Raw genomic sequence first — 104473 nt, 5'->3', positions numbered from 1 at the left:
GCGGCGCTACCGTGGTCCAATATTGCGCCGCCCTTTATAACGGACTTTTTTCCTTACAATATTTATGATCCTGACCGCCGTAGCTGCCACGGCAGACGAGTTTGATCCGCAGCTCATTGAACGCCAGCTGGTTCTGAAAAGAGGCGCAGATCCAGAAGACGCTGCCCTTGCTGCGCATTTGTCTGAAACCGCGATGCAGCTTTACGAGACCGCCTCGGCCGGTGCGAAAGCCTCTCCCAATCCAATGGCACCCGTTGTGTCAACGATGGTGAACTCTCCTGAGATTTCCCTCAGCACGCTTATCGTACGGATTAATGAACAGCGCCGGAAAGAGTATCTGAAAATTAGCCGGGTTGGGATTTCGGATGAGGATGCGGCGCTGGCATCTGAACGGATTCAGGCATTGGACGAACTCATTTCGACACTGTCTGAAGTTGCCCACTACGCCAAATCGGACATTGCAGCGCAAAAGCAAGAAGACGTGGCCGAAGACGAGGAATGCGTAGAGCTCCCTGCAGATGTTGACCCAGTCGATACCCCGAGTTGCCTTAAGCCGGGCGAAAGTGTTGGTGACGCGATCTGTCGAATGCGGTGCGAAAAGACTGCTGAAAAACTGGCGGAGCTTGAACAGCTTGTTACCAGACAGGCGCAGTATTTCGAGGACACGCAGATAGAAATTCAGGACAAAGAAGAACTGGCCCGCGTGTTCGCAATGCTGCTCTCCGAGTCTAAAACCGAAGCGACCCAGATCAAGGCCGTGATCGCACAGCATACGACAGAGTTGTCCAAAGCATCTACCGCTTCTGAACGGTCTGCCATTGCCGAAAAGATTGGGCGCCTTGCGGGTATTCGCGATGCGTTGGCGTCCAGATCGGTTTCCTACGCGGCAGATCAAACGAAGGCCGACAAATCTGTGGGGCAGTTGAAGGAGGGCTTGAAGTCGGTTGGAAAGCGTCTGGATGAAGCGCGTACTGCGGCTTTTACGGCGCGGGCTGAACTTGAACTGTGCCTTCGTAGTTGCGTGGAAGAGGGCATGAGATCTGGCGAGCAATTCACGTTGTTGAACCGTTTCACACAACCAATGCCCCCAGCGGTCATACGGCTTTCAAAATCCAGCTTCAAACCCGGAGAAGCAATTACGGGATCGTACACCTCGTCCAAGAAACTTGATCGCGACGCGTGGTTCGGGGTGATACCCGCCACAGTCCCGCACGGGTCGGAAGAGCAAGCAGACCAGCACGACCTAAAGCGACTTACAGTCGGCAATGCCGAGGGGCCGCGCCCCTTTTCGCTATCCGTGACGCTTGAGTCTGGGCTTTATACCCTGCGCATGTTTGATGATGACGATGCGGGGCAAGAGGTCGTTTCAGTCCCTTTTCGTGTTGCGCAGGACAGCACAAAACCGGGAAAGATTGATCTCTCAGGCCTGTGGGTGTCGAAAGACTATCAGTGCGAAGGTAAGTATTGGACCGAAACTGTGCGGATTCAGCATTTCGGGGATGACATCGTTGGGGTCAAAGTGACAGGCGATGCCTGTGTCCCGGCGGGGGCCATTACGTTCAAAGGGCAAACAACGACGAATATTCAGTGCAGGGTGGGCAATCCAGATGACCCTGCAAACAGCTATGTGTCCGGATTGATCCTGTTCGTAAAGAACGACAGTTTCAAAATCTGTGGTCATGAGTTTATCCGAGCAGAATAAGGGGGCAGTCTTGGTGATGTCGATATGAACACGCTTCCGCAAAACTGGATGCCGCTGGGGGTCTTTCAGAAACTGTATTTCCAACGGGCGTTGAAGCGTCAGATGGCCCCCGGGCATGTTTTGCAGGGGCGGCGCTTTCGGGCTGTCGCGAAGGATGCATCTTCGGACGACGTGCTTTACATTTTGGACGACGGGCAAGCCGCTGTTGTCCACCTGACGTGGACCAAGGAAACCTCTGCAGCGTGGCCGTCCACGGCACTTTACCCGTCTTTATCTGACTTTGTGATGGCCATAGGCGACGAGGCCGAGGCAGATCCCGTGACCCACTATTGCCCTGAATGCGGCAGTAATTGGTCTGCCAATGAAGCCGGGACAGATTGTGAAACCTGCGGTGGCTACGCGCTGTTTCGTCCCTGTTCTGTCTGCGGCGGCGCATGTGGGGCGATCTGGGAGCGTGCCGTCTTGGACAGTATCGACGCGCGGGAACCGGTTTTCGTCGGAAGCTGCAAACAAAGCCAAGAGAACGCGTAAAGCACGGTGGTTCGTCCGGTGTGCTCTATCTGGCCATCAGCCGACGCTTTTCGGCCATCGCCTCGCGCCGTTGTTGTTCCAGACCTTGCCGGAAGGATTGCTCCACAAAGTCTATGTGATCCAGCGCCGCCTTCTCAGCACGGGTCTCGTCTCCATCAATCACGGCTTGTCCCAGCTCGAGGTGTTGTTCGAGCAGCTTCTTACCCGTGCCATCAAGTGTTTTCAGGAAGTCGCGGTTGTAGAACACGCTTTGCTGGGTCAGGTCGAAGATCGACGCCATCATGTGGATCAGCGTTGCGTTCTGGCTGGCATCCACAATGGCCGAATGCAGGGCGAAGTCTGCTTCGCGCGATGCCTTGGGGTCGTTTGCTTTCCACGCCTGCTCGATCTCGGTCAAGATTTCAGAGATCCGCTCTTTATCGGCACGCGTGGCGCGGCGTGCCGCAAGGCGGGCGGCAAAGCCTTCTTGTTCGCGCCGGTATTCGAGGTAGTCAAAAAACGCTGGTTCGTGGCGACCGTAAAGGTCTAGCAGGGCGGGCAGCATCGCTTGGCCCGTCAATGGCGCAACAAAGCTGCCCTCGCCGTGCTTGATCATGACCAAGCCGCGCTCTTCCAGAATATGAAGCGCTTCACGCAGCTTTGGGCGCGAGACGCGAAGTGTCTCGGCCAGTTCGCGTTCGGATGGCAGTTGGCGACCCTGTTTGAGAACCCCCGAAGCAATCAAATCCTCGATCTGTGCGACGACAGCATCGGCCAGTGATTCGTGTCCAACCGGATCAAAAAGAGCTTTCTTCGTCATTTTGAACGTCCCTCAGTTCCGCGTCGTTCTCGGAGTGGTGGTAAATCAAAGTAACCAATGCTCGTCAAAAATCAACCCGGATCAAATCCACGCGGCGCTCCTTGTTAGGTTTTGAAAAATAACAGGAATGCCCAAGATCTTCGAACTTCCTTCGTAAGCGATGGCCCGGAATCCGCGCTGTTTCGCCAGTGAAAACTCGGCGGTTAGATTTACCAGTGGTAAATAAAGTTGTTGACCGGTCGCAGTGATTATATTTACCAATTTACATCGACACCGGATTTGCCGTGGAGGCGGCACCGGTCACTACGGTCCAACCTCGGAGGAAACCCATGAAAAAGACCCTGACCTCGTTGGCGATTGCCGCGACCCTTCTGACCACCACGGCCGCGCAAGCTGCTGACAAGCTGCTGCTGAAAACCCCCATCGCGTTCTCGACCGCATTGCCGGGTCTGGGGTCGCCGATCCCGCGCGTTGCCGAGCAGCTGGACCTGATGTCCGGTGGTACGTTGAAGATGAAAGTCTATGAGCCCGGCAAACTGGTGCCGCCGTTCGAAATTCTGGACGCCGTAAGCTCGGGCAAGATCAACTCGGGCTACACCACGGCTGGCTATTGGGCCGGTAAGATCCCGGCTGCCCCGCTGTTCTCGGCTGTGCCTTTTGGCCCGGAAGCCGGCGAATACATGGCGTGGCTGTACTATGGCAACGGGATGAACCTGTACCAAGAGATGTATGACCAGGCGGGCTTCAACGTGAAGGTTCTGCCCTGCGCGATCATCGCGCCAGAAACCTCGGGCTGGTTTGCAAAGGAAATCAACAGCGCTGAAGATCTGGAAGGTCTGAAAATGCGTTTCTTCGGTCTGGGCGGCAAAGTTATGCAGCGCCTGGGCGTCGCAACCAGCCTGCTGCCGGGTGGCGAGATTTTCCCCGCACTGGAAAAAGGCGCGATCGACGCGACCGAATTCTCGATGCCGGCGATCGACGCACGTCTTGGCTTCCACAAACTGGTCAAGTTCAACTACTTCCCCGGCTGGCACCAACAGGCCACCGTGTTTGAACTGCTGGTGAACAAGGACGTCTGGAACGAAGCTTCGGATCAGCACAAAGCGATCATCGAAAACGCCTGTAAGGCTTCGATGACCGACAGCTTTGCAGAAGGTGAAGCCATTCAGCACGACGCCCTGCTGGACAACGTCGAAAACAACGGCGTGACCATCAAAACCTGGTCGGACGAGATGCTGAACGTCTTCCGCGAAAACTGGGACGCGGTAGCCCAGGAAGAAGCCGCCAATGACGAATTCTTCGCCAAAGTTCTGGGTGACATGACCGAGTTCCGCGAAGGCTATGCGATCTGGAAAGAGAACGCGTTCCTCCCCCGCAAGTAACTTTCCAAAGAACGTGGGGCGGCGTGATCCGCCGCCCCGCACTTATTTGTTTTTCCCTTTATTCCCTGACCTCGCGCAATTTCGCCGCCATCGCCTGTGGAGGAGAACATGGCCCAGACCCCGCATCAAAATGACGTGGACAATACCGATCCCGTTGACGTGTATGAACACATTCTCGAACACGAGGACCGCGACACGCAGGTCGCTGCCGTTGCGATCGACAAGACCGTCAAAGGCGTTGGCAACATCGTCATGTGGGCCAACCTGCTTTTGGTGGCCGCTATCGTGACACAGGTCAGCCTGCGCTATCTGTTCAACGTGAACTTCCCGAAGCTCGATGAGGTTCAGTGGCATTTCTATGGTTTGGTGACGATGGTTGGCATCTCGTATGCCTTGGTGACCGACAGCCACGTACGTGTCGATATTCTGCACATGCAGCTGAGCCGCCGTGCGCAGCGGGTGATCGAGGTGATCGGGATCCTCGCCCTGCTGGTGCCTTTCATCTATCTTATGATCGATCAGGGCTGGGATTATTTCTATGAAAGCTGGCGGGTGAACGAACGCTCGGACAGCCCGACAGGTCTGCCTGCGCGCTGGGCGTTCAAAGCTGTGATCCCGGCCAGCTTCGTGCTGCTGGCGCTGGCAGCGGTGGCCCGGTTGATCCATGACGCGCATGCGATTGTGGTGAATTACGAAGATGAGCGAAAGGGCAAGGACCTGCGCCTGATCCTGTGGGCGCTGGTGGCCTTCGCCGTTGTCGCAACCGCGCTGACCTTCGTGGTCGAAACCACCGAAGAAAAGCTTGTCATCGCGATGTTCCTGACCTTCATCGCGCTTCTGTTCACGGGCTTCCCCGTGGCGTGGACCCTCGCAGGGGTCGGCGTCGCCTATTGCGGGCTGGCTTACCTGTTCGACAATGACCTGATGTTGTGGACTGGGCTGGAAAGCACCTTCACCGGGCTGGACTATCTAACCCTTGGGGCCGTGGTGAACCGGGTCTATGCGACCATGTCCAACGCGGTTCTGGTGGCACTGCCCATGTTCATCTTCATGGGGCTGATGCTGGATGAAAGTGGCGTGGCAGAACGCCTGATGACCTCGATGCAGCGCCTGTTTGGGACGGTGCGCGGCGGGCTGGCTATCACGGTGACCATGATCGGCATCATCCTTGCGGCGTCGACCGGCATCATCGGTGCCTCGGTGGTGCTGCTGGGCGTGCTGTCGCTGCCCTCGATGATGGAGCAAAAATACAATCCCTCGCTGGCGGCTGGTGTGGTGTCTGCATCCGGTACGCTTGGCATCCTGATCCCGCCCTCGATCATGCTGGTGATCATGGCCGACCAGATGGCCCTGTCGGTGGGCGACCTGTTCATGGCCGCAGTGTTCCCGGGCGTGATCATCGGGTGTCTCTACCTGACCTATATCTTCGTCATTGCACTGATCAAACGCAACGTGGCCCCTGTGCCCGAAGGCGCAACCCGCCCTGACTGGGCTGCCGTCAAGGATGTGCTGATTGCCATCCTGCCGACGTTGGGTCTGATCCTGGCGGTGCTGGGCTCGATCTTCGCGGGCCTCACCACGCCGACCGAGGCGTCAGGCGTGGGTGCCCTTGGCGCGACCCTGCTGGCGCTGGGCTATCGCAAGCTGACCTTCCGCAAGCTGGTCAACGTGCTGAAAGCCACCTTCAACACCACCGCCTATATCTTCGCGATCTTTCTGGGCGCGACGGTGTTCAGCTATGTGCTGCGGGAACTGGGCGGCGACGCGTTGATCGAGGACATGATCCACAGCGCTGGCCTTGGCGCCACGGGAACTGTGATTTTCATCCTGTTCATCGTGTTCCTGCTGGGCTTCGTGCTGGACTGGATCGAAATCACGCTGATCGTGCTGCCTCTGATGCGCCCGATTGTGAATGCGCTGGGTCTGGATATTCCCGGCTTTGGCGCCATCGATGAACCGGCGCTGGTGTGGTTCGTGATCCTTGTGGCGGTGACGTTGCAGACCAGTTTCTTAACGCCACCGGTTGGATTTGCGCTCTTCTATCTGAAGGGGGTTTGCCCGCCCGAGATCAAACTGACGGATATCTACAAGGGCATCATTCCCTTCGTGATCTTGCAGCTGATCGGTCTTGCCCTTGTCTTCTACTGGCCCGCACTTGCCACTTGGCTGCCCTCGGTCGCGTACTAGGAGATTGACCATGCGTCTTAAAGATTGTCACAACTTCCACGACTTCCGCAAACTGGCGCAGCGCCGTCTGCCGGGGCCGATCTTCAACTACATCGACGGCGGTGCTGATGACGAGGTGACGCTGCGCAAGAACTCTAGCGCATTCGACACGTGCGATCTGCTTCCGTCAGTCCTGCGTGGGGTGAAGGACGTGGACATGTCCGTCACCGTGATGGGGCAGAAGCTGGACATGCCGGTCTATTGCTCGCCCACCGCGCTGCAACGGTTGTTCCATCACCAAGGCGAGCGCGCCGTGGCCGCCGCGGCCGAGAAATACGGCACCATGTTTGGGGTCTCGTCCTTAGGCACCGTGTCGCTGGAGGAACTGCGGCAGAAGCACAAGAACCCGCAGGTCTATCAGTTCTACTTCCACAAGGATCGCGGGCTGAACGCGGCCATGATGGAGCGCGCGAAAGAGGCTGGGGTCGAAGTGATGATGCTGACCGTGGACAGCATCACCGGCGGCAATCGCGAACGCGATCTGCGCACCGGATTTTCGATCCCGTTCCGGCTGACCTTGGGCGGCATGATCCAGTTTGCGATCAAGCCGATGTGGGGCATCAACTATGTCACGCACGAGAAGTTCCGCCTGCCGCAACTGGATGAACATGTCGACATGGGTGGCGGGGCCAGCTCGATCGGTGGCTATTTCACCGACATGCTCGACCCGTCGATGACATGGGATGACGTGGCGCAGATGGTGCGCGATTGGGATGGCCAATTCTGCCTGAAGGGCATCATGACCGTCGAAGACGCCAAACGCGCGGCTGAGATCGGCTGCACCGGTATCATTCTGTCGAACCACGGTGGCCGGCAGCTGGATGGGTCGCGCACGCCGTTCGACCAGCTGGACGAGATCGTTCAGGCGGTTGGCGACAAGCTGGACGTCATGATGGACAGCGGAATTCAACGCGGAACCCATGTGCTGAAGGCGCTGTCATTGGGCGCCAAGGCGGTGGGCATCGGTCGCGGATACCTTTATGCTCTGGCAGCAGGCGGTCAACCGGCTGTCGAGCGCGCGCTGGGCCTGATGCAGGCCGAGATCGAGCGCGACATGAAACTGATGGGCGTCACGCGCGTCGACCAACTGAGCCACGACAACCTGCGTTTTCTTGGGGAAAGCGGGGCGGCGAAGATAAGCACAGGAGCTGCTGCATGACCAACGACGCGCTTCTCTCTCGTTTCCGCGACATCGTCGGTCGTCGTCATGTCCTAACCGGACAGCGGGCGACCGAACGCTTTCGGCGCGGGTTCAGATCGGGGGAAGGGGAAGCGCTGTGCGTTATTCGTCCGGGGACGCTGCTTGAGCAATGGCAGGTGCTTGAGGCCTGCGTCTCGGCGGACAAGATCGTCATTATGCAGGCGGCCAATACGGGGCTGACCGAAGGCTCCACCCCGTCGGGCGCCTATGACCGTGACGTGGTTCTGATCAACACCCGCCGCATGGACAAGATCGTGCCGCTGGACGAGGGGCGTCAGGTCATTGGCTTTCCGGGCTCCACATTGTTTGCTTTGGAAAAACTGCTCGACCCGCTGGGGCGCGAACCGCATTCCGTGATCGGGTCGTCCTGTATCGGGGCGTCGATCATCGGCGGGGTCTGTAACAACTCGGGCGGTTCGCTGGTGGAACGTGGCCCGTCTTATACCGAGCTGTCGCTGTACGCACAGGTCGATGAGAATGGCCAGCTATCCTTGGTCAATCATCTGGGGATTGATCTGGGCGACACGCCCGAGGAAATTCTGACACGGCTGGAAGCGGGCGATCTGGGGCCGAGCGTCCCGGACACCAATCGCAAGGCGTCGGCCACCGACTATGCCAGTCAGGTGCGCAAGGTGGATGCGGAAACGCCCGCGCGCTTCAATGCCGACAAACGGCGTCTGCACGAGGCCTCGGGCTGCGCGGGCAAGCTGGGCGTGTTTGCTGTTCGGCTGGATACCTATGCCAAGCCCGCCACGCAAAAGACCTTCTATATCGGCACCAATGACACCGCGGACCTGACCGAGCTGCGCCGTCATATTCTGTCAGAGTTCGAAACACTGCCGGTCTCGGGCGAATATATGGAGCGCGAGGTGTTCGATCTGACCGAGCGCTATGGCAAGGACACCGTCATGATGATCGACTGGTTGGGCACGGATCGCCTGCCGTCCTTCTTTGCCTTGAAAGGTGCGATTGATGCGCGGCTGCGGTCTGTCCCCGGGCTGGCCAATTTCACCGACCGCGCCATGCAGCTGTTTGCCCGCCTGACCCCCAGCATTCTGCCGAAACGGTTGAAGGACTTCCGCAATCGCTATCGTCACCACCTGATCCTGAAGATGCGAGACGACGGGATCGCCGAGGCGTCGGCCTATCTGTCCAAGCTCTTTGCGGAGCGCGAGGGGGACTTCTTTGAGTGCACCGACCGCGAAGCCAAGGTTGCTGGATTGCATCGGTTCGCCGCCGCAGGCGCTGCGGTTCGGTACATGGCGATCCATTCCAAAGACGTCGAGGACATCTTGGCGCTCGACATCGCGCTGCGCCGCAATGATCGCGACTGGTACGAAGTTCTGCCAGCTGAGGTCGATGATCAGCTTGTGCACAAGCTCTATTACGGCCATTTTTTCTGCCATGTTCTGCATCAGGATTACGTGGTCAAGAAAGGGGCCGATCCCAAGCAGATCAAGGCGCAGATGTTGGAGCTTTTAGATCAGCGCGGTGCGGAATATCCGGCCGAGCACAATGTCGGGCATCTCTATCCTGCCAAGCCTGATCTGGCCGCGCATTATGCTTGCTGCGACCCCACCAATTCCTTCAACCCCGGCATCGGAAAGATGTCGAAGAAGAAACACTATGCGTGAGTTCGCCACCGCAAAGGCTTATGCGGTAGTCTGAGGGTGGCTGCTCATCTTCAGGTAGTTGTAAGCGAGGTTTCTGAGACATATTCGTCTATCTCTAGGTGTTTGAGGCGGTTTTTTCTTGAGATTTAACGGCGCCCCGTTAGTAAGCCCCGACGCAAACGAGGGACTATTGGTGCAAAGCTATCGCGGGCAAAAATCAAGCATGCTTGGGGCGTGGATCGCCGCATTGCTGATTTTGTTTCTGCCAGTAAAAGCGCCAGCAAGCGATCGCGTGTCGTTGGGCGATGCGCAACCCGGTGAAATCCTGTCCATCGAGATTGATCAGCTGCTTCCACTCGCGCGTGTGAAAGTCGAGATCGACGGTGTGCGAGTCTGGACCGCTCTGGACCTGTCTGGCAAGACACTGCGCTTGAAAGTGCCCTCAGACCTGACCGGCAACACGCACGAGCTTGTGCTTTATGAAGAAACCGCGCGGGGCGACGTTGTTATTGGTCGGTGGGAGTTCACGCTTGTCGCGGCGGGCACGACCGAAGCCTATGTTGCCGTCCAATTGGAAAGCGGTGTGGTTGGTAATCGCGATGCGCATAAAGCTTATACCGGGTTCGGAGGGCGGCTGGATTTCGATATCCAAGATGGTCTGCTGCGTGGCGGTCTAAGCTTCTCGCGCGCGGCATTGCCGGACCCAGAGACCGGCGAGTACTACGCGATCAACGATCACTATTTGGAAACTCGACACACGGTGCTGGGCGGGGACCTCTCGCTACGGCTGGGCTCGCACTACTACAACATCAACGGAAACCTGATTGATCAGGCATCGCGCCGCGGGGTGTCTTTGCGGTTCGCGGATGCCGCCAACCGGGACGAGGTCGCCGCCTTCGTGTTGCAACCCGGCCTGTCCACCAGTCCAGACAATCTGATCGGCGTTGCCGGCCGGAATGATCGCGTCATCGGGGCGACAACCCAGATCGCGCCGCTTCTGAATTCTGGCCTGCGCCTTGGATTTACCGCCTTTGACGGGCGGGCCGGGGATTTGCCCAACGGATCGGTCGGAAATGTCCGGGGCAAGGGCGTATCGCTGTCCGCGCCGGTGGTCGGCGACCGCGTAGATGTCTTGCTGTCGGCGGATCAGACCGAGTGGTTTGACGGTGGCGCTTGGCGTACTGGGCAGGCGCTTGAGGCCGAGCTGGATGTTCGCCTGACACCGCCTGAACTACCGGACGCGCTGTCACTTGGTCTGGGCTATTCACAGATCGATCAGGATTTCCATTCGCCGCTCAATCCGGACCTGATTGTCGGCGAGCGCGCCAAACGGGTGGAGCTGGAATACGCGGGCCATGAATGGAGCTGGGCCCTTGGTGCAGAACAGGCGCGGACCAATGAAGGGGGCAGCCCAGATCAAGCAGTGGACCGCCTGACCCGCCTGTCGTTCGAGTCAACCTATGCCCCGGATGTGTTCACCGGCGGTTTCCTGAACGGCGCAAGGTTCTATTTCTCGTCCGAACTGTTCGTGCAGGAACGGCTTGAAACCCCGCTGGGCGCCTTGCCTGAACAGGATCACCAACTGGCTACGTTTAGCGTCGGGATGAACAAATTCACCGAACGCGGCAGCTATGCGGTGCTCTATAGCTACGAGGATCTGGAATATCACGCGTCGCCGGATGGGGATGAGGTTGCCCATGGGTTGGAGCTTCTGGCCTCGGTCGCGCCCACTGATCGGCTGGACGCCACGGTCGAGTTGAAACTGCGCCACCATGCCTCGACCCTTGGGGGTTTCTGGGAGGCGCGGGCAGCCGCCAGCTTGAACTACGCGCTTGTTCCCGACCTGTGGGACTATGCACTTGAGGCCGGGATTGTTGAGTATAGCGACAGCTCTAGCGAGAATGCCCGCTATCTGCGGCAGGAAATCGAGTGGACCTTTGTCGAAGATCATTCGCTTGTCTTCAGCGCGGAATACATGGAAGGTCCTTGGTCACGTAGGATGATCAATGGGGATGGGTGGCTGTTTGGGCTGGCCTTGCGCAGCGACATCAAGCACATCGTGTATCGATAGGGCGCGGATATGAAAGATGCAGAGCTGAAATCTTTGATCCACCGGATCGGAAAAGGTGACAAAACCGCCCTCGACGCGCTTTATCGCCAGATGGAGAGACCGCTCTACAGATTTATCAACATTAAATTGAACGATCCCTACCTCTCGGCCGACATACTTCAAGAAGTGTTTTTAGATGTATGGAAAGGGGCGGCGGCCTTTGAAGGGCGGTCTGCTGTCAAAACGTGGATGTTTTCGATTGCGTACCGAAAGGTCATTGATGTGTTTCGCAAGAATGCACGCCTGACGATTACCGATGATCTGCCCGAGCAGCTGGATGAAGCACCAAGCGCGGTTGCCCAGATTTCTGCCGTGCAAGAGGCAGAGCATTTGCGGGCCTGTTTGGCGCAGTTGAAGCCTGATCATCGAGACGCCATTGAGTTAGCGTTCTACGAGGATATGGGCTATCGCGAGATCGCCGAGGTGACTTCAGCGCCGGAAGGGACCGTCAAAACCCGTATTTTTCATGCTAAGAAGTTGTTGTTGCACTGCCTTCAGGGCAGAATGAATGCAAAGGTAGCGTCATGAGTTCAGAGTTAGATCGTCAGCATATCATCGAGCTGTTGCCCTTTTGGGTCAACGGAACCCTGTCGCAAGACGAGCGCGACATGGTCGAGGCCGCGATGGCGCAAGACCCGTCCCTGCGGCAAGAAGCCGAGATGCTGTCCCTTGTTCGCGCAACGATGCAGCAACAATCCGACGTCCAAAGTCCGGGCGATCTGGGTTTGGCGCGGCTTCGGCGTGTCATCGAAGACAGCCCACAACAAGTCCTTGAAGGGCGATCCAGAACGCGGCGCTATATTCTGTCGTTCTCAAGTGGGCTTGCCGCAGCGCTTGCCCTGCTTGCCGTACTTGGCAACTTCCGCGCGTCGGAAGACGTTTACGAACTGGCGTCGTCCAACGATGACACGGCGAATATCGTTGTGAGTTTCCGGCCGGATGTTACGCAGGCGTCGATGGCGTCTTTGTTGCAGATGCATGAGCTGGTGATCGTCGACGGTCCGTCCGCGATTGGCCTGTACCGGCTATCTCCGCTTGATCCGGAAGCCGATCTCGAACAATTGGCCGGAACGTTGCGCTCAGAAACTGACGTTTTCGAAAGTGTAGACCTTCCGTGAAGCGCCTTGCTCTTGCCCTTGCTCTGATTGCCATCACACTTTTCGGTGTCGCGCCAAGCGCACAGGCGCAGCGAGGCAATTGCGTGCTGCCCGGTGACATTCTGGATGTGCCCACCCCCGGGTTTCTTAGGAACGCGACGCCCAATTTGCGCACGCGGGTTAGCGGCACATTGCTGCCGGCCACGTTGATTTCGCATACCACCAGCCGTCTTCGTATCAGGCTGCCATCGATCGGATTGCCTTATTCGGTTCAGTTCCATGTGGTTCATGTCGAGCCCAATGGATCGACCAAGGTTGTCGCCACGGCACGTGTTTGTGACGATCCGAATGGCGGCGGCAGCGTGACGGGACCGGGCAGTGGAGCAGGCTCGGGCCGAGGTGCCGGTCTGGGGCAGGGTTTCTTCCTGAGAACGCCCAATGGCCAGCCTGTCATCCGGGCCACCCGGAATGAAGTTGCCGCACCGAGCGGCGGGCCGGAATATCTTTTGATCGGGTCCAGCGCAGAAATGGCCCGCGCCCAGACCATGATGTCGCGTGAAGGTGTGTCCATTCTGCGCAACACCTCTTTGGGGGCTTTGGGCGCGCGGATGTCTGCGGTGGACCTGAATGGGCGTATGTCGCTTGCGGAATTGCGGTCCCGCCTTGCCCGTCAGCGGATTTCGGTGATTGTCGACAAGCATTCGGTCTATGGGGCTGCGAAGGGGCGTACAACCTATGCCAATCGGCTTCTGGGCCTAGCGCCCGACACCGGATGCAAGCTGAACCGCCCCGTCCGTGTTGGGGTGATCGATGGCCCGGTAGACACCTCGAACCCGGCTTTGCGGGGCGTGTCGGTCAAATCCACCTCGGTCCTGTTTCCGCGCGATCGCACCGGATCGGTCGATCATGCGACAGGCATCGTGGCCCTGATCAGCGGCTTGGGGACGGACAAGCTTCCGCAAGGGATTAGCCCGGGGGCCGAGATCTTCTCGGTCGTGGCCTTCGCGCGCAATGGCGGTCGGTCAGTCGCGCGGCTGAAAAGCATTGCGCTTGGTCTGAACTGGATGGTCGAGAACAATGTCGACATCGTGAACATGTCGCTGGCCGGGCCGAAGAACGATAGCCTTGAAGACATCGTCAAAACGGTTGCCCGCAAAGGGCTGATCATGGTGGCCGCCACAGGGAATGGGGGACGCACAGCGGTCGCCTATCCCGCATCCGATCCGAATGTCATCGCCGTCACCGCAGTAGATGCGCGCGAGCGGCTGTACAAACACGCCAATGGCGGACCCGAGGTGGACTTTTCCGCGCCTGGCGTGGATCTGCTTTTACCACGTGGACGGGGCACGACCTTTGCCTCGGGCACGTCATACGCAGCGGCTTTTGCCACTGCGATCATCGCGCAAGAGGTCGCGCGCTCGGGGCTGCGCAAGCAGCAGCTACTGAACACTTTGCGCCAGCGGTCCCGCGACCTTGGGCGTCCCGGAAGGGACAGCCGGTTCGGCTGGGGACTGATCCAGGCCGATAGCTGCAAATAATTGTAAATTATTTATGAACCTTTTCCCAACGCACCCGACAAACATATAGCGACGCCGTTAACGTCGCTGTTGTTGCTTAGTACGGTGCCGGAGTTTTGGTTAAACGGTGTGTGGTTGTGTATCCACCTCGGCGCCTGAGTATCTTGGGTTTGACCTGCAAAGTGTGAAGTGGTTGAGTTACGATTTCTGCATGGTCAGAGGGAGCGGTTGGTATCGGTGATACCAACCGTGAACCTGTTGACATAGGTCTGGATCGGTTCCCATCATTCGCGGATTTCCTATCGGTCGGCCGAAATGAGTTTCTGCCCCATGAAGTAAGCTTGGAAACGATCTTCCACTGTCGTTTATTTTGGTGCAGCATCTAGCATCCGTTGACTTTTCAGCACCAACGCCAGCCCTTTCATGGATTGAGAAATATGACCAAGCCAGTTGTTTACCACATACCTGTTTGCCCCTTTTCCCAACGGTTGGAAATTCTACTGGCCCTTCGTGGCCAGCCGGACGCGGTTGAATTCCGCGTCGTCGACATCACCAAACCGCGCGACCCGGCGCTGTTGGCAAAGACACGCGGCACGACAGCCCTGCCGGTGTTGGAAACACATGAGGGTAAGATCCTCAAAGAGAGTCTGGTGATTTTGCGCTACCTTGACGAAGTCCTTGAAGGCGCGCCTTTGCGACGCAGCGATCCGTATGAGCATGCCGTTGAATCCATGCTCATCGCCAAAGAAGGCCCCTTTACCATGGCGGGCTATATCTATGTGATGAATCAGGACATGGATCAGCGCGAGGCTTTGAACGAAAAGCTGCTGGCGCTTTACCGCGATATCAATGCTTTCCTGATGGAGCATAATCCTGAAGGCACGTTTCTGTTTCACGAATTTGGTCTAGCCGAAGCTGTGTTCACCCCAATGTTCAAACGGTTCTGGTTCCTCGATTATTACGAGGATTTCGAGCTTCCAGACGAACCCGATTATGCCCGCGTTGCAAAATGGCGTGCTGCCTGCATGGCGCATGAGGCGACGGATCAGGTGTCGGAAGAGGAGATCGTGAAGCTCTATTACGACTATGCCTTGGGCGCGGGAAATGGCGCTTTGGTGAATGGTCGAAAGGTGTCCAGCTTCGTGTTCGAACCAAGATGGCAGGACCGTCCCATGCCGCCGCGCAACAAATACGCACCTTCAGCCTCTGACAAAGAGCTTGGATTGGTCGTGGGGGATTAGGCGATTCAGGATTGTGGACTGCCGTTCATCTGACTGACGATCGACGATTGATTGGGTTGTAAACAATCCAGACAGGAACCAGGTTTCATGTTCGCTTACTCCAGAGAGCCGGCGGGAAGTCATCGCCCCTAAAGAAAAAGCAGCCCCAGTTTTCGGGGCTGCTTTGTTTTTGTGTGGACCGCCGAATGTGGCAGTTCTTTAGGTCCGGAACACGCGGTAAATCGCGGGGATCACCAGAACCGTCAGCAGGGTCGAGCTGAGCAAGCCAAAGAGCAGCGACAACGCCAACCCTTGGAAGATCGGGTCGGCCAAGATCACCGCCGCACCAATCATCGCCGCAACGGCGGTCAACAGGATCGGCTTGAAGCGGATGGCACCGGCCTCGATCAGGGTTTCGACTTTGTCCTTTGCGGGATCGGCATGCCGGATGAAATCCACCAACAGGATCGAGTTCCGTACGATGATGCCCGCAAGCGCGATGAAGCCAATCATCGACGGGGCCGAAAACGGCGCGTTGAACAGCCAATGCCCACCCATGATCCCGACGAAGGTCAGGGGGATCGGCGTCAGGATCACCAGCGGCAGTTTGAACGATCCAAACTGCATAACCACAAGGATATAGATCCCCAGAAGCGCCACGGCAAAGGCGGCCCCCATGTCGCGGAAGGTGACCCAGGTGACTTCCCATTCGCCGTCCCATAGCAGGGTGACGATGCTTTCATCCTCGGGCTGGCCGTTCATGCGGATTTCGGGCTTGGTGCCGTCTTCCCACTCCATTGCGTCCAACTGCTCGGCCACGGCGATCATGCCATAGACCGGGGCTTCGAAGTCTCCGGCAACCTCGGCGGTAACCATTTCGGCCGTGCGGCCGTTGTGCCGGAAGATCGGGTACGAGGCTTTCTCTTCAGTGATCTCGATCACGTCCCCAAGTTCCACCACGCCGCGGGCGCCGGGCAGGGCGTTGGCGGGGATCGGCGTGGACAGGAAGCGTTCGTCCAGCACCCGGTCCGCCTTGTCACGTTCCACGATGATAGGGATCGGATAGCGGCCCTCACCGCGATGCGAATACCCAACGGTTTGCCCGTGGTTCAGAAGCGCCAGCGTCGAGAAGACGTCCTGTTCCTGCACCCCGAAGAACTCCAACTGGTCCTGCGAGATCGTGATGCGCAGACGGCGTGGTTGTTCGCCGAAGCTGTCATCGACATCGACGACGAAGGGCACGCTGTCAAACGCCGCTCGGATCTTGCTGGCGGCTTCGCGACGGGTGTCGGCATCGGGGCCATAGACCTCGGCCAGCAGGGTCGCCATGACCGGCGGGCCGGGGGGCGGCTCGACCGTTTTGACGTTGGTACCTGCGGGCAGATCCAATTGGTTCACCCGTTCACGCAGTTCCAGCGCGATCTCGTGGCTCGTGCGCTCGCGGTGTTCCTTGTGGTCCAGCAGGATCTGTACGTCGCCCAGATGCGGCTGCGTGCGCAGGTAATAATGCCGGACCAGACCGTTGAAGTTGAAGGGCGCGGACGCCCCGGCATGGGTTTGCGCCGAAACAACCTCGTGCATCTGCAGGGCTTCGCGCGCCACGGCTTGCACCACGGCGTCGGTTGCCTCGATTGATGATCCTTCGGGCAGATCGACCACCACCGACAGTTCCGACTTGTTGTCGAAGGGCAAAAGCTTGACCGTCACGTCCTTGGTATAGATCAGCGCCAGAGACCCGAACGAGATCACGGCAGCGCCTAGCAGGAAGGTCAGGCTGATCGTCTTGGTCTTCAGCAAAGGACGCGCGACCGAGGCATAGATCCGCCCTAGAACGCCACCGTGATGGCCTTCCTCATCGTGATCATGCGCAGGCGCTTTGCCTGCGATCTTGATCATCAGCCACGGGGTGATGATCACCGCCACGAAGAACGAAAAGATCATCGCGGCCGAGGCGTTCGCCGGGATCGGGCTCATATACGGGCCCATCAAGCCCGACACGAACAGCATCGGCAGAAGGGCTGCCACAACGGTCAGGGTTGCAACGATGGTTGGGTTGCCCACCTCGGCCACTGCACGGATGGCTTTGGTCACGCGATCCGCCTTGTCCTGCATGCCCCAATGGCGGGCGATGTTCTCGATCACCACAATGGCGTCATCCACAAGGATCCCGATCGAGAAGATCAGCGCGAAAAGCGACACGCGGTTCAGCGTGTAGCCCATGACCCATGCCGCAAAAAGCGTCAGCAGGATGGTGACCGGGATCACCACGGCGACCACGATGGATTCGCGCCAGCCGATGGTGAACAGCACCAGCGCCACGATAGACACCGTCGCTAGCCCCAAGTGGAACAGAAGCTCGTTCGCCTTCTCGTCTGCCGTTTCGCCATAGTCGCGGGTGACGTCAATCTGCACGGTTTCGGGGATCAGGTCATGCTCCAGCATGTGGACGCGGTGCAGGATCTCCTCGGCCACGACCACGGCGTTGGCGCCGGCGCGTTTGGCAACGGCCAGCGTAACGGCAGGGGTGCGGATGATCTCTCGGGCCTCATTGCGCGTGACATTGGCGACGATCTTGTCCGAGGTGTCCGGCACGAAGCTGACATTGGCGACGTCGCGCACATAGACCGGGCGGTTGTCGCGCGTGGTCAGAAGCAGGTTTGCAACGTCCGAGGACGCCTGCAATGTCTGGCCGGCTGCCAACATCACCTGCTGCCCGCCGTCGCGAATATACCCGGTGCTGAACGCGCGGTTTGCGCCTTGGACCTTGCCGACCAGCTGTTGCAAGGTGACACCATACAGCGCCAGACGCTCGGGGTCCGGGGCGATGCGGATCGCTTCGGGGCTTTCGCCGACCAGATAGGTCAGGCCCACGTCTTGGATCTTGGCGACCTCGACCTGCAGTTTGCGGGCAATCCGTGTCAGGTCGTTGGCGGTCGTGTGTTCGGCGGTGGGTTTGGGGGTCAGCGTCAGCGACACGATGGCCACGTCGTCGATCCCGCGCCCGACGATCAGGGGTTCGTTGATCCCAACCGGGATGCGATCCATGTTCGCGCGCACCTTGTCATGCACCCGCAAAATCGCGGTATCTGCCGAGGTGCCAACCAAGAACCGCGCCATCACAAGCGCATAGTCGTCGCTGGTCTGCGAATAGACATGCTCGACCCCGTTGATGCCCTGCACGATGCTTTCCATCGGCTCGGTCACCAGCTTGGCGGCATCTTCTGCTTTCAGGCCCGGCGCTTGGATGTGGATATCCACCATCGGGACCGAAATCTGCGGCTCTTCTTCCCGCGGTAGGCTGACCAGTGCCACAAGGCCGACGGCAAGCGAGGCCAAGATCATCAATGGGGTCAGGGCCGAGCGGATGAACGCCTTGGTCAATCCGCCCGCAATGCCCAGCGAGGGGGTGTTTGGCTGATTACTCATGGCTGGTCACCACCTGTTCGCCTGCGGTGAGACCCGACAGAATTTCAATCATCTCGACGCCGTCCATCTGGTGCGCGCCACCCGTGACGACCGAGCGCTGCGACTTCGCGCCGTCTGCGGACTGCACGGTGACGAAGTCCAGCCCCATGCGGGTCGAAACTGTGCCTTCGGGTACCAGCAAAGTCGTCGACTTGCCCACCGGCAGGCGCACCAACACGCGGGCGTCCACAAAGTCGGTCTCCATGCCTGCGAATTCCACGTCGACGATCACGCGGCCGTTTTCGATTTGGGGATAGAGCTTGGCCAGGACCCCGGTGGTCTCGCCTTCATCGCCGCCAATGCGGATTTCCGCACCTTCTTCCAGATAGTTCGCATGGCGTTCCGGCACAGCAAGGCGCAGGAAGAAGCCGCCTCCGCCGATCTCGGCGATACTTTCGCCGGGCATGACGACAGAGCCTTCGGTCAAGGGAACTTGAAGAACCGCGCCGCCGATCGGCGCCAGCACAGCGCCTTCCGCTTCGCGCTGTTCCAAAACGCTCCGTTCGGCCTGCGCGGTGCCGATTTGTCCCTTGATCACGTCCACGCGCGTGCGCAGCTGATCCAGTTGTTGTGCGGTGGCGACCCCACGTTCCAGCAGGTCTTCGCCACGCTTCAGGTCAGCCGAAGCCGTGTCCAACTGCGACTCCAGCGAGGTCAGCGTCGCATCCACCGCGTTCAGTTGTAGGGTTAGCTTTTCGTCCGTGATGCTGGCGATCTGCTGGCCTTTCTCGACCGTGGAACCCTCGGAGACGTCGATCGAGATGATCGTGCCACCAAGTCGCGACCGCGCCTGAACGCGATCACGCGCTTCGATCCGGCCAAACACGGCTTTCCATTCAGTGACGTCGACAGCATTTGCGACGAACGGTTCTTCGGCCGTGGCCGCAAACGGGAACAAGGCAACCAACAGGGGCAAAACTATTCTACGCATCGCAATCTCCTTTGCGGTGGGTGGCTCAAACCGAGTCCGTACATTCGCGTGAAACACAACCAGTTCCAGCTTGGGCCAAAAGTATATACGAGTCGCTCGTAGTGGGACTTGATCAGGATCAATATATTCAAAATAGTGAATATGAAAGAGGCTTTCAACCACGTAGGGCTCAAGCGGCTAAAAATCAGCAGCAAAGTAAATCCCATGGGCGCGTAATGTTTAGCATGAGCGCGCCCATGGGATTGGTCAGAGCTGACCGTATGCCACGACCCGGAGGACAAACCAAGCATCTGATGCAGAACAACAAATGCCCGATTTGCCCGTCGCAGGCCGCGCTATCCGTAGGCGGATGTGTCCCAGAGCTCGGGATGCATGAATGCCTCGACCGCCGTGGGTTTTCCGCTAAGAGGCGCCACGGCCCCAGGCGTCAGCTCAAGCGCCATCCAGGATTCTGGAATGGTCAAAAGCTCGGGGTAGGGGGTCTGTTTGTCCGTCGGAACATACCCATAGCGCGGATAGAAGTCGGGCACGCCAAGGACAAACACAGCGTCCACGCCGATAGATCGAAGATGGTCGATGCTGCGCTCCATCAGCTCTTTCCCAACCCCTGACCCTTGATGCTGGGGCAACACGGCGCAAGGCGCCAGCAGGTAACATGTTGTGCCTGGATGGTCCTGAAAGACAAAGGGTGTGAACAGTACGTTGCCAGCGATGGCCCCCTCGCGCCGCGCGCTGATTGAGATCGTGTCCGGCAGCGCAAGAAGCGCGCGCGCCAGCGCGGCGATCTCGGGGCCTTCTTCGTCACCAAAGGCCAGCAGATGAACATTCAGAATGTCTTCGATGTCTGTTTGGTTCATTGGTCTTTCCTATCGTTGGTTCATTTGCGCGCGTACGGATTTGATCCCCAGAGGAGAGACCCGGTAGGGAGCACCGTTTTTCGAGCGGATGAAGCGTTTCTTTAAAAGTCGCTGGAAAACGCTGAGCGTGCAATCGGACAGCACATGGCCGTCGCGCGTATAACAGATCACGCTGTGGATTTTTCCGTTTTCCAGGCGTTCATGATGGATGGACCCGCCAAGGGCGAGCTCATGCAAAACACGTTGTTCGTGCTTTGAGATATTCATTGGAGTGTCTCGATCTTACGAAAGTACAGAAACAGGCACACTCAGCATCGCGCGTGAGTGTGGCTATCAATGTGGGTGTTCCTGAATTTGGGTCGCCAGGAACGGGCGTTAGGCCCGGGACTCTTTCATAAAATCTCCATGAGCAAGAGGCAGCGTGCCTCGTGCGTATGGGGCACAGCTAGGGAACGCCATCTGGCGCGTCAACCCGCAGGAGGATGGGAATGCTCAAGTTTCGGGAAGGCTGGTGTTTCTGCGACACAAAGCCTGCGTGATGCTGGGCTGGGTCGTCTGGCCCGGGGGGCAGTCAGAAGGGGGTGAAGCCCGCACATTTAATGCGGGCTTCGGTTTGCTTCGTGTCAGGACGCCGCAAGCAGCGCTGCTTCATGGCGTTTTGCTACGCGGCGGGCGACGGGATCTTGACCCGTGCGGCTCATCAGTTCGGGGAAGAGGGTCAGAAGCTCTTCAACCGACTCTTTCGGAAGCGCTTTCACGCTTTCCGGGCCGATATACAGGCTTTCGGTCAGCGCACCGTCCGTCTCAACGATCTCGTGCTGGTCAAACAGCAGGTGGACATAGGTCACCTGGCCACCGGGAAGACGGCGCACCTTGTCACCTGTCGCAAGATGTGCTGCTGCGACAAGCACTTGATCGCTGCCACAGTAAAGCTCGGCTTTCCAGCCGCTGACCAGAACACGGTGCTGCGGGGATACGCGCAGCGCCTGCTTGTTTCCGATCGCACCCGGCGTAAACTCGATCGGCGCCATGTCACCTTCGGCTTCAACCTTGGCGGTGCCAACCCAGCGGACCGGCTGGAAGCCGTTGTCCATGGTCCACACCATGTCACCGACCTGAATGTCCTCAACGGCGCGAGGGCCGTCCAGAGTTTCGATCAGCGTGCCGGCGACGAAACATGGGAAAGGAACCGGATCCGTCGTGTTCAACGTGTTAACGGTCAGCTTGGTGTTACCATTCTGCACGTTCGGATAGTCCGGATCACCGGGCTGCCCCGTCAGGTCGATCGCATAGGTCGTCCCCACCGGAAGCGGCGCGTTGGGATCGGTCGACCCGGTCAGACGAATGAACGCGGTGGGCTGCAAGGGATCGCCCCGCACATCACCAGATCCAAGGTATTCGTAGGTGTATTCAACCCCACCGATCGTTACGGTGTCACCTGTGGACACGACTTCCAGTGTCGTTAATCCAGAGGGCTCGTTGAAGATCGCATTCGGCGTGTTGTTCGTGGTGATGTTGATGTTCGAACCGGGCGACAGAAACGGGTCGCCATTCACATCCTGGAGCGTGAGATTAATTGTTGCCATGTGCTTATCTGTGTTGCTTCATTTTCAAGGGTCTGCTGTGGGTTGGCAGCATTGTTTCCCCAAGGGTAATAACAATTCGCAAATGAATCGCGAAATCTCTCGTTAGGTAAGCTTTGAATATGGCGCCTTTGAGGCGTTGGGAAGGCTGTTTGCAAAACACAACCATTAGGTGTGGGAATGGAGGCGACCGAGCCAAGCACCTGCCATTTTTTGCGCATGCTGGATTGTGTCTGCACAATTCCACGTCGAAGAATTATCAACGACAGATTGCGGCGGTCATTTCTGCGCAAATGCATATCGGACCCTTTTCACAACAAGTCCCGACAATTGCTGCGCCAACTCTGGCAATGCTTGACACAGGCAACAGCTTCTCGCTTTCTGGTCCGGACGCCGAATACAGCGCGATTGAGACCAGAAATTTAGTTTAGAAAAGAGGCCCCTATGATCCGATTTGCTGCAACCTGCCTGCTTGTATCCACACTTCCGATGATCGCGCAGGCGCAAGAGGCGCGCAATTGGCAACAACAGTGCCTCTCGGCAGCGCGTGGGGCCACGCTGGTGTGTCGGGCGACGCAGACCGTGATTGACGCACAAAGTGGCGCGCCGATTGTGCGCAGCACGGTTGTGACCTCGGAAGAGCTGGACCTTCCGGGCCATGCGTTGTTGTCTGTTGAGTTGCCCGTCGGCGTGCATATCCCGACTGGCGTCACGCTTGGCAACATCACCTTGGCGCTTGAAACCTGCGATACCGCGGCCTGCTATGCACAAACGCCGTTCTCGGGCGAGATTTCAGAGATGTTCCTGTCCGGGGGCGAGCAGCCACTGACCTTCCGGATGGCGCCTGATCAGGACGTTAGCTTCACCCTTCAGCTTGATGGGTTTGCGCAAAGCTTTGACGCGATCAAGCTGGCCGAGTAAGCCGGCCTAAAGCGCGCCAAGACGCGGCGCGCTTTAGAACGCGTGTTCGAACCGGAAGCCAACGCTGTGTGAGGTTGCGTTTCCAAGCCAGCGACGTTCGGCCACGATCTCGGCCGAGGTCAGCGGTGCCAGCTCCAAGCCGACCGAGGCCTCGACAGCCCAGCTGTCTTCCAGCGCATCAGTCACATTGAACGGATCGGATCCTGCGGGGCTTGCGACGAACTGTCCGACCGAGCTGGCCGAGCGATTGCCCAGATAGGTCTGACGCGACAGCTTCAGCCCGCCGGTGACCGTGGTGCATTGCGCACGGCAGCCGTCCTGCAGCGGGCCGTCAAAGCCCAGCTCGATGGACGGGGTGAAGACCACGAACCAGTCCGCGCTGTGCTCCAGTGCCAGCGCAAGATCTCCACCACGTTCATTCAGGGCTTGCGAGGAGGTCTTGCCAAGGCTCAGATGCGCGCCCGGACGGACAAAGAAGCCTTGGGCCAGATCAAACTGTTTTTCAGCGCCCAAGGACAGCGCCACGCTGGTGGTGTTCAGCGTTCCTTTGGTCTTACCGCCGATGAACGGATAACGCCGGACTTTCGAGTTTGCCTGTCCAGCGGCCAGTCCAAAGGTCCAGTCGATCCCATACCGGGCGACATCATAGCTGAGGCCCAGCATCGCGTGACGCCCGGTTGCGCTGGCACCGGTCCGTGTATGGCTGGTGCTGTGCGAGCCGAAATCGAACCCGAGCCCAAGACGTGCGCCACTGTCCAGCATACGTGCCGCGCTAAGCTGCGCGGTGGCACGCGACGTCTTCTGATCTTGGTATTCGAAATCCCCGCGGCGGCGGCTCTTTTCGCTGGCAAAGCTGAAGGTCAGGCAGCTGGATTGCTCTTCCGACAGGTCACAGCGCCCGAACCGCTCCGAGAAGCCCAGCAGACCTTGGTGATCCGAGGCTTTGCGGGCGGCGTAGACGTCGGCGTTCATGGTGTCATAGAGCAGCGGTAGATAGCTTGCGTCCGGCACCCAGAACAGTGCCTGTGAAAGCCCCTGCAATCCGGTCGGTGCGCCCTCAATGAAGGCCGAGTTTAGGTGCTCGCCCAGCGAGGTTTCGTTGCGGTTGAAGTTGGCCTCTTCCGGTGCGAAGTCTACGTCCCATTCCACCGCAAGCTCATTCGCAGATAGGGCGGCGATCTTGTAATCGACGATGGCGCTGGGCGCGATATCAAGGGTCAGCCCGCCCATATCCGCACCGCCCGATGCGGTCGAGAACGTGGCGCGCGAAATGCCCGACCGCAGATGCGTCGCGTTATAGGTCAGGACGGACAGCGTGCCATCCCAATTGGCAGACCCGGTGTTGATCAGGTGGTCCGCGGTGCGGGTGCCGAAATCAAGGTCGATGAAGGTGGTTCCGGTTGTGGTTTGCTGGAAGTCTCCCGTCAGATATAGATCATCAAGGGTCGCAGGGCGTGCGACGGGGTCATAGGCTGCAATCAGCGCGTCATAATTCAGATAGCCGGTATCGCCGAATGACAATTCGCCTGCATTTCTGAGAAGTCCCGAGGCGCCAGCGCTGCCGTCATGCAGATGCGATTGCGCGCCCAGCAGCATTAGAGCGCCGTCTTGGTTGTCGAACAGGTTCTGCCCGGCGCCCAGATCGAACGTGCCGACGAAAATGCCTGCGTTGGTGATTACGTCATTGCCGCTTTGGGCCTCGATCACGGTGGCGTCCAATCCGCCAGAGGATTGCAGCTGCCCTTCGTTGGTCAGCGAATTGTCGGTGCCGCCGACCAGAGACACCGTGGCCGTGTCCGTGCCGCCGGTGACGGTCGATCCCTTACCGATGCCGATCTCGACCCGGTTTGCGGGACCGCCGATGGCCGTGGTTTGGGCAAGGATCGCATGGGCGCCTTTGCCCAGAACGGTAATGTCCCCTGAATAGTTGACGGTGACGCTGCCCGACGGCGCGCCGTTCCCGTCAAGCGCGGTGGCAAAGATGCCGTGGGCGCCGTCGCCTGCGGTGATGATCGTGCCGGTGTGATCCACAAGCACATCGCCCGCGGTCCCGACTGCACCTGTGCTGCCGACCAGCCCCCTGCCTTCACCGATCTGGCCCAGCAGGCCGCCGCCGCCGCCAACCGACTGTGCGAAAATCGCCGTCGCGCCGTCGCCCAGTGTCACAATTGCGCCGTTGCTGATCACGGTGACGTCTCCGCCATTGCCGCCCGCACCGCCGGAAGCGCCAAAGGCCAGAGCGCTTGTGTTTTCCTCGCCTTGGACGCCACGGTCGACATTGCCGGCCATGCCGCCACCGCCGCCGACGGATTGTGCAAAGATGCCATATCCTGCGGTCCCGGCAGTCAGGATCAGGCCATCATTCGTGACCAGAACATCCCCGCCGTGACCCCCAGCACCGCCCGAGCCACCCAGCCCGATGGTACCCGTTTCGCCAACGGCACCATAGCCGCCAAGGCCACCGCCACCGCCGACGGATTGTGCAAAGACCCCAATGGCCCCTTCGCCCAGTGCCATCACGTTGCCACGGTTGGCCACGGTCACCAGACCACCATCCCCGCTGGCGCCACCGCGACCACCGACGGCGATTTCGAACCGGCTGACGCCGTCTTCTTCGTCTTCCGCTTCAGGCGCTTCAGGTGCCTCGGGCGGTTCGGGAGCAGGGGGCAGGCCCGGGACATCCGGCGCCTCGGGTAGATTTGCCACCACGGGCAGGCCAGGCAAACCGGGCAGACCCGGAAGCCCGGGTACCGTGATGCCATTCAAGCCCGGCAGACCGCCCAGATCCTTCAGGCTGGGCAGGTCGGGCAAGTTGGTAAAATTGGGCATCGTGGGGAGGCCCGGAAGACCCGGTGCGCCGGGCAGGCCGGGTGTGGAGCCAACCGAGGGGAAGGCCGGAAGGGCAGGGATTGTCGGCAGGTTTGCTACCAGATCACCGCCGATGGCGACCAGCTCGTCGATGGTGGGCTTGCCGTGTTCGCCATGGCCCCCGACGCCACCGCCGCCGCCGACGGATTGCGCCATGATACCGAACGCATTCGCGCCATAGGTCACGACCCAGCTGTCATTCTCGACAGTCACCGCGCCGCCATTCCCAGCTGCGCCGCCGTCGCCGCCCATCGTCAACACGCGCGAGCGGTTCTGCGGGCCATTGGGCTGGTTGGTGTCCTCTTTCCCGGCAAAGATCGTGACGGCTTTCGAGTTGCCGCCCGCGCCGCCGCCACCACCGATGGACTGCGCCATGACGCCGTGCGAGTTCAGGCCGAACGTGTTCACAACCCCGTCGATGTCGACGTTCACCGCGCCGCCATGTGCGCCGGTTCCGCCCTGACCGCCAATCCCGACAGCCACCGCAAGATTGCGCGCGGGATCGCCATTTTGTCCGTTTGCGGGGGTGGTGGCGCGTGTCATGGCCAATGCCGACCCGCCTGCGCCACCACCGCCGCCAATCGACTGCGCCAGTACACCTTCCGAGAACGCCCCCGTGGTCAGAAGGTATCCCGCGTGGGCCACATGGACCGCGCTGCCGATATTGCCAGTGCCGCCCGCACCACCGATGGCGAAGGCGTATTGGTTCGTGTCCCCTCCGCGTCCCATCGCTGCGCTGCCGGTAAAGCCACCCGCGCCACCGCCGCCGCCGATGGATTGGGCTTGGATGCCGCGGCTGAGAATGCCTTGCGTATAAAGAGCGGCTGTGTTGGTGACCGAGACCCGGTCTGCAAAGCCGCCATCGCCGCCGTCTCCGCCCAGCGACAGACCAAATGCAGTGCTGTCCGCGCCCGAGAAGGCAAGCGACAAGGCTTGGTTTGCGGTGCCGCCGCCGCCGCCGATGGATTGCGCCAAGATGGCATGCGAGTTCGCCGCCAGTGTGGTGATGCCTGCGTCGTTTTGTACGTCGACGGTGCCAGCGTGGTTGCCGTCGCCGCCAGCTCCGCCAAGGCCTACGAAGAATTGCTTCGCGCCCGATCCCGATTTCTTCGCAACGATGCTGCCGGCCACGGCCTGTCCACCGTTGCCGCCACCGCCGCCGATGGATTGCGCTGTGATGCCGTGGCTGCGCGTGCCACCGGTCGAGATCGCCGCCGTGTTGGTGACCGTCACGCCCGACGCGTATCCGCCCATGACGCCATCACCTCCACTCGCCAGCGACAGCTGTGCGGCTTCGTTGTCCAAGGCGAAGTTGAACGCCATCGCGCCTCCGCCAGAACCACCGCCGCCACCCAGAGACAGCGCGCTGATGCCGATCGCATCTGCGCCACGCGTCAGGATCATTCCATTCGAGGTCACGTCCACGGTGCCGCCATAGTGCCCGGTCCCGCCGTTGCCGCCCAGTTGCAGGTTCAGCGTTTTTCCATCGTCAAACGATCCGGCAAAGGCGCCTGCAAAGCCGCCGGTGCCGCCACCGCCGCCCACGGCGTGTGCCATGATGCCACCGCTGCCATCCGCAGCTGTGTCGATCACGCTGTTCGACACCACCGAAACCGCGCCGGAATGTCCGCCGCTGCCGCCCGTGCCGCCCAGCGTCACCGCAACGCCATTGGCTTTCGAGGACAGCGCCAGCCCGATATTCACCCCGGCATTACCACCACCTCCGCCAATCGAGCGCGCCACAATCCCGGCTGCATTCACGCCTTGCGTGACGACATGTCCGTTCGACACGATCCGCACATCGCCCGCGCGCGATCCGGTGCCACCATCGGCCCCCAGTTGCAGCGACAGAGCGTTCGATTTCGACAGCGCACCAGACAGGTGCAGGTTCGCCGAGCCGCCTCCACCGCCAATGCTTTCCGCCACGATGCCCGCGCTGCCTGCGCCGGCTGTGTAGATGTTGGCGTGCAGTTCTTCCAGCGTGACCGTGCCACCAGCGCCGCCCGATCCACCGCGACCGCCCATGGTCAGGCTCAGCCCGGCACCGCTGGTGCCCTGCGCGGCCATGGTGAAGCTGCCATTGCCGCCGCCGCCACCGATGGATTGCGCGCGAATTGCGGCTGCGTCATCGCCGCGCGTGTACAGGGTGATCAACGCGCCCGCCGCGCCGACTTGCCCGGTGACCGTGCCAGCATTGCCGCCAGCCCCGCCGCTTGAGCCCATAGACAGGCTGCCACCAGCCCCTTTGTTGCCGCCGCCCGCGATAATGTAGGATCCGTTGCCGCCGCCGCCGCCAATCGATTGCAGTTGCACCGCGTCGGCGCCTTGGCCGTATGTTTGCAAGGACGTGCCACCGCCCGCAATCCCGGTCTGGATCAGCGCGACGTTGCTGCCAGCGCCGCCGATGCCGCCGCTGGCTCCGATGGTCAGGCTGGCTGATGCCGACCCGGCGGCCCGCAACGACAACGTGCCGCCTGCCATGCCGCCGCCACCGCCGACGGACTGCGCCAGAAGCGCCTGCGCGCCTTCACCAGATGTCGAGATGCTGCCTGAATTGGTGACGTAGACCGCACCGCCATTGCCGCCATTTCCACCGCTGCCACCCAGCGCAAGGGTCAGCGCATTGCCCGAGGTCGCCGACAAGCTGCCCGCAGACCCCGCTGTGCCACCGCCACCGCCGATGGATTGTGCCACCAGCCCGGCCGAACGATCACCCAGCGTGAACAGGTCCCCGGTGTTGTAAACTGTCACCAGACCGCCCGCACCGCCGCTGCCGGCGTTCCCGCCGAGGCTAACCGTCGCCGCGCGCCCTGAACTGGCCGTGCCGCCCAGCGTGAAGCCGCCATTGCCGCCGCCCCCGCCGATGGACTGCGCCAGCAATCCGTCTGACTGCACGCCGCCCGTTGTGATGTCGCCGGTGTTCGTCACCTCGACCGAGCCGCCCTGCACCGCACCTGCGCCAGCACCGCCAATGGTCACGCCCATGTTGGCAGATCTGGCCAGAGTGCCGCCGATGGTGAAGCCTCCGTTTCCGCCGCCTCCGCCGATCGACTGCGCCGCAAGGCCCATTGCGAAATCACCCGCTGTGATGATGCTGGCTGCGTTGGTCACGCCGACAAAGCTACCCGCACCGCCCGCGCTACCGCGCCCGCCGATGCCCACATTGGCCGCGGCGGTTCTGCTGAAGCTGCCAGTGATGGCGAAGCCACCGTTGCCGCCGCCTCCGCCAATGGATTGCGCCAGAATACCGGCCGAGTGATCGCCCAGCGTCAGCAGCTGGCCTTCGGCACTGACCTGCACCGATCCGGCCGCTCCGCCAGAGGCACCACGCCCGCCAAGGGCAAAGCCTCCGTTCGCGGTCGAGGACACACCCGCCTTGGCCGAGAAGCCGCCATTACCGCCGCCGCCGCCAATCGACTGCGCAAGGATCGCACCCGAGAAGCTGCCCGCAGTGCTGATGTCTTTAAAGCTGTCCAAGGTCACGCTGCTGCCCGCGCCACCTGCGCCGCCCGCACCACCCAGCGCCACGTTCAACGCTGCCGTGCCTGCGTTCAGCCCGCCCGAGACCGCAAAGCCTCCGTTGCCGCCGCCACCGCCGATGGACTGTGCCGACAGGCCCGTGGCGTGATCGCCCAGCGTGGTGACCGCAGCGCGGCTGGTCAAAGTGACCGTGTTGCCATTGGCGCCCGTGCCGCCGGACCCGCCCATCGCCATGCCCGCGGTGAACGCGCTGTTCGAGGCATCCGCCCCGATGGCGAAGCCGCCATTGCCGCCGCCGCCACCGATGGATTGTGCCAGAACCCCGACCGAGCCGTCGCCTTCGGTGCGGATGGATGTGTCAAATGCCGTTGTGCCCAGCGAAACCGCGACCGCGCCACCGATCTGGCCGTTGCCACCCGATCCGCCCATCGCCAGTGTCGCCCGGTTGCCGCCGAAGCCACCGGACAGGGCGAAGCCGCCATTGCCGCCGCCGCCGCCCACGGATTGCGCCACAAGCCCGTGGGACATGTCGCCTGTGGTCAGAATGCTTTCGGTTACGCTCGCGGTGACATATCCGCCGCGACCGCCGATGCTGGCGGAGCCGCCGAAGGCCATCGTAGCGCTGCCGGTGCCAGCATTCGCGCTGGAGGCCGAGAAGCCGCCATTGCCGCCACCGCCACCGATGGATTGGGCAATAATGGCCGTCGAGTTGTCGCCATAGGTTTCGATGTTGCGATCCGGAATGGCCGAGTTCGCCACGATGACGTCAACCCGTCCGCCATGTCCGCCAATGCCTCCAGCCCCGCCGAAGCCCAGCCCGACCGAGCCCGTCGCTGCAAAGCTGCCCGAGCTGGACATGCCACCATTTCCGCCGCCGCCACCGATGGATTGTGCCACCAGCGCATTGGCGTTGTTACCAAAGGTCCATGCGCCGTTCGAAGCGCGCAGATCGACCCGTGCGCCGTTGCCTCCGACGCCGCCGGATCCCCCGATGCTGGCGGTTGCGCTGGCGGTGAAGCTGGCCGAGGCGCTGATCGCCATGCCGCCGTCTCCGCCGCCGCCGCCGATAGATTGCGCCAGAACGCCGGTCGCACCGTCGCCTTGTGTCAGAACCAGCCCGGCTGCGTTGGCCCAAACGTCTGCGCCATTTCCGCCGCCGCCGCCACGTCCACCAAGGGACAAGCTGCCCGAGGCGGTTCCAGATAGCGCGCCTGCGATGGCCATGCCGCCACGACCGCCACCGCCGCCAATGGATTGCGCGACAAGGCCAGACGACATGTCGCCTGCCGTGACAATGGCGCCATTTGCGGTCACCGATACGCGCTGGGATGTGCCGCCATCGCCGCCTGCGCCGCCAAGGGCGACCGACAGCGCCCCTTTACCCGAGGCACCTGCCGCAAGGGCCATCCCGCCATTGCCGCCACCACCGCCAAGCGATTGTGCCAAGATACCTGTAGCATGATCGCCTTGGGTGCCGATCCGGTCATATGTCGTGACGGTGACGGTCCGTCCGCCGCCACCAGCACCTGCAGCGCCGCCCACGGCCACCGACAAGGTGCCGCCGCCACTGGCCGCGCCTGCAACTGCGAAGCCGCCATTGCCGCCACCACCGCCGATGGACTGCGCAACGATCCCGTGCGCGCCGTCACCAGATGTGTCGATCTGACCACGCGATGTGACGTTGACATGCCCAGCATAGGTGCCCAGCGATCCGCTACCGCCCAGGGCCAGCGATCCCGCCCCAACGCCGCCAAAGCTTTGCGCCATCGAGTGGCCGCCATTACCGCCGCCGCCACCGATTGACTGCGCCACAATGCCCGCGGACATCAGCCCGGCTGTGGCAATGTTTCCGTGGCTGTCGACGGTGACGTTCGCCCCGCCGCCGCCACGTGCCCCGCTGCCGCCTAAGGCGAAGCTTAGGCTTCCGACGCCGCTCATGGCGCCTGAGAAGGCAAAGCCCCCATTACCGCCACCACCGCCAATCGACTGGGCCAAGATCGCGGTCGAACGATCTCCGAGTGTGAGAAGGTTATGGTATGTCGTGACACTTACGCTTTGGGCCTGACCACCCGCAGCGCCCGATCCGCCCAACGCAAAGCTGAGCGCACCGGTGGCCGCGGCCGCGCCTGAAACCGCGTAGCCGCCATTGCCGCCGCCGCCGCCCAAGGATTGTGCACGTACGGCGCTGGACCAATCGCCTTCGGTTCGAATGGCACCGCGATAGTTTACGGTCACGTTTCCAGCGCCACCCCCGACGCCACCATTGGCCCCAAGGGCGAAGGCGGCCGAGAAGCCCGCGCCGAACGCGCTGGACATCGCCGCGCCGCCATTGCCGCCGCCGCCGCCGATGGATTGCGCCAGAATGCCGTCTGCGTAATCCCCGCGTGTTGTGATGTTGGCCGAGCCCGAGAAGCCGCTATTGTTCGTGACCTCTACGGAAGCGCCGCCGCCGCCAAATCCCCCGCTTCCGCCCATGGCGAAAGAGCCAAAGGCTCCGGACGCGGTGGCCGAGCCGCCGGTTCCGCCGCCGCCGCCAATACTTTGTGCAGAAATGCCGGTGGAATAGTGCCCCCAGGTGGACACATATCCATCATTCCGTACGATGGCCAAGCCGCCATTGCCGCCAAATCCGCCGCGTCCGCCGATGGCCGCCATGCCGCTGGCGTTGCCGCCGTGACCACCGCCGCCGCCAATGGACTGGACGAAGATGCCGATCGCGTCCTGACCGGCCGTATAAATCGCGCCGCTATTCTCGACGATGGCCTGATTAGATGATCCGGCCGAGTTGCCGTCACCGCCAAGCGCGCCCGCGCCATTGGCGCTGCCACCGACACCGCCGCCGCCACCGATGGACTGCGCCAGAATGCCGTGGCTGCGCCGACCCCAGTGGGTGTTAATAGTGCCGCGGTTGATGACTTTCAGCCCGGCGCTGTCCCCGCCAAGGCCACCCGTGCCGCCAATGGCATAGGCCCCATCCGCCGCGCCACCGGCTCCGCCTCCGCCACCAATGGATTGTGCCAGAATTCCGACCGCATCATAAGCGCCCCAGGTGTCAATCGAGGCATTGTTGGTCACAAAGACGCCGCTGCCGTTGCCACCGGAGAGTCCGTTGCCGCCCGCCGAGAACAGATAGCCCCCGGACCCAGCTGTACCAGCGAAGCCGCCAATGGACTGTGCCAGAATGCCGTTGGCGCCCGCACCGCGTGTCACGATGCTGGCCCAGTTCTGGTTCGTTACATAGACGATGCCCCCACTCGAGGCCGCACCACCTGCGCCGCCCGATCCGGATACCCAGCCGCCATTGCCGCCCAGACCACCGCCGCCGCCCAACGATTGCGCCACGATCCCAGAGGATCGGAATCCATGGGTGCTGATCGAGGCCATGTTGTTCAGAACAACGTATTCGCCGCGTCCACCGATGCCACCACTTCCGCCCCCGCCGATGAGCGTCCCATTGTGCCCATTGCCGCCATTGCCGCCCTTGCTGCGTATCAGGATCCCGGCCGCATCGTTTCCATAGGTGGTGATGCGGCCCTGAATGATCGCGCCAAGCACGCCGCCGCGGCCCCCAGGTCCACCGTAGGTGCGGTCGCTTGAGCCGCCAGAGCCATGGCCGCCATAGCTTTCTACCACGACGCCGTGGCCGCGATCACCGGTGGTCACCATCTGGAACGCGTTGCCAGCCGCCCAATTGGCATATTGGGCGTTGCTGCGGTCATGGCCGAAGTCTTTAGTCGTGTCGTCGAAGTATATCGCCCCGTCGCCCGGACCGCGGGTCGGGTAAGAATTGTCGATCCTTAAGGACAGATCGCTGCCGGAGAAGCCAAAGCGTTCGTCAAGATAGGGAAGGTTCACATCCCCTTGCATCAGATATGCACCGTACGAGCTGAGCTGAACCGCAGAGGCGCCGAAGCCACTGGCGCCAATGTATCGACCATTCCCATCCGGCAGAAGCCGCGCTTCGAAATCGGTGCCATAATCCAGATAGGGCTGCGCGTAGGTAAGCAGGCGAATGGCCGAGATGTTGTTGGTGACGATCGGGCGATCCAGATAGGCGACCTCGATCTCTGAGAATGTGTTTGGGTTGAACGGATTGAGCAGGTGCCAGCCGGCTAGGGGAACAAAGGTGAATTTCGGGAAGTGAACGCCGTTTGACTGATTGCCTTCGCAGAAGACCTCGACAATCGCGCCCGAAACAGGATTGCCGTCATCTTCTAGACACGGATCATTGGCCAAGGCCGGGGCGCCAACCAACGCATGAAGCCCGGCCAAAAGACCGAGTTTGGAAACATAACAAGTTAATTTTACGGCAGCACCCAAGCGAAAACCGGACACGCGCAGCAAACGTGATAATCATCTATCTATTTCGTAGAGCACCCACGGCAGTTAATCTGCACTTAAGGTCACCCTTCCCTCACAACGTGCTGCGAGGGTAGAGACGCGGTTTTTCCCTGTCAACAAGCCTAAAAATAGACATAAAGTTGACAGTTTTCACCATCGGGTGAGAGGGGGCAATGAGAGTTGCGTCAGCCTTCATACACTGGCGCAAGTGCCAGCATTACAGGCCCAGCGACACCCACAGCACTTTCGCATCTTCTTTGCTGGTCGAGATCAGCCCATGCCCCATCCGCGCGTCGTAATAGACAGAATCGCCGGGGCCCAGATGCAGCGGGCGGTAGTGCTCGGTCACCAATGTCAGCTCGCCCGACAGAACGAACATGAACTCTTCACCGTTATGGCGCACCCAATCGTCATACTCGGACACCTCGCGTGCGGTGACGGTCGAGATATAGGGCACCATGCTTTTCGAGGTCAGTTCGTTGCACAGCAATTCATGCGTGTAGGTTGGCGTCTTTTTGATCTCGCCCTGACCGGCGCGGGTATAGTCGCGGCGACCGGAAATGTCCGTCTTCGCGGATTGCAGGAACAACTGTGGGGTTTCAAGTTCCAGCGTTTGCATCAGGCGGCGGATGATGTCGAAGCTTGGTCGCGTCTGATTGTTTTCGATCTTTGACAGGGTCGAGCGGCCGATGCCAGCGGCCCGCGCCGTATCTTCCAGCGTCAGCCCTTTCGCCTTCCGGGCCTCTCGAATCATAAGGCCCATCGCTTCGCCATCGGGTGCGTCCGCAGGCTCGCTGCCTGTTTGTGCAGCGCCATTCGGGTCGATTTCCATGCGGGCCTCCTGAATTTTCCCGTTGTTCCTCCGCAGCTTAGTTACTGCTCTCAGAGCTGTCAAAGTATCCCACTGCACACAAATGTTGCACTTCCCCCCGAAGTTTCCTATGAGAAACAAGAAATCCCGGATAGGAAACTATTCCACAAAATGCGCATTCATGAATGTGAGCGGGAAGCGGAGGAAAACATGTTTGACCTGATCGTGATTGGAGCCGGCCCCGGTGGCTATGTCGCTGCCATTCGTGCGGCACAGCTGGGCCTTAAGGTTGCCTGTGTTGAAGGCCGTGGGTCGTTGGGCGGGACGTGCCTGAACGTGGGCTGCATCCCGTCGAAGGCGCTTCTGACCTCGTCCGGTAAATATGCCGAGCTATCGCATCTGGCTGCTCATGGGATTGCGGTTGAAGGTGCTTCGCTGGATCTGAATGCCATGATGGCACGTAAAGATAAGGTCGTCGGTGATCTGACCAAGGGCATCGGATTTCTGTTCAAAAAGAACGGCGTCGAACTGATCGAGGGGTGGGCGACCATTCCCGCCGCCGGTCAGGTCAAGGTGGGCGACACCATTCACGAAACAAAGAACATTCTGATTGCCACCGGCTCGGAACCGACCCCGCTGCCGGGTGTCGAGATTGACGAAACCGACGTACTCAGCTCGACCGGCGCGTTGGCGCTGGATGCGGTGCCTGAACATCTGGTGGTGATCGGCGCGGGTGTCATCGGTCTGGAGCTGGGTCAGGTTTGGGCGCGTCTGGGCGCCAAGGTGACCGTTGTTGAATACCTCGACCGCATCCTGCCCGGCATTGATGGCGAGATCGCCAAGCTGGCGCAGCGCGCCCTGTCGAAGCGTGGGCTGAAATTCCAACTGGGCCGCGCTGTGAAGGCGGTTGACGCAGGCGAGGGCGGTCTGTCCCTGACTGTGGAACGCGTTGGCAAAGACACCGTGGACACCATCGTGGCCGACAAGGTTCTGGTCGCCATTGGCCGTCGCCCGGTCACCCGTGGTCTGGGGCTGGACGCGCTGGGCGTTGAGGTCAACGAACGCGGCTTCATCCCGGTGGACGGCAGCTTCCAAAGCTCGGTGCCCGGCATCTATGCCATTGGCGATTGTGTGCCCGGCCCGATGCTGGCGCATAAAGCGGAAGAAGATGGTGTGGCCTGTGTTGAAGGTCTGGCCGGTCTGCAGGGCCATGTGGACTACGACAAAGTTCCGGGCGTGGTTTACACCGATCCCGAGGTTGCTTCAGTCGGGGCAACCGAAGAGGCGCTGAAGGACGCGGGCACCGACTATATCAGCGGCAAGTTTACCTTCATGGCGAACTCGCGCGCGCGCTCGACCGGGGAAACGGACGGTGCGGTCAAAGTTCTGGCGTCGCCCGACGGCGTGCTGCTGGGGGCGCATATTTGTGGTGCTCACGGCGGCGATCTGATCGCCGAACTGGTCTTGGCTATGGCGAAGGGGGCGACACTCACGGACGTGGCGGCAAGCTGTCACGCGCACCCCTCCATGGCTGAGGCCGTGAAAGAAGCCTGTCTGGACGCGCTGGGCCGCGCTATTCACGCGTAAGGGGGCAGTGATGAACCAGATCCCCCGCCTTCGTCACCCCGAAAAGGCCCACAAGCCCGACAGCGCGATCCCGCGCAAGCCCAGCTGGATTCGCAAAAAGAAGATCGAAAGCGCCGAGTATTACGAGACCCGTCGCCTGATGCGGGATCACGATCTGGTCACGGTCTGCGAAGAGGCTGCATGCCCGAATGTGGGTGAATGTTGGTCCAAGCGTCACGCCACCATGATGATCATGGGCGAGATCTGCACCCGTGGGTGTAGCTTCTGCAACGTGTCGACCGGCCGCCCGGATGCGCTGGACGCGTTCGAACCGGGCCGCGTGGCAGCTGCGGTCAAGAAGCTGGGGCTGCGTCACGTGGTGATCACCTCGGTTGACCGGGATGATCTGGCCGATGGTGGGGCAGGGCATATCGCCCAGACGATCCGCGCGGTGCGCCATCAGAACCCCGGCACAACGGTCGAAGTTCTGACCCCGGATTTTCTGGGTAAGGGCGATGCAGCGGACGAGGTCTTTGACGCCGCCCCCGACGTTTTCAATCACAATCTGGAAACCGTGCCGCGTCTGTATCCGACGGTGCGCCCCGGCGCGCGCTACTACCAGTCGCTGCGCCTTCTGGATGATGCCAAGCGCGCCAACCCCGGCCTGTTCACCAAGTCTGGCCTGATGGTCGGTCTGGGCGAGACGATGGCCGAGGTAAAGCAAGTCATGGACGACCTGCGCGCCGCCAATGTCGATTTCCTAACCGTTGGGCAGTATCTGCAGCCCACCGCCAAACATCACAAGATCGACCGGTTCTGGACACCGGAAGAGTTCGCAAGCTTGGAACAAGCCGCCCGCGCCAAGGGGTTCCTTGGGGTGTCGGCCACGCCGCTGACGCGGTCGTCGTTCCATGCTGACGAAGATTTCGCGGCCCTCAAGCAAGCGCGCCAAGTGGCGCTTGCGGCTGGGGCCTGACTGAGGACGCTAAGGGGAGGAAACCATGGAAGCGTTGTCAAATTTTGTAGGCTGGATCAACGGGATCGTTTGGGGGCCACTGATGTTGGTCCTGATCCTGGGGGTCGGCCTATTCCTTCAGGTCGGCTTGAAGCTGATGCCGATCCTGAAAATCGGTAAAGGGTTTTCACTGTTGTGGAACGGTCGCACCGCGCATGGTGCCGGTCAGATCACGCCGTTTCAGGCGCTGATGACCTCGCTGTCGGCCACGATCGGCACCGGGAACATCGCCGGCGTTGCAACCGCCGTATTCTTGGGTGGCCCTGGCGCCCTGTTCTGGATGTGGATGACCGCGCTTGTGGGCATGGCCACCAAATACGCCGAGGCCGTCTGCGCGGTGAAATACCGCGAGCAGGACGAGCTGGGCAACTACGTCGGTGGTCCGATGTACTACATCAAGAACGGGCTGGGTAAGCAGTGGTACTGGCTGGCTCCGGCATTTGCTGGCTTTGGTGCCATCGCCGCCTTCGGCATCGGCAACACGGTGCAGGCAAACGGTGTGGCCGACGTGCTGAACACCAACTTCGGTATTCCGGAAATCGGCACGGGCGTGGTCCTGATGGTCCTGACCGGTGGCGTTGTGCTGGGTGGTATTACCCGCATCGGTGCCGTGGCTGAAAAACTGGTGCCGCTGATGGCTGTGTCTTACATCCTGATCGGCCTTCTGGTTCTGCTTCTGAACGCTGGTGAGCTGGGCAACGCCCTGTCGCTGGTCTTTACCCACGCCTTCACGCCCTCGGCCGCCGAAGGTGGTTTTGCGGGCGCCGCCGTCTGGGCCGCCATCCGCTTTGGTGTGGCACGTGGCGTGTTCTCGAACGAAGCTGGTCTGGGCTCGGCGCCCATCGCTCACGCTGCAGCTGAAACCGCTGGTCCGGTAAACCAAGGTCTGGTTGCCATGCTGGGAACCTTCATCGATACGATCATCGTCTGCTCGATCACGGGCCTTGCGATCATCGCGTCGGGCGCGTGGACCTCGGGTGAATCCGGTGCGGCTTTGACCTCGCTGGCGTTCGAGACGACCCTGCCGGGCTTCGGCGGCTACTTGATCGCTATCTCACTGTCAGTCTTTGCCTTTACCACCATCTTGGGCTGGTCCTATTATGGTGAGAAATGCGTCGAGTTCTTCCTGGGCGTCAAATCTCTGGTCCCGTTCCGCATCCTGTGGTGCATCGCCGTGCCGCTGGGCGCGACCGCCAATCTGGGCTTCATCTGGCTGCTGGCCGATACGCTGAACGCCATGATGGCGATCCCGAACCTGATCGCCTTGGCCCTGCTCAGCCCGGTCGTCTTCAAGGTGACGAAGGAATTCTTCGCCTCGGGTGGCGCGACCGAGCCGGATCAGACCCCGGCTGAATAACGCCGAACAAAGATGACGCCGGGGGGCGGATACCTGCCCCCCGGCCCCGACAATATCAATCGCGCCATAGGAGGCCGACATGACCGACACCCCTAAACGCACACCGTTGTATGATTTGCACGTCGAACTTGGCGGCAAGATGGTCGATTTCGCTGGCTGGGAAATGCCCGTTCAATACCCGATGGGGATTATGGGCGAGCACAAGCACTGCCGCGAGAAAGCCGCGCTGTTTGACGTCAGCCACATGGGTCAGGTGATCCTGAAAGGCGACAATATCGGCGAGAAGCTGGAAGCGATCTGCCCGCAGGCCTATGCCACGCTGAAAGAAGGCAAGGCACGCTATGGCTTCTTCACCAACGAAGACGGCGGCATCATGGATGACCTGATCGTCTCGAACGCCGGTGATCATTTCTTTGTCGTGGTGAACGCATCCATGCGTCATCAGGACATCCCGCACATGGCCGCCAATCTGGACGGCGTCGAGGTGACCGAGATCTTCGACCGCGCGCTGGTTGCCGTGCAAGGCCCCAAGGCCGAGGACGTGGTGGGCGAGCTTTGCCCGGCCGCGCGTGACCTGACCTTCATGGAAACCACCGTTGCGGACATCAACGGTGTCAGCTGCCGCATTTCGCGTCTGGGCTATACCGGCGAAGACGGCTACGAGATTTCGATCCCGGAAGCAGATGCCGAAGCCGTCGCCCGCGCCTTCCTGGCCCATGACGACTGCGAGCCCGCTGGCCTTGGCGCCCGCGACAGCCTGCGTCTGGAAGCTGGCCTTTGCCTTTATGGCAACGACATCGACCAGTCGACCTCGCCGATCGAAGCAAGCCTTGCTTGGGCGATCCAGAAGCGCCGCAAAGAAGAAGGCGGTTTCCCGGGTGCCGAGCGTATCCAGCGTGAACTGGCCGAAGGCGCCGCGAAAAAGCTGGTGGGCATCAAGCCCGAAGGCCGTGCCCCCGCTCGTCAGCACGTGGAAATCCAGTGCGCCGAAGGCAACACCATCGGCGAGATCACCTCGGGCAGTTTTGGTCCGACCGTCGGTGGCCCCGTTGCTATGGGCTATGTGGCCAAGGGCCACGGCGAGGTTGGAGAGAAAGTGAACCTTATCATTCGCGGCAAGGCCCAGCCTGCCGAAATCGTATCGCTGCCCTTCGTGCAGCAGAACTACAAACGCTAAGACAGGGGATATCCTGATATGACGACTTATTACTCGGAAGAGCACGAATGGATCACCGTAGAGGGCGACATCGCCACCATCGGCATCACGCAACACGCCGCTGACCAGCTGGGCGAAATCGTTTTCGTTGAGCAGCGCGAAGCGGGCGACGAATTCGAAAAAGGCGACGAGATCGGCGTAATCGAAAGTGTGAAAGCCGCGTCCGAAATCTACGCACCGGTTGACGGTGAAGTGGTTGAGGCCAATGGTGCTTTGGAAGACACCCCTGGTGCCTTGAACGAAAATCCCGAGGGCGACGCCTGGATCTATAAGGTCAAGCTGGCAGACGCCTCGCAGCTGGAAGATCTGATGGATCTGGACGGCTACAAAGCCCTGATCGGCTAAGAACAGACCGCCCGCCGGGCAACCGGCGGGTCATATCCCCCCTTCACGAGGATCCAAGCATGGCCTTCAAACTGACCGACTACGAAGCCTATGACTTCGCCAACCGCCGCCATATCGGCCCATCCCCCCGCGAGATGGCCGACATGCTGAAAGTGATCGGCTTCAAGACGCTTGATGAACTGATCGACGCAACGGTTCCGCCCGCAATCCGTCAGGAAGAGGCGCTAGACTGGGGCCCTGCCATGTCGGAACGCGACGCGCTTTTCCACATGAAACAGGTGGCCTCGAAGAACAAGGTTCTGACCTCGCTGATCGGGCAGGGGTACTATGGCACCACGACGCCTGCGCCCATCCTGCGCAACATTCTGGAAAACCCGGCTTGGTACACGGCCTATACGCCCTATCAGCCCGAGATTTCGCAAGGCCGTCTGGAAGCCCTTCTGAACTATCAGACCATGGTGTCGGATATGACCGGTCTGGAAGTGGCCAACGCATCGCTTCTGGATGAAGCCACTGCGGCTGCTGAAGCCATGACCATGGCGCATCGCGGCTCGCGCTCGAAAGCCAACAATGCGGCGTTCTTCGTGGACAAAAACTGTCACCCGCAGACCATCGCCGTGATCAAAACCCGCGCCGAGCCTTTGGGCATCGACGTTCAGGTTGCTGACCCCGATGCGCTGGACGCCGGCGCCGTGTTTGGTGCGATCTTCCAGTACCCGGGCACCGAAGGTCACGTGCGTGACTTCACCAAAGAAATCGAAGCCCTGCACGAGCACAAAGCGATTGCCGTTGTGGCCGCCGATATTCTGGCACTGGCGCTGCTGAAGTCGCCGGGTGAAATGGGTGCTGATATCGCCGTGGGCTCGACCCAGCGTTTCGGTGTTCCGATGGGCTATGGTGGTCCGCACGCCGCTTACATGGCGACGACCGACAAGCTGAAGCGCGCCATGCCCGGCCGCATCATCGGTGTGTCGATCGACGCGCGTGGCAACAAGGCCTACCGTCTGGCGCTGCAAACCCGCGAACAGCACATCCGTCGCGAGAAGGCGAACTCGAACGTCTGTACCGCGCAGGCGCTGCTGGCCGTTATTGCCTCGATGTACGCCGTGTACCACGGCCCTGATGGCATCAAAGCCATCGCGCAGTCGGTGCACCGCAAAACCTCGCGCATGGCCGCTGGTCTGGAAGAAGCCGGTTTCCAAGTCGAGCCGGAAGTGTTCTTCGACACGATCACCGTCGAAGTCGGCCAACTGCAGCAGACCGTCATGGAAGCTGCCGTCGCACGCGGTGTGAACCTGCGCAAAGTGGGCGAGACCAAAGTTGGCATCAGCCTTGACGAACAGACCCGCCCTGAAACCATCGAGGCCGTCTGGGGTGCCTTTGGCATCGACCGCAAGGATGACAGCTCAAACGTGGCGTACCGCCTGCCGGACTACGCGCTGCGTGAAAGCGAATATCTGACCCACCCGATCTTCCACCTGAACCGTGCCGAGGCCGAGATCACCCGCTATATGCGCCGTCTTGCCGACCGCGATCTGGCGCTTGACCGTGCGATGATCCCGCTGGGCTCGTGCACCATGAAGCTGAACGCCACGATCGAAATGATCCCGGTCACGTGGCCGGAGTTTGGCAACCTGCACCCGTTCTGCCCTGAAGATCAGGCCCAAGGCTATCACGAGATGATCACCGACCTGAACGACAAGCTGTGCCAGATCACCGGCTATGACGCGATTTCGCAGCAGCCGAACTCGGGTGCGCAGGGTGAATATGCGGGCCTTCTGACCATCCGCAACTATCACGCGTCGCGTGGTGAAGCACACCGCAACATCTGCCTGATCCCGACCTCGGCACACGGCACCAACCCAGCGTCTGCGCAGATGGTGGGCTATAAGGTTGTGCCGGTGAAATCGGATGAGGATGGCAACATCGACATCGAGGATTTCCGCAACAAGGCGATCCAGCACTCGGACGATCTTGCGGCCTGTATGATCACCTATCCTTCGACCCACGGTGTGTTCGAAGAAACCGTGCAGGAAGTCTGCCAGATCACCCATGATCACGGTGGTCAGGTCTATATCGACGGCGCCAACATGAACGCCATGGTCGGTCTGGCCCGTCCAGGTGATGTAGGCGGTGACGTCAGCCACCTGAACCTGCACAAGACCTTCTGCATCCCGCATGGCGGGGGCGGCCCCGGCATGGGTCCGATCGGTGTGAAGGCTCACTTGGCAGAGCACCTGCCGGGTCACCCGGAATACGGCACGGCTGTTGGTCCGGTGTCGGCGGCGCCGTTTGGTTCGCCCTCGATCCTGCCGGTCAGCTGGGCTTACGTCCTGCTGATGGGTGGCGCGGGCCTGACCCAAGCGACGAAAGTGGCGATCCTGAACGCCAACTACATCGCGGCACGTCTGAAAGACGGGTACAACATTCTGTACACGTCCAAGACCGGTCGTGTGGCGCATGAATGTATCCTCGACACCCGCCCGCTGGCGGACGAGGGCAACGTGACCGTGGATGACGTAGCCAAACGTCTGGTCGACAGCGGCTTCCACGCACCGACCATGTCGTGGCCGGTTGCAGGGACGCTGATGGTCGAGCCCACAGAATCCGAACCCAAGGCCGAGCTGGATCGCTTCTGCGACGCCATGCTGTCCATCCGGGCCGAGGCTCAGGACATCATCGACGGTAATATCGACCCCGAAAACAACCCGCTGAAACACGCCCCCCACACGGTGCGTGACCTGGTGGGCGAATGGGATCGTCCCTACACCCGCGAACAGGCCTGCTTCCCTCCGGGCAACCTGGGCGTGGACAAGTACTGGCCGGTCGTGAACCGCGTGGACAACGCGTATGGCGACCGCAACCTGATCTGTACCTGTCCCCCGATGGACGCCTACGAAGACGAGGCATAAACACTTCCCCCGCCCGGTCCAAAACTGGCCGGGCGGGGTCTCATAATGTCGTACCAGATAACGGGATGCATCTATGAATATTCAGAACACACTTATGGCCCCCGTGAACGACCTGTCGGCCATTGGTCCAATCCAAAATATCACCATCATCGTGCCTGATCGCAGTCACGTTTCGTTGGCCAGTGTCTTTCGCGATTTCTTCATCTCGCTTGATCAGTTCACCAACGCCGAAACGCCGCGCGACGTGTCTGTCTATACGCTGGACAGCTGCCCGTCGCATGATCAGGCCTATTGGCGAAACCGCACCGTCGTGTTTTGGGCCGACTTTCATGCCCGCTGGCAGTTGGACAACAAACAATTAAACCGTGCGCACCAGCTTCTGCGCCTCAGCCGCCAATGCGTGCTGGTGGGCGGCGGCGTGTTTGTGCTGTGTAAATCTGTTTTTGCCAGCCGTACCGCCTTGGCCGTGCATTCGAACCTGCGCTTCGTGGCCGAGGAAGAAGGGCTATTCTGCATCGGCAGCGGTGCGCCCTTCGCCATTGACGGCCGCATCTGCAGCGCCACCAGCATCTTCGCCGCCCTGCGCCTGTTCCTGAAACTTCTGGAAGCAGAGATGGGTGGATTCTCCGCCGCCACCTTCGGCGATTATGTCGGGCTCGAGGTCTCGGGCGAGCCGTTCCACGGTAAGCAAGAACACATTATCAAACGCTATTCCGGGGGCGACCGCATCATTGGTGATTGCGTGGCTGTGATGCTGGAGCACTTGGAAAACACTCTATCGATCGTCCAGATCGCCCGGATCATGAACGTATCCTCACGCCAATTGCAGCGCCGCTTTGCCACCCAATTGGGTGTCAGCCCGCTGACGATCTATCGCAGTTTGCGGTTGGAACGCGCCAGTCAGTTGGTGCAGCAGACCAGCTATTCCATGCACGAGATTGCAGCCGCCACGGGCTTCGGCACACGGTCGAGCCTTGTGCGGTCGTTCAAGAAGCAGTTTGGCATGTCGCCCTCGGATGCCCGCGCGAAGATGTTCTAAGTCTTAGGCTAGTTCGGTGCAGGCTTTCACCAGTTCCGCCACGCGCGCGGCGTTGTCTGTCGCAACAGACCCGTCCGCGTGTTGGCGCGAGTTTTCAAACCCGACCCGGCACTTTCCACCCGCCTGAACAGCGCGCAAAAGGGCAGGGGTTTCGCCCGGACCAAAGGCGCAGACGGCCCAGTCGGGCGATAAGCCCGTTTCCTTCAGCCACTCCAGGAACGGGTCCAGCTCTTTCGGGTTTGATTTCTGCCCCACGGCATAGCGCCCAAGCACGAAGATCAGTTGTAGTTCGGGCGCGGTTAGAAGCGTCTCATCCAGTACGTGGGTCAGCAGGTCTGCGTCCGCCACATCATAGAGGATATGCTGCACCGCAATCCCGCGCTGATGGCAGTCGTTGTAGAACGCCCGCGTCACGTCGTGATCATCCCGGCACAGCTCGCGGACCGAGGCTGAGACCATGTCTGCCCCCGAATTCAGTGCAACATGCCGTTGATGGGTGGGGTCATACACACCGACCGCCTCGGTCGTGATTTGCACCGGGAAGTCGGGCATGTCGGCGCGGAACAAGTCTAGTGCGTCGGCATAGGCGCCGGCATCCAGAAGGTGCTTACCCTCCGCATCCCGCAAATGCAGGTGTAACCCATCCACGCCCAACGTCTGACAGGCTTGAGTGGTTTCCAGAATCTCGGCTGGGGTCATCGGCAGGGCAGGGTGGTCGGCTTTGGTCAGGCGCGCCCCGTTGGGGGCGAGCATGATCTTGGGAAGCGGTGTCACAGAACCTGCTCCAACGATTTGGAGAGTTTGCCCACCAACTCATCAATCTGCTCGTCCGAGATGATAAAGGGCGGGGCCAGAAGCACGTGATCGCCGTGTTGACCGTCAATCGTACCGCTCATCGGATAGCAGATCAGGCCGTTCTTGAACGCTTGCTTCTTCAAACGGCCTGCGATGCCGCGGGAGGGATCGAACGGCGCTTTGCTGTCGCGGTCTGCCACGATTTCCAGCCCGCGAAACATGCCGCGCCCGCGGATGTCCCCGATATGGGGGTGCTGGCCGAACTCGGCATGCAGGGCATCGTTCAGACGGGTGCCCATCTTGGCCGCACGCGCGACCATGCCGCCCTCGGTCAGCTTGCGCACGACCGCATCGGCGGCGGCAGCGGCGACAGGGTGGCCGATATAGGTGTGCCCGTGCTGAAAGAACCCGCTGCCTTGTGCAATCGCGTCATAGATCGCACCCGTGCACAGCATCGCGCCAATCGGCTGATAACCCGCGCCAAGCCCCTTCGCGATGGTGATGATGTCGGGCGAAATCTCGTCTTGCTCGCAGGCAAACAGAGTGCCGGTACGGCCCATGCCGCACATGACCTCGTCCAGAATCAGCAGAATGCCGTACTGATCGCAAATCTCGCGGATGCGTTTGAAATAGCCTTTGACGGCAGGAACGGCACCTGCGGTGGCGCCGACCACGGGTTCCGCAAGGAAGCCGATCACCGTCTCGGGCCCGACACGCAGGATTTCCTCTTCCAGCGCATTCGCGGCGCGCAACCCGTAGTCCTCTTCCGTTTCGCCTTCTTGGCGCAGGCGGTACTCATAGCAGGGATCGATATGGCTGGCCGACATCATCAACGGATCAAACGGCTCGCGCCGCCACATGTTGCCGCCGGTGCCCAACGCGCCCAGCGTGTTGCCGTGATAGCTTTGCTTGCGGGCGATGAAACGGGTGCGTTGGGGCTGCCCGGTTTCGATCATGTACTGACGCGAAAGCTTCAGCGCTGCCTCGACGGCTTCCGAACCGCCAGACACCAAATAGACGCGCTCGATTCCCTCGGGCGCATGCGCGATCAGGCGGTCTGCGAGTGATTCTGCCGGCTCTGACGTCAGGAATCCGGTGTGCGCGAAGCTGAGTCTGTCGATCTGATCATGCATGGCTTTGGCCACGTCCGGGTCCGAATGCCCAAGACATGACACAGCCGCACCACCGGATCCATCGAGGTATCTTTTCTCTTTGGAATCAATGATGTAGATGCCGTCTCCGCGGGTTGCGATAGGTGGGGCTGATTTGCAGTGACGCGGGAAAATATGTGACATGGGGATCCCTTGCATGTCCCGTTGAACCTGTTGCCATTGAAACAAATGAATCGAGAATTGACAATAGGTGAAACAAAAGGAACACTGAACCTTGTCCAAACAGGGAGACACTGGACGTGAGCGCAAGTGAGAGCTTCGAAAAGAGGCTGGCAGTGGCCTATGGTGATCTAAGCGGTGCCTTGCGCGCAGCTGCCGATTATCTTGTGGCCAACCCGCTGGATGCCGTGTCGCGTCCACTGCGCACCGTGTCCGCGCAGACCGGCGTGTCGCCCGCCACATTCTCGCGTCTGGCCAGGGCCTTGGACTATGCCAGCTTTGACGAGCTGCGGGACGAGATGCGCGACAAGATCGACCGCAAAGTGAATAATTTCGCGGATCGGGCTGGGCAGCTTCAAAAAGCGCATGGCGACGGGAAATCTGACTTCGTTCAGGCCCATTTCGCCGCATGCGAGAACAACCTGAGGCAGACGATGGCTGGGTTGGATCCGGATGCGATTCGTGACGTGGCCGACCGTTTGGCGGCGTCCCGGAAGGTGCTTCTTTTGGGGGCGTTGGGGTCCACCGGGGTCGTGGAATACCTGTCTTATATGGCGAATTTCTGCGCAGATAACTGGATTCTCGCCAATCGGATGGGGGCTTCCCTAGGGGGAGCCTTGTCAGGGCTCGATGAACGTGATGCACTACTTATAGTTACCAAGCCGCCATTTGCTGTCTCAGTGATCAAGGCAGCCAGGCTTGCACGTGAGTTAGGGGTTTATGTCGTGGTGATCACCGATACGCATACGTGTCCAGCGTTGGAATTTGCGTCGGCAGGGTTCTCTGTGTCGACCGATAGCCCTCATTTCTTTTCGTCCTACGTGTCGACGATGTTCCTTCTGGAAACCATCGTCGGAATGGTGGTCGGGCGCGCTGGCGTCGCGGCCCAGGAACGAATTGCTGAAGTCGAGCTTCACAACCGCCAACTGGCGGAAGTGTGGAGCGAATAAACAAACATCAAAACAAGGGAGAAATCTGATGTTTAAAGGGTTCAAGATTGCATTTGCAGGGGTTGCTGCCACCGCAGTGATGGCGCCTGCTGCCTTTGCCGAGGAATTCATCACCATCGGTACCGGCGGCGTGACCGGCGTGTACTATCCGACCGGTGGCGCGATCTGCCGTCTGGTCAACAAAGGCCGCAAAGACCACGGCGTACGCTGCTCGGTCGAGTCGACCGGTGGGTCGGTCTACAACATCAACACCATCCGCGAAGGCGAGCTGGAATTTGGTGTGGCCCAGTCGGACTGGCAGTACCACGCTTATAACGGCACCTCGAAGTTCGAAGATGCCGGCAAGTTCGAAGGCCTGCGCGCTGTATTCTCGGTCCACCCCGAGCCCTTCACCGTCGTGGCCCGTGCAGACAGCGGCATCAAGACTTTCGCTGATCTGAAAGGTAAGCGTGTCAACATCGGTAACCCCGGTTCTGGTCAGCGCGGCACCATGGAAGTGCTGCTGGAAGCGCTGGGCTGGACCACCGATGACTTCGCTCTGGCAACCGAGCTGAAAGCTTCGGAACAGTCTGCTGCTCTGTGCGACAACCAGATCGACGCGATGGTTTACACCGTTGGCCACCCCTCGGGTTCGATCCAGGAAGCCACCACGGCTTGTGACTCGGTTCTGGTTGAAGTGTCGGGCGAGGCTGTAGACAAGCTGGTTGCCGATAACTCGTTCTACCGGACCGCGGTCATTCCGGGCGGCATGTACCGTGGCAACGATGCTGACACCGCCACCTTCGGTGTGGGCGCAACCTTCGTCAGCTCGGACGCCGTGTCGGAAGACGCTGTCTACGCCGTTGTGTCGTCGGTCATGAACAACATCGAAGACTTCAAAGGTCTGCACCCGGCATTCGCCAACCTTGACCCCAAGGAAATGGCGACCGCAGGCCTGTCGGCTCCGCTGCACCCGGGTGCTGCGAAGTACTATAAAGAGGCTGGAATTATCGAGTAAGCGGTCACCCGTAAGCCTTTTGATCGGGGGGCGGCCCTGCGTCCCCCGATCGCTTTGACCCGGCAGAAGATCGGGCATGTTTCCTAAGTAAACAAGTACGGTCGCAAGTAGACCGAGGGAGAGACACAATGTCCACGAAAGAGGAACGCGCGCTTAGCGAAGAAGAGCTTCAAGAGCTCGTCGCCGCCAGCGACACCGGTGCGCGAAACCCACAGGGCGCGGTCGGGCTGATGATTGCCGCCGTCGCGCTGATTTGGTCAATTTTTCAGGTGCTTCTGGCTTCGCCGGTGGCGCCTTATGTTCTGCCTGGCGACCTGATTAACAACTCGCGCCAGTTCCATCTGGCGTTTGCGATTTTCCTGGCCGCGATGGCCTATCCATTGTTCAAATCCAGCCCACGCAACTACATCCCGTGGTATGACTGGGTGCTTGGGGTCGGGGGCGCGTTCTTAGCGCTGTACGGCTATTTCTTTTACGACAAGATCGTCGCGAACGGTGGCCTTGCCGATCAGTCCGACGCCTATATGGCGCTGGCCGGTCTGGCGTTCCTGTTCATCGCAGCCTACCGCACGCTGGGCCCGGTCATGGTAGCCCTCGCAATCGTTTTCCTATTCTACGTCTTCTTCGGCTCTTCCGAAGTGGTCCCTGACCAGATCCGCTGGGCGGGCGCGTCGCTTCGTAAGGCGATGAGCCATATGTGGATCACTTCCGAAGGTGTCTTTGGCATCGCGCTGGGCGTGTCCACCAAGTTCGTCTTCCTGTTCGTGCTGTTCGGAGCCCTTCTGGATCGCGCGGGCGCGGGCAACTACTTTATCAAGATGGCGTTCGGCGCCCTTGGCCACCTGCGTGGCGGCCCTGCGAAAGCGGCTGTTGTCGGCTCGGCCGCGACCGGCCTGATCTCGGGCTCATCGATTGCCAACGTTGTGACCACCGGCACCTTCACCATCCCGCTGATGAAGCGCGTTGGTTTCTCGGCTGAAAAGGCTGGCTCGGTCGAAGTTGCTTCGTCTGTGAACGGTCAGATCATGCCGCCCGTCATGGGCGCAGCCGCGTTCCTGATGGTGGAATATGTGGGCATTTCCTATGTCGAGGTCATCACCCACGCCTTCCTGCCTGCAATCATTTCCTACATCGCGTTGGTCTACATCGTGCATCTGGAAGCGGTGAAAAACAAAATGCCGACCATCGGCAACAAGGTCGTGTCGATGGGCAAAACCATCGGCGGGATGTTCGTCTTTTTCGCGGGCTTTGCGGCTCTGTGCTACGCCACGCAATACCCGGTGGGCTGGATTGTCTCGCTGTTCCCGGCGGGCTCGGGCTGGATCCTGTCGATCCTTCTGTTCGTGATCTATGTGGCGCTGATCTATCTGGCCGCACAGGTCCCAGATCTGGAACCCGATGACCCAAACGCCGAGGTGGTTGAGCTGCCGGATGTGGCGAAGATCTATAAGTCGGGTCTCTATTACCTGCTGCCGATCATCGTGCTGGTCTACTTCCTGATGATCGAACGCAAATCGCCTGGCCTGTCGGCCTTCTGGGCGACTTTCCTGCTGTTCGGCATCCTGCTGACCCAAAAGGCGCTGAAGGCGCTGTTCCGGGGTGAAGACAACCCGATCTCGCGTCTGCGTGACGGTGTGATGGACTTGGTCGAAGGTATGATCGACGGTGCGCGCAACATGATTGGCATCGGTCTGGCCACCGCTACTGCGGGCATCATCGTGGGTACCGTATCGCTGACCGGGATCGGTCAGGTGATGGCGGACTTTGTCGAGTTCCTGTCCGGCGGCAACCTGATCCTGATGCTGGTCTTCGTGGCAATCCTGTCGCTGATCCTTGGGATGGGTCTGCCGACCACGGCGAACTATATCGTTGTGTCCTCGCTGATGGTGGGCGTTGTTGTTGAATTGGGTGCGCAGTCCGGCCTTGTCGTGCCGCTGATCGCCGTTCACCTCTTCGTTTTCTATTTCGGGATCATGGCGGACGTGACGCCCCCTGTGGGGCTGGCGAGTTTCGCGGCGGCGGCTGTGTCGGGGGGCGATGCCATCCGCACCGGCTTTACCGCGTTTTTCTACTCGCTCCGCACCGTCGCCTTGCCCTTCGTCTTTATCTTCAACACGGACCTTCTGTTGATTGATGTGACATGGATGCAGGGCATTATCGTCTTCATCGTGGCAACCATCGGCATCCTTGTCTTCACGGCGGGTACGATGGGCTTCTTCCTGACGAAATCCCGCATCTGGGAAACGGTTGCCCTTCTGGTCGTGGCCTTCGCGCTGTTCCGTCCGGGCTTCTTCATGAACCAGATCCAGCCGCCGTTCACACAGATCGCACCCGCGCAGATCGAGCAAGCGATTGGTGATGCCAACGCGGGTGACACGCTGCGTGTCGTGATCTCGGGCCCTGACTTTGACACGCTCGAGGTCAAGGACCTGACCGTGGTGCTGGACGTGCCCGAAGCCGAGGGCGGGGCTGCCCGTCTGGATGCGGCAGGGATCATGCTGATGCCAGAAGGCGACGTGATGCGGATTGACGAGCCGATGTTCGGCACGCCGCTGTCCGACAAGCTGTCGACTTTCGATTTCTACGGGGATGATCCCGTGCAGATCTCGGCGGTGCAGGCACCTTCGAACCAATTGCCGAAAGAGCTGATCTTCATCCCCGCGCTGCTGCTGCTTGGTCTTGTGGCCCTCTTGCAGTCTCGCCGCGCCAAGGAAGAAGAGATCATGGAAGGAGAAACGGCATGACCCAGACCATTCTATGTGCAGTCGACATCAACCGTGCTGATGCGGAAAGCCCCGTCCTGAAAACCGCAGCCGAGCTGGCCGAACTGCGAGGGGCGCAGCTTGATGTGATCACTGTCGTGCCGGATTTCGGCATGTCGGTGGTGGGTGCCTATTTTCAGGACCATCACGTGAAGTCAGCCCAAACGGACGCGGGCGAGCTTCTGAAAAACATGACCGCGAAGACTTTGGGCGCAGAGGCTGACGCCAAGGTACGTCACATCGTGGCGGTTGGATCTGTCTATGAAGAGGTCTTGCGCGCTGCCGAGCTTGGCAACGCCGATCTGATCGTCCTTGGCGCACATCGTCCGGACCTGAAGGACTACCTTCTGGGCCCGAACGCAGCGCGGGTGGTGCGCCACTCGACGTGTTCGGTCTATGTGGTGCGCGGCTAAGCATCCGTAGTAATGACTTTTGAAACGGGCGCGGCGCTGGCTGCGCCCGTTTTCTGTTGGGCTTTCCCTTCTTGGGGCGTGCTTCTACAAAGGGCGCAGGTTTATGCAAGATAAAGGTCAGCAGATCGCCATGCGGTTTCGGCAAGACATGCACAGCACCGTCCACTTTCCGGACGACAACGCGCCCGAACGGGCGCAGCGTGCGGCGCGTGCGGTGCGGCTTTTGCTTGATGGCTTGCGGAACGGGGCCAGCATCCGTGCCCGACAGGTAGCGGGTGACCCAATCGAAGTTTGGCAGGCCGAGGACGGCCAGCAGGTGTTGCAGTGTCAAAGCTCTGGCTCCAGCGGTGCACCGAAAACCATCCAGCGCCGCCCGGACAGCTGGATCGCAAGTTTCGAAATTACCCGCCGAGAATTCGGCGCTGGTAAGGACACGCCCTATGCGGTGCTGGGTGATCCGGGACATTCGCTGGTGCTGTTTGCGATCATGGAGGCCTTCCATCTGGGCGCAGACCTGTCGGTTTTGACCGGCTTGTCGCCTCGCGCCCAGTTGCAAGGGCTGGCGCGGGACGGGGTCCAGGTGCTCTATGCCACACCCGCGCAGTTGCGGTTGCTGTTGAAGGCACATCCTGAACCGCTGCCCGAAATGCGGTTGGTGTTTTCGGGTGGGGGGAAGCTGGACGCGGACACGGCATCAGCGTTGTCTACGCTTTTCCCAAATGCAGAGCTGCACGAGTTCTTTGGCGCCTCCGAGACCAGCTTCATGTCGATCGCGCCGGTGGGTGCCCCGATCGCCTCGGTTGGGCGGGCCTATCCGGGCGTAGAGATCGCGCTGCGCGATGCAAACGGCCAGCCGGTCGGGCAGGGGCCGGGCGAGCTGTGGGTGAAAAGCCCCTATCTGTTCGACCGTTATGTGGAAGGCGACAGCCCCGAGACCCGCTGGCAGGACGGTTTCCTGACCGTGGGCGAGATGGCGCGGCTGGACGCGGACGGATTTCTGTACCTTCTGGGGCGCACCTCGCGGATGGTGACGGTGGCCGACCAAAATGTCTTTCCTGAGGCGGTCGAGGCAGAGATCGCAAAGCTCAGCGCCGCGCGCGCTGCGGTTGTCCCGGTGCCGGATGACGCGCGTGGGCAGGTGTTGGTTGCCGTAGTTGAGGGCGCAGAGTGCGACGACACGGTGCGCAGCATCAAAGACCGTTGCCGCGACATGCTGGGCGCGCCGTCGATGCCGCGGCAGGTGCTGTTCGTTGACGCTCTGCCGATGCTGCCAGCCGGAAAGCCGGATCTGAAAGCGCTTGAGCAGCTCGCACGGGGGCAGGTATGAGCGCGGCCTGGATCATCGCCGCCCGCCGTACGGCGGTTATCCCGCGGGGCGGCGCATTTGCGGCGTTGGATATACACGACCTCGCAGCGCCTGTGATCCGCGATCTGTTGGCGCAAGCGGGGGTGGCGCCGGATCAGGTCGGCGAGGTGATTTTGGCCAACGCGCTGGGCGCGGGCGGCAATCCCGCGCGGGTTGCGGCCTTGGCGTCGGGCTTGCCCGAACCGGTAGGCGGCTTGACCATCGACCGCCAATGCTGCGGCGGGCTGGACGCGGTGATGCTGGCGCAGGCGATGATCTTGTCAGGCCAACACGACGTGGTGATCGCAGGCGGGGCAGAGAGCTATTCGCGCCGTCCTCTGCGGTCCCGCACCTTCGCGGATGGGCGTGACCCGGAACCGTATGAGCAGGCCCAATTCACCCCGTGGCCGGATCGCGATCCGGATATGGCCGAAGCCGCCGAGGCCTTGGCGCAGAAGCTGGGGATCACCCGGCAGAAACAGGATGACTGGGCCGTGGCCAGCCATCAGGCAGCTTTGGATGGTGTACAATCGGATCAGATTGTGCCCGTCGCGGGGCAGGAGGCTGACGCGTTTACCCGAAAGCTCACCCCGCGTCTTTGCGCGCGCGCACCGGTGATCGCAGGCAGTGTCACCGCTGCCAATATGGCGGTCGCAGCCGACGGCGCGGCCTTCGTGTTGGTGGTCTCAGATCGCGTGGCGCGTTCACTCTCGGCCCCGAAAATCCGGATCGAGGCCGGATCCAGCCTTGGCGGCACGCCCGATTTGCCTGGCATCGCCCCGGTGGCCGCGATCAAAGCAGTATTGGCGCGTGCGGGGCGGAAACCAGACAGCCTGACTGTTGTCGAGATCATGGAGGCGTTTGCCGTTCAGGCCATCGCCTGCCAAGAAGGTGCTGGCCTGCCACGCGAGATCGTCAATCCGAACGGTGGCGCGCTTGCACGCGGGCATCCGATCGGTGCGTCTGGTGCGATTTTGGCAGTGGGGCTGTACTATGAGCTTTTGCGAAAAGGCGGGGCCGGCGTGGCCGCGATTGCCGCCGCGGGCGGTCTGGGCAGCGCGTTGGTGTTGTCTGCGCTCTAGTCGTCGAACCCATGGAAACTTGTGAACACCTCTAACGCGTCGCGTTCGGTGCGGAACTGGTTCACCGGCGCGGTCTCGTCCTTTTTGCCGACGGCGATCCCGCAAACGACCAGTTCGTCCTCGGGCAGGTTCAGGTGGTCGTGGACGATGTTCCCGTAGTTCGCCAGCGCGCCAATTCCCGTGGCGCCATAACCCAGATCCTCGGCCGCCAGCAGGAAAGTCATCAGCGACATGCCCAGATCCATGAAGCAGCCTTTGCCCATGCGCCGGTCTATGGTGGCGATCACGCCCACAGGGGCATCAAAGAAGGCATAGTTGCGCGCAAACTGCGCGCGCCGCCCGGCCACGTCCCGTTTCGCAATCCCCAGCGCTTGATACAGCGCGTATCCAGCCGCGCGTTGGCGGGCCTTCAAGTCGGCAGGCATCGGGATCGGGAAATAGGAATACTCGCTGACTGGTGGTTCGTTGCGTTCCATCGCGTCGTGCAGGGCGCTGACCAGCCCATCCAAAGCATCACCTGTCAGAACGTGAAATTTTCCGGGTTGCAGATTGGCCCCGCTGGGGGCTTTCCGCGCGGCCTGACAGATCTTTTCCAGATCAGATTTGGCCACAGGATCCTTGGTAAAAGCGCGCACAGAATGGCGCTGCGACAGGAGGTCTTGGAACGAGCGTTGCATGAGCTGGGATGTGCCTTGCGCCACTGTGGCCTGTCAAGCACAGGGTGAATCGCTTGTCGGCCATTTTATGCCGGTCGGTACCGTATGGTTCGTGGTGTTCCCTGCTTGGCGCCTAAAAGTGAGGCAATGCGGAGGGTTCGAAAACACGTTGAAGCGTGTCAAGTTTTTACATTTTTCGGCAGGGGTATTTACTTAAAAACACATACAAAACAATAGCATAATGTGGTTAATATGTTTAAAATAACTGGATTTTTTGCGCGAGTTAAACAAATTTACACAAAATCTGTTGTTTAGATGTGATTAATCCTCCAGTTTTCAAGGCAAGTTTGGGAATAATCCTTTTTGGTGATGTCCCAGCCCACGCGAACTGGTCGCGTTTGGAGGAAAATCTGGGAGGATCCTGAATGTCGTCGCAAGCTACGGCTGATAAGACCTATGCTCCGTCTGCGGAGTTTGTCTCGAATGCACATATCGATGCTGCAAAATACCAAGAGATGTATGCCGCATCCGTAAATGACCCTGATGCATTCTGGGCCGAGCAAATGACGCGTCTGACCTGGACCAAGACGCCGACCAAAATCAAAAACACCACTTTTGCGCACCCCGACGTGTCGATCAAATGGTTTGAAGATGGCGAACTGAACGTCTCGGCCAACTGTATCGACCGCCACCTCGAGACCCGTGGTGACCAGGTCGCAATCATCTGGGAATCGGATGACCCGAACCTCGACAAGAAGATCACGTATAACGAGCTGCACGAGAACGTCTCGAAGCTGGCCAACGTGATGAAGGGCATGGGCGTCGGCAAAGGCGACCGCGTCATTCTGTATCTTCCGATGATCCCTGAAGCATCGTACGCGATGCTGGCCTGTGCCCGCATCGGCGCGATCCACTCGATCGTCTTCGCCGGCTTCTCGCCGGAAGCACTGGCTGCCCGTGTTGAGGGCTGTGGCGCCTCGCTGGTGATCACCGCTGACGAAGCCCCCCGTGGTGGCCGCAACACGCCGCTGAAAACCAACGTGGATGCCGCTCTGGCACACGGCGATCTGGGTTCGACCCCGGTTCTGGTGGTCGAGCGCACCGGCGGCGACGTGCCGATGGTAGACGGCCGCGACCATTCGTATTCGGCGCTGATGGCTGATGCTTCGTCAGACTGCCCGCCCGAAACCATGAACGCCGAAGATCCGCTGTTCATCCTTTACACCTCGGGGTCGACCGGCCAACCGAAAGGCGTTCAGCACTGTACCGGTGGGTACCTGCTGTGGGCTGCAATGACCCACGAGTACGTATTCGACTATCACGAAGGTGACATCTACTGGTGTACCGCTGACGTGGGCTGGGTCACCGGCCACAGCTACATCGTCTATGGCCCGCTGGCCAACGGCGCGACCACGCTGATGTTCGAAGGCGTTCCCACCTATCCGGATGCAGGCCGTTTCTGGGCCGTGTGTGAGAAGCACAAGGTGAACCAGTTCTACACTGCGCCGACTGCAATCCGTGCCCTGATGGCACGTGGCGAAGAGTTCGTGACCAAGTACGATCTGAGCGACCTGAAAGTGCTGGGCACCGTAGGCGAGCCGATCAACCCCGAAGCCTGGAACTGGTACAACGACGTTGTTGGCAAAGGAAACTGCCCGATCGTTGACACCTGGTGGCAGACGGAAACCGGTGGTCACCTGCTGACCCCGCTGCCCGGCGCGACCGCAACCAAGCCCGGCTCGGCCACCACGCCCTTCTTCGGCGTGCAACCTGTGATCCTCGAACCGACCACCGGCGAAGAGATCCACGAGACCGAAGCCGAAGGTGTACTGTGCATGAAAGACAGCTGGCCCGGCCAGATGCGCACCGTATATGGCGACCATGACCGCTTCGTGGCGACCTACTTTGCCGACTACAAAGGCTATTACTTCACCGGTGACGGATGCCGCCGTGACGCGGATGGCTACTATTGGATCACCGGCCGTGTGGACGACGTGATCAACGTATCGGGTCACCGCATGGGTACCGCCGAAGTGGAAAGCGCTCTGGTGGCACATGCCAAGGTTTCCGAAGCCGCCGTTGTTGGCTTCCCGCACGACATCAAGGGTCAGGGCATCTACTGCTACGTCACCCTGATGGACGGCGAAGAGTATACCGACGATCTGAAGGTCGAACTGCGCAACTGGGTCCGTCAGGAAATCGGCCCGATCGCCAGCCCCGACCACATCCAGTGGGCCCCGGGCCTGCCGAAGACCCGTTCGGGCAAGATCATGCGTCGTATCCTGCGCAAGATCGCCGAGGACGATTTCGGTTCGCTGGGTGACACCTCGACCCTGGCCGATCCGTCTGTTGTGGACGACCTGATCGACAACCGCATGAACAAGGCGGGTGCATAATGGACGCAGCGACAACGACCGCCGCCCCTGTTCTGATCCTTCTCGGCCCTCCGGGCGCCGGGAAGGGCACTCAGGCCCGAATGCTGGAAGACAAGTTCGGACTTGTTCAGCTTTCGACAGGAGATCTTTTGCGCGCAGCAGTCGCAGCAGGGACCGAAGCGGGCCTTGCTGCAAAAGCCGTTATGGAAGCTGGTGAACTGGTCTCGGACGAGATCGTGATCAACATCCTGCGTGACCGTCTGGCAGATGCCGACTGTGCCAAGGGTGTGATCCTTGACGGTTTCCCCCGCACCACCGTTCAGGCCGAGGCGCTGGACGCCCTGCTGGCGGAAAGCGGTCAGAAGATTAACGCAGCCATCAGCCTCGAGGTCGATGACGCTGCAATGGTGACCCGCATTTCGGGCCGTTACACCTGTGGCGGTTGCGGTGAAGGGTATCACGACGAGTTTAAGCAGCCCGCCAAGGATGGCGTCTGCGACAAATGCGGCGGCACGGACATGAAACGCCGGGCCGACGATAACGCCGAAACCGTGGAAAGCCGCCTTGTGGCCTACCACGCGCAGACGGCACCGCTCATTGCCTACTACGGGGGCAAGGGCAGCCTGCAGAAGGTCGATGCCATGAAGGCTATCGATACCATTGCAGGTGACCTTAATGAGATCGTTCAGGAAGCGGTCGCATAAGAAAGGGAAGGGCGGGGCCGCATAAGCGCCCCCGTTGGAGGAACTTCAGAGGGAGGAGGCTTCATGGCCGATAACTCACAAAACGACGCATATTGGTCCGCCAACTTGCGCATCATTATGATCAGCCTAGTGATCTGGGCGATCGTATCATTCGGATTCGGCATTCTGCTGCGCCCGATGCTGTCCGGCATCGCCGTAGGTGGAACCGATCTTGGTTTCTGGTTCGCACAGCAAGGTTCGATCATCGTCTTCTTGATCCTGATCTTCAACTACGCAATGCGCATGAACAAACTCGACCGTGAACACGGCGTAGACGAAGAATAATAGGAGCAGGGACAGATGGATCAGTTTACGATCAACCTGCTGTTTGTAGGCGCGAGCTTTGCGCTTTACATCGGCATCGCAATCTGGGCCCGTGCGGGCTCGACTTCGGAATTCTACGCCGCTGGGCGTGGTGTTCACCCGGTCACCAACGGTATGGCGACGGCTGCTGACTGGATGTCGGCCGCATCGTTCATTTCGATGGCTGGCCTGATCGCCTTCACCGGCTACGACAACTCGTCGTTCCTGATGGGCTGGACCGGCGGCTACGTGCTGCTGGCACTGCTGCTTGCGCCTTACCTGCGTAAGTTCGGCAAGTTCACCGTGTCGGAATTCATTGGTGACCGCTTCTACTCGCAGACGGCCCGTGTTGTGGCTGTTGTCTGCTTGATCGTGGCTTCGACCACCTACGTTATCGGTCAGATGACCGGCGTTGGTGTTGCGTTCGGCCGCTTCCTGGAAGTTGACAACACCACTGGTCTGTTCATCGGTGCTGCAGTTGTGTTCGCCTACGCCGTTTTCGGCGGCATGAAGGGTGTTACCTACACGCAGGTTGCTCAGTACTGCGTACTGATCACCGCTTACACCATTCCGGCGATCTTCATCTCGCTGCAGCTGACTGGCACTCCGATCCCGGCCCTGGGCCTGTTCGGCGAGCACGCAGCTTCGGGCGAGCCTCTGCTGGCGAAACTGGACGCAATCGTGACCGAACTTGGCTTCAACGAGTACACTGCTCACCACGCCGACACGTTCAACATGGTTCTGTTCACCCTGTCGCTGATGATCGGTACCGCTGGTCTGCCGCACGTGATCATGCGCTTCTTCACCGTGCCTAAAGTATCGGACGCCCGTTGGTCGGCCGGTTGGACCCTGGTGTTCATCGCTCTGCTGTACCTGACCGCTCCGGCTGTTGGTGCAATGGCACGCCTGAACATCACGGAAATGATGTGGCCGAACGGTGGCATCAACGGTGGCGCTGTAACTGTTCAGCAGATCGAAACCGAGCAAAAGTACGACTGGATGAAGACGTGGCAGAAAACTGGTCTTCTGAACTGGGAAGACAAGAACGGCGACGGCAAGATCCAGTACTACAACGACAAGTCTGAAGCTATGCAGGCAATGGCCGCTGAAAAAGGCTGGACCGGTAACGAGCTGACCAAGTTCAACCGCGACATCCTGGTTCTGGCTAACCCCGAAATCGCCAACCTGCCGGGTTGGGTAATCGGTCTGGTTGCTGCTGGTGGTCTGGCTGCTGCGCTTTCGACGGCTGCTGGTCTGCTTCTGGCGATCTCGTCGGCTGTATCGCACGACCTTATCAAAGGCGCGATCAACCCGCAGATCTCGGAAAAAGGCGAACTGATGTCGGCACGTGTGGCGATGGCAGTAGCAATTGTTGTCGCAACCTATCTGGGTCTCAACCCTCCGGGCTTCGCAGCACAAACCGTGGCACTTGCCTTCGGTCTGGCCGCCGCGTCGATCTTCCCGGCTCTGATGATGGGTATCTTCTCGACCAAGATCAACAACACTGGCGCCGTTGCAGGTATGATCGCGGGTATCACCGTTACCCTGATCTACATCTTCCTGCACAAAGGCTGGTTCTTCATCCCGGGCACCAACAGCTTCTCGGACGCTGATCCGCTTCTGGGCACCGTTAAGTCGACCTCGTTCGGCGCGATTGGTGCGGCGATCAACTTCGCTGTTGCTTACACCGTATCGGGCATGACCAAGCCTCTGCCGGCTGACATCAAAGCTCTGGTTGAATCGGTTCGCGTACCGCGCGGCGCCGGTGCAGCTCAGAACAAATAAATGGCTCGGGCGGGTGGCCCTCTGCGTCGACCCGCCCCCTTTTAAATTTGTCCCGTCCGGTGTTCTATCGGGCGGGACTAACTTTTGAAGAAGGCAGCGAACATGCCCCTGAGCCAAGATCAGATTTTCCGATTTCTGAAATCCGTTCACCCCTATGACGCCCTAAACGCTGATGTGGTCGAAAGACTGGTGCCGACGCTTCAAGCGCGCGCCGTACCCGCAGGCGAAAGCGTCTATGACTTCGGAGATGACCTGCCCGGTGTGTTCATCATCCACGAGGGCGAGGTCGAGGTCAGTGACGAGAATGGCTCGGTCGTCTCGCATCTTGGGCTACGCAACTCTTTTGGCGAACGCGGACTGCTGCGGGAAGGCAAGGCTGTGACCTCGGCGCAAGCCGTCACGAACACGACGCTTCTGATCCTACCTGTCGCTCAGTTCCACTTGCTGATCGCCGCCGAAGAAAAAGTAAAACGGTTCTTTGACCGCTCGCGTGCGGATCGGAACAACAAGCAGGGCCAGCAGGACCTCGCGACCACGCAGGTGGATACGCTGATGGCTGCCAACCCGGTAACCTGCACCCCCGCAACCTCGGTACAAGACGCCGCGATCTTGATGCGCGACCGTCGCGTGTCGTCGCTGTGTGTCACCGAAGGCGACGCCCTGACCGGAATCCTGACCACCCGCGACATGTCGGGCAAAGTGCTGGCCGCAGCCCTGCCGGTGGACACACCCGTGTCGCAGATCATGACATCAAGACCCATCACGCTTGCCCCGTCCGCTATTGGCTCGGACGTGCTGCACATCATGATGGAGCGCCGGATCGGCCATGTGCCCATCGTCGAAGGTGGCAAGCTGGTTGGCATCGTCAGCCAGACGGACCTGACCCGCTTCCAAGCCGTCAGCTCGGCCGAGCTAGTGCGCGAGATTGCACAGGCCAACACGCCGGAAGAAATGCGCGAGGTGACAGAACGCATCCCGCAGCTTCTGGTGCAACTGGTCGCCGGAGGCCGCCCGCATCAAGTGGTCACCCGCCTGATCACTGACATCGCCGATACCTGCACCCGCCGTCTGCTGGCACTGGGCGAGGCGAAACTGGGTCCGGCCCCCGTGCCCTATCTGTGGGCCGCCTGTGGATCGCAGGGCCGTCAGGAACAGACCGGCGTGTCCGACCAAGATAACTGCATGATTTTGCACGACGATGTGACAGATGCCGACCGCGACGGCTACTTCACCGAGCTGGCCAAATTCGTCTGTGACGGGCTGGATGTCTGCGGCTATTTCTATTGCCCCGGCGATATGATGGCGACCAACCCGCGCTGGTGTCAGCCGCTGAAGGTTTGGAAAGACTATTTCGACGGCTGGATCGCCAAGCCAAGCCCCGAGGCGCAGATGCTGGCCTCGGTCATGTTTGATCTGCGCGCGATTGCCGGAGATGAGAGCCTGTTTGAGGGGCTTCAGAAAGACACGCTGGCGATGGCGGCGAAGAACTCGATCTTCGTGGCGCATATGGTGTCGAACTCGCTGAAGCACACCCCGCCGCTGGGCCTGTTGCGTGGCTTCGCCACGATCCGCTCGGGCGAGCACAAGAACCAGCTGGATATGAAGCATAACGGCGTTGTACCGATCGTTGATCTGGGCCGCGTCTATGCGCTGCAGGGTGAACTGACCGAAGCCAACACCCGCGCGCGTCTGGAAGCCGCCATTCACGCCGGTGGCCTCAGCCAGTCGGGCGGGCAGGATCTGCTGGACGCTTATGACCTGATCGCCGACACGCGGCTGGAGCATCAGGTTGCCGAAGTCAAAGCCGGCGGCAAGCCGGACAATTATCTGTCGCCCTCGGACCTGTCCGAGTTTGAACGCAGCCACCTGCGCGATGCCTTTGTTGTGGTGAAATCCATGCAAAGCTCGATCGGGCATGGGCGCGGGATGCTGGGCTAACGCAGGTCAGAACAGGCCGAAACGGGCCAAACGGGTAGGGAGGAAACCGAATGTTCTTTGAGATGGTCGCCACACTGGTGTCAGGTTTTGCAGGCGCAGGTGTGGTGCTGCTTTTGAACAAGATCAGCGGCGGTCGGCTGCCGAAATGGGCTATGCCCGTCGGCGCCGGTCTGGCCATGATCATCACCACGATCGCCAACGAATACGCGTGGTATGACCGCACGCAAGAGACACTGCCCGAGGGCATGGAAGTCATTCAAACGGTCGAAAACAAAGCGATTTATCGCCCGTGGACCTATGTGAAACCCTTCACCGAGCGGTTTATTGCGTTGGACGCGCCGTCCCTGCGGACCCACGACGCACGCCCTGAAATGCGCATGGTGGACGTCTATTTCTTTGGCCGCTGGTCCGCGCCGGAAAAGATGGTCATGCTGGCCGATTGCGATGCGGGACGACGTGCCCCCTTGATCGATGGCGTGTCCTTTAACGCCGATGGCGAGATTAGCGGCGTTGATTGGTTCGCCCCGGATGAGGGGGATCCGCTGGTCACGGCAATCTGTAAACTGGAGGTATAGTCATGCAAATCCTGACGAAGCTGTCGTTGCGCTTTCGAATCTTCCTGTTCTTTGCCTTCTTGGCAATCGCAGCCGATGTACTGATCATGTCGGCCCTTTTCGTAGGCGCCAGCCGCGCGACACCTGAGGATATCACCTCGGGCTTCGTGTTCGCGGGGGTTTTGTCCGGATTTGGCCTTCTGGCGCTGGTTGCCGGGGTGTGGTTCCTCTTTGATGAAAACGTTGCCCGCCCCATCGAGCGTCTGGCCTCGGGCTTGCGCTCCAAGGCCCACGCTGGGGCTGGCGAAGTGGACATGCATAGCGCGCGTTTTCTGGGCGATCTGGCCCCCGCGGCCGAGGCTGTGTCCGAGCAGCTAATGAAGTCGACGATGGACCAGGCTAGCCTTGTCGCGGCCGAAACCCAGCGCCTGTCTGACGACAAAGCCCGCCTGACAGCGCTTTTGTCCGAAATCCCGGTCGCCATGGTGCTGATCAACCCGGCCCACCAGATCGTGCTCTATGACAAACAGGCGGCTGCCGTGCTGTCTCAGGTCAGTCCGGCGCGTCTGAATGCCTCGATTTTTGACTACTTCCAGAAAACGCCTTTCATGGCGGCCTATCACAAGATGATTTCGACGGGGTTGGAGCAAAGCTTTTCCGACCTGTCCGCTGCAAATGGACTAGAGTTCGACGCCCGTCTGAAGCCCCTTGCGCCGGGCGAAGGCTATCTACTGATGATCGATGACGCCCATGCCGTATTGGCGCCGGACGAAGGGCGCCCTGTGGTGTTCGACTTCGATTTGATGGAGGGACAGGCCACCGACGATCTGATGGAGATGAGCCTGCGTGATCTGACCTACGTGGTGTTTGACACAGAAACCACGGGACTGTTGCCGCATAAGGACGAGATCGTGCAGATCGGCGCCGTGCGCGTGGTCAACGAAAAGATCGTTCCCGGCGAGGTGGTCGACCAGCTTGTCGATCCAGAAATGCCGATCCCGCCCGCCTCGACCAAGGTGCACCATGTGTCTGACATGATGGTGGCTGGGAAGCCGACCATTCGCGAGGCGGGGAAGAGCTTCCACGACTTCGCGCGCGGGGCAGTTCTTGTGGCTCACAATGCGCCTTTCGATATGGCCTTCCTGCGCCGTCACGCCGAGGATTGCGGGGTCGAATGGACACATCCCATTCTGGATACGGTGCTGCTGTCGGCTGTTCTGTACGGCACGACCGAAGTGCACACGCTGGACGCGCTCTGCGACCGTCTGGGCGTGGTCATCCCGCCCGAGCTGCGCCACACCGCCTTGGGCGACGCGCAAGCCACGGCCGAGGTTCTGTGCAAGATGCTCGCCATGCTGCACTCCAAAGGGATCGAGACGCTGGGCGGCGCGATCTCCGCGGCGAAAAAGCATAAGCGGCTGTTGGAAGACTTGAACTAGCGCAGGGGGTTAGCGGCTTTCGTCCGCCCCCATGCGCCGTTCCAGCCAGCGCACGCCCGCCGAGATGATCAGGACCAGCACAAGGTATTCCAGGATCAAAAGCGTGTAGATCTCAAGCGGGCGGTATTCGGTCACCACCAGCTCGTTCGCGCGCCGGGTTAGTTCCTGCATCCCGATGACGGACGCAAAGGCCGACATTTTAACGATATAGATAAACTGGTTCGCCAGCGGTGGCAGGATACGCCGGACTGCTTGAGGCAGGATGACGTAACGCATCGCTTTGGCACGGCTTAGCCCAATCGTCTGGGCGGCCTCGGCCTGACCACGCGGAACCGATTGAATGCCTGCACGGAAGATCTCGGCGGTAAAGGCGCTGTCCGACAGCGCCAGTGTGATCACCGCGCCCCAGAATGGATCAATCGAAATGCTGATCCCCATCCCGCGCATCACGACGGGCAGACCATAGAAGACCCAGAACAGCATCGGCAGAAGCGGGATCGCGCGGATGAACTCGACATAGATGCGGTTTGGCAGGCGCAGCCAGCGGTTCTGCGCGAAGGCCGGAAGCGCCACCAGAAGCCCGATGATGATCGAAGCCACCGCCGCTAGAACCGAGATCTGGATGGTCGAGGTGAAGCCGCGGATCAGGAAGCGGATATTGGTCCAGCCATTATCCGTTGTGGGGTCAATGACGTACCAGCCCCAGGTGCCGGGCGCTGCCGAACAGGCTGTCAGCAGCAATACCGAGGATAGCAGAGCGATTGTTCGAAAAGTCATATCTGCTCCCTCAGTGTTTCAGGATCTTATCAAGAAAAAGTGCGAAACGTTCACTTTCAGGCGCCTTGAACACCTGCTCGGGTGCGCCGATTTCGACGATCTCGCCCGCGTCCATGAAGGCAATCCGGTCGGCCACACGCCGGGCAAAGCCCATTTCGTGCGTAACGCAGATCATGGTCATGCCATCGGCGGCCAAGTCCTCCATCACCTCAAGCACTTCGGCAATCATCTCGGGATCCAGCGCCGAGGTCGGCTCGTCAAACAGCATCAGCTTGGGTTCCATGCACAAAGCGCGTGCAATCGCCACGCGTTGCTGCTGGCCACCCGACAATTGTGCGGGGCGTTTTTCGGCCTGTTCAGGGATGCGGACACGGTCCAAATAGGCGCGCGCGCGCTCCTCGGCCTCGGCCCGCGACAGGCCAAGCGCTTTCACCGGGCCAAGCGTCAGATTGTCCAGAACAGACAGATGCGGAAACAGGTTAAAGCTTTGAAAAACCATGCCGATATCACCGGGTCGCTGTGCGTCCATCACGCCGCCTTGCAGGTGAATATCGCCTTGCTGATGGGTCTCTAGCCCGGCCAGCAACCGCACGACAGTTGACTTCCCCGATCCCGAGGGTCCGCAAATGACCAGTTTCTCGCCAACCTCTACCGTCAGCGAGATATCCCGCAGCACTTGAAAGTCGTCATACCACTTTGAAACGCCTGTCATTTGAACGGCGGTGTTGGGTTGATTTTTGTTCTGCACTTGTTCCACACGCCGATTTTTGTTCAACTGATCGTGACTGGTGATCCATTCCTTATACGATCACGTAATCTATATGGATGAAAACGAATATTTATAACCACCAAAAGGACAACGTGTGATGAACTTTTTGAGAACTCTCGGAGCGGGCCTCTTGGCCTTGGCGACACTAACTGGGGCCGCCAGTGCGCAATCCGCGTTGAACGAGATCCTGTCAGGCGGCGTTCTGAAGGTGGGGACGACGGGCGACTGGAACCCCATGTCGGTGCGTGACCCGGCGACCGAAAGCTATAAGGGTTATGACATCGACGTCATGACCGAACTGGCGAAAGACCTTGAGGTCAAGCTGGAGTTCGTGCCGACCGACTGGAAAACGCTGGTGAATGGCATTGTTGCCGGGAACTATCACATGACGGGCTCGGCCTCGATCTCGCCATCGCGGATGAAGGTGGCGGGCTATTCGGACCCGTATATCTCGGTTCAGATTTTGCCGTTTACGACGTCTGACAAGCTGGCGGGGTTTGACGGCTGGGCATCTATCAACAAGCCCGAGGTAAAGGTGGCGACCACTCTGGGCACCTCGTTTGAAGGAATGGTGAAAGAGTGGTTCGCGGACGCTGACATCAAGGTGGTAGAGGCCCCTGCGCGTGGTTATCAGGAAGTCCTGTCGGGCCGTGCAGATGTGTTCATCACCTCGAATATCGAAGGCGCAACGCTGACCCAGAAATTCCCGCAAGTGACAGCGATCCCGGTGGACGCGCCGCGCGCGCCGACCCCGATTGCGATGCTGTTGCCGCAGGGCGATCAGGTCTGGATCAACTATGTAAACAGCTGGATTAAGCTGAAGCAGGAGAAGGGCTTCTTTGAAGCCACTGCTGCCAAGTGGGGCCTGCAGTAATCAGGCTCTCAGGTAACGGAAAAGGCCGGGTTGTCCCGGCCTTTTTTCATTTCAGCGGAGCCGTTTGATACAGCTTCACCTTGGTCCCGCCATGATCAATCGGAGGTCCGGGCGGCAGGAACGGCAGCCCCGTGGCCTTGGCCAATCCACCGTCCGAAGTGATGATCGCCACGCGCCAGCCCTTGAACCGCTCCTGAAACACTTTGCCCATTGTGCCATAGAGCGCGAAAAGCAGTTTCTTGTTGCCAATCCGCGCGCCATAGGGCGGGTTCACGATGATCAGGCCGGGATCGGTGGCGGGGCGTGTGATGTCGCTGATCGAGGCTTCGGTGAATTGGCACATCGCTGCCACACCCGCGCTTTCGGCGTTTTTCTGGCTATTGGCGATGGCACCGGCATTCCGGTCAGATCCGAAAAATCGAACATTTGCGGAGGTTGTCGATGCTTGCGCCTTCTTCAGGGCTGCAAAAGCCTCTGCATCAAAACTCGCAAGCTTTTCAAAGGCAAAACTGCGGTCCCGACCGGGGAGAAGCCCCGCCGTCATCTCGGCGGCTTCAATCAAAAAAGTACCAGAACCGCACATTGGGTCCAAAACAGCCTCTTCCCCATCGAACCCCGCGGCCCGCAGGAACAACGCCGCCAAATTCTCGCGCATCGGCGCTTTACCGGTCGCGGTTTTATGGCCACGTTTGTGCAGGCTTTCGCCCGAACTGTCCAAGCTGATGGTCACAAGGTTGTCGTCGATCCGCACCTTGATCACCAACGCCGCGTCCTTGCTGATTGGCGCGCCCAGCGTCTCGGAAATTGCACGCTCAACACGTTGGGCTGCCCCTTTGTGGTGATAGATTTTCGAGCGTTTGCAGACGGCCTCGACCCGTACGGGGATATCCGGGCGCAGCACTTCCGCCCACGGAAACTTGCGCGCGCGTTTGTCCAGTTGCGCCATGTGGAAGGCGCGAAATTCGCCCAGGCGGACCAGCACGCGTGTCGCGCCCCGCAGGGTCAGGTTGGCGCGCCAGACCTCGGACCAGGTGCCACGGGTCGTGACGCCACCGGGGCTGACCTTTGGGGTGGCAAAGCCAGCAGCGCGGGCCTCGTCCGCCAGAAACGGTTCCAGACCGGGCGGGGCCACAAGGAAAATTTCGAGATCATCTGTAGTCATGCGGCCTTCTACCCCATGCACTTCAGCGCGGCGAGCGAAATACGTGGGCTTCTAGCAAAGTTCGTCTGCCGGAATCAGCGGGAAGAATTGTCCGTCCGACCAGACACCAAACCAGCATTTGCCCTCGTGATCCTCGGCCACGCCCTGGTCAATCAGACGATAGAAGGTCTTGCGATCAATAAGCGCCTCAAGCCCTGCGCGGACTTCGACATAAGGGCAGGGGGTCTCGAACGTGCAACCCAATCGCAGGGGGTGATCCGGGCCTGCGGTCACGCTGTCGCCCACATGGGTGGTGAACGTCAGACGCTGCTCCCGCCCTTCGCCGGTCACGACCATGTCAGTGGCCACAAAGGGCGCATCCTCGACCGTGATGGCCCATTTTTCGACCGGGGTTACAAGGAAATACTTCCCGTCCTCAAACTTCAGGATGGACGAAAACAAACGCACCAGACCCTCGCGTCGGATCTCGCCCCCTTCGTGAAACCATGTGCCGTCGCGGGTGATGCGGATGTCAATCTCGCCGCTATAGTCGGGGGTCCACAGGTGTACCGGGGGCAAGGAATTCCCGGCCTCAGCCCCAACGGCTTGCGACACGGCGTCGGCGTCAAAGGCCCGCATTTCCGGCGATTTTCCAGAGCTTGGCGAATTTGTCATTTGGTCCCCATCTGAATCTGGCCTTTAATGTACTTAGTAGTCACGCAAAGGAATTGCCATGCAGAACGAAGATTTACTGAGTGATGTTGAAGCCCTTGGCGCAAAACTTTCCGAGGCGCGACAAATGGTTGGCCGCAAGATTATGGGGCAAGATCAGGTGGTAGATCTGACGCTTGCAGCCATTTTGGCGGGCGGGCATGCGTTGCTGATTGGTTTGCCGGGACTGGGTAAAACCCGATTGGTCGAGACGCTGGGGACGGTCATGGGATTGCATGACGGGCGCATTCAGTTCACGCCGGATTTGATGCCGTCGGATATCCTCGGGGCCGAAGTTCTGGAAGAAAGCGACACCGGCGCGCGGTCCTTCCGCTTTATCAAAGGCCCGGTGTTTTGCGAACTTCTGCTTGCGGACGAGATCAACCGCGCCAGCCCCCGCACGCAATCGGCATTGCTGCAGGCGATGCAGGAACACGAGGTCTCGGTCGCGGGGCATACCCATAACCTTGGTGAAGTGTTCCACGTGCTCGCCACGCAAAACCCGTTGGAGCAAGAGGGCACCTATCCGTTGCCCGAGGCGCAGTTGGACCGCTTTCTGGTGCAGATTGACGTGGACTACCCGGATCGCGACGCGGAACGGGATATCCTGCTGGCCACGACGGGGACCGAAGATGCGCAGGTCTCGCCCGTCTTTAGTCGCGCCGAACTGATCGCCGCGCAGACGCTGTTGCGCCGGATGCCGGTCGGTGAAAGCGTGGTCGAGGCCATTCTGGATCTGGTCCGCGCCTGCCGCCCCGATGATCCCAGCGCGCCGCAGATCGTGCGCGAGAATGTCAGCTGGGGGCCGGGACCGCGTGCCACGCAGGCCTTGATGCTTCTGGCGCGGGCGCGTGCGCTCTTGGATGGGCGCTTGGCCCCGGGGATCGACGACATTCACGCGTTGGCGGCGCCGGTTCTTAGTCATCGGATGGCCTTGGGCTATGCCGCGCGGGCCGAAGGGCTGGTCCTGTCTGACGTCATCGGGCAAACGGTGGCCTCTGTTCTGCAAACTGAGGCCGCGGCGTGAGCTCTGACAGCGCCCCCATCCAGCTTCGGTCGCGTGCCGAAGCCTTGGCGGCGCGCCTTCCGCCCCTTTTGGTGGCGGCGCAGCACTTGGCCCAGTCCGTCGAACTTGGCGAACATGGGCGCAGGCAGTCCGGGCATGGCGAGGCGTTCTGGCAATATCGCCGTGCGCAGCCGGGGGATCCATCGCACCGCATTGACTGGCGTCGCTCGGCGCGGTCCGACCGACATTATGTGCAAGAGAAGGAGTGGCAGGCGGCACATTCGGTGCAGATCTGGGTCGATCCGTCTGCCTCGCTGGCGTTCTCGTCGGACCCAAAGCTGCCCGAGAAACGCGAACAAGCTCAGATCATCGCGCTGGCTTTGGCGTCTTTGCTACTCAGCGGCGGCGAACGTGTTGGCCTTCTGGGCAGTGCGCTTAAGCCCGGGCGCGGACAACTGACGCTGTCGCGCATGGCGGATCAGATCCTGCGGGCAGATGCACCCCTGAGGGACGTTTTTGCAGTGCCCCGTGCGCGGCAGGTGGTGTTTTCGGACTTTTTAGGGCCGCTGGATGCCACCCGCGATTTCCTACATGCCGCGCAGGGCCGGGGCCAACGGGGCGTCCTGTTCCAAGTGCTCGACCCGATGGAAGAGGCGTTTCCATTTCATGGCCGCGTGCTGTTTCAGGACGTGGGCGGCGCGCTGCGTCATGACACGCGTGAAGCCGGCGATTTGCGCGACCGTTATCTGGACCGATTGGCGCGACGCAAAGCCGAGCTGTCCGAGATCGCAAAACGTGCGGGCTGGCGGTTCCACAGCTATCACACGCAAGATCCGGCCAGCGCGGCGCTTTTGTGGTTGTGGAATGCGATCGGAGGGCCACGGTGAGCGTGTTCGGCATAGGATTCACCACGCCTCTGCTTCTGCTGGGGCTTCTCGCGCTGCCGGTGATCTGGTGGCTTTTGCGCGCCGTGCCCCCTGCGCCCCGCAAACAGGTTTTCCCGGCTGTCACCCTGCTTTTGGGGCTGGAAGACAAGACTGCACAGGCAGATCGCACGCCGTGGTGGCTTCTACTTTTGCGACTTTTGGCGGTAGCTGCGATGATCATCGGGTTTGCTGGCCCGGTGTTAAACCCGGATAACGCGCCGGGCAGGACTGGGCGGCTTTTGATTTTTGTCGATGACTACTGGCCCGCCGCGTCGGACTGGTCTCAACGAATGCAGGTGATCGAAGCGCGGCTTGAGCAAGCACAGGCGGCCGCCCGCCCAGTTTCCCTTATTTTAGCAAGTTCTGTGGGGCGTGCGGATGTCGATCAGGACACCGTGTGGCAAACGGCGGACGCGTGGCAATCGGCGCTTCCGGGGCAGTCTCCGGTGGCATGGGATGCACCTTATGCGGTCTCGGAAGACTGGACGCGCGCGCAGGGAAGCACGGATGTGCTGTGGATTTCGGACGGGGTCGCGCGTGCGGGCCGTGCGGATATGGTTACACATTTCGAACAAATGGGCGCAGTGGAGGTGTTGGAGCCCCCATCGGCCCGCATTGGCATTCTGCCCGCCACACTGGACGGCGGTGATCTGGTGCTGTCGGTGCTGAGCACTGGCCCCGCCCCTGCAACTGACCTGACCGTCGAGGCGCTGGGTCCGGACCCGGAAGGGATCGAGCGTGTGTTGCTCTCGGCCCCCGTCGCATTCCCCAATGGGGCCGACCGGGCCGAGCTCCGGTTGACCGTCCCAAGCGAACTTCGCAACCGGATCGACCGCATTCAGATTGCCGATCATCGGGCCGCCGGGGCCGTCACCCTTGCCGATGACAGCCTGCGTCGCCGTCGGGTCGCTTTGCTGAACACGGTGGGCGAGCGTGAAGGGTTGGAGCTTCTGTCGCCGCTGCACTATCTGCGCGAGGCGCTGGTGACCACCGCCGAAACCATCGAACTGCCCGCGCTGTCTGAGCTGATCAAGGCGGGGCCAGATGTGATCATCCTGCCGGATGTGGCCAGCTTTTCTGATGCGGATCGTGAGGCTCTGACCAATTGGGTCACGGATGGCGGGCTGTTGCTGCGGTTCGCGGGGCCGCAGCTGGCCTCTGCCGATCTAGGGCAGGGGGTTGAGGACACGCTGCTGCCCGTACGCCTGCGTGCAGGCGGGCGCGTGGTCGGTGGTGCGATGAGCTGGGGTGATCCGCGCACCATAGCGCCGTTCTCGGAAGACTCGCCCTTCTTCGGGTTGCCCGTCCCGGATGATGTGCAGGTCGAGGCGCAGATATTGGCTCAGCCCGGCCCAGATTTGGCCGAGCGCACGATTGCCACCCTGTCTGACGGCACCCCGATCGTGACCCGCCGTGCGCTGGGTGCGGGGCAGGTGGTGCTGTTCCATGTCTCGGCCAATGCCGAATGGTCATCCCTGCCGTTCTCTGGACTGTTTGTGCAGATGTTGGAGCGGTTGGCGGTCTCGTCCCAAGGCAGCGCGCGCGAGGGCGTGGCGTTAGAGGGAACCACATGGGTCGCCACCCACGTATTGGACGGGTTCGGTCAGCTGTCGCCGCAAGATGCTGCCGCAGGTGTGCCGGGACCGAAACTGCTGGACCCTGCCGGGCCGGATCTTGCGCCGGGGCTTTATGCGGATGGGGACCGGGTACAGGCAGTGAATGTGCTGCGCGCGGACAGCGTGTTGGATCGCGCCGACTGGCCCGCGCGTTTGACCCCAAGCTGGCAGGTCGAAGAAACCCAGCAGGAGTTTGGCCCGTGGTTGTTGGCTCTTGCGTTGGTCTTGGGCGCGCTTGATGTTTTGCTGACGCTCTGGCTGGCGGGACGATTGCTTCCGAGCGCGCGGCGGCTTGCGACCGGGGTGGTCGCTGGGGTCGCGCTGCTTGCGACGTCGCACCTCGCAGATGCCCAGACGGACACACCGCCCAGCGTCTTGGACGCCGCCAGCATTGTCACGCTTGCCCATGTGAAAAGCGGGGACCCTGCTGTGGATCAGGTGGCGCGGGCCGGTTTGCTTGGCCTGTCGGATCAACTGTTCCTGCGCACCTCGGTCGAACCCGCGCGGCCTGTGGGCGTGGATGTTGAGGTCGACGACCTGTCCGTCTATCCGCTGCTCTATTGGCCCCTGACCGACACGACGCCCATACCTAGCCCCGATGCGATCCTGCGTCTGAAACGCTATCTGGCGGCGGGCGGGTTGATCCTGTTTGACACGCGCGATGCCGGCACGGGTGGAGATTCCGCCGCCAGCCGCCGCCTGCGCGCGGTGGCCTTGCCGTTGAACCTGCCGCTTCTGGATCAGGTGCCGCATGACCATGTGCTGACCCGCAGCTTTTACCTGCTGCAAGAATTCCCCGGTCGAAATCGCGGTCCCGTCTGGGCCGAAGCGCCGCCCCCCAATGCCGAACGCGCCGAGGGGATGCCGTTTCGCAATCTGAATGACGGGGTGACGCCGGTGATCGTCGGCGGCAATGACTGGGCCGGTGCTTGGGCTATTCGCGATGACGGGCGCCCGATGTTCCCGGTGGGACGCGGGCAGGCGGGCGAGCGGCAACGTGAAATGGCGCTGCGGTTTGGGATCAATCTGGTGATGCATGTGCTGACCGGAAACTACAAATCCGACCAGGTCCACGTGCCTGCGCTTTTGCAAAGGTTGGGCGAATGAGTGCGCTGTCGCTGCAATTCGCGCCCGGTTTTCCGTGGCTGGTGATCGCCGTTCTGGCGGCACTGGCTGCCGTAACGCTTGCCGTGGCCCTGTGGCGCGGGCTGGCGGGGTGGAGTTTGCGGGCAGTGGCGGCACTGGTCCTTCTGGCGGCGCTCTCTGGCCCGTCGCTTCAGCAAGAGGAACGCGATCCGCTGACGGATATTCTGCTTGTGTTGGAGGATGATAGCCCCTCGCAATTCTTGTCAGATCGCCCTGCACAGAACCAACAGGCGCGCGAAGACATTTTGGTGCAAATCGCCGCCCGCCCATCGCTCGACGCGGTGTGGCGGCAGCTGTCCGAGTTTGCACCCGAAGGTGAAGGGGAGGCCGAGGGGACGCGGTTGATGACCGCCCTAAAAAAGGCGATGGCCGAGCTTCCAGCCAACCGCCTCGCAGGGGTGGTGCTGATCACGGATGGCGTCGTGCATGATCTGCAGAACGCGCCCGGATTGCCTGTGCCCGTGCATGCGATGATCTCGGGCCGGGCGCAGGATTGGGACCGGCGGGTCAGCGTCACGGATGCGCCGGCCTTTGCCATTCTGGGCGAACAGATTGAACTGCGCCTGAAGGTCGAGACCCTTGGCAATCTTCCTGATGGACTGCCCCCTGCGGTCCTGTCCGTGTCCCATGATGGCGTACCCCTTGCCGATGTTCCTGTAGGCGATGGTGCAGAGATTGTGATGCCGCTGACGCTGGAACATGCCGGCCGCAATCTGATCCACGTGACGCTTCCGGTGGAGGATGGCGAGTTGACAGGGCGCAACAACGAGGTGGTGATCGAGTTGAACGGCGTGCGCGATCGGCTTCAAGTGCTTCTGATCTCGGGTACTCCGCATCCGGGGACGCGGACGTGGCGCAATCTGCTGAAATCTGATAGCGCTGTGGATCTGGTGCATTTCACCATTCTGCGTCCGCCTGAGAAACAGGATGGCGTGCCGGTCAGTGAGCTCAGCCTGATTGCCTTTCCCACGCAGGAACTGTTTGTCGAAAAGATCGACGAGTTCGATCTGATCATCTTCGACCGCTACCAATTGCGGGGCATTCTGCCCGGTGGGTATTTGGCGAGTGTGCGCAATTATGTGCAGCGGGGCGGGGCGGTGCTGATCGCGGCGGGCCCGTCTATGGCCAGTGCAGATAGCATTGGGCGCACGGCGCTTGCCGACATTATGCCCGCGACGCCGACAGGACGGTTGTTCGAACAACCCTACAAACCCGTTGTCACTGATGATGGCCAACGCCATCCGGTGACGCGCGATTTGTCGCGCCATGCGCCAGAGGGCGGCTGGGGGCCGTGGATGCGCCATATTGAGGTTTTACCGCAGCGCGGCCACGTGATCCTGTCCGCACCAGATGATGCGCCGCTTTTGATGGTGGATCACAGTGACGACGGGCGCGTTGCTCTGCTGGCGTCGGACCACGCGTGGCTGTGGGCGCGGGGGCATGAGGGCGGAGGACCTCAGTTGGAGCTTCTGCGCCGCTTGGCCCATTGGCTGATGCGTGAACCCGAACTTGAGGAGGAGGCCCTGTCGGCCATTGCGACCGAGGACGGGCTTGTGATCCGGCGCAATACGATGTTGCTCGAATTGCCCGAGGTGACCGTCACTGCTCCGAGCGGGGAAGGTGATACCACCGCCTTGTCCCAAGCCGCACCCGGCGTGTTTGAAGCGCCGTTTGCCACCGATGCGACGGGGCTGTTCCATATCGAACAGGGAGAGTTGTCGACGGTCGTAGTGCGCGGGGCGGCAACATCGGTCGAGTTCAGCAATCCCCTAGCGCGCCGCGATTTGCTTCAACCGGTGCTGGCCACAAGCCGCGGAGCTGTGATGCGCATCGAAGACGGTTTGCCCAGTTTGCGTGCTGTACGAGTTGGTCAACCCGCGTCGGGTCGCGGATGGCTGGGCTACACCCCGCGCGACGCTTATGTCACCACCGCAATCCGCCTGCGCCCCTTGGCACCGCCGTGGGCCATGTTGGTTTTGGCGGGTTTTGCTTTGGTATTTGCTTGGCTTTGGGAAGGCCGTGGTGGCGCAGCGCGGCGCGATCCCTAAACGGATCAGGTGTCAGGTTGCATCAGCACCGAGCGCGAGTGAGAGGCAAACTCGCGTCGCCACAACACCGCAAACGTAAAGAGCGTTGCGAAGATCAGGCTCACTGGCCCGATCAGCCACGCCAAAGCGGCCATCGAGAAATAGACCGAGCGCAGTCCCCGGTTGAAACTGCGTGCCGCGGTGATATTGATCTCGCCTGCTTTGCGGGCGCGGGGCAGGGCGGTCGGGTCGGTTTCATCATTGGGCACTGACGCCATGACCACCGCGCAATACCCAAACAGCCGGTGCGACCAGACGAATTTCAAAAACGCATTGGCGAGAAACAGAATGACCAACAGGATCTTCACCTCCCACACCAGTTCCGGTGCGCTGGTTTGGGTCAGGTCTTGTGCGACGCCACGCAGCCGCTCGGTATTGCCAAGCAGGGCCAGCCCACCACCCGTGGCGATCATTGTGGCCGAGGCGAAGAAACTAGCCCCTTGGCGCAAGCTGGACAGGATCGCGCTGTCAAAGATGCGGGGTTGGCGCGTGATGAACTGAACCATCCAGTCGCGCCGATACTGGGCAACGATCTTGGATGTGGATTGTTTTTCGTTCGTGGCGCTCTCAATACGCAGTCCAATCGCAAGCCAAGCCAGTAAGATCAATGCCACGGCGGCCAGATCAAGCAGCGAAAATAGGGCGAAACGCTCAGCAAAAGTCATGTTTCACGCATAAGCCGTTCCTTGTTGTTGCTAAAGTGAAAAATTGGTTATATTTTTTTACCAATTTAGTTTGGAGGGATTCTCATGCAGATGCCGGCGCCAAATTCCCGCATTCTGTCGCGCAAAGATCACATCGTTGCGCGGCTGCAATCTGTGTTGCCGGTTGGTGCTGTTGTGCATGACCCGATCCAGACCCGGGCCTATGAATGCGACGCGCTGACGGCCTATAAGTGCCCGCCGCTCTGCGCGGTGTTGCCGACCTCAACCAACGAGGTGTCAGCGGTGATGCGCATCTGCCATGAAGAAGGCGTGCCGGTCGTGCCGCGCGGGGCAGGGACATCGCTTGCGGGCGGCGCATTGCCCACCGCGGACAGCGTGATCCTTGGCGTGGCGCGTTTGAATGACGTGCTGGAGACCGACTATGACAACCGCTTCATCCGCGTACAATCAGGCCGCACCAACCTGTCTGTGACCGGCGCGGTCGAGGAAGATGGGTTTTTCTATGCCCCCGATCCGTCCTCGCAACTGGCCTGCGCGATTGCGGGCAACATCGCGATGAACTCGGGCGGGGCACATTGTTTGAAATACGGCGTGACCACCAACAATCTGATGGGCGTGACCATGGTCATGGCCGATGGCGAGGTGGTTCAGATCGGCGGTGCGCATCTGGATGCGGGCGGGTTGGATTTGCTGGGGCTGATCTGCGGATCGGAAGGTCAGCTTGGCATTGTGACCGAAGCCACCTTGCGCATCCTTGCCAAGCCCGAAGGCGCGCGCCCGGTGCTGGTCGGGTTTGATAGCAACGAAGTCGCGGGTCATTGCGTCTCTGACATCATCAAATCTGGCATCCTACCTGTCGCGATCGAGTTCATGGACCGCCCCTGCATCCGCGCGACCGAGGCGTTCGCCGGCGCGGGCTATCCCGATTGCGAAGCGCTGTTGATCATCGAGGTTGAGGGATCCGAGGCCGAGATCGACGACCAGCTTTCGCGCATCATCGAGATCGCCAAGCGCCATAATCCGGTGGAGGTGCGCGAAAGCACCTCGGCCGAGGAAAGTGCGAAAATCTGGCTGGGTCGTAAGTCCGCCTTTGGTGCGATGGGGCAGATCAACGATTACATGTGTCTGGATGGCACGATCCCTGTCTCCGAGCTGCCCTTGGTGCTGCGGCGCATTGGTGAGATGAGCAAAGACTATGGGCTGGACGTGGGCAACGTATTCCACGCGGGCGACGGGAATATGCACCCTTTGATCCTGTTTGACGCCAACAAGCCGGGCGATCTTGAGAAATGCGAGGCGTTTGGCGCCGACATCCTGCGCCTGTGTGTCGAGGTCGGCGGTTGTCTGACCGGCGAGCACGGTGTGGGGGTCGAGAAGCGCGACCTGATGGTGTCGCAATATGGCGATGACGATCTGGAAATTCAGCTGCAGGTCAAGGACGTGTTCGATCCCGGCTGGCTGCTGAACCCGGCCAAGGTCTTCCCCCTGAACGTCACTGAAACCCGACGCGCCGGATAAGGGCTCTGCGCCCATTCCCTTAGATTTGAGACAAGAATATGAGCAACACTCCGACAAGTGAACAAGACCTGTCCGATCTGATCCAAGCGGCAGAAGGGCCGATCCGGATTGTGGGCGGTGGGACGCGAGACATTGGCGCGCCGGTTGAGGGGACGCCTGTGTCCACGGCTGGACTGTCGGGCGTGACGCTCTATGAACCCGGTGCGCTGACCCTTGTCGCGCAGGCGGGCACGCCATTAGAGGAGATCGATGCGCTTCTGGCCAAGGAAGGGCAGCGGCTGGCCTTTGAGCCTTCCGATCTGCGTGGGCTGCTAGGCACCGAAGGCGCGTCGACCATTGGCGGCGTCGTAGCGACGAACGCCTCGGGCCCACGTCGTATACAGGTCGGGGCCGCACGGGATTTCTGCCTTGGCGTGCGGTTTGTCGACGGCGCTGGGCGCGTGTTGAAAAATGGTGGCCGCGTGATGAAAAACGTGACGGGCTATGATCTGGTCAAGCTGATGGCGGGCAGCTGGGGCACGCTGGGCGTGATGACCGAAGTCAGCATGAAGGTGATGGCTATTCCTGAAACCGAAACCACTCTGGTGGGCAAAGGCCAGTCTGCCGTGCAGGCGGTCGAAAGCCTGTCCGCCGCGCTGGGCTCGCCCTTCGACGTGACGGGGGCTGCGTTTTCGGAAGGAAAGACCTTTGTGCGGATTGAGGGGCTTGAGGCTTCTGTTGCGTATCGTGCGGCAGAGCTTGCGAATGGCGCTCTGGCCGGGTTCCAGCCCGTTTCGGGTGCTGCGTCGTCTGACATTTGGGCGCGGATTAGGGATGTCAGCGCCTTTGCGGGGCGTGATGGATCGATCTGGCGCATTTCGGTCAAACCCTCGGATGGGCCGCGTCTGGTGGCCGCGTTGGACGACCTGTCGCCGGACGCACTCTATGACTGGGGTGGAGGTCTTGTCTGGCTGCACGTCGCGGATCAACCCAGTGCGGGTGCCGCGCGTGTGCGGGCTGAGCTGGCAAAGCTGGGTGGCCACGCCACCTTGGTGCGCGCCCCTGCGGATGTGCGGGCGACTGTTCCCGTGTTCCAACCTGAACCCGCCCCGATTGCCGCTTTGACCCGCGGCCTTCGCCAGAAATTCGACCCGCACGGGATCCTTAATCCCGGCCTGATGGGAGCTTAAGCCATGCAAACCCATTTCACGCCTGAGCAGCTGAAAGACCCCGCTATCAAGCGCGCGAACGAGATCTTGCGCTCGTGCGTCCATTGCGGGTTTTGCACCGCGACCTGTCCCAGCTATCAGGTGCTGGGGGACGAGTTGGACAGCCCGCGTGGCCGGATCTATCTGATCAAGGATATGCTGGAAGCCGGGCGGCCTGCCGATAAGAAAACGGTCGAGCATGTGGACAAGTGCCTGTCCTGTCTGGCCTGCATGTCGACTTGCCCGTCGGGCGTGCATTATATGCACCTGATCGACCACGCCCGCGCGCATATCGAAAAGACCTATAAGCGCCCGCTGTTTGACCGGCTGCTGCGCTGGACGCTGGCGCAGGTGATCCCCTATCCGGGGCGGTTCCGACTGGCGATGCAGGGCGCGCGACTGGCGCGGCCCTTGCGCAAGTTCATGCCCGATCCGCGGCTGGAAGCGATGCTGGAAATGGCGCCGCCGAAACTGCCGCGCAAATCCGCCAATGACGCGCCGCAGGTGTTCCCGGCCAAAGGCGCGCGCAAGAAACGTGTGGCGCTGCTGACCGGCTGTGCACAGAAGGCGCTGGATACGGACATCAATGACGCCACCATCCGCCTGCTGACCCGTCTTGGCTGCGAGGTCGTGGTTGCCAAGGGGATGGGCTGTTGCGGCGCACTGACCCATCACATGGGCAAAGAGGATCAAAGCCACGCGCAGGCGGCGGCGAATATTAGCGCGTGGATGCGTGAAAAACGTGGCGAGGGGTTGGACGCCATCGTGATCAACACCTCGGGCTGCGGCACCACGGTGAAAGACTATGGCTTCATGTTCCGCAACGACGCGCTGGCCGAGGACGCGGCGGCGGTGTCCGGGATGGCGATGGATATCAGCGAGATTTTGATGACGCTGGACCTGCCCGAGGCGCAGATGGATCTGCGGGTGGCCTATCACTCGGCGTGCAGCCTGCAGCACGGGCAACAGGTGAAAACCCACCCAAAAACCTTGCTGAAAAAGGCCGGGTTCGAGGTGGTCGAGCCTGCTGACCCGCATCTGTGCTGTGGCTCGGCCGGGACGTATAACCTGATGCAGCCCGAGATCTCGAAAGAGCTGAAAAAGCGCAAAGTGGCCAATTTGGAGGCCAAGTCGCCCGAAATCATCGCAGCAGGCAATATTGGTTGCATGATGCAGATTGGCTCGGGCACGGGCATCCCCGTGGTTCACACGGTCGAGCTTTTGGACTGGGCAACTGGCGGCCCAAAACCGCGCAAAATACAACCAGCAGCGCATTAATCCTTTCGTAACCGTCTGTTTTCGCCTTACATATACCGCAAAGGGCAGGGAAACTGCCCAAACTAGGCAGTAGAACATGAAGTATCTTGTGGCATTCTTGGCGGCCGCATTGTTGCTGGCCGGACCGTTGGGGGCATCCGATCCCTCGCCCCTGCGCACCTTGATGACGGGGGATGACAGCAAAGGTTGGGAAGGTGTTGGGCGCCTGAATATCGGTGGCGGAAGCTTCTGCACTGGATCTTTGATCGACGAAAATCTGGTTCTAACGGCCGCGCATTGCCTTTTTGATCGCGATAGCGGTGAACGCTTCAAACTGTCTGAAATCGAGTTTCTGGCGGGCTGGCGTGGCGGGCGGGCCTCGGCCTATCGCGGGGTGCGACGCGCTGTTGTACATCCGGATTTCGAGTTCACGCCAGAAAAAGGCCCGACCCGTGTGGCAACCGATCTGGCACTGCTTGAGCTGGACAAACCGATCCGCAACATGTCGGTGACGCCGTTCAAGACGTTCTCGCGCCCGCGCAAGGGGGCTGAGGTCGGCGTAGTCTCATATGCCCATGACCGCATGGAAAGCCCGTCCCTGCAGGAAACCTGCAAAGTGTTGGCCCGTCAGGGTGGGGCGTTGGTGCTGAGCTGCATTGTGGACTACGGCTCGTCCGGCGCACCGGTGTTTGTCATCGAGGGCGGAGAGCCGCGGATTGTGTCCGTGATCTCGGCCAAGGCGATGGTGCGGGACATTCCGGTGTCACTGGGCACCGACCTGGAATCGCCGCTGGCCGAAATGTACGAGATGCTGGCCACGGATAACGGCGTGATCGAGCGGGTCGAGACGGTGAAGGCGCCGACGGTTCGACGGGTGGGCACTGGTGCGGCAGGGCCCGGAGGGGCCAAATTCGTGCGTCCGTAACCGCGTGCGTTCTGGGTCTTGAACCCGTCTTTTCCCGACATATCTCTATTCTACGGATGCCGCCGGGCGGGTCCGTGAATTGCCTGTCCCAATCGGGAAGGCCCCACATATGTCGCTTTGCGAAAGGACACCAAAAATGCGTAATTTTGATATGTCGCCCCTTTACCGTGCCACCGTTGGCTTTGACCAAATTGCCGACCTGATGGACCGGGTTCTGACCAATGATGTCAGCCGCGACAGCTATCCCCCGTACAATATCGAGAAAACAAACGAAGATGCATGGCGCATCTCGGTTGCTGTGGCTGGATTCACCGAAGACGAACTGTCGGTTGAACTCCGCGACAAGGCGCTGTTCGTGTCGGCCAAGAAAGCTGCCGAGGATGAGCGCACCTATCTGCACCGTGGCATCGCCACCCGTGCCTTCGAGCGCCGCTTCCATCTGGCCGATCACGTCCGTGTCTCGGGCGCGACCCATGAAAACGGCATGCTGCATATCGACCTGATCCGCGAAGTGCCCGAAGCACTGAAACCGCGCCGGATCGAGATTGCGGGCAAGAATGATGTCGAAGCCAAGGCCATCGAAGCCTGATCCGTCATCTCAGACGTAACGAAGGGCGCGGAGATTTCCGCGCCCTTTTTGTTTTAGGCGGTTTGGCGGCGTTCCTGTTCCAACAACCAGAAGCTGGCCGCCAGAATGATCGCCGTGCCGATCCACATGGACCCGGTGGGTAGGAAACCGAACACCACAAAGCCCAGCACCACGTTGAACACCAGTTTCAGGTGGTCAAACGGCTGCAGGAATGCCGCATCCGCCATCGCATAGGCGCGAGCGAGCACGTGTTGGGCAAAGGCCGTCAGAAGACCCGCGCCCACCACCAGCCAGATCGCGTTCGCTGGTAGGGTAAACCCGGTGCTCAGCGCCAGACCTGCGTTGATCGGGCTGAGCAGGAGCAGCAAGTAGATGGTGATCGTCTCGGTGCTGTCGCGATGGGTTAGGAACTTCGTCACGACAGAACTGGACGCCCACAGCGCGGCCGCGCCCACGGGCAGTAGGGCGGCCAGTTCGAAGCGATCCGACCATGGTTCTAGGATAATCGCGCCCCCGATGATGCCCAACACCACCGCGCCCCAACGATGGACCGAGACCTCTTCCCGAAGCACCAGCCCCGCGCCGAGTGTCACGAAGAACGGTGACAACAAGATCAGCGCAATCGCCTGCCAAATCGGCACATGCGCCAGCCCCAGCGTCCACAGCTGCACACCGCCCGCCGCTAAGGCGACCCGCAGCACATGCAACCAGACCTGCCCGGTTTTCATCACCGCGGCCCGGTGGCGAAACACCCATGGCAGGTAAAAGCCAAGCGCAATCAGATATTGCCAGAAAGTGACGGCAGGGGCCGACGCACCCTTGCCCATGGTTGCCGATTGCAACCCAGTATTGACCAGCGCAAACGTCGCGCCCGCCAATACCATTAACCCCGCCGCGCGGGCAGGTTGAGTAAGATATGTTGACTGAGTCATGCGAGATGTCCTTTCTTCCTTACGCAATGACCCAAGGCAGAAGGACAGGGCGCACAGGAACCCCGCGCACCCCAACCCATTCTCTTCCATCCGGACTGTAACCGTCGGCTCTGGAGTTGCACCAGATCTGCTGTCACCCCCAATGGGGGCCGCTCGCGGGCTTGAGAAACGTGTCCTCTTTACCGCCGGTGGGGAATTCCACCCCGCCCTGAGAATGTCACCACCCCGGCTGGGGCAGCGACAGAGAACGTAGGGTGGGGGTGTGCGTTCGTCAAGCTGGGCGCGGATTGAAAAAGGGGGCCGTGCGGCCCCCTTTCATTTGCGTTCTCAGATCTGAGGATCAGTTCGTCATGCTGCCGATCTTACCGATGTTGAAGAACATCGTCTCGCCCGAGTGGTCGTCGACACCGTCATTGTCGGTCGAGACCCACGCGGTGCCGTCTGCCGCGATGGCCAGACCTTCGACCTTGTCCAGAACGTAGCCTCCTGTCGCGGTCAGGTCGGGCAGCAGGTCACGCACTTCCTCTTTCGAGACAACCGGCAGGTCTCCACCCAGCGGTGCCGGCACCATGTCAGTGGCCGGGATGCGATAGATCTTTTTGGTCACGGCGCGGTGGTCGTGCTGGTTGTCGCGCTCGATCACGTAGAAATAGTCACCGTGGGCCACGATTTCCGACAGGCCAACCCAACCGGTGGCGGGCTCGGCTTTCGGATAGTGGACGGCGCCCCATTCTTTGGTCTCAAGGTTATAGGCAACCAGCTTTACGTGGTTCTTCGGGTCGTCGTTCCATTCGCGCTGCACAGCCATCCACAGGGTGTCGCCCACCTTGGTGATGCCTTCAAAGCCAAAGCGCTTCTCGACGGCGGCCAGCTCCGGCGGGATGCCGATCTCGCCCTTCAGGTTCTTGATCGAGCCGTCGGCCTTCACGTGATAGATCGCGTGCGGGATCAGGCGTTCGGTGCGACCTTCTGAGGCGACGTAGAAGCCGCCTTTGCCGTCCAGCGTGATGCCTTCAAGGTCCAGCTTTTGCGCGGGTGCGCCGTTGCGGGTGATGCGGATCACGTCGGTGATGCGGGCGGGCGTGGCGTTGGTGTCGATCTTGAAGATCGAGGGCTGGAAGCCATAGAAGCTGTCCGACACGGCCCAGACAATGCCGCCTTCATCCGCTACCATGCCCGAAATAGCCCCCCAGCCAATCAGCTCGTCTGCGCCTTCCGAGGTCAGCATGGGATAGCTGGCGGGGGCGTCCTGCAGTTCATAGATCATGACATGCGCCCGCGCGCCGCCATCTTCGATCAGGTCTTTTTCGTTGGCGGATACCAGCAGGTTGCGCCCGGGGATGGTCACATAGCCTTCCGGCCCAACGCCCGAGGGAAGAAGCTGTTTCAGCACCGGGTTGGCCAGATCCGCGACGTCATAGACGCCCACGACCGAGCCGCGTTCCGACCCAACAAAAGCCAGCTCCATGTCGCCATAGGTGGCAGCGGTCACGCTTTCGGGCTCGACGCCTTTGCTGTCCGATCGCTTGTCCGGATAGTGGCCGATCTGCACGATGGCGTGCTCGAACGAGACACCGCTTTCATAGACGACGGTGCCGTCCTGATGGAAGATCGTCCAGCCGCGCGAGCCGCCCTCGTAGTCGCCTTCGTTGGCGGTTGCGAAGTGGTCATTGTCCAGCCATTTCACAGCATCAGGCTCGCGTTTGCGGCCCTGTTGGCTTTCGGTGAAGATCAGCGCGCCGCGTTCGTCCGTGGCGTCGATGCCGTCCAGATCAACGGCCCCGGCCGAGAAGTGGCTCAGCAGCTTTCCATCTTTCGACACAACCGCGATGTGGTTGTTTTCCTGCATGGTGACGACGATCTCACCCTCGGCATTGATGTCGACATATTCGGGTTCGGGATCCGAGGGGGCGACGTCTGCCAGACCGGTCAGGTCGACGCGCGTAATGCCGCCGCAGTCCAGCATGCCGTCCTTCAGGCGCGCGATGACCAGATCGCCAGCGGGGCCTTGTGGGATCACGCCGTCATTCAGATCTTCGTCACGCTCGTTCTCGATGGCGACGGAGATGAAGCTTGCGTCCTGTGCTTTCGCCACGCTGTCAGGCTGACCTCCAAGATCACAAGATGCCAGTTCTTCGCCCGATACCACGTCGATGGCTTTCAACATGCCCGACGGCGCGGTGTAGCTTTCCGAGGTGTTCACGCCCACAAACGCGGTCCCGCCGATGACAGCGACCGAGGTCGGCTCGCCCGGCAGCGCGATGTTGCCCAGCGGCTTGGGATTGGCGGCGTCGGTGATGTCGATGCGGCCCAGAACGCCTAGCGGGCTATCGGTATAGACCAGCGTCATGCCATCGGCAGTGACGTCGATGATCTCGGGGCTGGTTTCGCGTTTGGTATCCTCACCCTCGGCCATGTTTTTCACGACGGGGAAGGACGCGATGCGGTTGAAGTTCATCTCGGCCATCGCCGCACCGGCGGTCAGGGCGAGGGCGGAGGTCAGACACATCAAGCGTGCGGTCATGCCAAAATCCTTGGTTCATATAAAAGGTGGATCAGGGATGGCGGGGGAAGTTGACGGCTGCGCGACAGAATTGATTCAGTTTTGTAAGAAGGGCTCGGCGGGGGAAACCAAACCTTAATCGTTGGGCAAGATACTGGGGCTCCGCGTATTAAAAGGCCAATCATTATGGACAGCTCTGATATCGTCCTCGTTCAATCCAGCTTTGCCCGCATCTTTGCCCGGAAGGCAGAATTGACGGATCAGTTCTATGCGCATTTGTTTGCGCGGATGCCCGAAGTCGAGCAGTTGTTCAGTGGTGATTTCATCAAGCAAAAACAGATGTTCGCGTCGATGCTGGCCTCAACCGTGCGCAGCCTGTCGGATTATGACACCTTCGCGCAGTTGGCACAAAAACTGGCCCAAAGCCATGCGCGGTTTCATTTGAGCGAGGTACACATGGAAAACGCGGCCCAATCGCTTGTGGCCGCGTTGCATGAGGTGATGGAGGGGAAGCTAAGCCCCGAGGAAGAAGCGGCCTGGACCCGCGCCATCACCAAGCTGTCCTCGGTGATGGTTGCGCGTCCAGCCGCGTCTGCCGGTTAGACCGACATGCAGATGTATTTCATTTCGAGGAAATCCTCGATCCCGTGGCGCGAGCCTTCGCGGCCGAGGCCCGATTGTTTCACGCCACCAAACGGGGCGACCTCGGTCGAGATGATGCCGGTGTTCACGCCAACGATGCCGTATTCCAGCGCCTCGGCCACTTTGTAGACGCGGCTTAGGTTGTTGGCGAAGAAATACGAAGCCAGACCGAAGATGGTGTCATTGGCCTGTTGGATCACGTCGTCTTCGTCCTTGAACTTGAACAGCGGTGCCATTGGGCCGAAGGTCTCGTCCGTGGCAACGTCCATGTCGCGGGTGGCATTCTTGATGATGGTCGGTTCAAAGAACAGTCCGCCCATCTCGTGCTCTTTGCCGCCAAGGATCACTTCGCCCCCTTTCGAGGTCGCATCCGCCACATGCTCGCGCACTTTCTGAACGGCTGCATCCGAGATCAACGGGCCAAGGGCGATGCCTTCATTCAGGCCGTCACCGACGGGCAGGGCCGACACAGCCTTGGCGAACCGCTTGGCGAACTCGTCATAGACACCCTCTTGCACGTAGATCCGGTTGGCGCAGACGCAGGTCTGGCCGTTGTTGCGGAACTTACAGGCAATCGCGCCCTCCACGGCGGCGTCTAGATCGGCGTCGTCGAACACGATGAACGGCGCGTTGCCGCCCAGTTCCATCGAGCATTTCAGAACCTGATCAGCGGCCTGACGCAGTAGGATGCGGCCCACATTGGTCGATCCTGTAAAGGTCAGTTTGCGCACCAGCGCGTTTTCACAGAACTCTTTGCCGATCTCAGAGGCGTTCGAGCTGGGCACGATGTTGAAGACGCCAGCGGGCACGCCCGCGCGTTCGGCCAACACAGCCAGCGCGGTGGCCGACAGCGGGGTCAGTTCAGCCGGGCGACCGACGAAACCACAGCCTGCCGCAATCGCAGGACCACATTTGCGGGTGATCATGGCGTTCGGGAAGTTCCACGGCGTGATCGAGGCGACAACGCCGATCGGCTGACGGATCACCATCAGGCGCTTGTCGGGCTGGTGGCCGGGGATGGTTTCGCCGTAGATGCGTTTGGCTTCTTCACCGAACCACTCGATAAAGCTCGCGCCATAGGCAATCTCGCCCATGGCCTCGGCCAGTGGTTTGCCCATCTCGGCGGTCAGGATGGTTGCCAGATCGCCCTGGTTTTCCATCATCAGCTCAAACCACTTGCGCATGATGTTGGCGCGTTCTTTCGCGGTGCGTTTGGCCCATTCGCGGCCGGCCTTGTCGGCGGCCTCGATGGCCTCGGCTACCTCTTCGCGCGACAGGTCTGCCACTTGGGCAATCACCTCGCCGCGGGCGGGGTTGGTCACATCGAAGGTTGCACCATTCTTGGCGTCTATCCATTCACCGTTTACATAGGCGCGGGTTTCGACCAGCGACGGGTCTTTCAAAAGCTTTTTCAGCGCAGAGGCGTTTGCGGCCATGATCGTGTCTCCCAAGTCGTGTCTTGTTAGGTGAGTCATCGCACACTCACCTATTAGTTAACAAGGCAAATAATATTGAAGGGTGTAAACCCCTGCTTCGACTCGGGCATAGCCCAAAGGCGCGTGAAATTCATCCTGTTTGGCGTCTGGATTTGATCATTTTCCAGAACTGGCTGTATCGGAATGTCGATCCGGCACAACTTTCTTCTAAAAAGGCGAATGCGGGCAGAGAATCCGCCCGCATCTTTGCCCATTGGCGCAAGGATTAGCGCCCGAAATCTTCCAGCCCGCGATGATCGATCTCGGCCAGCACGGATTTCATCGTGTCGACATCCGCGCCCGAGGCTTGGATCAGGATGCGCCCGTCCACGATGCCTGACAATTCGCCGTCTTGGTTCAGGTATTTCTGACGCCCAACGCGCTCCAGCTTCATGCCCATCAGGCTGGCATTGGCCATCATGCCGGACAGCGCGCCCACCATGGGATTGTCTGCCATGATCACGATCCGGAAGCTTTCATTCTCGCGGGCATAGGTGGCTTCCGCCCCCGACCCGCCGCCAAACATCGCCATGCCCGTGGCAACATCGTCCGAGACCTCGCGGATCCATCCTTCGGGTGCTTCGGGCAGGAACGTTGCCAGATCGGCGGTTTTCATTTCCAGCATCAGCTGCTTGGCAAATTCCAACTCTTCCAGCGCATAGGACAGGTCGCCTTCTTCATAGGCTTCCAATGCGGATTTAAGAGTGTCCGAGACCTCGTCCGCCAGGGCAATTCCCGGCGTCAAAAACGTGGCGGCAAGCGCCAGTGTGCGAAAATAGGACATGCGTCCCTCCTTATCGAAATGGGCCAAAGCCCGTCATGAAAACTTGTCGGCCCAAGTGGGTAATGTGTCACTCGGATGGGCGTGGGCGGCATAGACACCACGGGCCACGGCGCGGGCCAAGCAGGTGGCGGCGGCGTGTCCAAGGCGCAGCGCATCAAATCCGGGATCAGCGAGGGCTACCTTCCCAGTGGCGGCGGCAAAGATCAGATCGCCGTCAAAGGGCGTGTGGCTGGGGTGGATTGCGCGGGCCATGCCGTCATGGGCCGCCGTCGCCAGACGTGTGGCCTGTGCCTGATCCAGATCCGCATCGGTGGCGATGATGGCAATGGTGGTGTTCTCGCCCAACTGCGCCTCGGGGCGTGGCTCAACGCTGGGATCATGCTGGCCGATGCCACGCGCGCCGAACTCGTCGCCAAATTCCCACGGGGCGGCCCAGAACGCGGGCCCGTCGCCCATCGTGACCGATCCTAAAGCATTGACGGCCACCAACGCCCCGACGGTGACGCCGTTGTCCAGCACCAGCGATGCCGACCCAAGCCCGCCTTTCAAGCCAGCAGTGGTTGCGCCGAACCCGGCGCCATGACTGCCGATCAGGAAGTCCTCTGACGCCGCCGCATAGGCTGCGCGTCCAAGCCCCTTATAGGGGTTCTGCGCCCAGCCCTTGTCGCCGCCGTTCAATAGGTCAAACAAGATAGCGCCCGAGACGATGGGTACATGCTGATCCCCCACCTGAAACCCGCGACCCTCTTCGCGCAGGGCATCTGCGACACCGGATGCGGCGTCCAGCCCAAAGGCCGACCCGCCAGACAGCACCAAGGCGTCCACCTGCTGCACCAGCTTATCCGGAGCCAACAAATCCGTCTCGCGCGTGCCCGGCGCGCCGCCCATGACATGGACGCCTGCGGTGAAGGGGGCGTCGCCGACCAAGACGGAGGCACCGGTCTTGATCACTGCATCATCGGCATTGCCTACACGCAGCCCGGCCACATCGGTGATCAGGTTCTTTGGTCCCGGTTTCATCACGTCCTCTGCTTTTTCTTGTTACAAATATCCCACGGGGGTCTGGGGGTGTGAAGCCCCCAGCTGCCAAGCTCAGATACAGCGCCCGCCGTCCACTTCCATCGCGACGCCCGTCACCATGCTGGCCTCGTCCGAGCACAGGAAACAGGCGGCGTTGCCCATATCCTCGGGGGTCGAGAACCGGCCGATGGGAATGGTCGAGATGAACTTCGCGCGCATCTCGGGCGTGTCCTCGCCCATGAAGCTGGACAAAAGCGGCGTTTCGCCCGCCACGGGGCAGATCGCGTTCACCCGCACCCCATGCGGGGCCAGTTCAACCGCCATGGCCTTGGTTGCGGTGATCATCCAGCCCTTCGAGGCATTGTACCAGTTCAGGTTCGGGCGCGGGCTGAGCCCCGCGGTCGAGGCGACGTTCAACACCGCCCCCGTGCCTGCCGCCTTCATGCCCGGCACGAAATAGCGGGCGGTCAGATAGACGGATTTGGCATTCACGGCCAGAACGCGGTCAAATTCGCCCTCGTCGACTTCTTCCATCGGTTTGGGCAGATGGGTGATGCCCGCGTTGTTCACCACGATGTCCACATGGCCCCACAGCTCGTGCGCGGCGCGGGCCATTTGCGCGACGCTGTCGCCGGACGAGACATCCACATGATGCGCTACCCCATCGACCTCATCCGCGACCTCGCGGGCCAGTTCGTCATTCAGATCGGCTACCATCACCCGCGCGCCCTCGGCGGCGAATTTACGAACGATCCCGGCGCCAAAGCCCGATGCGCCGCCGGTGACGATGGCTGTTTTGTTGTGAAGCCGCATATTCATCTCCTGATTGCAGGATCAGCTTGCGCCCAATTCGGCCCGCGCGCAAGTCAGGCGCGCATGACCTGCCACTTGGTCGCAGACAGCCCTGCGAAGCGTGCGAAACGCGCGAGTTCCGCATCCAGTTTCGAGTGACGTGCAGTGCCCCAGCGGGTGCCGGGTTCCGGCCAGAACCCGATGACGGACAATTCGCCAGACTTGCGGTCGGCTTTCAACTCGATCCGCCCCACAAAGCGGTCACCTTCCAGCAGCGGGTAGACGTAATAGCCCCAACGGCGCTTGGCTTTCGGGACGAACATCTCGTTGCGATAGTCAAAGCCAAAGAGCTTCTCCAACCGCGCGCGGTCGCGGATGGCAGGGTCGAACGGGTTGAGGATCCGCAGGCGCGAGGTGGGGGCGGAGAGTGTATCCAACCGCGCCTCTATATCGGCGGGCGCGAGGGCAGCGTAGCTGCCGCCGTCTGCAGTTTCGACCTCGACCGGGACCAGCGCGGCCGTGTCGCACCACGCCTTTGCCTCGCGCGCGCTCATGGCGTCCCAGAAGCGGCCGATTTCGCCAGTCGTGCCAAAGGACAGCCGATCCAATGCGCCGCGGCACAGCCAGTCGACAGCCTCGTGGTCCGGGGCAGGATCATGGGACGGAAAGACCCGCTCGCCCAGATCATAGAACTTGACGAAATTCTTGCGGTGGCAGGTGGCAAGCTCGCCGCCATACCACATTTGATCCAGCGCCTTCTTGTGCGGAGGCCGCGCCCACATCTCGCGTTTTTCGACCTTGGTGTCGAAGGCGTGGGTGGACAAGGCGCCCTCGCGCGCGATGCGGTCGCGGATTTCAGCGATCTGAGCCTTGGCGAGCCCCGATTGATACCATTCACTGCGGCCTACATGCGCGCCCAGCCGATCAAATTGTCGTCGCCAAAAGGGCAGTACGCGCATGTCGATCAGGCTGGCGTCGTGGGTGAAATGCTCGAACAGTGCGCGGCCCGACAGCTGCTTCCAGATCGCGCCTTCACGAATGTTCTGATTGCGGCTCCACAGGATGTGGTTGTGCGCGCGGGTGACGTTGCGGATCGTGTCGATCTGAACAAACCCCAGCCGCCAGATCATGTCTTGCAGATCAAACGCGCCGGTCGGCGTGTCGGCCAGCAAGTTTGTCGCCAGCCAAAGATGCCGCGCCTGCCGGTTCGAGATCTTCAGCGCGGCCCCCATTCAGCCCTCGACCAGAAAGGCGTGCATCTGGGTTTTCAGGTCGTCGTCAATCACCGTCGCCTTGCGCGCCTCAAGATCCATCAAGACGCATTTCGCGGTCACGTCGAACAGCAGCTCGTTATCGGTGCCGCGATACATCCAGTGCTGGAAAGTCGCGGATCGACGGCCAACCTCGGCCACGCCCGAACGCATATAGACCCATTCGCCCGCCAGAACCTCTCGGTGATAGGTAGCGTCGGAATGCACCATCGCAAAGGCCTGACGGCGCCCGCCGGTCAGCTGGTCATGGCCAAGGCCGAAAGCCGTCATCAGGCCCAGACCCGCATCCGAAACACAGCCGAAATAACGGCTGATGTTCATATGTCCCAGCATGTCGCAGTCAGTTGGGTCGATCACCCGGCGGAAGGTTTCGATGATGGCCATGGGGCCTCCTGTCAGTCGTGTTTGGCGGCGACGGTTTTCAGTTGCGAAAACCCATAAAGCGCTTCGAAGCCTTTTTCGCGCCCGTGGCCCGATTTGCCAACCCCGCCGAAGGGCAATTCGACGCCGCCGCCCGCACCGTAATTGTTGATAAAGACCTGACCCGCGCGCAGACGCTTGGCCAGCCGCATTTGGCGCGCGCCATTGGCGGTCCAGATGCTGGCGACAAGGCCATAGTCGGTGGTATTGGCGATGCGGACCGCGTCTTCTTCCGTGTCGAAGGGGATGATGACCTGCACGGGGCCGAAGACCTCGTCGCGGGCCAGCTTGTGGTCGGGCGGTACATCGGCAAAGAGGGTGGGGGCCACGTAGTGCCCGCCCTCGGGCGTATCGGTGATCTGGCCCTGACCGGCCACTTTCAGATCCGCACCTTGGGCCAAAAAGCCCTCGACAATCTCTTTCTGCCGGGCCGAGATCAGCGGGCCGACATTCAGGTCTGCCTCAGCCGGGCCCACGCGTAGTGCGTCATAGGCCGCGCCCATCCGAGCGACCACGTCGTTATAAACATCGCGCTGCACCAAGATGCGCGAGCTGGCCGAGCAGGTCTGGCCCGCGTTTTGAATGCAGGCGCCCACAAGGAAGGGCAAGGCGGCGTCCAGATCGGCGTCGTCAAAGACAAGCTGAGGCGACTTGCCCCCAAGCTCCAGTGTGACAGGCACCACATTCTGTGCCGCTGCCGCCTGTACCAGACCGCCCACGGGGACCGAGCCGGTAAAGCTGATGTGATCCACGTCGGGATGGGCGGATAGCGCGGCGCCGGCTTCCTCGCCCAATCCCGTCACGACGTTCAACGCGCCTTTGGGCAGGCCGGCTTCCTCGGCCAATCGCGCGAAGGCGAGCGCGGTCAAACAGGCCTCTTCGGCGGGCTTCAAGACGCAGGCATTGCCCATCGCCAAAGCCGCTCCGACCGAGCGCCCGATGATCTGCATGGGATAGTTCCACGGCACGATATGGCCTGTCACGCCATGCGGTTCGCGCAGAGTGTAGACGGTGTAGCCGTCTAGATAGGGGATGGTCTCGCCCATCACCTTATCCGCTGCGCCGCCATAGAATTCCATGTACCGCGCCAGTGCGATGGCGTCGTTGCGGGCTTGGGTCAGAGGCTTGCCAACGTCGCGCGCTTCCAAAGCCGTCAGGTCGTCGATGCGGGTCTGCACCAACTGTCCAATGCGGGTCAGGATACGCCCGCGTTCGACAGCGGTCATGCGGCCCCAGTCGCTTTCCAACGCGTCGCGTGCTGCCGCGACGGCGGCGTCGACGTCTTTCGCCGTCCCGCGTCCAATGCGTGCGAACTCAATACCAGTCGAGGGGTCTTCCACTGGCAACGTGTCGTCCGTTTTCCGCCAATCGCCGCCAATCAGAATTTCCGTGGGATCAAACCAAAGCGCGTCCATTAAGCCGTCCTCCACGCGGGCGGAATGACCGGCGCCGCGTTTATCAGGTTTCGAGTGTAGTCATGTTGCGGGTGAGCAAAAACGGTGTCCGTGTCGCCCTCTTCCACGATCTGCCCCGCGCGCATGACCAGCACGCGGTCGGTGACATTGCGCACGACACCAAGGTCGTGGCTGATGAACAAATAGGCCAGCCCGTGCTTGGCTTGCAGGTCGGCCAGCAGGTCCAGAATATCCGCGCGGATCGAGACATCCAGTGCCGACACGGCCTCGTCCAGCACGATCAACTCCGGGCGCAGGATCAAGGCGCGGGCGATGGCGATACGTTGGCGCTGCCCGCCTGAGAATTCGTGCGGATAGCGGGTCATGGCCTCACCCGGCAAGCCGACCTCGGCCAGCGCGTGCCGCACACGGTCGCGCCAATCCTCAGGCCGTTTGCCAAGCAGGTGGAACGGTTCAGCAACCAGCTTTTCGACGGTCCAGCGTGGATTGAAGCTGCCATAGGGGTCTTGGAAGACGACCTGAAGCCCGGCGCGGCGGGTGGGGTCCATATCGGGTGTGATGGGCGTCCCGTTCAACAGAATTTCCCCACCTTGTAGCGCCTCAAGCCCCAGAATGGCGCGGCTGATCGTGGATTTTCCGCAGCCGCTTTCCCCGACCAGCCCAAGGCTTTCGCCCTTGTTCAGCGTGAAGCTGATACCATCCACTGCGCGGAATTGCGGGGCGGGGCCGAAGAGGCGCGTGCGAGGCAGAGGATAGTCGCGGGTGGCACCATTCACCTGCAAAAGCGGCGTGGCGCTGGGCTGCGCGTCGCCATCTGGCGCGTGACCAGAGGCTTCAAGCAACTGGCGCGTATAGGGGTGCGACATGGTGCGGAAAAGCTGCTCAGTCTCGCCCTGTTCGACGATCTCGCCCTTGCGCATGACTGCGACGTGATCGGCCATGCCCGCGACCACGGCCAGATCGTGGGTGATCAGAAGCAGGCCCATGCCTTCCTCGGCGACGAGTTCCTTCAACAGATCGAGGATCTGCGCCTGCGTGGTGACGTCCAGTGCTGTCGTGGGTTCGTCCGCGATCAAAAGGTCGGGGTGGAGCGCGATGGCCATGGCGATGCAGACGCGCTGTCGCTGGCCACCCGACAGCTCGTGCGGATAACGGTCCAGCGGAAAACGGTCCTGCGGCAGACCCACGCGGGTCAGCTTCTCGGCGGCGATGCGCAAGGCGTCTGTCTTCGAGGTGTCTGTGTGGATCAAGAGCGTCTCGGCCACCTGATCCCCAATGGTTTTCACCGGGTTCAGAGCCGTCATCGGCTCCTGAAAGATCATCGAGATCCGCCGCCCGCGAATGTCGCAGAGCGCGGGTTCGTCTAGCGTCGAGAGGTCCGTTTCGTCCAACATGACCCGCCCCGAGAGCTCGGCCCCGCGCGGCAGAAGGCCCATTAATGCGAGTGCAGTCATCGATTTTCCCGACCCACTTTCGCCCACCAGCCCAACCACCTGACCGAGCGCAATGGACAGGTCCACGTCCTGCAGGATCGGCGTGTCGTGGATCGACAGCGAGAGGTTCTGGATCTTAATCATTCGCGCGCCCTTCTGATCCGGGGATCCAGCAGATCACGCAGCCCGTCACCCATCAGGTTTAGCCCCAGCACCATGACGACAATCGCCAGACCCGGTGCGATGGCGAGGCGCGGGGTGGAATAGATCATGGTCTGCGCGTCGGCGAGCATGCGGCCCCAGCTGGGGGTGGGCGGCTGGGCGCCAAGGCCCACATAAGACAGGCCCGCTTCGGCCAGAATGCCCAACGAAAACTGAATAGTTCCCTGCACGATCAATAGGTTGGCGATGTTGGGTAGGATGTGCTCAACACTGATGCGGGCCTTGCCTTTGCCCGCAACACGGGCGGCCATGATGAATTCACGCGTCCAGATGGTTAGCGCGCCACCGCGGGCGACACGGGCAAAGACCGGGATATTGAAGATACCGATGGCGATGATCGCGTTGGTGGCAGAGGGGCCGAAGGTGGCGGTGATCAGGATCGCGATGACTAGCGAGGGGAAGGCGAAGATCAGGTCATTGCCGCGCATGATGATTTCATCCAGCCAGCCGCCCCGATTGGCGGCGGCCATCAGACCTAAGGGGACGCCGATGCCCATGCCGATGCCGACGGCCAAAACGGCGACGGCAATGGAAATCCGACCGCCCTCCATCAGCATGGACAAGAGGTCTCGGCCGAAATGGTCAGTGCCCAGAAGGTACTCGGCCGAGGGCGCCTTCAGCTTGTCCGCGATGTTCAACGCGGTGACGTCATAGGGCGTCCACAGGAACGAGATCAGCGCAGCGGCCAAGAGCACGATGCTGAGCACCGCGCCGATCCAAAGCTGGGCGGGTAGGCGGGTCATGCAGGCCTCCTGAGCCGTGGATCCACGACCGCATAGGCCACGTCGACAAGGAAAGTCACAAGGATGACGGCGAAGACCAACAGCATCACGACGCTTTCAACCACCACCAAATCGCGTTGGGTGATTGCTTGGAAGATCAGTCGCCCAAGGCCGGGCAGGAAGAACACGTTCTCGATGATGATCGCGCCCGCCAGAAGGAAGCTGAATTGCAGCCCGATGATGGTCAGGACCGGGATCATGGCATTGCGCAGCGCGTGGCGGCGGGTGGCTTGTGCGACGCTCAGCCCCTTGGCGCGGGCGGTGCGCATATAGTCCTGATGCAGCACGTCCAGCAGCGACGAGCGCATGACGCGGGCGAGGATCGACGCCTGCGGCAGGGCCAATGCGATGGCGGGCAAGGTGAGCGCTTTCACCGCAGGGCCGATGCCATTGTCCCAGCCCGGAAAACCTCCGGCTGAGAACCAGCGGAGCTGCACCGCGAAGACCAGAACCAGCAGCATGGCGAACCAGAAATTCGGAACCGCGATGCCCATCTGGGTTGCGCCCATGATGGTGTAATCCGTCATCTGTCCGCGGCGTGCGGCGGCGACTAATCCGACGGGAATGGCGATCAGCGTGGACAGGATCAGGGCAAACAGGGCCAACGGCAGGGATACCTGAAGGCGCTCCAGAATCAGCTCGGACACCGGTACGCGATAGGTGTAAGAGGTGCCGAAATCCCCGACCAGAAGGCCTCCCACCCAGTTGACATAGCGCGTGGTCACGGATCCGTTTAGGCCCAGATCATCACGCAGGGCCGCGACCGTATCAGGGGACGCATTCAGCCCCAACATGAACGAGGCTGGGTCGCCTGGGATGACCTCGATCATCGCGAAGATCACCAGCGAGGCCACGATTAGGCTTGCCCCAAGCGACAGGGCGCGGGTGATCAGATAACGCAACATGAGGCGAGCCTAGCCCCTGAAAATGCCTGCGAAAAGAGAATTCGGCCTGCGGGCGCGCAGCGTCAGATTTTGACTTCGACACCCGGCAGGTTCAGGGCCTTCATCAGCTCGCGCAGTTCCTGACGGGCAGCGACGTTCGAGATGTTCATCTGCCCCATAACGCCGATGTCGCGCAGGTCCAACAGGGTCAGGCCGCGGGTGAAGAGCTCGCGGAAAATGACGCGTTCGTTAAAGCCGGGGGCCACGCGGAAGCCGATGCGGCGCGACAGCTCGTCAATCGCATCGCCCATCTTCTTCTTGTTGTGCATCATCTGAGCGCCCAGACGGTTGCGCACGACGACCCAATCCATTGGCTTCAGACCGGCCTTGGCACGCAGTTGGCGGGCGTTCCACACCATCTCGGAATAGACAGACGGGCCGGTGACCTTGCCCGAGGTCGGATCAATGTGGGCCAGCAGGTCGAAATCAACGAAACTGTCATTCAGAGGCGTCACCAGCGTATCGGCCAGCGAATGCGCCACTTGGCTCAGGCGGGTGTGCGAGCCGGGGCAGTCGATCAGGATGAAGTCCTGGCTGTGTTCGAGCGAGGCAATGGCCATCGCCAAACGGCGGTCATACGGATTCTCGCCGTCTTTCAGCTCGGACGGATCAATGTCGGGCAGATCGTGGTACTCAGGCGTCGGCAGATCGGTGCCTTCACGCTCCATCGTGACCTTGCGGTTTTCGATGAACCGGCCAAAGGTTTGCTGGCGCAAGTCCAGATCCAGCACGCCCACGCGGTGCCCCAAGCGTGACAGCGAGGTCGCCACATGCATCGACACGGTCGACTTACCCGCACCGCCCTTTTCGTTCCCGACAACAATAATATGTGCCACGCCACTATCCCCGGTATCTTGAGTGTTTTTTTCTTTCGGCCACTATATGTCGCATCATTCGCAGGGGGAAGAGGCGCAAATCCAAATTGTACAACTCTTTCGCGAAGCTGGCCCTATGATCACAGCACGGCTGCGGTAAGCTTGGACAAAACCTCAGGAGGCATGATGGAAAAGAAACGCGTACTTGTCGAATTTGGCATGGGCACGTCGCTGCGCCGCGAAGACTATACCGAGGCCGCCGCCCGCGCGATCCGGGATGCGCTGTGGCACAACTCGGTCAATATGGCCGAGCTGTTCGGGTTCGAGAAAACCGACATGATCGTGGACGTGGAAATCGCCGTGCAACAGCCCGATCAGGTCGACACCAGCCAGCTGGCCAAGGACTTTCCCTATGGCAACATTTCCTTCGCTGTGAAGCACGGCGGTTTGGACATCGGCAAGCCGCATGGAGGCAAAACATTGATCGCCAATGTCGCCATTGCCGTGTCGTTCATGATGGAGGCTGCGTGATGGGTGAAAAACGCATGATCCTTGAGATGGGGATGGGCAACGACCTCTATGGTCAGGATTACACCAAAGCCGCCTGCCGCGCGGTGCAGGATGCGCTGCATCATTCGTCGATCACTCTGTTTTCCACGCTGGGGCTGGATCACCAAGATATGCGCGTATCCGTGACCATCGGTGTGGCCGACCCTGAACAGGTGGACTTGGAGGTTGTCCGCGCCGAATTGCCCCGAGGTCGTGCCGAGGTGCGCGCAGTGAAAGGCGGCATGAACACGGACAGCGCCGGGCAAGTGCATGTCGTCGCCACCGCCGCGATCGAGGCATGGCTGCCGGACCAGGCGGGGAAATGGCGGGTGGGATCATAGTCCGATCCCAACAAAAAAACGCCGCTTCGAATGAAGCGGCGTTTCTGTCTCGAAAGAGGCGTGGTTTAGAAACCAAAGCCTTCGTATTTCGACTTGAATTTCGACACGCGGCCGCCGGTGTCCAGCAGGCGTGCGCCGCCGCCGGTCCATGCCGGGTGTACGGTGGGGTCGATGTCCAGCGCCAGAGTGTCGCCTTCGTTGCCCCAGGTCGATTTCATCTGAACGATGGTGCCGTCGGTCATTTTGACGTCGATCAGGTGGTAGTCGGGATGCAGATCCTTTTTCATATCGACGCTCCTTAAGCTTTCTTGGCTTTGTATGTGGTGTCTTCAGCGATACGTGCCGACTTACCGCGACGCGAACGCAGGTAGTACAGTTTGGCGCGACGTACGCGGCCACGGCGAACTACGGTGATCGAGTCGATGTTGGTCGAGTGCAGCGGGAATACACGCTCCACGCCTTCACCGAAGGAAATCTTGCGAACGGTGAACGAACCGGCAATGCCAGCGCCGTTTTTACGGCTGATGCAAACGCCTTCGTAGTTCTGCACACGGGTGCGCGAACCCTCGGTCACCTTGAAGCCTACGCGAATGGTATCGCCGGCTTTGAAATCGGGGATGTCTTTCCCCAGGGCGGCAACTTGTTCCGCCTCGAGCTGTGCGATCAGGTCCATCTGATCATCTCCTATCTGCTTGCGGTTGGTCCGCAAAGTTGGTGCCGTACAAGAGCTCCGCGTCTTCACCGGGTCCGTTTTTCACGCCCGCGGGAGGGTAGTCCGTCGTTTCTTTGTCAGTTTCCGCTGCGCTGTGTGGTTGCCGAAGAAAGGCAACAGCCCAAAAGGAAAAGGCCCGTGCGACTCGGAAGAGTGCCGGACGGGCGGTGTATAGGGGCTTTAGCCCTGTGGATCAAGCGTTTTGGCGGGGTTCAACCACAGTTCCAAATATGGGCGCAGACGGTCGCGAACGGGGCGGGTGTTGTTCAGCGCGCAGAAGTTCAACGCGAGCGCCTGAAATACGAAAGCCTGAACCCCTTCGGCGAGCGTGGCGGGGTCTGCATCCTGACGGAAGGGACCATCGACGAACCAGTCTGCCAGCACGTGAATGAACCGCTCGAATGTCGCTGCGATGGGGCCGATCTCCTCTACCGACGCGGCACCAGAATAGCGCAGAATGACGTCGAACACCGCGCGTTCACTGCCCATGAACCGCATCAATGGGGTCAGAGTGTCCAGTATCTGGTCAATCGTTTTGGGCGTGTTTTGCGCGCTGATCTGATCAAGGTGCTGATCGATGATTTCCCCGATCATCCGGTCCAGAAGCGCGTCCTTGTCCTTGAAATGGGCAAAGAACGTGCCCTTGGCGACGCCAGCTCGGCGCACGACCTCTTCCACCCGCAATTCGGTGAAGTTGCTTTCGGCAACGATGTCCGTTGCGGCTTCGATCAGGCGGGCGCGGGTTTTCAATGTGCGGGGTTGGATCGTCGTCGTCATGGCGCTTTATCCCACATATTTTGACCGTGGTCAAAATTAATTATTGACCGTGGTCAGTTTTGTGTGCAAGGAAAATGACCGTGGTCAATTGTGGAGACTGATATGACACAGAAACGGATACTGGTGTTGAACGGCCATCCGGCCGAGACATCGTTGAACAAGCGTTTGGCAACGCAATATGCTGAGGCAGCAACAGCAGCGGGGCACGACGTAAGGGTGCTGCATATTCACGACATGACGTTCGACGCGGATTATGGATTTGGCGGATACAAGCATCACAAACCGCTCGAACCGGCGTTGGAGCAATTTCTGGATGATCTGAACTGGTCCAGTCACGTCGTGATCGTTAGTCCGATGTGGTGGGGCGGATTGCCGGCCAAGCTGAAGGGGCTGATAGACCGCGCATTTTTGCCGGGCGTCGCCTTTGATCCGCGTGGTGCTGGCCTGCCGAAGCCACTTTTGAAGGGTCGCTCTGCCCGCGTCATCCTGACCTCGGACAGCCCGTGGTGGTACTTCCGCTTCTTCCTGCATCGCCCGCTGTTCTGGCAGCTCAAGAAGCAGATCTTGGAGTTTGTCGGCCTGCGTCCCGCCCGCGTAACCCATTTCGCGCAGGCGAGCCATCCAAGTGACAAGCAAGTCGATCGCTGGGCGCAAACGGTTGCCGCTTTGGGGCAGCGCGGGGCATGATCGCACGCGACGTAGATAAGAAAAGAGGCCGCCCTCGTGCAGAGCGGCCTCTTCCAATTCAGCGCCGGGCGGTTTGGCCCGGTGGCGGGCTTACGCCTCTTTCTTGATTTCCACCGAATGCGGATAGGGGATCGAGATGCCTTTGGCGTCGAACGCCTCTTTTACCGCCTTGGTCAACTCGAATTTCACGTTCCAGTACTCGGCGTTGTCGCACCAGACGCGGGTGGTCAGGTCGACGCTGCTGTCGCCAAGGTTGGTGACACGGACCCACGGGGCGGGATCGGCATGGACGCGCGGATCGGCCTCGGCCAGATCGGTGATGATCTGCATCGCCTTGTCAATGTCGTCGGCGTAGTCGATGCCAAAGACCATATCGACGCGACGGGTGTCATGGTGCGAGAAGTTGCGGATGATCGAGCCCCAGGCCTGACCATTGGGCACAATCACCTGCACATTGTCAGGGGTCGTCAGTTCGGTCACGAACAGGTTCAGGTCTTTCACCGTGCCAGCCGTGCCGCCGATATCGACGTATTGTCCAAGTTTATAGGGGCGAAACAGCGTCAGCATAAAGCCAGCCGCAATGTCGCTCAGCGTGCCCTGCAGCGCCAGACCAATCGCCAGCGTGGCGGCGCTGAGCATGGCGACAAGGCTGGTCGCCTGAATGCCAAAGATGCTGAGCACGGCGGCCAGCACCATCAGCAAGATCACCCATTTCACCATCGAGGCAATGAAATTGCCAAGGGTTGGGTCGATTTCGGGTGTGTTGTTAACCTTGCGCCGGGCCATCGATCCAAGGGCATTGGCAACCATCCAGCCGATGACCAGCGTGGCAAAGGCTTTGGCAACGTTTAGCAGCAACGGTCCATAGCTTTGGACCTGTTCAAGAAGGGGTTCCATTGTGGTGTAACCTTTAGAAAGTCAGAGGGGGGCGGTCAGGTGTCGTCCTGATCGCGGGTCAACGCGTCCCACAGATCGGGCCGACGTTCACGGGTAATTTTCTCACTCATTTCCCTCCGCCATTCGGCGACCTTGCCGTGATGGCCCGACGTCAGAACCTCGGGGATCGTGCGGCCGCGCCATTCGGCGGGGCGGGTGTATTGCGGGTGTTCCAGCATCCCGGCGGAAAAGCTCTCTTCCTCGGTTGAGGCTTCGTTGCCCAAGACGCCGGGCAGCAGGCGGACGGTGGCGTCCAGCATGGCCTGTGCGGCGATCTCGCCCCCGGTCAGGACGAAGTCACCAAGGCTGACCTCTTCGATGTCGTATTCTTCCAGCACGCGCTCATCGACGCCTTCAAAACGACCGCACAGGATGGTCATGCCGGCACATTCGGAAAAGCGGCGGGCGGTGGCCTGATCCATCGGTTTTCCACGCGGGGACATATAAACGATCGGCCATTTCGCACGATCCGCGGGCACGCCGCGCTGCGCCATGTCGATGGCGCGGCCCAAAATGTCAGCGCGCAACACCATCCCCGCGCCACCACCGGCAGGCGTGTCATCCACGTTGCGATGCTTGCCCTCGCCGAAGATGCGCAGGTCGATGGGCTCCAGCGCCCAGCGGCCATCTTTCAGGGCCTTGCCTGTCAGGCTTTCGCCCAGCACGCCGGGAAAGGCGCCGGGGAACAGCGTGATCACCTTGGCGGTCCACGTGCCCGCAACGCGCGGCGTGTCCGTCATCAGCTCGCGCGGTTTGAAGCTGGCGGAAATCGCCAGACGACCATGGGAACGGCCCTTGGATTTCGGGGGCGTGGAGGGCGCGCTATTTTCATTGACCTTAGACATAGCGGCTGTCTACGACAGTCAAAGGGAAATGCAAACCGCAGAGGTGCTCTTTTGAGCGAACGTGAAGATCGTCAAGCTGTTGAGCATCTTGCGCGCGAGATCGCGGCCCAGCACGACTGGCTGCGCCCGCATCTGTCAAGCGTGATGCCGGTGGTGCTGGCTGATCGGACGTCAAACAAAGGGCGGCGGGTCGTTGTGCGCCTGACCAATCTTGGGCGGGTGGATGATGCAGATGCCATCGATGTGGTGCTAAAGGCGTTTGCGGCTGGGGATGCGCTGGAGGAGTTCGAGCATCACCTTGGTGGACATCAGAAAGCCTTGGAAAACCTAGGTCCAGGCGCAGTGCCCGAGATCCTGTCTGTCCATCCCGAAACACGCAGTCTGATCATGCGGCATATCGGGGTGAGAACCGCGCAAGACATGCTGGGGATGGCCGAGTTGGGATTGGCCAAGTCCGACGAGATCCTAGAGGCCTGCGGGCGCTGGATCGGTCGTTTCCACCGCGCAACCTTGCAAGAAACCCGCCCAATCGATCCTAAAGCCATGGTGCGTTGGGCAGCCCAGATGCGGGCCGAGGTCGAGGATCGCAGCCACGATGTGCCACGCCGGGACCTCTTTCTGGCCTATGCCGACCGGATCCCTGCATTGGCCGAGGCCGCTACAGGGAAGCCCACGCCCATCGCCGTGGCGCATGGTGACATGCATCTGCGCAATCTGCTGATCACCGAAACCGGCGCCGTCGGGCTGGATTTCGAGGGCGTGCGCACTGTGACCACCGCGCATGATCTGGCGAAATTTCTGGTGCGCTATCACGGCAGGTTCGATGCCGATCCGAACACGCCTGCACTTGATGCGTTTTGGCGCGGCTATGGGGCTGACCTGCACACGCAGGCGCAGCCCGCGCTCAGTTACATTCTGCCCATTCGCGTGCTGGGGGATTGGCGTGATATTCCGAAACGGCGCGGGGACCGGCGGTCCGGGCAGCAACAACGCTTTCAGAACCTTCTGAAATACGCCGAAAAACTGTTCGAAGATTAAGAGGCTGTGTCGTCCGGAAAGACGCCCTCGGGCGGGTCGGCGATGATCCGGCCCGACGTCAGATCCACAGTCGGCACCGCATCCAGCGTGAAGGGCAACAGCGCGGTGGTCGAGCTTCCGGGCAGCTTGATTTCCAGCACATCGGACGCGCCGTGATTGTGCACCGCATGGACCTTGCCCAGCTCTGTCCCGCCAGTGTCCAGCACCGTCAGGCCTACCAAATCAGTGTGATAAAACTCGTCATCCGGCAAAGCGGGCAGGGCGTCGCGGCTGACATAAAGCCTCACGCCTTTCAGCGCGTCAGCCTGTTCCTTGGTCGAGACACTGTCGATCCGCACGGAAAACCCGTTCTTGATCGGGCGCAGCAGGGTCAGGGAAAAGACATGCTTGCCGTCCTCGGACGACAGCGGGCCGTAATCGGCAATCGCCGTGGGTTCGGCGCAGAAGCTTTTGATGCGCACCTCGCCTTGAACGCCATAGGCGCCACCGATGCTTCCTACACAAATCCGGTCGTCACTCATTTTGCACCTATGCAGACAGCTTGTTCCATTTTACCCCCGCGGGCCTCGCATTTGTCGCCAAGCACACCGCGTTCATAGACCACGCCTGCGGTAAAGCCCGCGCTGACCAGTATGATCAGCTTCACTGGATGAAAAAGCAAACCCATTGGTGTCACCTTACCTCGACAGGAAGCGAGCCGCGACGGCTTTCCCATCCTGCTTTTTCCAGTTCGGGGCTATCGGCGTTCTGCTCGGGCCAGCCGAGGCAGAAATAGCCCACAAGGCTCCAACTTTCAGGCACGTCCAGATCGCGACACAGTTGCTCTGGATTGAGGATCGACACCCAGCCCAGACCAAGCCCGCGCGAGCGCACCGCCAGCCAGAACAGCATGATGGCCGAGACCACGGAATAGCGGCGCATCTCGGGCATGGTTTTTGCGCCAAGACCCGCGCCTTTGTCGGTTGCTTCGTCGCAGAGGATCGCCAGTTGAACGGGCGCATTCTCCATGCCGGACAATTTCAGGCCAGAGTAAAGCTGCGCCTTGTCCCCGGAATAACCCGTGAGCGCATCGGCATTGGCGGCTTTGAAATTCTCAAGAGCGGCGGCACGGGCGCGGTCACTTTGGACACGCACCACGCGCCACGGTTCGGACAGCCCCACTGAGGGGGCCATCAGAAACGCGTCGAGGCACTGCGTCAGCAATGCCTCGTCCACAGGATCTGTGCGAAAGCGGCGCACGTCGCGCCGCCAACGCATCAGATCTTCTAGATCCGACTGAAACTCGTCTGAAAAGGCGTGCATGTCGTCAGATCCGTTCCGAAGGATTTATTCCTCGGCAGCAGCTTCTTCAGCCGGAGCAGCAGCAGCTTCAGCAGCGGCAGCAGCTTTTTCGGCTTTCTCTTCTGCGCGGTCCTTGGCTTTCTGGCCCGGCTCACCTTTTTTCAGGTTTGCACGCTCTTTCTTCTCCAGAACGCCAGCGGCTTCCAGGAAGCGCGATACGCGGTCCGACGGCTGAGCGCCTTGGTCCAGCCAGTACTGAACGCGTTCCATGTCCAGCTTTACGCGCTCTTCCGAATCTTTCGGCAGCAGCGGGTTGTAGGTGCCCAGCTTCTCGATGAAGCGGCCATCGCGCGGCATGCGCGAGTCTGCAGCTACAACGCGATAGAAGGGACGTTTTTTCGAGCCGCCACGGGCGAGACGAATTTTCATAGCCATGAGAGTTTTCCTTTTTACTAGCTATTTGAGGGGCTTACAGCCCATTCATTCTTGGTGTTTCTTGTGGTGCCTGATGACCTCATCAATGATGAAGTTCAGGAATTTCTTGGCGAATTCAGGATCCAGATTGGCGCGGGTGGCCAGATCTTCCAGTCGTTCGATTTGACGGGCTTCCCGGTTCGGGTCCGACGGGGGCAGGTCGTGTTCGGCTTTCAGCTTGCCCACCGCCTGCGTGTGCTTGAAGCGCTCGCCCAGCGTGTAGACAAGGATCGCGTCCAGCCGGTCGATCGACTCGCGATGTTCTTTCAGCAGATCTGCTGCACGGGTGGATGCGTCGGTCATGCGTAGGCCTCCGGATTGCCGTCTGTGTCGGGCGCGGGGTGGCGCCAGACGTCATAGCTGTCGTCTTCGTCTTCAAAACGCGGGGCGTCCGCGTCGATCACGCAGCCCAAGCGTTTGGCCAAGGCGGCCGAGGGGGCGTTGTCGTGATCCACATAGCTGACGAATCTGTCGATATCGGTGTTGGTATAGGCCCAGTCGATCGCGGCCACGGCAGCCTCATGTGCAAAGCCTTTGCCTTCGTGCTTATCGGACCAGATCGACCAAGCGATTTCCGGCTCCGGCCAGCCTTCGGGGTTCCACGGGCCGATCCAGC

The 104473-nt window shown here is 60.7% G+C and carries 87 protein-coding genes and 1 riboswitch (1 of these 88 running past the window's edge); of the genes, 47 read left to right on the top strand and 40 right to left on the bottom strand.

What is annotated here, in order from left to right:
• Positions 1-64 precede the first annotated feature (64 nt).
• Positions 65-1702, top strand: a complete 1638-nt coding sequence (locus EOL43_RS09025; RefSeq protein WP_133487722.1) for a cyclin D1-binding domain-containing protein — start codon at positions 65-67, stop codon at positions 1700-1702.
• Between the two features lie 24 nt (positions 1703-1726).
• Positions 1727-2233, top strand: coding sequence for a hypothetical protein (locus tag EOL43_RS09020; RefSeq protein ID WP_133487720.1), 507 nt, complete (start codon positions 1727-1729; stop codon positions 2231-2233).
• Between the two features lie 25 nt (positions 2234-2258).
• Here the strand turns inward: EOL43_RS09020 and EOL43_RS09015 are convergent, their stop codons facing one another.
• On the bottom strand, positions 2259-3032 hold the full coding sequence (locus EOL43_RS09015; RefSeq protein WP_133487718.1) for a FadR/GntR family transcriptional regulator: 774 nt from the start codon (positions 3030-3032) through the stop codon (positions 2259-2261).
• A 329-nt stretch (positions 3033-3361) separates the two neighbouring features.
• Here EOL43_RS09015 and EOL43_RS09010 point away from each other — a divergent pair, with 329 nt between their 5' ends.
• The 9 genes from EOL43_RS09010 to EOL43_RS08970 all read left to right on the top strand — a co-directional run bounded on the left by EOL43_RS09010 (position 3362) and on the right by EOL43_RS08970 (position 15419).
• Positions 3362-4414 (top strand): TRAP transporter substrate-binding protein, encoded by a 1053-nt coding sequence (locus tag EOL43_RS09010; RefSeq protein WP_133487716.1) that lies wholly within the window; start codon positions 3362-3364, stop codon positions 4412-4414.
• Positions 4415-4522: 108 nt separating this feature from the next.
• A complete protein-coding gene (locus EOL43_RS09005; RefSeq protein WP_133487714.1) occupies positions 4523-6601 on the top strand; it encodes a TRAP transporter large permease subunit in 2079 nt (692 codons plus the stop codon).
• A gap of 10 nt (positions 6602-6611) precedes the next feature.
• Positions 6612-7799 carry an alpha-hydroxy acid oxidase gene (locus tag EOL43_RS09000; protein WP_133487712.1) on the top strand — a complete coding sequence of 396 codons (1188 nt, stop codon included), beginning with the start codon at positions 6612-6614 and terminating at the stop codon, positions 7797-7799.
• Positions 7796-9475: a D-lactate dehydrogenase gene (dld, locus tag EOL43_RS08995; RefSeq protein ID WP_133487710.1), complete on the top strand. Its 1680-nt coding sequence runs from the start codon at positions 7796-7798 to the stop codon at positions 9473-9475. The genes EOL43_RS09000 and dld overlap by 4 nt, the downstream gene beginning before the upstream one ends.
• A gap of 202 nt (positions 9476-9677) precedes the next feature.
• A complete protein-coding gene (locus EOL43_RS08990) occupies positions 9678-11525 on the top strand; it encodes a hypothetical protein (protein WP_133487708.1) in 1848 nt (615 codons plus the stop codon).
• Between the two features lie 9 nt (positions 11526-11534).
• Entirely contained in the window at positions 11535-12092 is a 558-nt protein-coding gene (locus tag EOL43_RS08985; protein ID WP_133487706.1) for an RNA polymerase sigma factor, read from the top strand.
• The gene (locus EOL43_RS08980) at positions 12089-12682 is read left to right on the top strand and encodes an anti-sigma factor family protein (protein WP_133487704.1); all 594 of its coding nucleotides are present in this window, start codon (positions 12089-12091) and stop codon (positions 12680-12682) included. Before EOL43_RS08985 ends, EOL43_RS08980 begins: the two co-directional genes overlap by 4 nt.
• The gene (locus tag EOL43_RS08975) at positions 12679-14199 is read left to right on the top strand and encodes a S8 family serine peptidase (RefSeq protein ID WP_133487701.1); all 1521 of its coding nucleotides are present in this window, start codon (positions 12679-12681) and stop codon (positions 14197-14199) included. The genes EOL43_RS08980 and EOL43_RS08975 overlap by 4 nt, the downstream gene beginning before the upstream one ends.
• Positions 14200-14615: 416 nt before the next feature.
• Positions 14616-15419 (top strand): glutathione S-transferase family protein, encoded by an 804-nt coding sequence (locus tag EOL43_RS08970; protein ID WP_133487699.1) that lies wholly within the window; start codon positions 14616-14618, stop codon positions 15417-15419.
• A gap of 198 nt (positions 15420-15617) precedes the next feature.
• Here EOL43_RS08970 and EOL43_RS08965 read toward each other — a convergent pair whose 3' ends face one another.
• From EOL43_RS08965 to EOL43_RS08945, 5 genes are all read right to left on the bottom strand, one after another.
• Positions 15618-18824, bottom strand: a complete 3207-nt coding sequence (locus tag EOL43_RS08965; RefSeq protein ID WP_133487697.1) for an efflux RND transporter permease subunit — start codon at positions 18822-18824, stop codon at positions 15618-15620.
• Complete coding sequence (locus tag EOL43_RS08960) at positions 18817-19794, bottom strand: efflux RND transporter periplasmic adaptor subunit (protein ID WP_133487695.1); 978 nt, start codon at positions 19792-19794, stop codon at positions 18817-18819. Before EOL43_RS08960 ends, EOL43_RS08965 begins: the two co-directional genes overlap by 8 nt.
• A 335-nt stretch (positions 19795-20129) precedes the next feature.
• Positions 20130-20651 (bottom strand): GNAT family N-acetyltransferase, encoded by a 522-nt coding sequence (locus EOL43_RS08955; RefSeq protein ID WP_133487693.1) that lies wholly within the window; start codon positions 20649-20651, stop codon positions 20130-20132.
• A gap of 9 nt (positions 20652-20660) precedes the next feature.
• A complete protein-coding gene (locus tag EOL43_RS08950; RefSeq protein ID WP_133487691.1) occupies positions 20661-20918 on the bottom strand; it encodes a YjhX family toxin in 258 nt (85 codons plus the stop codon).
• A gap of 356 nt (positions 20919-21274) precedes the next feature.
• Positions 21275-22237 (bottom strand): Hint domain-containing protein, encoded by a 963-nt coding sequence (locus EOL43_RS08945; RefSeq protein ID WP_133487689.1) that lies wholly within the window; start codon positions 22235-22237, stop codon positions 21275-21277.
• Between the two features lie 441 nt (positions 22238-22678).
• Between EOL43_RS08945 and EOL43_RS08940 the strand changes: the two genes are divergently transcribed.
• A complete protein-coding gene (locus EOL43_RS08940; protein WP_133487687.1) occupies positions 22679-23155 on the top strand; it encodes an invasion associated locus B family protein in 477 nt (158 codons plus the stop codon).
• A gap of 33 nt (positions 23156-23188) precedes the next feature.
• Here EOL43_RS08940 and EOL43_RS08935 read toward each other — a convergent pair whose 3' ends face one another.
• Together EOL43_RS08935 and EOL43_RS08930 are read right to left on the bottom strand one after the other, a co-directional pair.
• Entirely contained in the window at positions 23189-33775 is a 10587-nt protein-coding gene (locus tag EOL43_RS08935; protein WP_133487685.1) for a hypothetical protein, read from the bottom strand.
• 286 nt (positions 33776-34061) lie between these two features.
• A complete protein-coding gene (locus EOL43_RS08930) occupies positions 34062-34676 on the bottom strand; it encodes a helix-turn-helix domain-containing protein (RefSeq protein ID WP_240686506.1) in 615 nt (204 codons plus the stop codon).
• A 189-nt stretch (positions 34677-34865) separates the two neighbouring features.
• Here EOL43_RS08930 and lpdA point away from each other — a divergent pair, with 189 nt between their 5' ends.
• The 7 genes from lpdA to EOL43_RS08895 all read left to right on the top strand — a co-directional run bounded on the left by lpdA (position 34866) and on the right by EOL43_RS08895 (position 44105).
• Positions 34866-36242 carry a dihydrolipoyl dehydrogenase gene (gene lpdA, locus EOL43_RS08925; RefSeq protein WP_133487683.1) on the top strand — a complete coding sequence of 459 codons (1377 nt, stop codon included), beginning with the start codon at positions 34866-34868 and terminating at the stop codon, positions 36240-36242.
• A 10-nt stretch (positions 36243-36252) separates the two neighbouring features.
• Positions 36253-37197 (top strand): lipoyl synthase, encoded by a 945-nt coding sequence (gene lipA / locus EOL43_RS08920; protein ID WP_133487681.1) that lies wholly within the window; start codon positions 36253-36255, stop codon positions 37195-37197.
• A gap of 25 nt (positions 37198-37222) precedes the next feature.
• Positions 37223-38593 carry an alanine/glycine:cation symporter family protein gene (locus tag EOL43_RS08915; RefSeq protein WP_133487679.1) on the top strand — a complete coding sequence of 457 codons (1371 nt, stop codon included), beginning with the start codon at positions 37223-37225 and terminating at the stop codon, positions 38591-38593.
• Positions 38594-38672: 79 nt separating this feature from the next.
• Positions 38673-39770, top strand: a complete 1098-nt coding sequence (gene gcvT / locus EOL43_RS08910; protein WP_133487677.1) for a glycine cleavage system aminomethyltransferase GcvT — start codon at positions 38673-38675, stop codon at positions 39768-39770.
• A gap of 18 nt (positions 39771-39788) precedes the next feature.
• Positions 39789-40154, top strand: a complete 366-nt coding sequence (gcvH, locus tag EOL43_RS08905) for a glycine cleavage system protein GcvH (RefSeq protein WP_133487675.1) — start codon at positions 39789-39791, stop codon at positions 40152-40154.
• 59 nt (positions 40155-40213) lie between these two features.
• Positions 40214-43066: an aminomethyl-transferring glycine dehydrogenase gene (gene gcvP / locus EOL43_RS08900; RefSeq protein ID WP_133487673.1), complete on the top strand. Its 2853-nt coding sequence runs from the start codon at positions 40214-40216 to the stop codon at positions 43064-43066.
• Positions 43067-43139: 73 nt separating this feature from the next.
• Positions 43140-44105 (top strand): helix-turn-helix domain-containing protein, encoded by a 966-nt coding sequence (locus tag EOL43_RS08895; RefSeq protein WP_133487671.1) that lies wholly within the window; start codon positions 43140-43142, stop codon positions 44103-44105.
• Positions 44106-44108: 3 nt separating this feature from the next.
• On the opposite strand, the gene EOL43_RS08890 is transcribed toward EOL43_RS08895, so the two are convergent.
• On the bottom strand, positions 44109-44879 hold the full coding sequence (locus EOL43_RS08890; protein WP_133487670.1) for a beta-keto acid cleavage family enzyme: 771 nt from the start codon (positions 44877-44879) through the stop codon (positions 44109-44111).
• Entirely contained in the window at positions 44876-46195 is a 1320-nt protein-coding gene (locus EOL43_RS08885) for an aspartate aminotransferase family protein (RefSeq protein ID WP_133487668.1), read from the bottom strand. Before EOL43_RS08885 ends, EOL43_RS08890 begins: the two co-directional genes overlap by 4 nt.
• A gap of 116 nt (positions 46196-46311) precedes the next feature.
• On the opposite strand from EOL43_RS08885, the gene EOL43_RS08880 reads away from it, so the two are divergent.
• The 6 genes from EOL43_RS08880 (at position 46312) to EOL43_RS08855 (ending at position 53780) form a co-directional block, all read left to right on the top strand.
• Positions 46312-47181 carry a MurR/RpiR family transcriptional regulator gene (locus EOL43_RS08880; RefSeq protein ID WP_240686505.1) on the top strand — a complete coding sequence of 290 codons (870 nt, stop codon included), beginning with the start codon at positions 46312-46314 and terminating at the stop codon, positions 47179-47181.
• A 28-nt stretch (positions 47182-47209) separates the two neighbouring features.
• Positions 47210-48178, top strand: coding sequence for a TAXI family TRAP transporter solute-binding subunit (locus EOL43_RS08875; RefSeq protein ID WP_133487666.1), 969 nt, complete (start codon positions 47210-47212; stop codon positions 48176-48178).
• 128 nt (positions 48179-48306) lie between these two features.
• Positions 48307-50922: a TRAP transporter permease gene (locus tag EOL43_RS08870; protein WP_133487664.1), complete on the top strand. Its 2616-nt coding sequence runs from the start codon at positions 48307-48309 to the stop codon at positions 50920-50922.
• Positions 50919-51353 carry a universal stress protein gene (locus tag EOL43_RS08865; RefSeq protein WP_133487662.1) on the top strand — a complete coding sequence of 145 codons (435 nt, stop codon included), beginning with the start codon at positions 50919-50921 and terminating at the stop codon, positions 51351-51353. The genes EOL43_RS08870 and EOL43_RS08865 overlap by 4 nt, the downstream gene beginning before the upstream one ends.
• 103 nt (positions 51354-51456) lie before the next feature.
• Positions 51457-52680: an AMP-binding protein gene (locus tag EOL43_RS08860; protein ID WP_133487660.1), complete on the top strand. Its 1224-nt coding sequence runs from the start codon at positions 51457-51459 to the stop codon at positions 52678-52680.
• Complete coding sequence (locus EOL43_RS08855) at positions 52677-53780, top strand: thiolase family protein (protein ID WP_133487658.1); 1104 nt, start codon at positions 52677-52679, stop codon at positions 53778-53780. Before EOL43_RS08860 ends, EOL43_RS08855 begins: the two co-directional genes overlap by 4 nt.
• Here EOL43_RS08855 and EOL43_RS08850 read toward each other — a convergent pair.
• Entirely contained in the window at positions 53777-54457 is a 681-nt protein-coding gene (locus tag EOL43_RS08850) for a nitroreductase (protein ID WP_133487656.1), read from the bottom strand. The genes EOL43_RS08855 and EOL43_RS08850 overlap by 4 nt on opposite strands.
• Positions 54458-54861: 404 nt before the next feature.
• On the opposite strand from EOL43_RS08850, the gene acs reads away from it, so the two are divergent.
• The 7 genes from acs (at position 54862) to EOL43_RS08815 (ending at position 63573) form a co-directional block, all read left to right on the top strand.
• Positions 54862-56832, top strand: a complete 1971-nt coding sequence (gene acs / locus EOL43_RS08845) for an acetate--CoA ligase (protein WP_133487654.1) — start codon at positions 54862-54864, stop codon at positions 56830-56832.
• Positions 56832-57515 carry an adenylate kinase gene (locus EOL43_RS08840; RefSeq protein WP_133487652.1) on the top strand — a complete coding sequence of 228 codons (684 nt, stop codon included), beginning with the start codon at positions 56832-56834 and terminating at the stop codon, positions 57513-57515. The genes acs and EOL43_RS08840 overlap by 1 nt, the downstream gene beginning before the upstream one ends.
• 63 nt (positions 57516-57578) lie before the next feature.
• Positions 57579-57839 carry a DUF4212 domain-containing protein gene (locus EOL43_RS08835; protein WP_133487650.1) on the top strand — a complete coding sequence of 87 codons (261 nt, stop codon included), beginning with the start codon at positions 57579-57581 and terminating at the stop codon, positions 57837-57839.
• A gap of 15 nt (positions 57840-57854) precedes the next feature.
• A complete protein-coding gene (locus EOL43_RS08830; protein WP_133487648.1) occupies positions 57855-59642 on the top strand; it encodes a sodium:solute symporter family protein in 1788 nt (595 codons plus the stop codon).
• Positions 59643-59744: 102 nt separating this feature from the next.
• Positions 59745-61580: a putative nucleotidyltransferase substrate binding domain-containing protein gene (locus tag EOL43_RS08825; RefSeq protein ID WP_133487646.1), complete on the top strand. Its 1836-nt coding sequence runs from the start codon at positions 59745-59747 to the stop codon at positions 61578-61580.
• 50 nt (positions 61581-61630) lie between these two features.
• Positions 61631-62155: a hypothetical protein gene (locus tag EOL43_RS08820; RefSeq protein ID WP_133487644.1), complete on the top strand. Its 525-nt coding sequence runs from the start codon at positions 61631-61633 to the stop codon at positions 62153-62155.
• Between the two features lie 2 nt (positions 62156-62157).
• Positions 62158-63573, top strand: coding sequence for a 3'-5' exonuclease (locus tag EOL43_RS08815; RefSeq protein WP_338068774.1), 1416 nt, complete (start codon positions 62158-62160; stop codon positions 63571-63573).
• 9 nt (positions 63574-63582) lie between these two features.
• On the opposite strand, the gene EOL43_RS08810 is transcribed toward EOL43_RS08815, so the two are convergent.
• Together EOL43_RS08810 and EOL43_RS08805 are read right to left on the bottom strand one after the other, a co-directional pair.
• Positions 63583-64350 (bottom strand): amino acid ABC transporter permease, encoded by a 768-nt coding sequence (locus EOL43_RS08810; RefSeq protein WP_133487642.1) that lies wholly within the window; start codon positions 64348-64350, stop codon positions 63583-63585.
• 10 nt (positions 64351-64360) lie between these two features.
• Positions 64361-65062 (bottom strand): amino acid ABC transporter ATP-binding protein, encoded by a 702-nt coding sequence (locus EOL43_RS08805; RefSeq protein WP_133487640.1) that lies wholly within the window; start codon positions 65060-65062, stop codon positions 64361-64363.
• 154 nt (positions 65063-65216) lie between these two features.
• On the opposite strand from EOL43_RS08805, the gene EOL43_RS08800 reads away from it, so the two are divergent.
• Complete coding sequence (locus EOL43_RS08800) at positions 65217-65993, top strand: transporter substrate-binding domain-containing protein (protein WP_133487638.1); 777 nt, start codon at positions 65217-65219, stop codon at positions 65991-65993.
• Positions 65994-66039: 46 nt separating this feature from the next.
• Here the strand turns inward: EOL43_RS08800 and EOL43_RS08795 are convergent, their stop codons facing one another.
• Both EOL43_RS08795 and EOL43_RS08790 read right to left on the bottom strand, forming a co-directional pair.
• A complete protein-coding gene (locus EOL43_RS08795) occupies positions 66040-67155 on the bottom strand; it encodes a THUMP domain-containing class I SAM-dependent RNA methyltransferase (RefSeq protein ID WP_133487636.1) in 1116 nt (371 codons plus the stop codon).
• Positions 67156-67206: 51 nt separating this feature from the next.
• Positions 67207-67809 (bottom strand): DUF1285 domain-containing protein, encoded by a 603-nt coding sequence (locus EOL43_RS08790; RefSeq protein WP_420867506.1) that lies wholly within the window; start codon positions 67807-67809, stop codon positions 67207-67209.
• Between the two features lie 58 nt (positions 67810-67867).
• Here EOL43_RS08790 and EOL43_RS08785 point away from each other — a divergent pair, with 58 nt between their 5' ends.
• The 4 genes from EOL43_RS08785 to EOL43_RS08770 are packed head-to-tail and all read left to right on the top strand — an operon-like array spanning position 67868 to position 74587.
• Positions 67868-68872 carry an AAA family ATPase gene (locus tag EOL43_RS08785; protein ID WP_133487634.1) on the top strand — a complete coding sequence of 335 codons (1005 nt, stop codon included), beginning with the start codon at positions 67868-67870 and terminating at the stop codon, positions 68870-68872.
• Complete coding sequence (locus tag EOL43_RS08780; protein ID WP_133487632.1) at positions 68869-69738, top strand: DUF58 domain-containing protein; 870 nt, start codon at positions 68869-68871, stop codon at positions 69736-69738. The genes EOL43_RS08785 and EOL43_RS08780 overlap by 4 nt, the downstream gene beginning before the upstream one ends.
• A complete protein-coding gene (locus EOL43_RS08775) occupies positions 69735-72500 on the top strand; it encodes a DUF4159 domain-containing protein (protein WP_133487630.1) in 2766 nt (921 codons plus the stop codon). The genes EOL43_RS08780 and EOL43_RS08775 overlap by 4 nt, the downstream gene beginning before the upstream one ends.
• The gene (locus EOL43_RS08770; protein WP_133487628.1) at positions 72497-74587 is read left to right on the top strand and encodes a DUF7408 domain-containing protein; all 2091 of its coding nucleotides are present in this window, start codon (positions 72497-72499) and stop codon (positions 74585-74587) included. The genes EOL43_RS08775 and EOL43_RS08770 overlap by 4 nt, the downstream gene beginning before the upstream one ends.
• Positions 74588-74592: 5 nt before the next feature.
• Here EOL43_RS08770 and EOL43_RS08765 read toward each other — a convergent pair whose 3' ends face one another.
• Positions 74593-75291, bottom strand: coding sequence for a DUF599 domain-containing protein (locus EOL43_RS08765; RefSeq protein WP_133487626.1), 699 nt, complete (start codon positions 75289-75291; stop codon positions 74593-74595).
• An 84-nt stretch (positions 75292-75375) separates the two neighbouring features.
• Here EOL43_RS08765 and EOL43_RS08760 point away from each other — a divergent pair, with 84 nt between their 5' ends.
• From EOL43_RS08760 to EOL43_RS08740, 5 genes are all read left to right on the top strand, one after another.
• Complete coding sequence (locus EOL43_RS08760; RefSeq protein ID WP_133487624.1) at positions 75376-76809, top strand: FAD-linked oxidase C-terminal domain-containing protein; 1434 nt, start codon at positions 75376-75378, stop codon at positions 76807-76809.
• Between the two features lie 38 nt (positions 76810-76847).
• Positions 76848-77978, top strand: a complete 1131-nt coding sequence (glcE, locus tag EOL43_RS08755) for a glycolate oxidase subunit GlcE (protein WP_133487622.1) — start codon at positions 76848-76850, stop codon at positions 77976-77978.
• Between the two features lie 3 nt (positions 77979-77981).
• Positions 77982-79274, top strand: a complete 1293-nt coding sequence (gene glcF / locus EOL43_RS08750) for a glycolate oxidase subunit GlcF (RefSeq protein ID WP_133487620.1) — start codon at positions 77982-77984, stop codon at positions 79272-79274.
• A 76-nt stretch (positions 79275-79350) separates the two neighbouring features.
• On the top strand, positions 79351-80178 hold the full coding sequence (locus EOL43_RS08745) for a trypsin-like serine peptidase (protein ID WP_133487618.1): 828 nt from the start codon (positions 79351-79353) through the stop codon (positions 80176-80178).
• Positions 80179-80314: 136 nt separating this feature from the next.
• Positions 80315-80767 (top strand): Hsp20 family protein, encoded by a 453-nt coding sequence (locus tag EOL43_RS08740; protein ID WP_133487616.1) that lies wholly within the window; start codon positions 80315-80317, stop codon positions 80765-80767.
• 53 nt (positions 80768-80820) lie between these two features.
• Here EOL43_RS08740 and EOL43_RS08735 read toward each other — a convergent pair whose 3' ends face one another.
• Positions 80821-81699, bottom strand: a complete 879-nt coding sequence (locus tag EOL43_RS08735) for a DMT family transporter (RefSeq protein ID WP_133487614.1) — start codon at positions 81697-81699, stop codon at positions 80821-80823.
• A gap of 74 nt (positions 81700-81773) precedes the next feature.
• A riboswitch (FMN riboswitch) is annotated at positions 81774-81919 on the bottom strand.
• A 120-nt stretch (positions 81920-82039) separates the two neighbouring features.
• Positions 82040-84223: an esterase-like activity of phytase family protein gene (locus EOL43_RS08730; RefSeq protein ID WP_133487612.1), complete on the bottom strand. Its 2184-nt coding sequence runs from the start codon at positions 84221-84223 to the stop codon at positions 82040-82042.
• Positions 84224-84388: 165 nt separating this feature from the next.
• Here EOL43_RS08730 and EOL43_RS08725 point away from each other — a divergent pair, with 165 nt between their 5' ends.
• Positions 84389-84805: a globin domain-containing protein gene (locus tag EOL43_RS08725; RefSeq protein ID WP_133487610.1), complete on the top strand. Its 417-nt coding sequence runs from the start codon at positions 84389-84391 to the stop codon at positions 84803-84805.
• On the opposite strand, the gene EOL43_RS08720 is transcribed toward EOL43_RS08725, so the two are convergent.
• The 11 genes from EOL43_RS08720 to EOL43_RS08670 form a co-directional block, all read right to left on the bottom strand.
• Positions 84802-86280 carry an NAD-dependent succinate-semialdehyde dehydrogenase gene (locus tag EOL43_RS08720; protein WP_133487607.1) on the bottom strand — a complete coding sequence of 493 codons (1479 nt, stop codon included), beginning with the start codon at positions 86278-86280 and terminating at the stop codon, positions 84802-84804. The genes EOL43_RS08725 and EOL43_RS08720 overlap by 4 nt on opposite strands.
• Positions 86281-86545: 265 nt before the next feature.
• On the bottom strand, positions 86546-87103 hold the full coding sequence (locus EOL43_RS08715; protein ID WP_133487605.1) for a hypothetical protein: 558 nt from the start codon (positions 87101-87103) through the stop codon (positions 86546-86548).
• Positions 87104-87136: 33 nt separating this feature from the next.
• Positions 87137-88123, bottom strand: a complete 987-nt coding sequence (locus EOL43_RS08710) for a P1 family peptidase (protein ID WP_133487603.1) — start codon at positions 88121-88123, stop codon at positions 87137-87139.
• Positions 88124-88195: 72 nt separating this feature from the next.
• Positions 88196-88936 carry an SDR family oxidoreductase gene (locus EOL43_RS08705; protein ID WP_133487601.1) on the bottom strand — a complete coding sequence of 247 codons (741 nt, stop codon included), beginning with the start codon at positions 88934-88936 and terminating at the stop codon, positions 88196-88198.
• A gap of 53 nt (positions 88937-88989) precedes the next feature.
• On the bottom strand, positions 88990-90147 hold the full coding sequence (locus EOL43_RS08700) for a winged helix-turn-helix domain-containing protein (RefSeq protein WP_133487599.1): 1158 nt from the start codon (positions 90145-90147) through the stop codon (positions 88990-88992).
• Complete coding sequence (locus EOL43_RS08695) at positions 90148-90570, bottom strand: acyl-CoA thioesterase (RefSeq protein WP_133487597.1); 423 nt, start codon at positions 90568-90570, stop codon at positions 90148-90150. It lies immediately after the preceding gene.
• 11 nt (positions 90571-90581) lie between these two features.
• Positions 90582-92021: an aldehyde dehydrogenase family protein gene (locus EOL43_RS08690; RefSeq protein WP_133487595.1), complete on the bottom strand. Its 1440-nt coding sequence runs from the start codon at positions 92019-92021 to the stop codon at positions 90582-90584.
• Entirely contained in the window at positions 92021-93598 is a 1578-nt protein-coding gene (locus EOL43_RS08685; RefSeq protein ID WP_133487593.1) for an ABC transporter ATP-binding protein, read from the bottom strand. Before EOL43_RS08685 ends, EOL43_RS08690 begins: the two co-directional genes overlap by 1 nt.
• Positions 93595-94419: an ABC transporter permease gene (locus EOL43_RS08680; RefSeq protein ID WP_133487591.1), complete on the bottom strand. Its 825-nt coding sequence runs from the start codon at positions 94417-94419 to the stop codon at positions 93595-93597. Before EOL43_RS08680 ends, EOL43_RS08685 begins: the two co-directional genes overlap by 4 nt.
• The gene (locus EOL43_RS08675; RefSeq protein WP_133487589.1) at positions 94416-95363 is read right to left on the bottom strand and encodes an ABC transporter permease; all 948 of its coding nucleotides are present in this window, start codon (positions 95361-95363) and stop codon (positions 94416-94418) included. The genes EOL43_RS08680 and EOL43_RS08675 overlap by 4 nt, the downstream gene beginning before the upstream one ends.
• Positions 95364-95425: 62 nt before the next feature.
• Positions 95426-96238, bottom strand: a complete 813-nt coding sequence (locus EOL43_RS08670) for a division plane positioning ATPase MipZ (RefSeq protein ID WP_133487587.1) — start codon at positions 96236-96238, stop codon at positions 95426-95428.
• 165 nt (positions 96239-96403) lie between these two features.
• On the opposite strand from EOL43_RS08670, the gene EOL43_RS08665 reads away from it, so the two are divergent.
• Positions 96404-96748, top strand: a complete 345-nt coding sequence (locus tag EOL43_RS08665) for a Lin0512 family protein (protein WP_133487585.1) — start codon at positions 96404-96406, stop codon at positions 96746-96748.
• Positions 96748-97107, top strand: coding sequence for a Lin0512 family protein (locus EOL43_RS08660; RefSeq protein ID WP_133487583.1), 360 nt, complete (start codon positions 96748-96750; stop codon positions 97105-97107). The genes EOL43_RS08665 and EOL43_RS08660 overlap by 1 nt, the downstream gene beginning before the upstream one ends.
• Before the next feature lie 65 nt (positions 97108-97172).
• On the opposite strand, the gene rpmE is transcribed toward EOL43_RS08660, so the two are convergent.
• The 3 genes from rpmE to EOL43_RS08645 form a co-directional block, all read right to left on the bottom strand.
• Positions 97173-97394, bottom strand: a complete 222-nt coding sequence (gene rpmE, locus EOL43_RS08655) for a 50S ribosomal protein L31 (RefSeq protein ID WP_133487581.1) — start codon at positions 97392-97394, stop codon at positions 97173-97175.
• 11 nt (positions 97395-97405) lie between these two features.
• Entirely contained in the window at positions 97406-97780 is a 375-nt protein-coding gene (rplS, locus tag EOL43_RS08650) for a 50S ribosomal protein L19 (protein WP_133487579.1), read from the bottom strand.
• A gap of 219 nt (positions 97781-97999) precedes the next feature.
• On the bottom strand, positions 98000-98596 hold the full coding sequence (locus tag EOL43_RS08645) for a TetR/AcrR family transcriptional regulator (RefSeq protein ID WP_133487577.1): 597 nt from the start codon (positions 98594-98596) through the stop codon (positions 98000-98002).
• 102 nt (positions 98597-98698) lie between these two features.
• Between EOL43_RS08645 and EOL43_RS08640 the strand changes: the two genes are divergently transcribed.
• Positions 98699-99283: an NAD(P)H-dependent oxidoreductase gene (locus EOL43_RS08640; RefSeq protein ID WP_133487575.1), complete on the top strand. Its 585-nt coding sequence runs from the start codon at positions 98699-98701 to the stop codon at positions 99281-99283.
• Between the two features lie 90 nt (positions 99284-99373).
• Here the strand turns inward: EOL43_RS08640 and EOL43_RS08635 are convergent, their stop codons facing one another.
• Both EOL43_RS08635 and trmD read right to left on the bottom strand, forming a co-directional pair.
• Positions 99374-100180: a mechanosensitive ion channel family protein gene (locus EOL43_RS08635; protein ID WP_133487573.1), complete on the bottom strand. Its 807-nt coding sequence runs from the start codon at positions 100178-100180 to the stop codon at positions 99374-99376.
• A 35-nt stretch (positions 100181-100215) separates the two neighbouring features.
• Positions 100216-101064, bottom strand: coding sequence for a tRNA (guanosine(37)-N1)-methyltransferase TrmD (gene trmD / locus EOL43_RS08630; RefSeq protein ID WP_133487571.1), 849 nt, complete (start codon positions 101062-101064; stop codon positions 100216-100218).
• Between the two features lie 51 nt (positions 101065-101115).
• Between trmD and EOL43_RS08625 the strand changes: the two genes are divergently transcribed.
• Complete coding sequence (locus EOL43_RS08625; protein WP_166636221.1) at positions 101116-102102, top strand: phosphotransferase; 987 nt, start codon at positions 101116-101118, stop codon at positions 102100-102102.
• On the opposite strand, the gene rimM is transcribed toward EOL43_RS08625, so the two are convergent.
• The 6 genes in view from rimM to EOL43_RS08600 are tightly spaced (at most 45 nt apart) and all read right to left on the bottom strand, a layout consistent with a single transcriptional unit that may run on beyond the window.
• A complete protein-coding gene (rimM, locus tag EOL43_RS08620) occupies positions 102099-102623 on the bottom strand; it encodes a ribosome maturation factor RimM (protein ID WP_133487567.1) in 525 nt (174 codons plus the stop codon). The genes EOL43_RS08625 and rimM overlap by 4 nt on opposite strands.
• Positions 102620-102769, bottom strand: coding sequence for a hypothetical protein (locus EOL43_RS15350; protein ID WP_166636220.1), 150 nt, complete (start codon positions 102767-102769; stop codon positions 102620-102622). The genes rimM and EOL43_RS15350 overlap by 4 nt, the downstream gene beginning before the upstream one ends.
• Before the next feature lie 5 nt (positions 102770-102774).
• On the bottom strand, positions 102775-103404 hold the full coding sequence (gene bluB / locus EOL43_RS08615; protein ID WP_133487565.1) for a 5,6-dimethylbenzimidazole synthase: 630 nt from the start codon (positions 103402-103404) through the stop codon (positions 102775-102777).
• Positions 103405-103428: 24 nt separating this feature from the next.
• Positions 103429-103818 carry a 30S ribosomal protein S16 gene (rpsP, locus tag EOL43_RS08610; protein WP_133487564.1) on the bottom strand — a complete coding sequence of 130 codons (390 nt, stop codon included), beginning with the start codon at positions 103816-103818 and terminating at the stop codon, positions 103429-103431.
• 45 nt (positions 103819-103863) lie between these two features.
• Positions 103864-104160: a chorismate mutase gene (locus EOL43_RS08605; RefSeq protein WP_133487562.1), complete on the bottom strand. Its 297-nt coding sequence runs from the start codon at positions 104158-104160 to the stop codon at positions 103864-103866.
• Positions 104157-104473, bottom strand: the 3' portion of a protein-coding gene (locus EOL43_RS08600; protein WP_133487560.1) for a GNAT family N-acetyltransferase. 247 nt of this gene lie beyond the right edge of the window; only the last 317 of its 564 coding nucleotides appear in the window; the start codon falls outside the window, past its right edge; the stop codon is at positions 104157-104159. Before EOL43_RS08600 ends, EOL43_RS08605 begins: the two co-directional genes overlap by 4 nt.

It is taken from the genome of Aliiroseovarius marinus, assembly GCF_004360145.1.
Lineage (GTDB): Bacteria > Pseudomonadota > Alphaproteobacteria > Rhodobacterales > Rhodobacteraceae > Aliiroseovarius > Aliiroseovarius marinus.
Note: the sequence above shows the minus strand (reverse complement) of the source record. Positions and strands in the feature narration are given on the sequence as shown.

Excerpts from the sequence above, each read along its gene's own strand:
- gcvH (WP_133487675.1), top strand. The coding sequence starts at position 39,789 with ATGACGACTTATTACTCGGAAGAGCACGAATGGATCACCGTAGAGGGC.
- EOL43_RS08640 (WP_133487575.1), top strand. The coding sequence starts at position 98,699 with ATGACACAGAAACGGATACTGGTGTTGAACGGCCATCCGGCCGAGACA.
- gcvT (WP_133487677.1), top strand. The coding sequence starts at position 38,673 with ATGACCGACACCCCTAAACGCACACCGTTGTATGATTTGCACGTCGAA.
- EOL43_RS08850 (WP_133487656.1), bottom strand. The coding sequence starts at position 54,457 with ATGCAACGCTCGTTCCAAGACCTCCTGTCGCAGCGCCATTCTGTGCGC.
- EOL43_RS08725 (WP_133487610.1), top strand. The coding sequence starts at position 84,389 with ATGGACAGCTCTGATATCGTCCTCGTTCAATCCAGCTTTGCCCGCATC.
- EOL43_RS08940 (WP_133487687.1), top strand. The coding sequence starts at position 22,679 with ATGATCCGATTTGCTGCAACCTGCCTGCTTGTATCCACACTTCCGATG.
- EOL43_RS08660 (WP_133487583.1), top strand. The coding sequence starts at position 96,748 with ATGGGTGAAAAACGCATGATCCTTGAGATGGGGATGGGCAACGACCTC.
- EOL43_RS08735 (WP_133487614.1), bottom strand. The coding sequence starts at position 81,699 with ATGACTCAGTCAACATATCTTACTCAACCTGCCCGCGCGGCGGGGTTA.
- EOL43_RS08730 (WP_133487612.1), bottom strand. The coding sequence starts at position 84,223 with ATGACCGCACGCTTGATGTGTCTGACCTCCGCCCTCGCCCTGACCGCC.
- EOL43_RS09000 (WP_133487712.1), top strand. The coding sequence starts at position 6,612 with ATGCGTCTTAAAGATTGTCACAACTTCCACGACTTCCGCAAACTGGCG.
- EOL43_RS08765 (WP_133487626.1), bottom strand. The coding sequence starts at position 75,291 with ATGACTTTTGCTGAGCGTTTCGCCCTATTTTCGCTGCTTGATCTGGCC.
- EOL43_RS08860 (WP_133487660.1), top strand. The coding sequence starts at position 51,457 with ATGCAAGATAAAGGTCAGCAGATCGCCATGCGGTTTCGGCAAGACATG.
- EOL43_RS09010 (WP_133487716.1), top strand. The coding sequence starts at position 3,362 with ATGAAAAAGACCCTGACCTCGTTGGCGATTGCCGCGACCCTTCTGACC.
- EOL43_RS08820 (WP_133487644.1), top strand. The coding sequence starts at position 61,631 with ATGTTCTTTGAGATGGTCGCCACACTGGTGTCAGGTTTTGCAGGCGCA.
- EOL43_RS09025 (WP_133487722.1), top strand. The coding sequence starts at position 65 with ATGATCCTGACCGCCGTAGCTGCCACGGCAGACGAGTTTGATCCGCAG.
- bluB (WP_133487565.1), bottom strand. The coding sequence starts at position 103,404 with ATGCACGCCTTTTCAGACGAGTTTCAGTCGGATCTAGAAGATCTGATG.
- EOL43_RS08700 (WP_133487599.1), bottom strand. The coding sequence starts at position 90,147 with ATGGGGGCCGCGCTGAAGATCTCGAACCGGCAGGCGCGGCATCTTTGG.
- EOL43_RS08715 (WP_133487605.1), bottom strand. The coding sequence starts at position 87,103 with ATGTCCTATTTTCGCACACTGGCGCTTGCCGCCACGTTTTTGACGCCG.
- EOL43_RS08810 (WP_133487642.1), bottom strand. The coding sequence starts at position 64,350 with ATGACTTTTCGAACAATCGCTCTGCTATCCTCGGTATTGCTGCTGACA.
- EOL43_RS08955 (WP_133487693.1), bottom strand. The coding sequence starts at position 20,651 with ATGAACCAAACAGACATCGAAGACATTCTGAATGTTCATCTGCTGGCC.
- EOL43_RS08635 (WP_133487573.1), bottom strand. The coding sequence starts at position 100,180 with ATGGAACCCCTTCTTGAACAGGTCCAAAGCTATGGACCGTTGCTGCTA.
- EOL43_RS08945 (WP_133487689.1), bottom strand. The coding sequence starts at position 22,237 with ATGGCAACAATTAATCTCACGCTCCAGGATGTGAATGGCGACCCGTTT.
- EOL43_RS08720 (WP_133487607.1), bottom strand. The coding sequence starts at position 86,280 with ATGGCCGCAAACGCCTCTGCGCTGAAAAAGCTTTTGAAAGACCCGTCG.
- dld (WP_133487710.1), top strand. The coding sequence starts at position 7,796 with ATGACCAACGACGCGCTTCTCTCTCGTTTCCGCGACATCGTCGGTCGT.
- gcvP (WP_133487673.1), top strand. The coding sequence starts at position 40,214 with ATGGCCTTCAAACTGACCGACTACGAAGCCTATGACTTCGCCAACCGC.
- rplS (WP_133487579.1), bottom strand. The coding sequence starts at position 97,780 with ATGGACCTGATCGCACAGCTCGAGGCGGAACAAGTTGCCGCCCTGGGG.
- trmD (WP_133487571.1), bottom strand. The coding sequence starts at position 101,064 with ATGTCTAAGGTCAATGAAAATAGCGCGCCCTCCACGCCCCCGAAATCC.
- EOL43_RS09020 (WP_133487720.1), top strand. The coding sequence starts at position 1,727 with ATGAACACGCTTCCGCAAAACTGGATGCCGCTGGGGGTCTTTCAGAAA.
- EOL43_RS08605 (WP_133487562.1), bottom strand. The coding sequence starts at position 104,160 with ATGACCGACGCATCCACCCGTGCAGCAGATCTGCTGAAAGAACATCGC.
- EOL43_RS08885 (WP_133487668.1), bottom strand. The coding sequence starts at position 46,195 with ATGTCACATATTTTCCCGCGTCACTGCAAATCAGCCCCACCTATCGCA.
- glcE (WP_133487622.1), top strand. The coding sequence starts at position 76,848 with ATGAGCAACACTCCGACAAGTGAACAAGACCTGTCCGATCTGATCCAA.
- EOL43_RS08690 (WP_133487595.1), bottom strand. The coding sequence starts at position 92,021 with ATGGACGCGCTTTGGTTTGATCCCACGGAAATTCTGATTGGCGGCGAT.
- EOL43_RS08875 (WP_133487666.1), top strand. The coding sequence starts at position 47,210 with ATGTTTAAAGGGTTCAAGATTGCATTTGCAGGGGTTGCTGCCACCGCA.
- EOL43_RS08865 (WP_133487662.1), top strand. The coding sequence starts at position 50,919 with ATGACCCAGACCATTCTATGTGCAGTCGACATCAACCGTGCTGATGCG.
- EOL43_RS09005 (WP_133487714.1), top strand. The coding sequence starts at position 4,523 with ATGGCCCAGACCCCGCATCAAAATGACGTGGACAATACCGATCCCGTT.
- EOL43_RS08645 (WP_133487577.1), bottom strand. The coding sequence starts at position 98,596 with ATGACGACGACGATCCAACCCCGCACATTGAAAACCCGCGCCCGCCTG.
- EOL43_RS08835 (WP_133487650.1), top strand. The coding sequence starts at position 57,579 with ATGGCCGATAACTCACAAAACGACGCATATTGGTCCGCCAACTTGCGC.
- EOL43_RS08815 (WP_338068774.1), top strand. The coding sequence starts at position 62,158 with ATGCAAATCCTGACGAAGCTGTCGTTGCGCTTTCGAATCTTCCTGTTC.
- EOL43_RS08770 (WP_133487628.1), top strand. The coding sequence starts at position 72,497 with ATGAGTGCGCTGTCGCTGCAATTCGCGCCCGGTTTTCCGTGGCTGGTG.
- EOL43_RS08805 (WP_133487640.1), bottom strand. The coding sequence starts at position 65,062 with ATGACAGGCGTTTCAAAGTGGTATGACGACTTTCAAGTGCTGCGGGAT.
- EOL43_RS08965 (WP_133487697.1), bottom strand. The coding sequence starts at position 18,824 with ATGAGTAATCAGCCAAACACCCCCTCGCTGGGCATTGCGGGCGGATTG.
- EOL43_RS08825 (WP_133487646.1), top strand. The coding sequence starts at position 59,745 with ATGCCCCTGAGCCAAGATCAGATTTTCCGATTTCTGAAATCCGTTCAC.
- EOL43_RS08685 (WP_133487593.1), bottom strand. The coding sequence starts at position 93,598 with ATGATTAAGATCCAGAACCTCTCGCTGTCGATCCACGACACGCCGATC.
- EOL43_RS09015 (WP_133487718.1), bottom strand. The coding sequence starts at position 3,032 with ATGACGAAGAAAGCTCTTTTTGATCCGGTTGGACACGAATCACTGGCC.
- EOL43_RS08665 (WP_133487585.1), top strand. The coding sequence starts at position 96,404 with ATGGAAAAGAAACGCGTACTTGTCGAATTTGGCATGGGCACGTCGCTG.
- EOL43_RS08855 (WP_133487658.1), top strand. The coding sequence starts at position 52,677 with ATGAGCGCGGCCTGGATCATCGCCGCCCGCCGTACGGCGGTTATCCCG.
- EOL43_RS08790 (WP_420867506.1), bottom strand. The coding sequence starts at position 67,809 with ATGACAAATTCGCCAAGCTCTGGAAAATCGCCGGAAATGCGGGCCTTT.
- EOL43_RS08745 (WP_133487618.1), top strand. The coding sequence starts at position 79,351 with ATGAAGTATCTTGTGGCATTCTTGGCGGCCGCATTGTTGCTGGCCGGA.
- EOL43_RS08895 (WP_133487671.1), top strand. The coding sequence starts at position 43,140 with ATGAATATTCAGAACACACTTATGGCCCCCGTGAACGACCTGTCGGCC.
- EOL43_RS08830 (WP_133487648.1), top strand. The coding sequence starts at position 57,855 with ATGGATCAGTTTACGATCAACCTGCTGTTTGTAGGCGCGAGCTTTGCG.
- EOL43_RS08675 (WP_133487589.1), bottom strand. The coding sequence starts at position 95,363 with ATGTTGCGTTATCTGATCACCCGCGCCCTGTCGCTTGGGGCAAGCCTA.
- rimM (WP_133487567.1), bottom strand. The coding sequence starts at position 102,623 with ATGAGTGACGACCGGATTTGTGTAGGAAGCATCGGTGGCGCCTATGGC.
- EOL43_RS08760 (WP_133487624.1), top strand. The coding sequence starts at position 75,376 with ATGCAGATGCCGGCGCCAAATTCCCGCATTCTGTCGCGCAAAGATCAC.
- EOL43_RS08950 (WP_133487691.1), bottom strand. The coding sequence starts at position 20,918 with ATGAATATCTCAAAGCACGAACAACGTGTTTTGCATGAGCTCGCCCTT.
- EOL43_RS08970 (WP_133487699.1), top strand. The coding sequence starts at position 14,616 with ATGACCAAGCCAGTTGTTTACCACATACCTGTTTGCCCCTTTTCCCAA.
- rpmE (WP_133487581.1), bottom strand. The coding sequence starts at position 97,394 with ATGAAAAAGGATCTGCATCCCGACTACCACCTGATCGACGTCAAAATG.
- EOL43_RS08840 (WP_133487652.1), top strand. The coding sequence starts at position 56,832 with ATGGACGCAGCGACAACGACCGCCGCCCCTGTTCTGATCCTTCTCGGC.
- EOL43_RS08705 (WP_133487601.1), bottom strand. The coding sequence starts at position 88,936 with ATGCGGCTTCACAACAAAACAGCCATCGTCACCGGCGGCGCATCGGGC.
- EOL43_RS08985 (WP_133487706.1), top strand. The coding sequence starts at position 11,535 with ATGAAAGATGCAGAGCTGAAATCTTTGATCCACCGGATCGGAAAAGGT.
- EOL43_RS08930 (WP_240686506.1), bottom strand. The coding sequence starts at position 34,676 with ATGGAAATCGACCCGAATGGCGCTGCACAAACAGGCAGCGAGCCTGCG.
- EOL43_RS08870 (WP_133487664.1), top strand. The coding sequence starts at position 48,307 with ATGTCCACGAAAGAGGAACGCGCGCTTAGCGAAGAAGAGCTTCAAGAG.
- rpsP (WP_133487564.1), bottom strand. The coding sequence starts at position 103,818 with ATGGCTATGAAAATTCGTCTCGCCCGTGGCGGCTCGAAAAAACGTCCC.
- EOL43_RS08990 (WP_133487708.1), top strand. The coding sequence starts at position 9,678 with ATGCTTGGGGCGTGGATCGCCGCATTGCTGATTTTGTTTCTGCCAGTA.
- EOL43_RS15350 (WP_166636220.1), bottom strand. The coding sequence starts at position 102,769 with ATGGGTTTGCTTTTTCATCCAGTGAAGCTGATCATACTGGTCAGCGCG.
- EOL43_RS08680 (WP_133487591.1), bottom strand. The coding sequence starts at position 94,419 with ATGACCCGCCTACCCGCCCAGCTTTGGATCGGCGCGGTGCTCAGCATC.
- EOL43_RS08795 (WP_133487636.1), bottom strand. The coding sequence starts at position 67,155 with ATGACTACAGATGATCTCGAAATTTTCCTTGTGGCCCCGCCCGGTCTG.
- acs (WP_133487654.1), top strand. The coding sequence starts at position 54,862 with ATGTCGTCGCAAGCTACGGCTGATAAGACCTATGCTCCGTCTGCGGAG.
- EOL43_RS08785 (WP_133487634.1), top strand. The coding sequence starts at position 67,868 with ATGCAGAACGAAGATTTACTGAGTGATGTTGAAGCCCTTGGCGCAAAA.
- EOL43_RS08695 (WP_133487597.1), bottom strand. The coding sequence starts at position 90,570 with ATGGCCATCATCGAAACCTTCCGCCGGGTGATCGACCCAACTGACTGC.
- EOL43_RS08980 (WP_133487704.1), top strand. The coding sequence starts at position 12,089 with ATGAGTTCAGAGTTAGATCGTCAGCATATCATCGAGCTGTTGCCCTTT.
- EOL43_RS08740 (WP_133487616.1), top strand. The coding sequence starts at position 80,315 with ATGCGTAATTTTGATATGTCGCCCCTTTACCGTGCCACCGTTGGCTTT.
- EOL43_RS08710 (WP_133487603.1), bottom strand. The coding sequence starts at position 88,123 with ATGAAACCGGGACCAAAGAACCTGATCACCGATGTGGCCGGGCTGCGT.
- EOL43_RS08915 (WP_133487679.1), top strand. The coding sequence starts at position 37,223 with ATGGAAGCGTTGTCAAATTTTGTAGGCTGGATCAACGGGATCGTTTGG.
- lipA (WP_133487681.1), top strand. The coding sequence starts at position 36,253 with ATGAACCAGATCCCCCGCCTTCGTCACCCCGAAAAGGCCCACAAGCCC.
- glcF (WP_133487620.1), top strand. The coding sequence starts at position 77,982 with ATGCAAACCCATTTCACGCCTGAGCAGCTGAAAGACCCCGCTATCAAG.
- EOL43_RS08800 (WP_133487638.1), top strand. The coding sequence starts at position 65,217 with ATGAACTTTTTGAGAACTCTCGGAGCGGGCCTCTTGGCCTTGGCGACA.
- EOL43_RS08960 (WP_133487695.1), bottom strand. The coding sequence starts at position 19,794 with ATGCGTAGAATAGTTTTGCCCCTGTTGGTTGCCTTGTTCCCGTTTGCG.
- lpdA (WP_133487683.1), top strand. The coding sequence starts at position 34,866 with ATGTTTGACCTGATCGTGATTGGAGCCGGCCCCGGTGGCTATGTCGCT.